This is a genomic window from Haloarcula sp. Atlit-47R, from assembly GCF_003665985.1.
Lineage (GTDB): Archaea > Halobacteriota > Halobacteria > Halobacteriales > Haloarculaceae > Haloarcula > Haloarcula taiwanensis.
Genome location: NZ_QPLQ01000001.1, coordinates 555,273 through 668,112, shown reverse-complemented (window position 1 = coordinate 668,112; position 112,840 = coordinate 555,273). Strand labels below are relative to the sequence as shown.

Here is a 112,840-nt window from a genome sequence, read left to right as displayed (position 1 = left end):
GAATCTGCTCGTAGTCGTTTCGCATCTTCGCGCCCTTGAGCCGCTGGGTGACGTTGTCCTCGAAGGAGGCGTTACACACTTCTAGATGGACCGGCTCGTCGTCGCTCAGGAGGTGGGCGGCGAGGCACTTCTCGGGCGCGGCGTGGCCGTTGGCGTTCGCGCGGATGAACTCGGGGTGCTCGTCGGCCCACGCGGCGCGAACGGTCTTGCCGACCCCGTCGACGCCGTGACTGCGCTGAAACTCTTCGGCGCGCTCCGGGGCATCCTTGAACAGGATATCCTTGGTGACGTAGACATCCAGTCGCTCGACCGGGTCCAGCCCGAGCGCTACGTCGCCGTACACCCACACCTCTCGGACCGGGACCGGCATCGTCTCGTCCTCGACTGTGGCGACGATTTCTTCGACCCGCTCGACTGCCTCCGGACGGTCCAGACTCATTGCCTGCCCTACTGCTTGCGCAGCCTAAACGCTGACTCTCCGGAGGCGAACACCGATATCACTTTGCTGTCTCCGAGACGATATGTCAGACCTTCAGACGCAGTTTGGGACCTGGCTGTACGGACCGACGACTCCTCTCCCCTGTCCAGCCACCTCTGTCGCGAGGCAGCGCAAGACAGTGATATCCTCGACATCGCAGCGGCCGTTCATGAGAGTCGCCAGGCCCCGCACCTCCTGCTGGCCGCGGTGCAGTACCTGCTCGACCGGCACCCCGACCATCGGCTGGCCGAGTACCACCCGAGCATTACCCAGACGGCGCACGACCCCGATGACAGGTGCTTTCCAGCCTTCTGCGAGTTCTGTCTCGACCATGCCGACGATATCCGGCCGCTCCTGCGGACCCGGCGCACGCAGACGGACGCGGTACGGCGCAGCGCGGTCCTCTACCCGGCTATCACACAGGTGGCCCGCGCCACCGACGGACCGCTCGCGCTGGTGGAACTCGGGCCGAGTGCCGGCCTGAACATGCTGTTTGACCGCTACCGCTACGATTACGACGGTCTCGTAGTGGGTAACAGCGACTCGCCGATTACCATCGAGAGCAGCGTCCGACGCGGCGACCCGCCGCTCTCGGAGACGCCGCCCGCTATCCGCTCTCGGGTCGGTCTCGACCGCAATCCGCTCGACGTGACCGACGAGGCCGACAGGGACTGGCTCCGCGCGCTCGTCTGGCCCGAACACGAGGCGCGCCGGGCCGTCCTCGACGGGGCGCTCACCGTCGCCCACGAGGAGCCACCGCGACTCGTTGAGGGCGATATGCTCGATGACCTGCCGGCGGTATTCGACGAGATCCCGTCCGATGTCCCGGTCTGCGTCGTCACCACGCTCGTGCTGTATCAGGTCCCGGCGGAACTGAGCGAGGCGCTGACGACGGTGCTCGAAGCGCAAATAGCCGAGCGCCCGCTGCACTGGCTCACCGGGCGGCGGGACCTGTCGGGCGGCGAGTCAGTGGCACTGGACTGGAAACGCCAGACCGACGACGGCATCGAGACCACACACCTCGTCGACTACGAGCCACACGGCGCGTGGCTGTCGTGGCGGCCCTGAGCACAGCACGGCTTCCACGTCGACAACGCGACGAGTGGTTGTCAGGCGTTCACCCGGGCTTATGTCTGCACAACGGGAACGTCGGATATGCAGATTCGCGTGTACGACGAAGGGGCTGCCCGAGACTGCCTGTTCGTCCTCGGGTGGGGGAACCGCTGCCGACACCAGAACGTCCAGTGGCTCGTCGACCAGCTTGCCACGGCGTACCGCGTCCACGCCGTCGAACTGCCGATACATATCACCGACTACCGGCGGGAGTGGGTCGGCCCGGTCCAGGAGTACGCTTCCGACCTCGGCAGATTCGACCTGCTCGGGCACAGTGCGGGCGGGCTGACAGCGGCCCACCTCGACGCCGACGGTATCGGCAACCGAGTGTACCTGAGCCCATGGTGGGACAGTGACTTCCCGGTTCCGGGGCCGGTGCTCGACGCTCTCGCCTCGCTCCCGATAACGAAACCGTTCATCCCGGTCGATACGCTGGACGCCGACGCTATCGGTGACCTGGCGACGGCCCAGCAGCTCGCGGACGCTCCGTCGTCGGTTTCGCCGGCGTTCCTCCGGACGGTGTTTCGGGCACAGCGGTCCCTTCCGCCGGCCCGGGACGCCGCCGCGGCGTTTTGCTCGCTCACGGACACAGTCGTCGACCCGCGTGCCGTCGGCGAGCGCCTGCCGGCCGACCGTATACGGCTGTACGACGGCGGCCACGAACTGTTCTCCTCGAGCGGCCGCGAGCAGACCGTCAAGACGGTTCTCGACGCGTTACAGCACGGCCCCGGCGCGCTGTGAACGGCGTCTCCAACGACATCGCTGTCTACTGCCGTGCCGGAACCGAGACGAAACCCTCTCACCATTGCGGCCACGACTACTCGTCACGATGGAGTGCGACAAATGCGGCGAGAACGCGGTGTTACACGCGGCCTATTCCGGGCTGCACCTCTGTGAGTCTCATCTCTGCCGAGCGGTCACGAAACGGGTTCGTCGTCGCATCCGCGAGGACGGCCTCGTGTCCGACGACGCCACTGTCGAAGACCCCGAGACGTGGGTTATCGGCCTCTCGGGCGGCAAAGACAGCGTCGTTCTCACGCAGATTCTGCACGACACGTTCGCCGAAGACCCCCGAATCGAACTGGTTGCGCTTTCTATCCACGAGGGCATCGAGGGCTACCGCGACGCGAGTCTGGAGGCCTGCGAGGAACTGACCGACGACCTCGGCATCGAACACATCACCGTCTCCTACGCCGAGGAGTTCGGCGTCCAGATGGACGACGTTGTCGAAGACGACCCCGAAGGGATGGCTGCCTGTGCCTACTGTGGCGTGTTCCGCCGTGACCTCCTCTCGAAGTACGCCGAGGAACTCGACGCGGACAAACTGCTGACCGGCCACAACCTCGACGACGAAGCCGAGACGGCGCTGATGAACTTCCTCGAAGGCGACGTTGAACAGATCGCCAAGCATTTTGAGGCGTCGCTGGGACCGTTTGACTTGTCTGCCGACGCGCCCACGGAACAAACACGCGAGGCACAAGACCATCATATCCCACGGGCCAAGCCGCTTCGTGACATCCCGGAGAAGGAAGTCGCGCTGTACGCCCGCTTCCAAGACCTCCCGGCACACATCACCGAGTGCCCCCACGCCGAGGAGGCCTACCGCGGCGAGATACAGGACCTCATGCTCGGACTGGAAGAGAACCATCCCGGGACTCGCCACTCGATTATGGCCGGCTACGAGAAGCTCGCGGCGCTGGCCGCCGACACCTACGGCGGCGAGAACGGCGACACCGACTACGGCGAGTGCGAGAACTGCGGCGCGCCGACGGCGCGGGACCTCTGTCGGAAGTGTAATCTGCTGGACGCGCTGGAAGCAGTCTGACCGACGTCTCGTTTGTCAGACACCGCTGAGTAAAAGCGTCGCTCGCGGCCGTAGAGAACGGAAAGAAGAACCGCGGTGTTACTTGTTCGTCCGGATGACGTCGAGTCCGTTGTTCTTCTCGCGCTGGTCCTGTCCGCCGTCGGTCTCGCTGTAGCCGGCGTTCCGACCGCCGCTGTTCTGACTCCCGCTGTTCGGGGCGGGGCTGTCGAAGCTCTCGACGTTGTCGGACGCATCGAATGAGGTGTCGTCGCCGACTTCCTGAATCGCCTCGCGGGACTTGTTGGCCTGTTTCTGGGTCGTCGGGCCGAGCACCTGGGCGGACTGGACGCCGGTCATGATGGCCATGACCCGCACCTTGCCCTTGTACTCTTCCTGAATCCGTGCGCCCCAGATGACGTTGGCGTCGGCCTCAAGCCGCTCGGTGATGTTCTGTGCGATGCCCTCGGCCTCCTTCAGCGTGAGGTCCGGGCCGCCGGTGATGTGGACCAGCCCGCCGCTCGCGCCACGGTAGTCCACGTCGAGCAGCGGGTGGTTCATCGCGTCCTTGACGACCTCTTCGGTCTTGTTCTTGTCCTGGGTCTCGCCGACCAGCATCACCGCGACGCCGCCCTGGTTCATGATGGAGGTCATGTCGGCGTAGTCGAGGTTGATGAGGCTCGGCTGGGTGATGGTCTCTGAGATGCCCTTGACGGTCTCGGCGATGATCTGGTCCATCACGGAGAACGCCTTGCCGATCGGCAGGTTCGGGACGTAGTCGAGCAGGCGGTTGTTGTCCAGCACGATGATGGAGTCCGCCTCGTTGCGGAGCTTCTCCAGGCCTTCCTCGGCCTTGACCGTCCGCGCTCGCTCGACGTTGAACGGCGTCGACACCATGCCGACGACGATTGCGCCCTGTTCTTTAGCGATCTTCGAGACGACTGGGGCCGCACCGGTCCCGGTGCCGCCGCCCATGCCGGCGGTGACGAACACGAGGTCTGCGTCGCCTAGCACTTCCTTGATAGTGCCCTGTGCCATCTCCGTGGCGCGCTCGCCCATCGACGGGTCGCCGCCGGCCCCGAGGCCATTGGTGAGGGACTTGCCGACCAGAATCTTCGTGTCGGCTTCGATCATCTTGAGGTGCTGTTTGTCCGTGTTGATGGCCACGGTGTCAGCGCCCTCGACGCCGATGTTGTACAGGCGGTTGACGGTGTTGTTGCCGGCGCCACCACAGCCGACGATGACGATGCGCGGGTCGCCGAACCCGTCGACGTCCTCGTCGGACATCCGCTTCTGTTCCTGCTCGTCGCGTTCGAGGGCCTCGTTAACGATATCCTGCATCGTTACACCTTGGCCCAGGACCGCTTCTTTTCGGAGGCCTGTTCGGAGCCTTCTTCGGCGAGCATCTCCCGAACCGCCGAGCGAATCGCTTCGCTCCGATTGGGGTACTCGCCCGTCTCGACCATCTGTTCGACCTCTTCAATCTGCTGCTTCGGAATCCGTAGTGTCACACGCTCCATGTTTGGTAGTTCCCCTTGGGTAAGACGGCCCGGACGAGGGCTGTTTACGCCCCGCACGAGTGTTTACACAGCGAAACCGCAGTACGAGGGCGGCATCCCCTCGCGTTCGCCGCCGTGTAAGACGACCGTCTTACGCAGGATAAACCACTGACCCTGATGTATTAAAACTTACGGGCAGTGTCATACATTTTCTCGTTTACGGTGTCTGGACTCTTCTATCCAGTGTAAACGCTGAATTAGGTCTGATCGAGCACATCCGCTGCGGGCGTTCGTCTCCCACAGCCCGGGCAGAATCCCCAGTCCGACCGGAGTTCATCGCCGCAATCACAGAACACCCGCCGAGACGCCTTCTCGCCACAGTTCGGGCAGTAAACGTGGTCAGGTCCAAGATTATCACCGCATTGCGCACATGTCTTACGTTCCTCCGTGTCGGTCCTGTCCCGCGTTTCCGGCTCTGTCTTACGCCCGCTCGTGTCGGACGACTGATTTTCACTGTGAGACCGCCCGTCCTCGGCACTTGCACCCCGATCGGCGGTCTGCCGTCGTTCGGTTTCAGCGTTCGCTGCCCCTGCGCTTACGCCGTCTAACGAGATGTTTACGTTGATATCCTGCGGTTGCGAGGGGCGGCGTCGCGCCCCCAGTCGGTCGGCGATGATACTGTCGACGCGTTCTTCGATGAGCTCGTCGATTGTCTCGGCGTCGGTCACAGACTCTGACGACGACGATGGTTCCGACGCTGACGGCGACGCGTCTCCGAGATACTCCCGAAGCGCCTCGCGCATGACCTCGCTCTTCGAGGCGTCGAACGCCTCGAGTTGGTCGATGAGGTCGTCGTCAGCGCGGAACGTTATTTTGCTCATCGAGTTCGGACGTGTGTTGTACATGATGGTATTTTAATCTTCCCGCGCTGTCTGACGCCCGTCAGCTACCGGCATGACGCGATACCCTTCCCTCCGCTCAGATTCCGTCCGTAGACTCTGTTGCCCCGTCTCCCAGACCTCTGCAAGTGGGTCAGACGTGTCTGACACCAATCAGTGTGTCACTCCGCGTCGTGTGACCGTTCGGCGAACCCTCCGCGAATAACAACCCTTAAGTCCGGACGGCGGGGTATTTTCGGGTGTCGACCGCCCTTAGCTCAGACTGGTAGAGCAGTCGACTGTAGATCGACTTGTCCCCCGTTCAAATCGGGGAGGGCGGACTTGGTTTTCAGTCGGTGTCGAGTGGACCTGAACAGCAGTTGAGTTGTCCTTTGCCTTCGGACAGCGGAGCTACGTGAGACAATCTCGTTCCAGCAGTTCCGCAAAACGAACCCTCCGAGGCCGGTTCTGGAGAGCGTCAGAACCGCTCGCTCATCGCCGCTAGTCCAGCGTCTACGTCCACTGCCGAACCCTGCTCACCGAGCGCGTTACCCAACGCAGCAAGCAGATAGCTGACGTTCTGCCGGCGGGCCGAATGGCCCATACAGCCGATGCGCCAGATGTCGCCCTCCAGCGCGCCCAGGCCGCTGGCGATCTCGAGGTCGTACTCGTCCAGCAGGTGCTGGATGACCGCGCCGTCGTCGACGCCGTCGGGCACGCGGACGGTGTTGAGGCTCGGGAGCCAGAAGTCGTCGGGGGCGTTCATCTCCAGTCCCATACCTTCGACGCCGGCTTTCAGCGCGCCAGCGACGTGCAGGTGGCGGTCCCAGCGTTTTTCGATGCCCTCCTCGGCGACGAGCCGAAGCGCCTCACGGAGCGCGTACACGTTCGTGATTGGAGCCGTGTGGTGGTAGGCGCGCTCCTCGCCCCAGTACCCCTCCAGCAGGGAGAGGTCGAGATACCACGACCGGGGGTCCTCCTCCCGGGCGAGGACCTTGTCCATCGCGTCGTCGTTGAGCGTGAGCGGGCTCGCGCCCGGTGGACAGGAGAGGCACTTCTGCGGGCCTGCGTAGGCCACGTCGATGTCCCAGTCGTCGACGCGGAGTTCGACGCCGCCCAGCGAGGTCACGCTATCGGCGATGACAAGCGCGTCGTTCGCGTGGGCGATATCAGTGAGTTCGGGCACGGACGGCTGGAGAACGCCAGTGCTGGTCTCGGCGTGGACGAACCCGAACACGTCCGGGCTGTGCTCGTCGAAGGCGGCCTCAACCGCCGCCGGGTCGAGCGGCCGGCCCCACGGCGCGTCGACGGTGACGACCTCGCCGCCCGCACGCTCGGCCATGCTTGCCATCCGGCCGCCGAAGTAGCCGTTCGTCGGAACAAGCATCGTATCGCCCGGCTCGACGACGTTGCCGATGGCTGCCTCCATCGCCGCGGAGCCGGTCCCGGAGACCGGAATCGTCCACTTATTGTCCGTCCGGAACGTGTATCGGAGGAGGTCCTGGACCTCGTCCATAACCTCAATGAACGAGGGGTCGAGGTGGCCGACCAGCGGCGTGCTCATCGCCTTGAGCACGCGCGGATGGACGTCGCTCGGGCCGGGCCCCATCAGTGTTCGATCCGGCGGTGTCAACTCACCGACAGCAGGTACCTCATCCATACCGTCCGTTACCTGGAGACTGGGCATTAAAATCCGTGGTCGCAACTCTCTGGTCAGGACAAGGTCGGTCTCACGCCTCCACCGGAAGGCTAATTCGACCGCCGTAGAAATATAGGATAATTATTACATCTGTGCCACCAGTCACTGGCTGCCACTACCCTACTCCATAATCGCAATCGCCAGACGCGACTGGTATGAAACGTGTGAACGATCTACTCCGTTTTTAATCTCGTATTGCTAAGGTGGCGTGTGGTCGTCGATGGGATTGTTCGATAACGTTGCGTCCCCTGGGGAGGAACCGAGCCGCCGGTACACCTGTCTGGTGTGCCGGGCGTCGTTCGACGTTCAGTACCACTCGTGTCCGGACTGCGGTGCGTACGACATCCGCCGGACGAAGTGGCTCACGTAGCCCCCGGCGTCCACGTTGGCACGTCCACCGGACTGCCTGCTATCGGGCTACACTGCCCTTTTTTGTTCAGGTTGTTGCCGCGTATCACAGCCACCAAGTGACTGTCGACGGTATAGTCGTACGTGAACCGACGACAGTTAGGGACGGCAGGGTACGACGTGACAGCCGTCGGACTCGGAACCTGGAACATCGGTGGAGATTGGGGCGATGTCTCGGCAGAGGAAGGCCGGGAAACGATCCGGACCGCGCTCGATGCCGGCGTCGATTTCATCGACACCGCCGACGTGTACGGTGACGGCTTCAGCGAGCAGCGCATCGCAGAAGTGCTGGACGAACGCGGGGTCCGCGACGAGGTGACCGTCGCGACGAAGGCCGGCCGCCGGCTCGACCCACATACAGCCGACCGCTACAACTACGACAACCTCTCCGAGCACGTCGACCGCTCGCGTGAGTACCTCGGGACCGAAACGCTGGAACTGTTACAACTCCACTGTCCGCCGACCGACGCCTACTATCAGCCCGAGACGTTCGACGCCCTCTCGCGGCTGCAAGACGAAGGGAAGGTCGCTCACTGCGGCGTCAGCGTCGAACGTGTTGAGGAAGCGCTGAAAGCCATCGAGTACCCGGAAATCGAAACGGTCCAGATCATCTTCAATATGTTCCGCCAGCGGCCTGCGGAGCGGTTCTTCGAGGAAGCCAAGCGCCGCGATATCGGCGTCATCGTCCGCGTTCCGCTGGCTTCCGGACTCCTGACCGGGAAACTCTCCCGGGACACGGAGTTCCCCGAGAACGACCACCGGAACTTCAACATCGAGGGCGAGGCCTTCGACCGCGGCGAGACGTTCGCCGGCCTCCCGGTCGACGCGGGCTTTGACGCCGTCGAGGAACTCCGCGAACACGTCCCCGAACGGATGACAATGGCCCAGATGGCGTTGCGCTGGATTCTGGACCACGACGCGGTGTCGACTGTCATCCCCGGCTCTACCTCGCCGGCCCACGTCCGCGCGAACGCGGCGGTGAGCGAGATGGACCCGCTCTCGAATCAGGTCCACGGCGCGGTGCGTGACATCTACGAGGAGTACGTCTTCGACGATGTCCACCATCGCTGGTAGTCGCCGTTCCGCCGATCTGTATGATTACATATGTGCTTTCGGGGCGGTAGAACACGATTGGTGCAGCAAAACTTGGCCCAAGATTCCACCGAAGAGGTCACTGCAGTGTCTGAGTTATTATAGTAAAACTGACGAATCCGGTGGCGATATACATATGAATACAGACAGTTATCGGCGGTATTAATATCAAAATCCAGTAATGAGTCTGACGAACTATCGAGTGTGCCGCGCCTCGCAGTAGCAACTGACCCCGGCTATCGGCAGACGTATTAGGAACCGATGCCGGGTGGCCAAACCCGGCGTGAAACCGTCCCGTACAGGGGAGCATGGAACGGTGGGCGTCGGGAGAGTACGAGCACCAAGTGTGCTCGCATTTACCTCTCCGTGCTATCCAATGTTTGTTATACAGCTCTTTACATGGTGACAGTCGACAGACTGGGCGACAGGCGGACGCTACCGAACGTCGCTCACGCCAACTGGAACGACATCGCCGTTGAACGCTGTAGCTGACGCTCCGGCAGGAGTTACAGGCGTTGGCTTCGGCCATTACTGACCGGTTGCAGCGAACTAGCCGCTTGCTACCGTCGGACTTCGGTTGGTAACCACACCGCCCCGGTGTGGGAGAAGTCGGCTCACGACGGATGCGGCGCGGTAGTTCTTATTCTTCGGTCGTGAGTTTCGGACCCGGCTTCCAGGTGTTGCCTTCGAGGACAACGAGGTCGTAGCGTTCGAGCACCTGGAGTGTATCGACGACCGCCTGTGCATCGAAGGAGACGGTCATATCCTTGGGCAGTTGCTGTGCAATTGCACTGCGTGTCCCACCGTCCATCCGGACCACTGTGTCAAGCAACTGTTCGAGGTCGTCGAGCAGCGAGACGAGCGACGTCGACCCATCGTCCTCTGTCGCCAGTTTCGACATGACTTCGTCGTAATTTCCTGATATCTCCATCGATACGGACACAGTTTCGTCTTCGAGGTCTTCTTCGTCTCCCATAGGACCAGATATGTGCACACTTATAGAAATACGTTTCTGTATTCCGAACAACGTGTGTATCTTTCGTCTGTTTCTCTGCAAATCTACTTTCGCCATATGTTTTTACATTAGGAGGAGTAGGGGGAGAAACACGCCCGATGGTAACTTAAAACCCAATACAAAACGAGTTTGTGGATTCTGTTACTGTAACCGCCTTATCTGAGTAGAAAAGGTAAGTATTTGAATATATGTGGCCGGATGCACTTCCACTTATGACATTCTACAACGGTCTGCCCCGTGTCAGCGGGCGTCGCTCACCGCCTGAATGTTTCAGTATACAGAACGATACCGCTAGCGTCGCTGTGATCCCAACAGACACGCGAAATCGAACGCGGCACTACAGGGATCAGTTTGACCGGACAGCGACTGAGCGGCCCAGTCTGGCTGTTCAATCGGGCTAACTGCCGCCCGTACTGCTGGCGACCGGATAACAAAAGTACGGGTATTATCCTTTTCCGCCTGCCTCTCACGAAACCGGTCGAAGTGTCCGTGAGCGTCCGCCTGTGGCGTACTACGGGAATTATTCCAGTATACGGAACGCCACGCCGCAGAACGGTCTGCACACAGATGACAGCCATCGGGAGAGCGACGGTCGCGACAGCGGTCGTGTGGCGATACTGCTGTAGCACTGACTATTACAGAGACGTTTGGCGGTCAAACCCAAGTCCACAAGAAACACTTGCCCAGATGGTGCACGGCCAAATATATATTCGGGTAGCTGTCACACACTGGGTGTGGCGTTTAGCCTGACAGCCGAACAGACGACAGTCCGAGAAGCAGTGCGTGAATTCGACGGAAACGAGACCAAACCGGAAATTCCGAGCAGTACGGCGGCGCGGGCTACCGCCGAAGCGTGAGGAACTCGGCCGAGAACACAGCTTCGTCGGCCTGATTCAGCGTAGTGACTTCAGTCCGGACGACGCCTGTCGCAACCGGGTGGTCTCGGCGCTCTGTGTCGACAACCTCGGCTTCGGCGTGAATCGTATCGCCCAGAAACACTGGTTTGATGAACCGAAGCCGGTCGATGCCGTAGAACGCGACCATGTGCCGCTTTTCGGCCTCGTCGCGGGCCTGCCATACCAACCCAGTGACGACTGAAAACACCAGCGCACCGTGTGCGATGCGCTCGCCGTAGCCCGAGTCGGCCATCCGTTCGGCGTTCGTATGGAGGTGATTGAAATCCCCGCTGACACCCGCAAAGTTGACCACGTCGGCCTCGGTGATGGTCCGGCCCGACGTGGTGAAGCTATCGCCAACGTCGACTGTGTCGAACTCGCCGGCCATCTTACTGGTCCTCGCAAGCGACTGTGAAACGACGCTCCGGTTTCTGGTCGAGTTGCCACTGCCCCGCTGGGACCCGCTGGTCCCTAGACCCCGGTTTGTTACTATTGCTGGACATACACATCCCTCCGTGTCTCGCGTCGGTGTTAATGCTACCGGGGCTCGTCCGTTACTCTCGACGCTGCCACAGGGAGACGCGGCACCACTCGTCTGATCTGACTGTTCAACGATATTCAACTGAATCCGGCAGAGAGAACTCAGGACGTAGCTTTATTGCAGATGGCCGAGATGTCCGATGCGATGTCAAAGCCACACACGGAGCGGTTTCGCTTGGAGGGACAGCGGGCGATTATCACGGGTGCATCGAGCGGTATCGGCCGGGCAATCGCGGAGGAGTTCGCGGCTGACGGGGCCGACGTGGTTGTCTGCTCGCGCGAGCAGGACAACGTCGGCCCGGTGGCCGACGAAATCAACGACAGCGACCGGCCCGGTGACGCAGTCGCTATCGAGTGCGACGTGACAGACCGCGAGGCTGTCGAGGCGCTGGTGGAAGCGACCGTCGACGAGTTCGGTGGGCTGGATGTGCTCGTGAACAACGCCGGCGCGAGCTTCATGTCCGGGTTCGACGACATCAGCGAGAACGGCTGGAAAACCATCGTCGACATCAACCTCCACGGGACCTACCACTGCACGCAGGCGGCCGGCGAAGCGCTGGCCGCGGACGGCGGCGGGGCGGTCATCAACCTCTCCAGCGTTGCCGGGGAACAAGGCGCACCGTATATGAGTCACTACGGGGCCGCAAAGGCCGGCGTCAGCAATCTCACATCCACGCTGTCGGCGGAGTGGGCCGACCGTGACATCCGCATCAACTGCATCGCCCCGGGCTTCGTCGCCACGCCGGGCGTCGAGTCACAGATGGGTGTCAGCGCCGACAATATCGACCGCGAGGCCGTCGAGCGCCGCATCGGCCTCTCGGAGGAGATCGCCGACATCGCGCTGTTCCTCGCCAGCCCGGCATCGTCGTACATCGTCGGCCAGACGATCACCGCCGCTGGCGTCCCACGGCTCGAAGAGACGCCCGACATCTGAGTAGCGGGGAGTCCCAGTAACGGCGGTCGTAATCCGGCTTCACTCCGAGACGCCAAGCCAATCCGGCAGCTCGCGGAGGTCGTCGAGCGTGATATCCACAGCGGGTCCGTCTTCGGCCCCGTAAGCGACTGTCCACAGCCCGGCCCGTGTTCCGCCGTGCATATCGTGCTCGTAGCGGTCACCGATCATCACGGCCCGCGCCGGTTCGACCGCAGCCTTTCTGAGCGCCGTTTCGAACATCGCCGGGTCCGGTTTGGTCCGACCGACGGCCTCTGAGGCGGTGTACGAATCCATCGCGTCCCAGACCCCGAAGGTCCGCAACAGTTGCTCGCCCTCGTCGTCGTCCACGTCACTGACGACGCCTTGATGGAGCGGCGCGTCCGCCAAGGCCTCGATGGCTGCGATGGCGTCGGGGTTGGGTTCGACCTGTTCGTCGCGGATTCTATGGAACAGTGATTCCCACTCAGTTTCCTCGGGACTGACTGTCAGAATCTCGTCGATTGCCCGCCGGTACCCCTCGCGGGCCGGTCGGAACGCTGTGCCCTCGCGCTCGCCGAAGTACGTTCCGAGGACATCCCGCCATCGGTCGAGAGCCGCGTCGGAATCCGCAGCCGCCGGGTACTCCGAACACAGGCGGTCGACAAACTCGCGGTGGGCCGCCCGGACGGACGCCATCCGAAGGATGACGCCCCCGATATCCCAGAAGACGGCCTCAATGTCTGACCTCTCGTTCACGGTAGCGGCTTGGACTGGTCCGGGTATGAAACTACCGCCGACGCCCAGAGTCCCGTGGCTGTGTCGCGGCGGGTGCGCCGGGGCACCGCGCTGTGGAATAAACGACCGACCACGCGTTCGCTGTGCTCCAACACTTATCATGACGACGTGCGAGAACGAGACTGTGCCATGATATCGTTCACCGATTCCGAGGCCGCGACTGCGCTTGCCGAGCGCGCCAGAGCGTTGATGGACGAGGTTGTCATCCCGCGGGAGCGCGAACTCGCGGGCGGGACAGCGATCTCCGACGCAACAGTTCGCGACCTCCGCGCTGCTGCACGGGAGTACGACGTGTACGCCCCGCAAATCCCCGAGGAACACGGCGGCATGGGCTATGACTTCCGGGACGTGTTGCCGACGTTCGAGGAAGCGGGCCGAAGCCTCCTTGGCCCGATTGCGATGCGCGTCGACGCGCCCGACGAGGGCAATATGCACCTGCTGGAGATGCAGGGGACGGCGCTCCAGAAATCGGAGTATCTCGACCCGCTCGTCGAGGGCGAGATACAGTCGGGCTTTGCGATGACCGAACCGATGCAGGGCGCGGGCTCCGACCCGAAGATGATTCGAACCACCGCAGAGAAAGACGGCGACGAGTGGGTCATCGACGGCCACAAGTGGTGGACGACCGGCGGCGTCGATGCCGACATCCTGCTCGTCTTCGCTCGAACGGACGAGGACGTCCATCCGTATCAGGGGTGTTCAGTGTTCATCGTCCCGACGGACGCCGACGGCGTGGACATCGTTCGAAACGTCCCGCACATGGGCAGCCAGGGCGACCCGAAGGGCCACGCCGAGATCGAGTTCAACGGCGTTCGCGTCCCCGAGGAGCACCTGCTCGGCGAGGAAGGCAACGGCTTCCAGCACGTCCAGCAGCGGCTCGGTCCGGCGCGGCTCACCCACTGTATGCGCTTTTCTGGAATGGCCGAACGGGCGCTGTCCATCGCCAAGGCCTACACCACCGAACGGCAGGCCTTCGGTGACTCCGTGGCCGACAAGCAACACGTCCGGTTTGAAATCGCCGAACAGGAGACACAGATTCAGGCCGCACGGGCGCTGGTCCGGGCCGCCGCGGACGCCATCGCCGCCGGCAATGAAGCCCGCGTCGAGGTGTCGATGAGCAAAGTGTTCGCTGCCCGGGCGACGCAGGACGCTATCGACACCGCCGTCCAGTTCTGTGGCGGCAACGGCATCGGCCGGGACCTTCCGCTGGCGGACTTCTACGAACTGGTCAGGACGTTCCGCATCGTCGACGGGGCCGACGAGGTTCACCTCCGGACCATCGCCCGGGAGGCCTTCGAGGACGTGGACAGCGAGGAACTGAAACCGGTGCGGCGCTACCGCGAGTAAGCCAGCGCCGTCACCGGCAACGGTCGCTACTCGCACTCCGAGCCGGTCGTCGCAATCCAGATGTCACAGGCGTGAGCGAGTTCCAGCCCCGCGCCGCCACATGTGCAGGGTCCTCGGCGTCCCTCTCTTTAGAGCGGTTCGTCGCCCTCGATAATCCGAATCGCGCGCTCGGCCAGCGCCGGGACGCGGTTTTCCATCAGCGGGTAGAACGGGTCGTCGGCGTTGCCTTCCAGATAGCGCCGGTAGAACATCTCGCCGAGGGCGGCGAGCTTGTACACGGCGAGCGTCCGATAGAACCGCTCGTGTTCGAACGTCAGGCCGGTCTGGGCTTCCCAGCGGTCGACCAAGTCTTGACGGGTCAGGTAGCCCGGTGCTTCGATGAACTCCATCGCGAGGTCGGGGATCTCCGGCTCCGGGTCCTTGGCGTCGCGCCAGTACGAGAGCAGCCAGCCGAGGTCGGCCCGTGGATCGCCCAGCGTCGCCATCTCCCAGTCGAAGACGGCGGCGAGTTCGGGGCTGTCGCTGGGGCCGAACATCACGTTATCGAGCTTGTAATCGCCGTGGACCAGTGTCTCCGGGTGGTCGTCGGGGCACTCGTCCTGTAACCACGAGCCGACCCGCTCTAGCTCGGGGACGGTTCGGGACTCGGTCGTCCGTTCGAACGCCCACGCCAGTTGTTTCCCCCAGCGCGTGACCTGGCGCTTCGCATACCCGCCTGCGCGGCCGAGGTTGGACAGGCCGACAGCTGACGGATCGACCTCGTGGATGGCTGCGAGGGTGTCCACCAGTTCGGTGCCGACGGCCTCTCGGGCGTCGTCGTTCGCGAAGCGCTCCGGTTCTTCGTCTCGGATGACGGTCCCCTCGACGCGGGTCATGACGTAGAACTCGCTCCCGATGACCGTCTGGTCGTCACAGGCCGTCACCGTCGGTGGGACCGGGACGGCTGTGTCCTGCAGCGCGTCGATGACGCGATACTCCCGCAACACGTCGTGAGCCGTCTCAGCGGTCTGGCCCGGCGGGGGCCGCCTGACGACCAGTTCTCGGTCGCCCCAGGTGACAAACAGCGTCTCGTTGGAGTGACCCTGCTCGTGGCGCGCAACGTCGAACGTCTCGGCCGGGCCTATCTCCTTTGCGAGAAACTCTTTGAGCGCACGTTCGTCGACCAATCGCTGGTAGTAGTCGCTGCTGTGTTCAGTCATGATTGCTGATTGCGGTCCGCGTCATGAAAAGCTGCGGGTCGTGTCACCGTCCGACGAACTCCGGTCGGCGGTCGGTCAGAAACGCTTCGACACCCTCCTCGTGGTCGGCGGTCTCGAAGACGATGCCCTGAGCCGTCGCCTCGTCGCGCTGTGCGCGGTCGAAGGACTTCTCCAGCCCGTCCTGAAGCAGCCGCTTGGAATGCCGGAGAGCGATAGTCGGTCCATTAGCAATGCGGCTGACGGTCGCCTCGACTTCGGATTCGAACGCCTCGTCGTCGTAGACGCGGTTGAACAGGCCCAGCTCCGTGGCCCGCTCGGCATCCAGAATCTCCCCGGTGAACACCAGTTCCTTTGCGACGTTGGTCCCGACAATGCGGGGGAGCAGATACGACGTGCCGGCGTCGACGCTGAGTCCGACCTGCCGGAACACGAAGCCGATACTGGCCGACTCGCTCGCCAACTGGATGTCACAGGCGATAGCGAGGTTCGCGCCGGCCCCAACGGCCGACCCGTCGACCTTCGCGACGGTCGGAACCGGCAGTGCGACGACTCTGGCGATGGTGTCCCGGGTTCGGCGGGCCAGTTCGCTGACGGCGTCATCGGCCGGGTCATCGTTCGAGAGTCGCTCACTCATCCCCTTGATGTCACCGCCGGCCGAGAACGACTCGCCGGTCCCCTCGATGACGACACACCGGACATCGGACGCCGTCTCGATGGTATCGAGGTGGTGCTCCAGCGCGTCGTATACGGGCTGTGTGAGTGCGTTCCGCGTCTCCGGTTCGTTCAGCGTCAGCGTGGCGATTCCGTCGTCGATGGAGAGCAGTACGGACTCGCTCATCGGATATACCTCTGTCGTAGCTGCATGGGGCCACTTCACAGGGTTCCGGTATAAATTTACCGCTAGTTTACAGTTTTATCGAATACTGGCTACGCACTGAATTCGGCGCACCAACAGCCACCACACTCAGCAGGACTAGTTTTAAGATATCGGTGTGTGTTGGCATGGAGTATGCCAGGCGGTGCACCACTTAACCTCCGGTCGTTCCTGTGGCGTGGCGAAAACGTGTTCCCCGACAGCGAGATCGTTTCGCGGACGCATCAGGGGATTCACCGATACACGATAGCGGAGTACGCCGAACGGGTACGGAAGCTAGCTTCTGCCCTCGAACAGGCGGGTATCGAACGCGGGGACAGAGTCGGGACGTTCGCCTGGAACAACCACTGGCATCAAGAGGCCTACTACGGCGTCGCCTGCATGGGCGCACAGGTCCACATGATTAACCTCCTCCTGCCCGACGAGCACATCCAGCACATCGTGGCCGACGCCGAGGACGAGATTCTCATCGTCGACCCCGTCATGCTGGAGAAGCTCGAAGCGGCGTACGACGAGGCGGCGTTTGCCTCCGTCGAGCAGTACATCGTGATGGGCGACACCGTCCCCGAAACGTCGCTGGAGCCGGTCGTCGACTACGAATCGTTCATCGCCGACGGCGACCCCGACTACTCCTTCCCGCAACTGCCCGAGGACCAGCCGGCGGGGATGTGCTACACGTCCGGGACAACAGGAAAGCCGAAAGGTGTCGAGTACACCCAGAAAATGTACTGGACACAGGTCATGTCGCTGATGACTAGCCAGGCCGGAATCAAGACCGACGACGTGGAGCTGACGTACGTCCCGATGTTCCACGTCAGCGGCTGGTGTCGCCCGTTCACGACTATCGCTGCAGGAGCCAAGACGGTCCTCCCCGGGCCGAACCCGTCGGCCGAGGACCTGGCGAAGCTTATCCAGGAGGAGGACGTGACCGTCTCCGCGGCGGTCCCGACCGTCTTCATGGACCTGTTGGAGTACGCCCGCGAGGCCGACGTGGACTTCTCCTCGGTTCGGTACTTCACCAGTGGCGGGTCCGCGACGCCGCGGTCACTGATGGAAGACTACAAAGCGGAGTTCGGAGTGGATCTCATCTCCGGGTACGGCATGACCGAAACGTCACCGGTCACGCACGCCTACGAGCCCAAGCCCGGAATGACGGACCTACCGGAAGAGGAACTGTTCGACCTGCGGAGCCACTCCGCGGGGCTTCCGCTTGCCGGGCTGGAGTTCAAAGTCGTCAACACCGACGGCGAGGAAGTGCCCTGGGACGGCGAGTCGCTGGGCGAACTCTGGATGCGTGGCCCGTGGGTCACACAGGAGTACTACAACGCCCCCGACGCGACCGAACAGGCCGTCACCGACGACGGTTGGCTCAAAACCGGTGACATCGTCCGGGTGAGTCCGGAGGGATACGTCGACGTGGTCGACCGGATGGACGACCTCGTCAAGAGCGGCGGCGAGTGGATAGCAAGCGTCGAGGTCGAAAACGCGATTATGGGTCACGACGAGGTCGTCGAAGCCGCTGTCGTCCCGGTCCCCCACGAGCGGTGGGACGAACGTCCCGCCGCGTTCGTCGTCACACGCGATGCTGTGTCCGACGAAGCCGCGCTCCGGCAAGAAATCAAAGACCTCGTCGCCGAGTCGTACCCGTCGTGGTGGGTCCCCGACGCCATCCGTCTGGTCGACGAGATTCCCAAGGGCGCGACCGGGAAGTTCTCCAAACAGACGCTCCGTGACGAGTACGTTGACGAGTCGGTCATCGAAACTGTCGCCGAGAACGCCCCGGCGACGTGATGACGATATAGCCCGTCTGACCGGCGATTCAGAGGTGCTGTGCGGACTCCGCATCCCAGTTCTGTCTGCCTGCGACAGCGGCCAGCACATGGACGACGCGCTGTCCGACAGTTCAGCCTCTGCGTGGCGATAGGCCTCCGCAATCGATTTGACCAGCGACCAGCCGCTTCGCTCGGACGTTACAGCAGCTGGTAGTCGCGCTCTTCGTGCTGGACCGAGATCCACTTGGTCTCGGTCAGTTCGTCCATGATCCACTCGCCGTTGTACCGGCCGATTCCGGAGTTCTTCATCCCGCCGAACGGGGCGTTGGGTTCGTCCTGAATCGGGTGGTCGTTGACATGGACCATCCCGGCGTCGATCTGGTCGGCGATGGACCGACCGTGTTCGACATCACCGCTGTAGACGCCCGCGGCGAGGCCGTACTCGGTGTCGTTGGCGAGTTCGACAGCTTCCTCGTCGGACTCGAACGGGATGACCGGAGCGACGGGGCCGAAGTGCTCGTTACAGGCCGCAGACATATCGTTGGTACACCCCGAGAGGACGGTCGGTTCGAGGAACAGGTCCTCGGCCTCGCCGCCCGTTTCCAGCGTCGCGCCGGCGTCGACGGTCTGCTCGATGAACGAGGTGAGCTGGTCGACCTGACTCTCGTTGATGATCGGGCCGAACTCCACGTCCTCGTCGAGCGGGTTCCCGATGGTCAGCGACTCCGCGTGCTCGACGAGCTTCTCGACGTACTCGTCGTAGACGGCCTCGTGGACGAGGTGGCGGTTGATCGAGATACACACCTGTCCCTGATGACCGAACGCACCGACAGAGCCGGCCTTGGCGGCTGCCTCGATGTCGGCGTCCTCGGTGACGACGAACGGTCCGTTGCCACCGAGTTCAAGCGCCGGGAGGGCGAGCGCGTCTCCGGCCTGACTTGCCACGGACCTGCCGACTGCTGTCGACCCGGTGAACGACATCACACGGGCGGTCGGATGGCCGGCCATCCGGTCGCCGATATCGGAGCCGTGGCCCGTCACGACGTTGACGACGCCGTCCGGGAGGCCAGCCTCCTCGGCGATGTCGGCCAGCAGGAGGCCGCCAGTTATCGGCGTATCCGTCGCTGGCTTGATAACGACGGTGTTCCCCAGCGCGAGCGCGGGGCCGAGCGCCCGCGTCGTGAGATGTAGCGGGAAGTTCCACGGGGAGATAATCCCGACGACGCCAGCGGGCTCGCGGACGATGTGATGGTCCTTGTCCTCGTGATACATCGAATCGCGGACCTCCTCTTCCGGCGGGACCATCTCCAGTGCGCTCTGGAAGTCCGCCATGGCGAAGTTGGCCTCGGCAGTTGCTTTGGCCTGAACACTGCCTGACTCCGTCGCAAGTAGTTCGACGATTTCGTCGAGCCGGTCCTGCATCACTCCGATCATCGACTGGACGTACTCGTTGCGCTCCTCGCGCGACAGCGCCGCCCAGTCGGACTGGGCCGCGTCGGCGGCCCGGTAGGCGTCGTTGACATCCCCCTCTGTCCCGGCGGGTACTGCCGCGAGTTTCTCGCCTGTCGCGGGGTTAGTCACCGGAATCGTCTCAGATGCGTCGGCGTCGCGCCACTCACCGTCAATGTATAGTTGGTTCCACGCCGTCTGGCTATCTGGTTGTGACATTCTATAGTGTCGACAGCGCCACGGACTTTTATCCCTTTGGCAGCGGGCAAACGCTTAATTGAACCCCGGCCACAGATCCTATATGATCGATTACCTCGGTCTCGAAGACGACCTCGGCGAGGAAGAGCGGATGGTCCGTGATACGGCCCGAGAGTTCGTCGAGAACGAAGTCAAGCCGGACGTCGGGCAACACTGGATCGACGGGACGTTCCCGACGGATCTCATCACCGAGATGGGCGACCTCGGGTTCTACGCCCCGAACCTCGATGGGTACGGCCTGCCGGGACTCAGTGAGACGGCGTATGGCCTCCTCCTGCAGGAACTGGAGGCCGGCGACAGCGGCCTGCGCTCGATGGCCAGCGTGCAGGGGGCCCTCGTCATGTACCCGATTCACGCCTACGGCAGCGATGCACAGAAGGAGGAATGGCTGCCGGCACTCGGCAGCGGCGAGCGGGTGGGCTGTTTCGGTCTGACCGAGCCCGAACACGGGTCGAACCCGTCGGCGATGGAGACGACGGCCGAGCGCGACGCCGACGGCTACGTCCTGAACGGCTCGAAGACGTGGATCACGAACGCGCCCATTAGCGACCTCGCAGTGGTCTGGGCGAAGGTCACCTCCGCCGACGGCGACCCAGTGCGGGGCTTCCTCGTCGAGACGGACCGCGACGGCGTGACGACGAACAAGATCGACGAGAAGCTCTCGCTGCGGGCTTCGATTACGGGTGAGATCAGCCTCCAGAACGCCCGCGTTCCCGAGGAGAACGTCCTGCCGGGCGTCGAGGGGATGAAGGGACCGCTGTCCTGTCTCACACAGGCCCGCTACGGTATCGCCTGGGGAACGGTGGGGGCCGCCATGGACTGTTTCGAGACCGCCCACGAGTACGCCACCGACCGCGAGCAGTTCGGGAAGCCGATCGCCGGCTATCAGCTCCAGCAGGAGAAGCTCGCGGAGATGGCGACCCAGATATCGCTGGGCCAGTTGCTCGCCCACCGGCTCGCCGACCTGAAGGAACGCGGCGACCTCCGCCCGGAACAGGTGTCGATGGCCAAGCGCAACAACGCACGGATGGCCCGCGAGCAGTCACGGGTGGCCCGCGAGATGCTCGGCGGCAACGGCATCACGGCTGATTACTCCCCGATGCGGCACCTGACGAACCTCGAAACCGTCTATACCTACGAGGGAACGCACGACATCCACTCGCTCATCATCGGCCACGACCTGACCGGCATCCCGGCCTTCGAGTAGGGTCCGTCCGACACATTCCGGAATGCGGGACGACGCCCACACGAATCTGCACTTCTCAATCATACGTGAGGTCGATCTTCAGCTCGCTGGCTTTCTGTTCCAGTAGGTCGGGGTACGTTGATTCGATATCTGCCCGGCGTACCCGGCCGCTCGGACCGAAGACGCTTAACGCGCCGATGAGATCGTCCTCGTGGTTGTACACCGGCACGCCCGCCGCGCGCAGGCCGTCCATGTGTTCTGACATGTTGGTCGCATAGCCCTGCTCGCGGACCTGTTCGAGTTCCTCGACCAGTGCATCCCGGTCGGTAATCGTGTTCGCCGTCAGTCTGTTGAGGCCTGCGGTTTCGACGAACTCTTCGATGCGTTCGTCGGACCACTCCGCGAGAATGGCTTTCCCCGAGGCGAGCGCGTGTAGTGGCCGGCGTTTGCCGATCATCGTGTCGCTCTGGAGCGGGTTCCGGCCGCCGGCCCGATGGAGATACACGCCCTCGAAACCCTCCTCGACCAGAAACAGCGCCCGTTCGTCAGTCTCTATCGCCAGCTCGATGACTTTCTGCTTGGCGACGAGATAGCCCGGTCGCCGTATCCGCGGCGGTTCGCTGAGTTGCAGAAACCGCAGCGAGAGCCGGTATTCCCCGCCCTCTTCGACGAGATAGTTCATGTCGTGCAGCGTCTTGAGGTGTCGATACACCGTGCTCTTGGCCAGGTCCGTCTCTGCCCGGATGTCTGCGATTGTCGCGCCTCCCGCGTCCCGAATCAGCGCCAGAATCTCGAATGACGTCCGGGTCGTCGACACCTCTGACGTGCCGTTCTTGTTGCCGAGCATACGGGCTCGTGACCGCTTAGTGACATCAACGTTTCGCATACTCGACCACCGGGGTCCGACAGCTCGAATGCAACGAGTAGCTGTCCGCCGTTCGATTCCGCTGTCGAACCGAACCTAACTTGTAGTATGCGCCCGGAATCAACACAGACCATGCCACAGCTTGGCGCAAGCGATATCGAACAGCTCCGGGCCCAGTTCGAGCGACAGCTCGATGTCGGACTCCACCACGGCGCACAGCTGGCGGTGTACGTTGACGGCGACCTAGTCGTCGATTTCGCTGGCGGCTCCACGGGTCCCGACGGCGACGAAACGACGCCCGAGACACGCCACATGCTGTTCTCCTGTACGAAGCCGTTCGCCGGTGTCGGCCTGCACCAGCTCGTCGAACAGGGCAAGCTCGACTACGACGACCGGGTCGTCGAGCACTGGCCGGAGTTTGCCGACGACGGCACACAAAAGGCATCGATCACAGTCCGGCAGGTGCTCAGCCACACCGCCGGTATCCCCTTCGGCGAGTTCGACGAACAGTACGAAAGCTGGGGCGACTGGGATGCTGTCGTCGCGGCGATGGAGGACATCGAACCTGTGTTCGAGCCCGGAACGACGCCAGCGTATCACGCCATCAACTACGGCTGGCTGGTCGGCGAACTCATCCGTCGCTGTAGCGGCCAGCCGGTCGAAGACTACGTCGCCGAAAACGTGTTTGAGCCGCTGGGGATGGACGATACCGGAATCGGTCTGCGGGATGACGAGCCCGACGACGTGGCGACCCTGGCCGGCTACGAGGCGTTCGAGCGGTGTCACGATGTCGACGAGGGGCTCGAAGACCCTGCCGCGGAGTACGCGGCGGCGTTCAATCAGGCGGCGATGCGCCGGGCGGTGATTCCCGCAGCCAACGGCATCGGCACCGCCCGGGACATGGCCCGGTTCTACGCCTGTCTCGCAAACGGTGGGTCGCTGGACGGGACGCAACTGCTGACCGAAGCGACCGTCGACGAGGCGACCACGACCCACGCCGAAACCGAGTCCGACGGCACGCTGTCGCGTCCGGCTCGCTACGGACTCGGCGTCTGGACCGGCGGGCTGGCCGCCGATATGTTCGGGGCCGCCAGCAAAGAGCGCATGTTCGGCCACGCCGGCCTCGGCAGTTCGTTCGGCTGGGGCGACCCCGAACTGAACGTCGGGTTCGCGCTCGTCACGAACGGTATCCGCGAGGAGTCCTTCGAACACGCCGCCCGCGTCGGCCAGCTTTCCGACGCTGTCCGACTGTTGTTACAGGACTAACGGCGGCATCCGCGGTTCGTCGCAGGCTTCTTCTGACCTTCTGGAACGAGGATCGTGTTCCGAGCCACGGTAGCGCCGTGTGACCGCGGTTTTTGTATGATTCGCCCCGAACCCTCTGGTATGAACTTCCCAGACCGAGGCGACGTGGACCATCTCATTGCCCCACAGCCGCTGCCGGACTTCGCTCGTATCCAGTACGAGCCTGAGACGGCCGCCGTCGACGACCCGTCGGCTGCGACGCGCGCCGAACTCGGCCGTCTCGACTTTGATGGGCTGGCACTGGGTGCGACTGTCGCCGTCGCCGTCGGCAGCCGCGGCATCCACCGTATCGACGACATCGCCGAGGCTGTCGTCGCGGCTGTTCGTGACCGGAGCTTCGAGCCGGTCGTCGTCCCGGCGATGGGGAGCCACGGCGGGGCGACGCCGGAGGGCCAGCGCGAAGTGCTGGAGAGTCTGGGGATCACCGAATCGCGCCTCGACGCCGACATCGACGCCCGGATGGACACCGAGCAGGTCGACACCGTCACCGTCGGTGACACCGAGTTTCCAGTCCACGTTTCGACGGCGGCACAGGAAGCGGATGCCGTGGTCGTCGTGAACCGAGTGAAACCCCACACTAATTACAGCGGTCGCATCGAGAGTGGTCTGACGAAGATGACCGTCGTCGGGCTGGGCAAGCAACACGGTGCGAAGGCGTTCCACTCGACAGCTATCACGGAAGGGTACGTGGAGGCGCTGGAAGCCGCGCTCCCGGTTGTCGAGTCGGCGCTGCCGCTTGTCGGCGGCATCGCGCTGGTCGAGAACTTCCACGAGGAGACGGCCCACGTCGAGGCGATTCCCGCGGGCTCGTTCGCCGACCGCGAGCCCGCCCTGCTGGAACGGGCGTACGACGAGATGGCGACGCTTCCGGTCGACGACATCGACCTGCTCGTCGTCGACGAACTCGGCAAGGATGTCTCCGGCGCGGGAATGGACACGAACGTCATCGGCCGCTACCGCGTTCTCAACGCACCGGACCCCGACGAGCCGTCGATCAAGCTGCTCTACGCCCGTGGACTCACCAAGGCGACGAAGGGCAACGGCAACGGCATCGGGCTGGCCGACATCACCCGCCGGGCCGCTGTCGACCAGCTGGACCTGCAGAAAACGTACGCGAACGCACTCACCAGCGGGTCGACGGCGAAGGCAAAGCTCCCGCTCGTCGCGCCGGACGACGAGTTCGCTATCCGGACGGCGCTGTCTGCGCTCGGCGGCTACGACCCCGACACGGTCCGCATCGTCTGGATCCAGTCCACACAGGAGCTCTCGGTGCTCCACGTTTCCGAGCCGCTCGTCGAGGACTTGCCGCCCGCCGCCGAAGTCACCGAGCGTGAGTCGCTCGCGTTCACCGACGGCACTGCGTCGTTTACCCGGGACTAACTCTTCGGTAGCGACAGTCCCGCCGTGCGTCTGAAACAATTTCTAACAACTGTACGTTCGTTTCTCTGGCCCCGCGTATCAGGATAATGAACGTATCGGAATACGAGCCAATCCGAGCTGACGCAGGAACCGGAAGCGAGCAGAAGCACGAGCACTGATTTCCACCCAGAGAGAACCGATTCCTTTGCGTGGCTGTCTACATATATGCCACTAATATAGTTTTATACAGCAAACTATGGGTGATTTGGCGACATATATAACTAAAAAGACCGAAAGTAATATCAGAAATAAAAATCTGAATACAAACAACGGCATAAAAAGGAGTTTCGCAACAGACGCAACTTGATTATCGACAGACACAGGAGTGTATAGAAAGCCACGGACACTGCCAAGCAGGCCTTTTTAGAGGGCGCGAACAGTCGCTGACCCTGTCACACTGGCTGTCCGGCTGTCGTCGTGTTCGGGAGTCGCTCGGCGACAACTTCGATAGGATGGGGTGGAATCTCGTCGACGTCGTCGCGGTCACCCAGTTGCGACCGACAGGACCCGCCCGGGGCAACGACGCGGTCACCGTCGCTTTCCTCGACCTTGTCGAACAGCAGTCGCCCGATAGTCTTCGAGAGGTCGTAGTGCTCGTCGTGGTAGCCGAAGCTCCCGGCCATGCCACAGCACGTCGAGTCCAGCGGGTCGACCTCGTAGCCGACCCGGCGCATGACGCCGACGGCGTGGTGGTCCTTGTTGGTCCCCTTCTGGTTGCAGTGGCCGTGGTAGCTGACCGCGCCGGCGGCCCCGAGCGACCGGTCCTCGACCGGCAGCGCGTCGTCGAGTCGGAACGTATCGAGGTACTCCAGCACGCCGTAGGCGCTCTCGGCCACCCGCGAGACTTCGGGGCCGTCGAGCAAGTCGCGGTACTCGTCCTGGAACATCACCGCGTCAGAGGGTTCAACAAACACGACGTCCCAGCCATCGGCGACGCGCTCCGCGAGCCGGTTCGCGTTCGTCTCGGCGCGCTCCCGCGTCAGGTCCAGCATCCCGGAGGAGTACGCCGCCCGTCCCGACGGCGCGGTGTCGTCCGGGATGGTGACGTGGACGCCCGCGGCTTCGAGGGTTTCGACGGCGGCCTTGCCGGCGGCCGGGTACGAGTAGTTCGTGTACGTGTCGGGGAACAGCAAGACCTTCCGGTCGGCCTCGGCCCGCGAGACGGTTGAGCCGCCGCGGTCATCGAACCAGTCTTGCAGCGTCTCCCGGCGGAAGGTCGGGAGTTCGCGCTCCGGTGCGATGCCGAACAGTTTCTGCATGACGACTCGCGCCCCCGGGATGTCTGTCGCCCAGTTCGAAACCGGGGCCAGCGCCGACCCGATCTTCGAGGCGGTGTCGATGTTGGCGAACAGGCGCTCCCGGAGGCTTGTTCCCTCCTCTTGGTGGTGCTGGTGTTTCAGTTCGGTCTTGAGTTTCGCCATGTCGACGCCGGTCGGACAGTCGCTCTTGCAGCCCTTGCAGCCGACACAGAGGTCGAGCACTTCCTCCTGGAACCGGTCGGAGTGAATCTCGTCTTCGTCAAGGTCGCCGCTGATGGCCGACCGGAGGAGGTTCGCACGGCCCCGCGTCGTCTGAACCTCCTCCTCCGAGGCGCGGTAGGTGGGACACATCACGTCCCCGTCGGTCTGTCGACAGGTGCCACAGCCGTTACACAGTTCGACCAGATGTGAGAAACCGCCCTCGTCCTTGAAGTCGAGCGTCGTCTGTGGCTCCAGAGACTGGTAGTCCGGGCCGTACCGGAGGTTCTCGCGCATGTCCGCGCCGACGCCCCGGTCGGTGTCGGGGCCGATGTCTTCGGGCCCGTCGCGGTAGACGACGTTACCCGGGTGCATCCACCACTGTGGATCGAACGCCGTCTTGACTTCCTTGAACGCATCCCAGAGCGTCTCGCCGTACATTTTCGGCGTGAACTCTGTCCGGGCCATCCCGTCGCCGTGCTCGCCGGAGAACGACCCCTTGTGTTCCAGCACGAGGTCGGTTACGTCGTCGGTGATAGAGTGCATATCCTCGATGCCGGATTCCTCCTTCAGGTTGAGAATCGGGCGGATATGGAGCGTTCCGGAACCGGCGTGGGCGAAGTACGCGGCGGAGGTGTCGTGGTCGGCCAGCACGTCCTCGAACTTCTCGACGTACTCGGCCAGTTCGGCTGGCGGGACCGTCGCGTCCTCGATGAACGGGTACGGCTTGGGGTCGCCGTCCATGGACATCAGGAGCGGAATCGCCGCCTTCCGGAGCTTCCAGAGGTCGGCCTGGTCTTCGTCGGTGTAGGCCTCGACCACGTCGAAGGCCGCGCCGGTATCGAGGAACCGCTCGTTGGTCCGCGCGATGGCCGCCTCGAAGTCGTCGTGCAGTTCCGAGTCGTATTCGAGCATCAGTGCGGCCGCCGCCCGGTCGGGAATTGGCTCGACGTACTCGGCGTAGCCGTCGGACCCCGCTGCGAGCCTGAACATCTCGTCGTCCATCAGCTCGACCGCGCTGACATCGTAGTCGAGCGCGACCGGGACGGCCCGCATCGCGTCCCCGAGCGTGTCGAAGCAGTACAGCGCCAGCGCCGTCTCCTCGGGGACCGTCACCAGCGAGAGTTCGGCCTCGACGATGACGCCCAGCGTCCCCTCGCTCCCGACGAACAGCTTTGCGAGGTTCAGGACCCGCTCCCCGTCGTCGTTCTCGTAGATGACGCGGTCGAGGTTGTAGCCCGACACCCGCCGTTTCAGATCTGGGTAGCGTTCTTCAATCTCCTCGGTGTTCTCTTCGACGATTTTCCGGACCGTCCGGTAGATGTCGGCCTCACGGTCGTCTTTGCTCACGATGTCGTCCCACTCCGGCGAGTCGATGACCACCTCGCGGGCGTGGATGAGCGACCCGTCCGAGAGAACGGCCTTCACCGCGTCGGTGTAGGCGTCGGTGATGCCGTATCTGACGGAGTGCGCGCCGGTGGAGTTGTTCCCGATACCGCCGCCGACCGATGCCCGGTTCGACGACGCCGGGTCAGGGGCGAACTTCAGGCCGTACTCGGCCAGCGTGTCGTCCAGATCGTCCTGCACCACACCGGGCTGGATGCGCGCCGTCTGCTCGCCAGGCCGAATCTCGATGATCTCGTCCATGTGCCGGGACATGTCCAGCACGACACAGCCCGGGCCGACGGTTTGCCCGGCAAGCGACGACCCGGTTCCGCGAGGGAGTATCGGCACGCCGTGGGCCGTCGCCACGTCGACGGCCGCTCGCACGTCGTCGATACCCGTCGGATACACGACTCCGGCCGGTTCGGCGCGGTAGATGCTCCCGTCCGTTGCGTACAGAATCCGGGCGTATTCGTCGAACTCAACCCCACCTGAGACCCGCGAACGGAGCGCTTCCGCAAGGTCTCGATACGCGTCGACATCCGGTCTATCCAGGTCCAGTTCCTGTGCTGACCAGGTGTCCTCGACGTTTTCAATCGCCATACGAGCATTCAGGGGTAATAATCATTAAAGTCTGTGGCATGCGGTCACAATTCACTCTGGGGAGCCCGCCAGCTATTTGCCCCGGGGCGTCGGATGCGGTGTATGGTCAGTGCAAGCGTGCTCCATATGTGCCTGAACGTCGCCGACGCGGCGGAATCGATTGCCTTCTACGAACAGTTCGGCTTCGAGGAGTCTTGGCAGTTCACGACGCCGGACGGCGAGACGACGAACTACTACGTGGCCGACGACAGCGGCGTCGAACTACAGCTCTCGGAGACGGACGGCGAGACGAGCTTCGAGATGGGAGACGGCTGGGACCACCTCGCGCTCGGCGTCGACGACGTCGACGCGACGGTCGAGCGCATTGACCACCACGGAGTCGTCAAGGAGCCGGGGCCACAGCCGGAAGCCGGCGCGTACACGGCCTTCGTGGCCGACCCCGACGGCCATCACGTCGAACTCATCGAACCGCTAGAAGACTGAACCGCGCCCGCGGCGTTTCGAATGGCGAAACGGAACGGCCCCGTCAGTTCCCGACGGCGGTCGCCCGCTCGACCACGTCGGCTCCGTACATCTCCTCTAGTTCTTCGTGTTGGTCCGGCCGGTGCTCGTAGACATCTTGAAACAGCGTGATGGGCGTCTGGGCGGCCTGATAGGTCGCTTCGTCCCACATCCGGTCCTTGCTGACCTCGACTTCGACGCCGTCGATGACCAGTGTCGCGGCCTGTGTCATCGCGATGGCCCCCTTGCCGGCTTCCTTTGCGGCCTCGAACTCCTCCATAGAGTCGACGATGTCGTTCATGCTGGGGATGTATGCGGTCCGGTCGAGCAGTTCCTCGGTGAGTTCATCCTCGTCCAGTTCCAGCCGCTCACCGCCTGCCCGAAGGACGTAGCCGCCGTCGCCGTCCGGCTCCAGCGAGAGGTCGTCGCCGTCGTACACCTGCCTGCCGTCCTCATGTTCGAGTTCGACCTCCTGACCGCCGGCTTCGAGCAGCCAGCTGCCGGTCTTGGGCGGGAGCGGGGCCGTGTTCGCCTCCACGACTTGACCCGGCGTCAGCGACCAGATGCCGGTCATCCCCTTCGCGCGGTTGTCCTTCATTCGCTCGCGGTAGCCTTCGACGTCGCGGATGTCGTCATAGGGACCGTCGACGGCGATGAGGCCCGCGGCACTGGCACCCCGGGAGGTGTTGTGGCGCAGTTCCGGCCACGGCGGCAGTTCGCCGGTGGGCGTCATCGCGCGCATGTCCTTCGTGTAGTCGACCTCGCCGTCGACCAGCAGGAACATGCGTTCGAGGTTGTTCGAGGGCTTGCCCATCTCGTCCCGTAGGTCGCCCATCGCCAACTCGGCCTCGCCGCTCTCGACGATGACCGACATGGAGAGGCTCCCCTCTTCGAGCCCGTGCTCGTTCTCGATGATGGTGAAGAACTCGTCGGCCTTCTTCCAGTCGTCGATATCGCCGACCTCCGGAATGACGAAGCCGTCGATGTGCTCGACGGCACCGTTTTCGGGGTCTGTTATCTCCAGCATCTGCTGGAAGCCCTGATAGCGGGTCGTCGGCGACTCGCGGTGCCAGACGACACGCGGGTGTATCTCGCCGGGGAAGTCGGCTCCCTGTTCGGAGACCACGTCGATGATGTTCTGGACGCCCTCCTCGCGCATGTTCGGGGCCGTCGCGTCCTCGTTGTCCGGGACCCAGACGTCCGGGGCCTGCAGGCCACGGAGCTGGCCCGCGCTTCGGAGCATCTTGGCTGAATCGCTCTCGCCGTCCACCGCTGTCGGCGAGGTAAAGAACGTTCTGACGAACTCGCGCTCGTAGTGTCGGGTCACACTCATAACTCGTCTCAAAGAACCAAACGGACCGTGTTAAATCTACCGTCCGTTGTCGACCGAGACATCAACGAGCGCAGTTATTCCACCGTCTTCCGCCGTATTCGGATTTACGAAATATGTCTCTCTGGTAACTATTGGTGCGCTGTCTGCCCGGACGACACAACAGTCGGCGGCACACACTGATCTGTCGGTATCTCGTGGCCGTTCGGTCTCCACGTCGCGGAGTCCTGGCAACTTCGGCCGCTGGAATCGCGCCATCGCGCCCGACTTTTCGTTTCGTCTTTTCGAATCACTCTGCCGGTCGAAACACGCGGTGAGCCTCTCTCGCCAGATATGTCGCCCCGGAAGCTAGCGCAGAGCGGTTGTCACAGCCGATACGGCAATTTTATTCGAGCGGCCCAAGAACTGGTGACTAATGACACGGGCAAAAACGGACTCGGTCCGGGCGACGCAGACCTCGCTTGCGGTACTTTCGGCTATCAAAGACCTCGGTGGGAGTGCCACGCTAGCCGAACTCGCCGACTCGCTGGAGTCGGCCAAGAGCACGATATACAAGCACCTGCTGACGCTGGAAGACGAGGGCCTGGTGGTCGAACGGGACGGCGAGTACCGCATCGGGCTCCGGTGGCTGGAGTTCGGCGGCATCGCACAGCGCTACGACGGCATCTACGAGGTGGCAAAGCCCGAGGTCAGGCGGATGGCCGTCGAGACCGGCGAACTGGCGAACCTGATGATAGAAGAGCAGGGCTACGGCATCTACATCCACACGACCAGCGGCGACCAGGCGGTCGCGCTCGATACGCGCCTCGGGAAGCGCATCCACCTGCATAAGACCGCTATCGGCAAAGCGCTTCTGTCGAGTTTCGACGACGACCGCGTCGCGGAAATCATCGACACCCGCGGGCTGCCCGCAGAGACGGACAACACCATCACCGACCGCGAGACGCTGTTCGCCGAACTCGAAACCATCCGCGAAACCGGCGTCGCCGACGACACCGAGGAACGGGTCGACGGCACCGGCTGTGTCGGGGTCCCAATCGACACCGGCGACCGCCGGGAAGCCGCCATCAGCATCACCGCCCCAATCAACCGACTGCAGTCCCCGGGCCGCAAAGCCCAGCTCGTCGACACGGTGAAACAGGCCGCCAACGTCATCGAGGTCAACCTGGCCCACGGGTAACGGCCGTTCGTTCTGCCGCCGGCTGTCTCGATGGCGACCGGGGCAATCTAATAACAGTACAGTTGTTATTCACTGGTCAGGTCCGGACAGCCGCGGTGGCGCTCGAAGCCGGGACAGTCAGGCGACCGCCCGTCGTTCGTCGAATAAGTATCTCTTTTGCGGCAATTTCTATGCGTACTTGGCCTATACCATTCTATAACTCGGGGATATGGTTGTATTCATTCTTAAATAGAATTTATTAGGTTCAAAACACCCTATTTACTTCTATATACATAGTAAAGCGCAGGATATGGAGTCATTCGTCCAGAGAACCTCTATCGGAATGGGGAATATGCCCGTCGAACGGCCGGGGTGCGCGCCGACTGTTACCGCTTGAGCAGACTCACCGCGAGAACGACGAAGTACGTCGCCAGTCCCCAGCACGCCGCGGCGACGACGACCGGACCCAGCAGCACCGCGAGGCCGGCGGCACACACCAGGAGCGCGACCGCCGACGCCGTCCGCACGCCGCGGCGCTCCCACAGCGACGCGGCGGGTGTGTCCAGAAGAAACAGCGCCTCGACGCCCAGTGCACCGGCCACGCCGACCACGACGGCGACCCCGGACTGGAGTGTCTCGACCGCGGCGGTCCAGCGCAGATACGCGAGGAGCACGAGCCCACAGAGCAGGGCGAACGCGGCGTCGCGTCGGTACTCGGGCACAGGGGCGGTACAGGCCCCACTCGGAAAGCGCTGCTGCCGGGGAACTTCTCGGCGACCCCAACTACAAAGACACTGACAATCGCAGTGCACCTATGCACCATCCTGGACCGCCGCGGTTCGTGTCGACGGGCGACGAGGTCGAACTCGCGCCCCGGGACCCGGACCCGACGGCGGACTACAGTTGGCACGTCGCGCGTGCGCCGGTACAGTCCACTGCCACCCTCGGCGACGACCCGGTCGAACACTTCGTCCCCGACACGCCGGGCAGGTACACCGTCCGCCTCACCGCGCCGGACGGCAAGCACGACCTCACCGTCCGCGCGTTCCCGGGGACCCTCGAATCGAGCGGGGCACACACCTCTGGACGTTCCGGTAGCGCAGGCGGTCGAAGCGGTGGCGTCTCCGGCGGGCAAAGCGGCTCCGGCGGCGACGACGAGTACACGCTGGCAGATGACAGTAGCGACGGCGGCGGTGGCGGCGGCCGCCCGCGCCTGACCCTGCGGCCGGCCATCGAGGGTGACGAGGCCGTCGTCCGCGCGGACCGAAGCCCCCACCCGGAGGGGAGCGAGGCGGCCGCCGACCTCGCCGTCGAGTATCTGTTCGACGACCGCGACGACATCGACGCCGACGCGGTGACCCGGGACGGGACAGCCCTCCGGATCCCGCTGGACGCGCTCCCGGAGCGTGCCCGCATCCACGCCGTCGCGGTCGGGGACCACGGCTACAGCGTGCCCGACGCCGTCGAATTTACGCGCACCGCTGACGGCGTCGAGACGGTGGCCAGCGGGGCCGGCGTCGCCGCCACCCGCCCGTACGACGCGCCCGAGTGGGCCGAGGACGCGGTCATCTACGAGATTTACGTCCGCACGTTCGCCGGGGACAGCGACGACTCGCCGTTCGATGCCATCGTCGACCGACTGGACTACCTCGACTCCCTGGGCGTCGACGTGCTCTGGCTCACGCCGGTCCTGCAGAACGACCACGCGCCCCACGGCTACAACATCACGGACTTCTTCGCTATCGCGTCGGACCTAGGCACCCGGGCGGACTACGAGCGGTTCATTGAGGCGGCCCACGACCGCGGGTTCAAGATACTGTTCGACCTCGTCTGTAACCACTCGGCGCGGACTCACCCCTACTTCGAGGCCGCCCGCGACGACCCAGACAGCGAGTACCGCGACTGGTACGAGTGGCGCACCGACACCGAACCGGAGACGTACTTCGAATGGGAACACATCGCGAACTTCAACTTCGATCACCTGCCGGTCCGCCGGCACCTGCTCGATGCGGTCGCCCAGTGGGCCGACCTGGTCGACGGGTTCCGCTGTGACATGGCCTGGGCCGTCCCGAACAGCTTCTGGCGCGAGATCCACGACTACTGCAAGGACCGCGACAGCGAGTTCCTGCTACTGGACGAGACAATCCCGTACATCCCCGACTTCCAGGCCGGGCTGTTCGATATGCACTTCGACTCGACGACATACGCCGCGCTCCGGCAAGTCGGGGGCGGCGGCGACGCCGAGGCCGTCCTCGGTGCCATCGAGGGGCGGGCGGAGATCGGCTTCCCGGAGCACGCGTCGTTCATGCTGTACGCTGAGAACCACGACGAGACGCGCTACGTCGTCGACTACGGGCGCGACGCCGCCGAGGCCGCCGCGGGCGCGCTGTTCACGCTTCCGGGCGCGCCGCTACTCTACGCCGGTCAGGAGTTCGGCCAGCGCGGCCGTCGCGACGACCTCGCGTGGGACCACGCCGACGAGGCGCTCCAGTCGTTCGTCAGCGACCTTGCGGCAGCCAGACACGACCAGCCAGCACTGTCGGCCGACGCGGACCTGCTCCGCATCCCGTACGAGGTCCGAGACGGGCCGTCTGACCGCGTCGTCGCGTACGCACGGGCGACTGCCGAGGACGCAGCCGTTGTGGTACTCAACTTCAGCAGCGAGCCGACGACGGTTGAGCTGCCGGCCGTGACCGCCAACACCGACCTTGTGTCCGGGGAGCACCGCGGCGGTGCTGGTGACGGGAACGCGACCGTTACAGTCGATAGCGTGGGTGTGTTCCCGGCCGCCGGGAGCGACCTGCGCCAGTAATTCGCGCGGTCGGGTCCGTTCAACGATAGCGGCTCCGCCCTCCCGGGATATGCGGTCGTGGCCTCGAAGTATCACTAATTTGTCCGAACCACAGGAGTTTATAGAGATTGGTCTGCTTTGATGTGTATGCGGCTTTCGACAGCGCTCAACGAATACAAGCGGACTCGTCACGAGCGCTTTCCAGAGGAGCGCAGGACTGTTTCAGGCTCTTTCTCGGGGCACGGTGATCGACTCGTACACGTCGGCGAAGACGGAACACTGCAGGACTACTCCGATTCGCTCTCCGGGCTCTCCGGCATCGATCGCTCCCGACTCGGGGTTATGCTTGGAGACGAAACACGGTGGTTCAGCGACCTAGAGACCATCAGACAGCACTACTACCGCGAGACGCGGCTCGTCGAGACCGAGTACGACGCGGGGTCGTTCACCGTCCACCAGTACGACCTGACGCTTGGACGGGCACACGTCACACACGTCGCGATGCGCGGGGCGGTTCCACAGAACGCCAAGCTCGTGGCGTTCGTCACACTGGCCCCCGAAAACAGCGACAGCGGCGTCGGCTCGCTGATTCACGAAGACGCCGGGCCCGACAACTCGCGGGTACTGGAAGTGTACCACCGGCGGGAGCACGATTACCTTGCTTCGTCGACCGGGCTAGACGCCGTCGCCGGACAGCGACCGGAACGGCTCGCAGAGATACTTTCGGATAGCCCGGTCGAGTTCCCGCGGTCGGAGCCGGTCGAACGGCGCGACCAGACCCGGCTCACCGGCGATTTCCTCGTGACCGCGCCGCTTGACCGGTCCGGGCGCAGCAAGGACACGACGCTCGTCAGTCAACTCTCGAACCACGACGAGGTCGACCGGGAAACGGCGCTTCTGGACCTCGCCGACTGCGTGACAGCGCACACGACCTCCGACGACCTCCGGCAGGCCGGGCGGGAGCGAACACGCATCGACGTGTCCGAATCAATGACACGCTCAGACTCGATACGCATGGACCTGCGGGTGCTCGACCTGCTGTCCTCGCCGACCGGCGGTCGCATCGCCGCCCCGGAGTTCGACCCCTTCTACTCGAACTCCGGCGGCTACGGCTACGTCTGGTTCCGCGACGACGCCTCCGTCTCCCGGCATCTGCTCGAAGCCGGGTCCCGACTCGAAATAGACACTGTCGAGATGTTGCTTGAGAGCGCTGAGTTCCTCTGTAACAGCCAGCTCCCTGACGGCCGGTGGCCCCACCGCGTCTGGGCCGACACGGGGGATATCGCCCCGGGCTGGGCCAACGCTCGGGTCGAACACAACGCCGAATCGCCGGAGTATCAGGCCGACCAGACCGCGACCGTCACCGCCTTCCTCGCGACGTTGCTGCGAACGCATCGCAGCAAGATGGACGCCGAGTTGACAGCGACAGTTCGAGGGACTATCGAGGCGGCCGTTGACACGCTCATCGAAGACATCGCGGCCAACGGCCTCCCCGAGCCGTGTCAGAACGTCTGGGAGGACTCCATCGGCCAGTTCACACATACTACTGCGACGTTCATCGAGGCCTTCGCCGCGGTGGGCCGCGCTCCGATGCCCGAGTCGGTTTGCGAGCGGAGCTTGGCGGCAGCCGACAGGCTGCTGGATGGGCTCGATACGCTCTGGGACAGTGATCTGGGCGTGTACGTGATCGGGCTGACAAACGGGACCCCGGACCACCGTATCGACGCTGCGGGACTCCACCTCGCGGACGCGCTGCAGGAGTACGACAACGTCGAGTCGACGACGCTCTCCGACCAGCACCTCACCCGTCTGGCGGACCACGTGAGCACGACGCTCGACACGCTCTTCCGGAACCCCACCGAGAGCCGGGTCGCGGGACTGGCCCGCTACGAGGGTGACCGCTGGCGGACCGGCCATCAGGACAGCGAGAAGATCTGGACGGTTACGACGGCGATGGGGGCACTCGCTGCCGCTCGCGTGGGCGATATGCTGAACGACCGCGACGAGCGCGGCGACGCGTACCTCGACCGCGCGAGCGACCTGTACGAGCTACTCGAAGAGGACGGGCCGCTCACGACCGACGCCGGCTACCTCGCCGAGCAGGCCTTCGACGACGGCGACCTCGACAGCGCGACGCCGCTTGGCTGGTCGCATGCGTTGCGGCTTCACGCGACTGCACGCCTGGGTGAACTGAACGCACTCCCGACGACCTCAGCCGGAACTGAGGGGCCGAGCGAGCGACCGACCTGGACGACCGGGGAGAAGTACGGCGTCGGCACCGTCGCCGACCACGACGAGCAGGACCCCTCGCGCGTCTGGTTCACGCTCACCGAGGGCGCGCTGACGGAGGCCCGCTACCCGCAGGTCGACCTCATGAATCTGCGGACGCTCGATTTCCTGGTTCGGTGTACGGACGAGACGGACTACGCCGTCCGGACCCACCGGGAGAACCGCCGGACCGACGACAGCGTCAGGCGGCGCGTCAAGCCCGTCGACGACGAGGCGCTCCTCTATCGCCACGTCTTCACCGAGACCGGTGACGGCCGGGGCCACGAGTGGACGCTGACCGTCGACTACGCGACTGACCCCGAGCACGACGCCATCGTCGCCGACGTGTCCTTCAGCGCCGAGGACGGCAAATCATACGACGTGTTCTCGGTCGCGGACATCGCGCTCACCAGCACGGTCACCGAGGACCGCGCTATCAGATACGGCCAGCCCGGGAGCTACCACCTCGTCGGCCGGAACCCCCGCGCATACACCGACCAGACGGACAACGACCTGCTCGTCGACGAGAACGGCGACGCCTACTCTATCGCCGTGGCGATGGCTGCGGCCGGACGCTTCGACTGGGCCACCGTCGGTGCGGCCGGCAGCGACCGTCTCGACGGGCTGTACTCGGACGGCGACCTCCCGGACCCGGTCGAGTCGATCGACGGGACGAACCTCGTCCTCATCGGTCGGCTGGATTCGGGAACGAGAGTCAGCGACACGGTCGCGCTCGGCTTCGCGCGACAGGCTGACACCGCTGCCGCGCTGGGCGAAGCCGACGGCGCGCTCGACCGCGGCTACGAGACGGTCCGTGCCGAGTATGCCGACAGCTGGGCCGATTTCCTCTCGGATAAGCAACTCCCGGACTCGGTTGCTGACGACGAAGCGCTGGCGAACCAGTACAGAACCGCGCTGATGACGCTGCTGGCCGTCGAGGACAAGACCTACCACGGGGCCTCTATCGCCTCGCCGTCCGTGCCGTGGGGCGAGGCCGTCCACGCCGAGGAGCCCAAGGGCTACGGCTACAACTTCGTCTGGTCGCGGGACCTCTATCAGGTGTTCAGCGTCTTCGACGCCATCGGGTCGCTGGACATCGCCACCGACCAACTGGAGTACATCTACGAGTACCAGCAGGACGAGGCTGGCTTCATCCCGCAGAACACCTACGTCAACGGGACGACCCGCTGGGGCGGCGAGCAGATGGACAACATCTCGTTCCCGCAGGTGATGGCCTATCGGCTCGCCGAGAGCGGCGTCGACTTCGAGGACGTTGAGTACAGCTACGAGAACGTCCGGCGGTCGGCTGAGTACGTCGTCCGCCACGGCCCCGAGACCGCACAGGAGCGCTGGGAGGAGGAGGCCGGCTTCTCGCCGTCCTCGATTGCGGCCGAAATCGCGGGGCTTGCGTGTGCGGCGAAGCTCGCGCTCGACACCGGCCACGAGGCCGACGCGCTCGTCTGGCTGGCGCTGGCCGACCAGTGGGCGAACAACGTCGAGGCCTGGACCGCGACCGAGACCGGGACCGAGCGCCACACCAACACGCCCTACTACACGCGAATAACGCTCGATGGCAACCCCGAGATGGGGCACCTCCGCACGCTCGCCAACGACGGTCCGACGCTGGACGAACGCAACATCATCGACGGTGGCTTCCTCGAACTCGTCCGGCTGGGTATCAAGCCCGACGACGACGAGACCATCCGGAACTCGCTCGTCGAGGTCGACGACACCATCAGCGTCGACACGGAGCACGCACCCGGGTTCTACCGGTACAACGGCGACGGCTACGGCGAGCGTGGTCGGGACGACCAGGGCGCACCGTGGACGGTCGAACACAAGGGGAAGGGCCGCCTCTGGCCGCTGCTCACCGGCGAGCGCGCCGAGTACGAACTCCACCGCGACGACCCGGACATCCCGCCCGAGAACTGTCTTCGGATGATGCAGGACGTGGCGAACTCGGGCCGGATGATCGCCGAGCAGATATGGGACCGTGGCCACGCGACCGAGTACGACTGGGAGTTCGCCGAAGGGACCGGCTCGGCGACGCCGTTGGCGTGGTCGATGGCCCAGTACGTGCGGTTAGCCCACGGCATCAGCGCCGGTAAACCGGTCGAGACGCCCGCGTTCGTTGACGACCGCTACCGGGAGCGACGGGCCCACACTCCTGATCGCAGCCCCGCGCTCCGCGTCGATACGCAGTTCCGCGGGAACGAACTGGTCGTCTCCGGCGAGACCACTGGTGTCTGTGTCGTCGTCAAAACGCCCGCCGACATCACGTACATCTCCGTCGATGACCGCGAATTCGAGGTTGCAGTCGATGTCGACCCCGGTGAGAATCAAGTGATTGTTGCCGCCGCAGACGACGAAGACCTGGTCACTGCCGGGACAACTGTCTGGCAGCTTAACCTGTAGAATCCCTCATAAGTGAGAACCACTTTATAATTCGCCTCTGACTGTGGGATATGGACGCGATTGTTCTAGCTGGCGGCTACGCCACACGGCTGTGGCCGATCACGCGGCGTCGACCGAAGATGCTACTCCCGGTTGGTGAGACGACCGTCATCGACGGTGTCTTGCAGTCGCTCGAAGCTGACGACCGTATCGGGACGACGTATCTGAGTACGAATGAGGCCTTCGCCGACGAGTTCGAAGCCCACATCGACGAGAGGGGCTACGAAAAGGTCCAACTCTCCGTCGAGAGCACGGAAGACGAAGACGAGAAGTTCGGCGTCGTCGGCGCGCTCGCGCAACTGATCGAGCGCGAGGGCATCGACGACGACCTGTTCATCATCGGCGGCGACAACCTCATCGGCTTCGACCCCTCGGAGTTCCTCGACTTCTTCGAGGACCGCGACGGGCCGGCACTCGCTGCTTACGACGTGGGTTCGCGGGAGAAAGCCAAGTCATACGGGCTCGTCGAACTCGACGGCGAACGCGTCGTCGACTTCCAGGAGAAGCCTGACAACCCCAAGAGCACGCTTGTATCGATTGCCTGCTACGCCTTCCCGGCCGACTCGCTCCGCTTCGAGGAGTACCTCTCTGGCGACAACAACCCCGACGAACCGGGCTGGTACATCGACTGGCTGCAACAGCAGGAACCGGTGTCCGCGTTCACGTTTGACGATGTCTGGTTCGACATCGGGACACCTGAGTCGTATTTCGAGACCGTCGAGTGGAAACTCGACGGCGGGTCGCTCATCCACCCCGACGCGACCGTCGAGAACTCTGAGATTGGGACCACTGTCCACGTGATGGCCGGGGCGGAAGTGACTGACAGCAGCCTCGACCGGACCATCGTCTTCCCCGACGCCGAGGTCAACGACTGCGACCTCGACGAGACGATTCTCGGTGAGGATGTCACCGTTGAGGGGTACAACATGTCGGGGTCGCTCATCATCAACCGCTGATGGCTCGCGACGACGGGTCCACTGTTCGAATGCAGGACTCACGACGGGCCACCGCCAGTCACTGTACCGCTGGCGAAGGACTAAGTGACAGAGCATCATTTACTCGCGGTAGGCGAGCTATCTGATAACATGGCACAAACAGAAACGGAGCCAGTCTCGTTTGAGATGACAATCGACGATGGCCGGACCAGAATCGACGTCTCGGGCGACCGCGACACGGCCGTCGTGGTCCGCTCGAAATCGGGCGAAAAAATATACCTGCCGCCGGAGGATTTCGACCGCCCCCCGGAGGACAGGCAGACACCGTACGACAGTCCCTACCAGTCGGCTGACGGGACCGCCGATAGTCCGTACCGGACGCAAACGGACACAACGTCCGTGACAGGGTTGGAGCCGACCGCCGACGGCTACCTGATCGTCCACCCGGAACCGGTCACGGACGTTCGCTTTCTCCGGTGAGCGCGGCCGGTCAGGCCTCGTTTAGAACCTCGTGGTAGAACTCGACGTGTTCGTCAGCGACTTCGCCCCAGGTTCGGACGTCGTACTCGATGGGCGTCGACAGCGATAGGGCGTGTTCGATCCCCTCGGCGATGGAGTCCGAATCGGGTTCGACCTCGATGACACAGTCCTCGTTGAGGAGTTCTGCGGCTCCGCTCTCGCAGGCGACGACGCGCGTCCCGACCGACAGCGCTTCGACGATGGTGATTCCGAACGGCTCTGCAAGTGACGGTGAGACGAACAGGTCCGCGCTGTTGTAGTAGTCCCCGAGCTCTGACTGTGGGAGATACCCCGGGAAGTAGACACGGTCTTCGATTCCCAGTAGCTCCGCGAACCGTTCGAGCTGTTCGGTGAGGTGCCCTGAGCCGCCGAGTACGAGGCTCACGTCGTCCCGGCCGAGCTTCGAGAGCGCGTACAGCAGGTACGACAGCCCCTTCTGGTCGGTGTGTCGCCCGACGAAAAACAGCATCTTCCCGTCGATACCGAGTTCCGCCTTGATGTCCCGGCCCGTCGGCTCTACCGACGAGAACCCGTTGTAGATGACTGTCGAGTCGGCGTCGTACTGCTCACGGATCCGGCGTTGCGTGAACTTACTCACCGCGAGTAGGTGGTCCGTTCGGTTCGCGACCCGCTGTTCCGTCTCGACTTCCCGCTGTGGCGGCGTCACGTTACGGTCCGCTGACAGCGAGTGGAACGTCGAGATCCACTCGACATCGTGGGCCGATTTGGCCCGCGACCCGGGATTGTAACCGAACCAGTCGTTCGTGTGGATGATGTCCGCGTCGGCCGCTTCGTCGGCGAACTCTCCAGCTAGCCGGCCAATACGGGTGATGATGTCGCCGCTGCCTGTCGGCACGCCGTGGATGCCGTCGCGGTCCGGCGGCGCGTACTCCGCGGGCAACACCAGCTCGAACTCGATGTCGTCTCTCGGTTCGAGCTGTTCGAACAGCTCCCCGATAGCGGTATCAAGCCCGCCGGTGATGTTGGGTGGGAACCCCCAGCCAAGCATCAGAACGTTCGGTGGCATCTCTGTAACTGACTCTCTCGTCATAGCATCAAATGGATACAATATATATGTTTGCGTGCGCCCCGTTTCCGCGTCTGTAAGCAGACACGCTGGCAGTCAACAACCCCGCCCATTGAAATGCCTGTCAGGGCAACAGGTGCGTATGCAATTCGAACGGCAGAGTGGCGTGTTTCTCCATCTGACGTCGCTCCCGGGGCCACACGGTATCGGTGACCTCGGTTCCGGCGCGCGCGCGTTCGTCGACTTCCTCGACCGGGCGGACCAGTCGCTGTGGCAGTTCTGCCCCCTCGGTCCCACGGCGAGCATCCACGGGAACTCCCCGTACCAGTCGTCGTCCGCCTTCGCCGGCAACCCGCTGCTCATCGACCTCCGTGACCTCGTCGACCGCGGCTATCTCACCGCGGACGAGGTCGAACCGCCGGGTGACTTCTCGCAACAGCAGGTCAACTACGACCGCGTGACCGAGTTTACGGAGCGCCGGCTCCGGACCGCCTACGAGAACTTCGACGAGAGCGCGGCCGAAGCCGACCGGAACGCTTTCGCCGAGTTCTGTGACCGCGAGGCCGGCTGGGTCGACGACTATGCGCTGTTTACGGCGCTGAAAACCGAGTTCGACGATGCCGGCTGGATGGACTGGCCGGACGACATCAGAACGCGCGAGCCAGCGGCCATGGAGCGATATCAGGAGGAACTGGCCGACGACATCCGCTACCACAAGTTCGTTCAGTGGTGCTTCGACAGCCAGTGGGAGGCGCTGGCCGAGTACGCGGCCGAGCGGGACATCGGTCTGGTTGGCGACCTCCCCATCTACGTGGGCCTCGACTCGGCGGATGTCTGGGCATATCCCGAGGTGTTCCGACTCGACGACGACCACTACCCCGCGGAGGTGGCCGGCGTCCCGCCGAACCCGGGCGACGACGGCCAGCGGTGGGGGAACCCGGTGTACGACTGGGAGACACTCCGTGCGAACGACTACGGCTGGTGGGTTGACCGGTTCGAGCGGCTGTTCGACCTTGTCGACATCGCCCGCATCGACCACTTCAAAGGCTTCGACGAGTTCTGGTCGATTCCGGCCGAGGCGGACGACCCGGCCGCCGGCCAGTGGCGCGACGGCCCCGGGGCGCACTTCTTCGAGACGGTCAGAGACCGACTCGGCGAACTCCCGTTTTTCGTCGAGGACCTGGGCTTTCTCGACGAGAGCATCGTCGCGCTCCGGGACCAGTTCGGCTTCCCCGGGATGCGCGTGCCGCAGTACGCCGACTGGTGCGAGGAGGGGCATATGTACCAGCCGATGCACTACCCGGAGTCGGCCGTCGGCTACACGTCGACCCACGACACCGACACTATCGTCGGCTACTACCGCGGGCTTTCCGACCGCCAGCGCGACTGCCTCCACTACAACCTCGGCACTGATGGAGACGAAATCAACTGGGATCTCATCGAGGCGGTGTGGAACTCGAACGCGGTTGTCGCGATGACGACCATGCAGGACCTGCTCGGTCTCGGTAGTGACGCCCGATTCAACGTCCCCGGCACGGCAACCGGGAACTGGCAGTGGCGGGTGACCGATGCGGCGCTCGACGCTGATGTTGCTGAGCGACTTCGCAGGGTCACCGACAGGACGATCCGTTGAACAGCTTCAGAACTGCAGGATACCGTCTTCAGTGACGACCGTATCGAGCAGGCGGGTCGGCGTCGCGTCGTAGCCCGGATTGCCGATATCGAACCCCTCCGGCGGTTCGAGCATCACGTCCGACCCCTGCCGGAACGTGTTCCGGAAGCTGAAGCCGCTCCCGATGAACTTCGACGATGTCCCGACGACGGTCACGGGAACGTCAAGCTCGTTGGCCGTCGCGGCCAGCGGCAACGTCCCGATACGGTTGTACACCACGTCGTCGATGAGGCAGTTCATGCCGACGAAGACGCGGTCGGCCTCCGAGAGGTAGTGGCCCGTCGCACCGTCGACGATAAGCGTCACGTCGGCCCCGTCCCGGTCGGCCAGCTGACGGGCGGTTCGACGGCCCAGGAAATGCGGCCGGGACTCGCCCGCGTACAGGTGGAACTCCTTGCCGTCGTCCAGCGCTGTCATGAGCGTCGCCATCACTGTCGAGGAGTTCTCGTGTGTCACCAGCACGTCGCCGTCGTCGATGAGCGTCGCCGCCCGTTCTGCCGCACGGTCCTTGCTGGTCTCGATTTCCGTGACGACATCGTCGATTGTGTCACGCAGTCGTTCCTTGGCCGCCGGGACCGAGTCGAGGTCGGCGTCTTTCAGATCCGTCACGATGCGTTGCTGTGTCGTGTACAGCGGTGCATGCGAGCGGTTCGCCCGCTGGAGTGCGCTGCTGTTGCGCTCGACGACACGGAGAAAGTCCTCGACCGTGTGGCACTCGCGGTCTGTCAGTTCCCGGAGCGCGTTGGCAGCTTTCACGGCGGCAATCGAGGAGCTCTGTGTCTCCATCTCCTTGATCTGCCGCACGGTCTCGTTTATCATGAGTGCACGTGCGGCTGCCACCCTTATAACGGTACAGTCGGCTGACACCCCTCGCTTCCGGTTTGAATCAGGGCATGATGGACGGTTACGTCGACCCGACCACGTCTTCGTCAGTCGGGCCCTGACCGTCGAACTCGGCCACGAGCGCGTCCAGTTGTTTCGGGTCGTCGACGCCCGGGAGCGTCTGGTCCGCAGTCCGACAGGCAGCGTCAACGCCGAGGTTGTCACAGACGCGGTCGGCGGTCGCCTCGGCCATCTGCCGATAGGTGGTCAGCTTGCCGCCGACGATACTCGCCATGTTGTCGACGCCGTCGTCGGCATGGTCGAGCAGGAAGAAGCCCCGCGAGATACCGCGGCCGCGCTCCGCCTCGTCTGGCGCGTACAGCGGTCGGACGCCCCACCAGGTCCGGACCTCGGGTGCGTCTGCAACTGGCGGCAGCATCGCCGCACACTCTTCGATGCTCTCCTCGATCTCCCACTGCTCCGTCTCGTACTCGTCCGGGTCGCGGACGGGCACGCTCGTCGTTCCGAGGACGGCCTCGTTCTCGTGTGGCACGACGATGTCGCCGTCGTCGGGGTCCCGACAGCGGTTGAGTACCGGCCCGAGGGCGTCGTACTCGACTGAGACCATCACCCCTCGCGTCGGTTGCATCTCGACGTTGAGGCCGGCCATCGCGGCAAACTCGCCAGCCCAGGCCCCGGTCGCATTGACGACGTAGTCGGCCTCGATACTGTCGTCGGCTGTCCCGCCGACCTGCACGCCGACCACGTGCCCGTTCTCGACGAGGACGTCTTCGACGGGTGCGTGTGGGTGTATCGTTGCACCGTGGTCGCGCGCGTCTGCGGCGTTTGCGGCGACGAGCCGCGACGGATAAATGACGGCGTCCGGGACTTCGAACGCGCGCTCAACGTCGGGCGCGAGGTCGGGCACTCGCTCGCGGGCCGCATCGGCGTCCAGCGTCTCGACGGGGATACCGACCTCCGCACAGGCCGCCCGCTTGGCCTCGAAGTAGTCGGGGTCGTCCGCGGCGAGCTGGACGAACAACCCGCCGGTGTCACGGATGCAGGCTCCGGCGATCTCCTTGAGTATCCGGTTTTCGGCGATGCACTCCTCGGCACCGACCCGGTCGGCCTCGGCGTAGCGGGCTCCGCTGTGTAACAGTCCGTGCGAGCGCCCGGAGGTACCGCTTGTCAGCCCGTTGCGCTCGACGAGCGTCACGTCGACGCCACGGAGTGCGAGGTCACGAGCGACGCCAGCGCCGGTCGCGCCACCACCGACGACAAGGACATCCGTCTCAATTGCCATGTGTGTGGTTAGGGAGGGCGACGTAAGGTTCCTCCGACACCGGGCGTTTCGGCGACTGTACGTCCCGTTTCAGCACGCGGAAATCGCACAGACGACGGCAACGAACGCGATGTGGTAGTGCGGTCAGTTAGCACCTGACAGCTGGCTTTGGCGGCCAGTACTGCGTGTGTCAACTACACCGGAGGCGGCGTTTCGATCCGACCGTCGCGACATCGTTCGACAAGTGCGGTGGCCGTCTCAGATATCCTGGCCGGTCGGCCTGATCAGGAGTTCGTTCACGTCCACGCGGGCGGGCTGGCTCGTCGCGTACACAATGCCGCGAGCGATATCGTCGGGGTGGAGCATCGGGAGGTCCATCTCCGCGAACCGCTCCAGCACCTGCTCGTCCGGGACGTGCGTCGCGAGTTCCGTATCGACGGCACCCGGTTCGATAACCGTCGTCCGGATGCCCTGTGTCGTCACTTCCTGCCGGACTGCCTCAGTGAACGCGTTCACCCCGAACTTCGTCGCGTTGTAGCCGCTCGAATCGGCCGACGCACGGCGTCCCGCGACGGAGGAGACGTTGACGATGTGGCCGCTTTCCTGCTCTTGCATGACCGGGAGCACCGCGTGGGTGAGGTTCATCAGCCCGAGCAGGTTCACCTCGACCATCTGCCTGAGGTTCGCCCGGTCTGCCCGTTCCAGCGGTTCGAGCAGCATCACGCCGGCGTTGTTGACGAGGATGTCGATGCGACCGTACTCGTCGGTCGTCGCCTCGACCAGCGAGTCGATGTCGTCTTCCTCGGTAACGTCCGTCGGTACAACAAGCGCCTCCCCACCGGATGACTCGATCCGGTCCGCGAGCGCTTCCAGTTCGTCAGCGCGTCGAGCGGCGAGTGCGACACTCGCGCCCGCATCAGCGAGCGCCTCGGCAGTTGCCTCACCGATTCCCGATGAAGCCCCGGTGACAATCGCAACGTCGCCTGCAAGTCGCTGTGTGTTCTGGTCGTCTGTCTCAGATTTATCTGTCATCGTCGTCCCGTAGGTGCGACGGCCACGAGCGTGCTTCGCTTACTGATAAGCCCGTTTATGTGGCGACAGGGGCGGTGCGGTCGAACAGGGGAACGGCTACTGCGTGAGCGCGTTCCGGAACTGGTCGGGGCCGACCGTCGAACTGATGAGCTGTTTTTCGGCTCGGCGCAAGAGATCAGACGCCGCGGCGGCTGACACATCGAGTTTGTCGGCGAGTTCCGCCGTCGAGCACCGACGTGGCGAATCGTAATACCCCGCAGAGAGGGCGACGGATATCGCTCGATACTGCCTGTCAGTGAGTCCAAACTGGTCGCGCTCGCCGGGGTTCTCGGGGTCTGAAGCGATGTTCAGCAGTTCGAGCGGGATGTCGTTGACCGCACACCGGTCCTGTAGCGCACTGAACGCGTCGTAGTCGGAGAACACCTTCTGTTCACGTATCCCCTCGCCGGTGACCGTCGCGTCCATCGCAACGCCCTCGAACTCCGCCGGGTCGTGAGATGCAACAAGACTCGACGCGTTGTCGACGACAATCTTGTAGAACCAGCCGTTGGCCGTCTGTCCAATCTCCGCCGCATCAGTGATCTGTGGCTGGGCGTCCAGTTCTCGTTCAAACGCGTCGCGGGAGTCAGCGTCGACGCTAACCGTCAGCAGCAGCTTTCCGTCTTCGAGGCCGACGGCGTTCGAAATCGAAAGTTCGCCGCTCGGAACCGAGTCCGCCACGCCGACCAGCGGAAGGGTTTCGTCGGCGAGGAGGATTTCAGCAACGATAGCCATAGCGTCCCATCGGATTCGACGTATATAGTCGCCAGCATCGCGAGTACAGGCACGCGCTGCCAGCACTGCTCCGGGTTCACAGGCCCTCAGTCAGAACTGGATGCCGCCTCACCTCCCAGCAACTGTCGTAGCTGTTCGATCAGGCCGCTGCCCCTGGAGTATCCGCGGTATACCCGCACGGAATCGAAGCCGGCGTAGCCGTGGTGCCCGGATTCGTCCCGCTCCCAGTACAACCACGCTGTCTCCTCTCCGCCGTCGAGCCCCATCTCATCGACCGGGAACGTGAGAACGAGCGACGACTGGTCGTCCGTAGCCTCGTCTTCTGGTTCCGTGATCTCGCCATCATCGATGGGTCGAGCACCCCCGCCGTCTTCCAGTGCGAGACGCGAGCCGAACCGATAGCGCACAGCCCGCTCAGTGGGATCGAACGTCTCACTGTCTCCATCGCTGTTGATAAACTCCGACTGCTTGACCGCGACGGTGACGGTTTCGTGGTCCGATAGGTCGATGAAGCTCTCCGCGTTCTCGGGCTGAATCTCGATTGCGATCTCGACCGGAAAATGGGCCGCCGCGACGCCGCTCAGGCTCGGAACCGCTGCTGCGGTCGCCCCCGCACCAAGTGTGCCTTTGAGTATCCGTCGTCGTGTGGCGGTTGTCGACTCTGTGCTCTCACCGTTCGGTGCCGGCTGCGTTTGTTTCATACAAATGACCTGATCCGTGGGCACGGTTATGATAATTCTGGTGCATATCACGAAAATACACATTCAAATCGACAGCACGCCTGCAAGACTGCGTCTATCACCCAACACCAACGATTATTCGACAGTATCAGACGGCCCTACCCTGTCGAGATTATGTAATGTTGAGAAACCACTCTCCTCGGATCTCCGCTACCCCTCATATACTCTTTTCTAGCCTTTATATTTTAATTAAATTCCGAAAAAGCAAGTCTACAAGTTTAAGTACAATAGCTGGGCTAAAACTGCGTATGACCGCACAGGCTGCCGCGGAGACCGCGCCGGAGGTCCCCGCACCGACGCCACCGGATGACGCCGACGCCTGGTACGCGCCGGACGTTCGTGAGCAAGACGAGGTGTATCCGGGCGTCGTCGTGACCGTTCGACGAGGTGCAAATAGGTTCCGGTACGATGTCCGTGATCCCGTGCTCTCAGCGTCAGAAGCTAACGCACTGTCGACTGTCGAGGCGCACTTCGCAGGTGCGAATATCGAGCGGCCACGGACGCGTGAGGGGGCGGTGGAGCGAATGAACGGGGGGTTCGATGCGAAACACCGCCGGGTCATCGACCGATTGATCGACGCGTCGCCGGCGAGCCGCCGCCGAATCGAGTACCACGCGCTCTCGTCGCTGGCGTGTTTCGACGAGCTGACTCCGTACGCGCTGGATTCCCGTATCGACGTCGCTGACGTGACTGACGACGGTGTCGTCGTCCATACCGATGATTACGCCCCGGCCGAGACCGACCTCGGAGCGGACCCGGCGTATCTCAATCGGTTCGCGAGCGAGCGTGTCGAGCGCCACACTGTCCGGTTTCAGGGGTTCGAGATTCCGGTCGTCGTCTATCGCGAGCACCTCCTCGGCGCGGACCCGTTCACGACGAAGTACGCGGTTAGAGAGCCGGACCTGCTCCCCGGCGACGAACAACTCATCGAGGTGTGCAAGGAGCGCGTCTGGGAGACCGGCGTCGACGGCGTCGTTCAGGACCGTGTCGAGTTCGTGCGGGAGCGTGCCCGCTCGCTCTTGGCCCGGCAGCTAACCGTCCGCAACACGACCGAGTGGGTCGACGCCGCCCGCTACCGGCTGCGGTCGGCGCTGGCCGAACTCGACCTCGCCGTGCCGCCGGTCGACCACCGGTTCGCCGACGACCGCCTCGACGACCTGCTGTACTACGTGCTTCGGGACCTCGTCGGCTACGGCAAGCTCACCGTTCCCATCCGGGACCATACGCTGGAGGATATCGAGGCCAACCGGGTCGACGAGCGCGTGAAGGTCCTCCCACGCGCCGATCTCGGCCACGACGGCCGGGTACCGACCAATCTCGCCTTCGACTCCGAGGCGGCCTTCGTCAACGTCGTCACGCAGTTGGCCGCTGATGACGGTGTTGAACTCAACGCCTCGAATCCGAGCGCGAAAGTCAATATCGACCCTGATGGGGACGGTCTCCACGACACCGACGACACCATCCGCTGTGCCGTTGCTCTACCGACTATCAGCGAAGTCGGGCCCCACATCTCTATTCGAAAACAGTCGAGCGATGCGATGACACCGGTCGATCTGGTCCAGCGTAATTCGCTGCCGACGGAACTGGTCGCGCTGCTGTGGCTCCTGTACGAGTCTCACGGGGTCGTCCTCTTCTCGGGACCCACAGGAGCCGGCAAAACGACCCTTATGAACGCGCATATGCCGTTTATCCCGTATCGGGACCGTCCCATCAGTATCGACGAAGGGTCGCGTGAGGTTCGGATTCCTCACGAGACAGGTGTCTCGCTCACCACTCGGGACCACGAGCGGGACCACCGCCGCGTGACGATGGCCGATCTGATGACACAGTGCAATTATCTGAACCCAGATGTCGAGGTCATCGCCGAAATCAACACGGCCGCGTCCTTCGAGACCTTCGCCGAGACGCTCAACACGGGTTAAAGACAATAACTGCTAATAAACTATAGAGTGAGGGTAAGCGACTATTCTACTCCTCTAGGTTGGATGAACTGAGTGACTCTAAGACTCCAGACCCCACATCAAACTCATCCTCATCAAAATCTAATGCTTCAAAATACTGCTCGGTTGTGATTTCGTCGTTATCATAGAGTAACCCCAACTCTGAGTGTGATAAGCTTTCAAGCTCGGAAGTGTCTATGTCGCCAGTTGCTGTCTCTATCTCAACCTCAATATCCACGTTCGTATCTACTAATTCACCACGCCGGGTGTGTGAGGCATGGATTGCTTGCTTAACTAATGACTCAAAGAATTGCGGGTCATTGGCAAATGGATTCTCTTCTCCGGCGCGCTTTTGTTGCGATATAGTTCCAAGATACAGAAAAGTCAAGACGGCTGGGATTTGATTCGTCGGTGGAGTCTCGTCTAACGGCGTGGGTGTGCGGTTTTCATCGCCGCTGTAGTCTTCTTGTGCCGCTTCGGGGCCACTTCGGTCTGCTACTGTATTGGGGTCGTAGAATATCTGTCCTACATCCCGCAGTTCTAACTGTGATGCGAGCAGGTCAAAGTCTTCCAACGCTTCTTTAACACGGTTACGGATATTAGCCCGATAGTCTCTCTCTTTCTGTGATTTGGGTTCTGTGTCGATTCCTTCCGGTCCGTCAATCAAGTAGTCTCGCTGTTTTTCGGTGAGCATGTGCCTATAGGTACTACGCGAACCCACTAATAACCCATGGCCCCTGTATCTAACAGAGGCAATATAGGGAAGCCGTGAACGGCTCCGTGCCATTCCACGTGCTTCTGACGTTAGCAATCACGGTTCGGCAGAACCGACCCGCTGGAACTGTCCGGCGGGGACGTATCACCGGGCCGTGGGAACAAAATGAGCCACCTTGCGACGGAGTGAGTGGGTGGTAGGTGGGAACCCGAGGTAAACAGCCGAAGGTGTCCACAGTCTGATAAGGATGTATTGGTTACTGAGTGACTATTGCTGATTTCATCATGAGCATGAGAGAAACCACAACTATCGAAGTAGAGCGAACAACGTGGAAGGAACTGAACGCAAAGAAGCAACAGCCGGGTGAGTCCTTCAATGATGTACTAAACCGGCTTCTTGACGAGTGACGTATAGAATAGCGCCCGTCTGTGGCACACAGTTCCTACACAGGTCCACTGAATCCGGGCGCTCTAACTGGCAGGGAGAGACCCCTGCATTTCTGATTTAGACTTCTAACTAATGAGTCAATCGCAAACTGTCGAGAGAGGCATTGAAACGAATAACCGACCGGAAGCCACGGTCAACACTACGGCAGACGGTGAAATTCTGGGTGCTTGTCTGTTCCTCGGGAAAGAGGAGCTGGAAGCCCTTGGTGTCGACGACGCCGACCGCATTCACTACACTGTTGAAAACGGGACGGTCAAGCTGGAGGTTGCTGATTCATGAAGGATAGGAATGAAAGCATGGTAGACGGCGAGGGACCGTCTGATTACCAATATGAACTAGGTAATGAAGAATTTTCCGGTCCGTTCTGTGACACCTGCTGGAATGAAGCCGTGACTGAGGTTAACGGTGTGAATCTCTGCCGAACCCACAAAGAAGTGTACGTTGGGGTGACTAGCTAATGTCCGACCGCGAAACACTGGCCCGGCGACTGACCGAAGCCGGTCTTATCGAAGCGCGGCTTATCCCTGTGAAAGACGGAACAAAGGCGTCACAGGTGCGTCACAACGACGCCAGTAACCGTGAGAGTAGTTTCGCTAGTCTCTCCGGTAACTACGGTGTGTATGCCGGTGCGAACCCGTCAGGCGACCGCTGGCTGATTGACGTGGATATAGACGACTATTCAGAAAGTGCGGACAGTGACGCGCTGGAAGCCGTGAACAATCTTCCTGATACCCTGACGGTCAAATCACCACATACAGACGGCGATACTGGCGGCCATAGGTACTACTATGTTGACGGTAAAGACGTTCACAAGAGCATTGAAGCCGTCGCTGGAGCGATGAACCCCGGACCAAGTTGGGGAGAGATTCGCGTTCACAATCAGTATGTGGTGGGTCCGGCGAGCCAGCTTGATGGGTGCGATAAAGAGTGGTGCGACAACTGCTCAAAGCCTGACGGTGGCTACTACGAAATTGCCACCGATGCGCCAATAGCAGAGATTTCGCTGGCTGACCTCTTTGAGGTTATCAGGGCCGATGAGAGCGGCAAGGATACGTCACGCGCTACTGAAAGTGTGGATACGTCCGGTGGCACCCCCAACACAGACGGCGATGTAAGCCATGCTGAGGCTGTCGCAGAACACTACCAGAACATCAAGGATTATCTCTTGTACGGTAGTGGCGATAGGAGCGAATCCGACTTTCACGTCTGTTGTCGGATGATAGAACACGGTGTCAGTGAATCTGAAGCCTATCGGTTGCTGGCAAACAACAGCAACAGTAAGGTTGATTCCAACGATGCGTCAGACAACTACTGGCAATTGACGTGGAAACGGGCCAAACGGCAGGTCGGTGACGACGCTGGCAGTAAGTCACTCCCCACAACTGACGGCGGAACGATGACAACCGAAGCGGGCACAACAGACACCACTCAGACGAACACTGATACCCCGACATGGGACACAGTGTATCGACAGTACGACGGTGCTTCTGAAGCCGATGAACGAAAGCCTGCTCGGTATGAGGCGACAAAGTTGCTATCTGAAACACATCACTGGGCGAACCTCGAAGAGAACGACGTACTATACGCCTACGGCTCAGACACCGGGATTTACAATCCGACTGGAGAAGAGAAAGTTCGGGAGTTGCTGGTTAACAACCTAAGAGAGCAATACGCTAAGAACGAGAAAAACGAGATTCTAGACCAACTCCGTGGCAGGCATACAGTGAGCCAAGAGGATATGGGCGGACCAGCGAACCATATTCCCGTCCGGAACGGTGTTCTGGAGGTTCAGACCCATGGCATAGAGTTGAAAGACCATGCTCCAGAGTATCGGTTTCTCGGGTCGGTAGCAACAGAGTACGACCCGAACGCCGACTGTCCACAGTTCCGTGAGTTTCTAAGCGACGTGGTGCAATCCGAAGCCCAACGCAAGAAACTCCAAGAGTATGCAGGATATACTTTGATGCACTGGGGGCTTCCGTATCACAAAGCCCTGTTCCTTGTCGGTCCGACCGCTTCCGGTAAGTCGACGTTCCTTGATACGGTCCGAGCGGTTCTGGGTTCCGATACTGTGGTTTCACTCACACCACAGGAACTTACTGGCGAGCGATTTGCTGGCGCGGAACTGTTCCAGTCGTGGGCGAACTTCCGAAACGACATTCCAAGTTCGCTTATCGAGGACACAGGCGCTTTTAAAGAGATTACAGCCGGTGATAGCATCAAGGCAGAAGAGAAATTCAAAGACCCGTTCCGGTTTGAGCCGAACGCGAAACACCTCTTCTCGGCTAATCAACTCCCGGACGCCGAGACGGAAGATGAGGCGTTTTACCGTCGGGTTCTGTTGGTTCCGTTCCCGTCAACCGTTCCGAAGGCAGAACGCGACCCACACCTTGACGAGAAACTTCAATCAGAATTGTCCGGTGTCTTGAACTGGATGCTAGAAGGTCTCCAGCGGTTGATGCAACAGGGACAGTTCACCGCAGATCGGACACCGGGCGAGACACAACGGACGTGGGAGAAGTGGGGCAACACAGTCGACAGATTCCGTGAGATCTGTCTTGAGAAGAGTGAGGACGGGGAGCTTCCGAAAAAACAGGCATACCACGCATACCATGCGTTCTGTGAAGCCGAGAGCCTACCGGCAGAGACACAACACAAGATGACTCGTCGTCTCAAGAGTGAAGGTATTGCCGATGGGAGAGCGACAGTGAACGGAAAACAACAGCGCGTCTTTGTCGGTGTGCAACTCACTGGGAAGGGCGAAAGCTACCTTCCCGACACTTCCGATGAACCACAAGAGAGTGGGCTTAGACACTTCGACTAGAAAGTGTCTTTGGGTGTAGAACGCTTCTACTCCCGACAAACCACAGTATTGGGTGGTGCGTTAGACACTTTTGTTCCATTAATCGCGTACGTGCGTGTACGTGTGCAATAGTTCAAACCAAAGTGTCTAATTAGGACAGAGAATTGGTGTGTGAGTGGCTGAGATGGTTAAAAACCGTAAAGACACTTCGGTTTAGCCGGTAGGTCTGTGATGACCCATAATTGGCGAGCATCTACCTATGGACGAGAGAATATCAGATCTTCTGAGTGAGTCGTTTCTTGTGTCGCTAGTCGTCGTGTTGTTGGTTCTGTCGGGCCATGCAAGCGGTTCCTTGGCGGTTGTGGTGATAGGACTGGTGCATACGGTTCCAGCAGTGGTCGACGGCTACAGAACGGACAGAGCGGATTAGATAGCGAAGTAGCGGGCGATGACCCGAAAGGCGAGCAACTGGATTAAAGCGTAACGACGGTTGGCGGAATCCGACCATAGAGAACACTTCATAGCTATGAGTGACTACAGTAACATCGATAGTACAGAGAGTAAAGTGCGAGCGGCGGCGGCGGAACTTAACGAGCTGGCAGAAAAAGAGCGTATGGCCGAAAAAATCGTAGCCAACAGCGCGGAGTATGAGGACACCGACGCGGTGATTGAAGATTTCCCCACTAAGAAATCACTGGGGACGAAACTTGATATTCTCACCAAAGGCGCGGCCATGCCAGCTACGGGAGCAACAGCCAACGTCACCACTGACGGTCAAGACCCTGACGTTGGAAGCGGTATTCTCACCGATTTGTCGGTTAATGACGACGACAAGGATACCGAAGATTCCGATGCTGAGTTTGACGTTGGTTCGGGGGTGCTGGACTAATGCCAGCAGTTGACCGACCTAACGAACAAGATAGCGAAGAGGACCGGCTACCAGAAGGCACAACGACAGTTATCTGGGCGGCGGTCAGCGGGGGCTTCCGTCTGGGTAATCCGGATAAGTACCCTGAAGAGTGCTTCCCGGACGACTTGGATCTCTCACCTGTGCCAGCGCGGTTTGATGGAACAACCTCGCCAACTGTGACGTATGAACCCGGGGAAGAGCTTCCGCTACCAGTGGCGAAGGATATATGGCCGGACTGGAGCGAGCGTATGATAGCGATTAATAACGATGGGAAGCGGGTTGATTCGACTGGCGATAAGAACCTAAGCCCTGAAGCACTCGAACGCTGGCGGGTGCGAAACGAGTAACAGTTCATAGGGTAGCTCCCCTATCCATCAAGTTCTCCAACTGAACGAAAATGGGTGTGTTGTTATGTTTCTGTATCCCGGCGGCGGATTTTGACCGGGACTACAACGGGTGACGTACTCGTGACTAAGCAACTACCAATTACACTTCCAAACGTGATGCATCGCACTCAAACGCTTGTAAACGCCGATTCTATGGTCAAGCCCCGGGGGGTAAACCATGTCTGAGGCTGATAGCGCGAGCGCAGGCGCGCGAGAGTTACCCAACCGTGACGAAATTCTGGATTTGCTTGAAGATGGGATTCGGGAGGCTCACAGGAAAGTCAAAGAAGGGCGTGTGTACGACACAGAGAATGAAAAGGTCCGAATCAAGTGGATTAGAGCCTTAGCGTATTCAGCCAACGTGCATCGGCAAATGCAAAACGACAGGGATCTCGAAGAGTTATCGGAACGGCTCGAAGCCATTGAAGCACAACAGGAGCAACCATGACGCGCAAATCGAAGCGCGAGATTGAGAAAACGCTTGAAGCTCTTGAAACGGACCACAAAGAGTGGCCCGAAGATGCGGACCCATTCGAGTTGTACAGGTTAGCAGGTGGATCTTGGGACCCAATCCCCGAGGATGTCCTTGGCGATGCATGGCGCAATGCTCTTGAGCCGGTTGATGAGTAGTAACGACTTGTATAATAAGTCGTAACAGATACCGCGCTTTCGTGTTCTATCCTGCGGTCCATGGCTCTTGAGACGGTAGCTTAGTTACGGTTTTTGAAGTTTCCGCAGTAGACTGTCGGCGCGGCAACTTGGGGGATATGATTACAGATAGAAAACGGGGCGTGTGCTACTCGCTCAGTTCGTATACCGGAATCGGTTGATGAGATATGCGGGAACCACTATGATAGCGAGAGCAAATACCATACCGAGCAAATATGGCCATGCCCGTGGCGAATAATCAGTAGCTTTACGAACATATCTAATGTCGAGATAGAGCGTTATAATCCCTAAGAAGTAGAATATAAGCAACGCTCCGTCCGAGACATCAGCCATAGCATACGTCAAGAGCACAGCCACAGCCGCCACGTAATGCCATTTGTTAAATCCAGCAAATCCAGTAACCAGTGGTTCGGTTTTCGGTTTAGTGGAGGTTTCTGCTACTGAATCCTCTGTAGTTGGGACATAACCAGACGGAGTTGGTTCAGATTGCGTATTCTGCTCCGTTGAAGTGGATAAGTCCGTGTATTGATCAACAAGCGAACCCGCATCATACTGCCGGACCATATCAACAAGGCCATCCCCGTCAACAAGTTTCACATTTAGTTCATCCGCCCGGCTCTTGGCGCTACTGGTGAATGAGCTTGTGGTGACAATAACGACAGAGTCAGTATTGGGGACTTGTCGTTTTAGACTTGCATACTGCTGAATATCAGGACCGCCAACAGTCGTGTTTTCTCCATACCGCTTTGCCTGAATGACTTTCTTTTGATGATATGGTTTGTCTTTTTCAGCAATGACATCTATTCCGGCATCGGCAGAAGCTTGCGAAACTTCTGTGCGCCAACCAACTTTCTCCCACAAGTCGCCAATAAAATACTCAAACTCGTATTCGTCCATCGACTGCAACCGTTCTTTCAGTTCGGCATCATCGAGAGAATCTGTTTTTCTCTGCTGTTGGATAGTAGATGCTGAATTACCATCCGACGGTGGTCCACCCCCGTCCACTGAGAGAGATGAACCGCAACTCTGGCAGTATGACTGTGAATCTGCTGCTTCAGTACCACAGTCCGAGCAATATACCATGTGCCAAATGTTGAATATAGTGATAAAAAAGTAACCTTGATTATCTTATTTTTCTAGCCGAAGCTAGACACCAAACTTGTAGATCTGCTCGCGGTAGATAGGTTCAATATCCTCATAGTAGGTGTGTATATACTCGTCAATCGCGCCCCTGTCCTTGAGGTTAGCAGAGCCAGCTGTATCCCCGCGCATATACTTGATTAACTCTCGGTTCAGGTCTTGCTCAACACGCCAGTAGGTCGTAAAGCGGTGTCGCCCGAAGTGGCTAGTGATAGCCCTGTGGTCCTTGGTTTCAGCATACTCCGGCTGGAAAGCGTCTTTCCATATTTCGTTTACTCCTTGTTTGGTCATTTGCTCCCGCGTAGTTTGTGACAAGAACAGCCACGGTTCACCATTGTCGGGCCGAATCAGCAGATACCGGAGAAGCGCCCGACGTAGTTCATCATCCAAGGGGAGCATACGGGGCCGGCGAGACTTGTTTCCGTCTCTTTCATGTGGGATATAGACGGCGTTTTCCCGGTCCCGCTCTTTCAGTTCCTTGGCTTCGGCCATGCTGTCGTAGTGGTCCCGAACGTCCCGGTTCGATAGGTGGACTTCGGATAGTTTGATATTGCACACTTCGGTTGCTCGAAGCCCTAGCTTGAGTTGCATAAGCACAATTGCCCGGTCCCGAATGTTGGTAATCTCTTCAACCTTCTCCCGTAGTTCATCAACAGACAGACGGGGCGGTTCCTTGGGTCCATCATCGGTCAAATCAGCCGTGGCCTTTGCCAAGTCAATCGGGTTGTAATCCTGTGGGTGGGGAAAAGCGGCGTCGTCTTGCCAGTATTGATATGCTTGATTGAGATACATCAGCCGGTTCTTGATAGTTCCAACTGAGTTGCCACGTTCGTCTCTGTGGTACTCGATGAACCCCGTAACGTGGCTTTCGTTCGGACAAGCGGGGTGACGCCCCTGTTGGTCCATATAATCACGCCATTGCTGGAAGGAACGGCGATACTCCCCAACAGCGGCGTCAGACAGGTCTTTGCTATCTAATCGGTTCTGCTCATACAGCTCAAACGGATCGATTTCGGTTTCTTTGAACGTCTCTTCAAACTGTGCTAGCGGATCTAATTCACGGCCAAATGCATCGGCCAGTTCTTGTCGGGCGTCGTCACTCATGCTTTCTCCATTTTTCGGGACCATATCTTTCGGGTGCTACTCTCCGGTTCGACAGCGGCCATATGGAAGGGGTTGTACGTGTGTGGGTGTTCGGTATGCCACTTGAGCCAGTCATAGAAGCCTTCAATGACGTTCCAGTGTTGGTACGCCCTATCCACCGAGAAGCTATCTAACATCCACACGGACCATGTTTCTACGTCATTGGGACGGGCTAAGGCATGGTGCCGCCCATGTTCCTTGGTGTGGTCTTTCCAGCGACGGGAGAACCGTGCCCACTCTTCAGACATACGCTCGCCAAGGTCGACAGTCGCCCGGTAGCTGGCCCACGTATCCCGTCCCTCATAGGCGCTTGCGTATTGGTGAAGGCGGCGACTGTTGGGAACGTCGGCTAGTTGCTTGAACACGCCAAGCCGGTCATGTGGCGTCTTTACTTTCGTCATTAGCCGTCACTCTCCGGGTAGTATCCATCATCATCAACATACAGGGCGTCACCTTCCAGTTCGTCTAAATGCCGGTTCAACCGTTCAGGAACGGTATCAATGACGTGGCGGGTAATATCCTCGAAGGTGGCACCGGGATTCTCTTCAACAAATTCGCGGATAACCGCTTGCTCGCCGTGGTGCAACTGCGTTTCCAACTCTTGAATCCGCTCACGGGCGCGTTCTAACTCGGTCTTTAGGTCATTACGCTGTCTACGGAGTTGTTCGGCGCTTTCGTCGGGTTCGACCTGTGCATCAAACTTCTTGCGACCGGCTTCAATCATGGCCTGCATCCACTCAGATACAGACATATCCATCTCTTTGGCGTCGTCTTTCCACCCTTGATACTGTTCAGGGGTTGGATAGGTCATTGCGGACTTTTTGTCTGTGTCAGCCATTGGGACACTCTATCTATACCAAGCGGTTCCGTCTACTAATAGATTTGTACCTTACACGGGTCACGGCGTTATCGGGACGACCCACGCCGACGACATCGAGTCGCTGGTCAACCGCGTTATCGAGAAGGGCGTGCCGACCTACCTGCTCAAAGAGATTGGCCTCATCGTGTTCCCTCGGCACGTTGATGGGGAGCGCTACGTCGGCGACGTAATCGAGTTCGTTGACGACCCGTCTGTCGTCGAAGGTGAGAACGACCGGAGTGGGACGATACACAAGGACGGGACGACAATCCACTGGAACAGCGTCTGCTGGCGGCGGCCCGACGGGACCTTTGAATTCGCCTACGACCACCCGCAGTTCGGCGATGACCGGCGGCGGGTCGACACCGGTATCTTCGACCGGCTCTCGGACCTCCGTGACGAACCGGTCTCAGCCGTCGAGGACGCATTTCACCGTCGCCATCGGTACGTCCAGTACCTCGTTCAGGAGGGCCTAACTGATTTCGACGACCTGTTCAGCGTGCTAGCCGACCTAGAGACGAACGAGGCAGCGACCGTCGAGCGGCTGCGGCGACAGACTGGTACCCCCGACAATCCGCACCTGGAGGTCGGTACGGGTGACGACTGATGAAGGCGAGACACTCGGCTTGCTCGACCGGGGCCTGTACGCCCTGTTCGCCCACCACGCCGAGGACGACCGCCACGCAAGCACGCGCGACCGCTACCGGGCCGCCTATCCAAGCGCCGGCTTTGGCGTCTACGTCGCCAGAGTGTACGGCCTCTCGTGGATAGCGCTCTGTGTCGGTGTTCTCGGAACTGCCACGATAGCGATGCTCGTGCCCCCGGGGACCTTCGACTCGTTCGTCGCGGTGCTCCAGCAGAGCCTTCCGGTCATCAATCGGCTGGCGCTACCAGAAGTCCCTCGGCTTCTCGTGGCCACTATCCTCGGAACGGTCGCTGGCCTCACGCTCAAACGGGGCGTGTTCGTCGCCGGCAACCGGTATCTCTCGTGGGTCGCAAGCGCGCGGCGCGCGGACATCGCAGCCACGCTGCCCGGTGCCGTCCGCTACCTCAGAGTTCTCGCGTCCGGAACCCACGACCGGCGAGAGATGCTCCGCGCCGTTGCCGAACAGGACGCCTACGGCGAGACAGCGGTCGCCTTCCGACGTGCGCTTAACCAAGGCATCCTCACCGGGAGTCTCGACACTGGTATTGAGCGGGTCGCCAGCGAGACACCTTCACGAGACCTGCTGGCCCCGTTTCTGCTCAAATTCCGCGAACATGCGAATCAGAGCGCCGAGGCGCTAGAGGGATACCTGGAGATGGAGGGGCGCTTGCTCTCGCACGAGCAGAGCCGACAACACGAGCGGGCGACTGGCTATCTCGAACTGCTCGCGGAGTTGTTTGTCGTGTTGCTAGTGCTGCCCGCGCTTGTTGTACTCATCGTCACTGTCATGGGAATCCTCGCGCCCGGCCTCTCCGAGCCTGTTGCGACGCCGCTGGGCGAAACGACCGTTCGCGCGATCGTCGTCTACGGGAGCGCGGCGTTCGTGATGGCCGCCGGGTTGCTGGCGGCGTTCGTTGTTGCGACGCTCCGCCCGCAGAACACGGCCGCTCCGAGCTATGGCCTGCCGGATGGCCCTGTCGCAATCCTCATGACGATTCCCTCGAACCCAGCAAGTGCACTCCTCGCCTGCGTGCCGTTGGGCGTGGTCGTCGCCGCGGGTCTCTGGTCACTGGGCTACCGTCCGGTCAACGTCGCGCTCCTTTCGTATACCACCGTCGGCGTCCCCGTCGGTTTGGTAACGGTCCGTCGGGCCAGAGCGGACGACGCGAAGGACCGGGAGATACAGGACTTTGTTCACGCCGTCGCCGGCCACGTCGCGCTGGGCCGCCCGTTCCCAGAGGCGGTCCGACGTGTCGCCGACGACGTGGAACTCGGCGCGCTCACCAGCGATGTCCAGTCGCTCGCGTTCACACTGTCGCTGGGTGATAGCCCCGGCGACGCCGCGGCCGACCGCCGGGCCGCGGCGCTGGACCACTTCGTCGATCGCGTCGGTACGCCGATGGCCGAACAGACCATCGGGCTTGTGGTCGGCGCGCTGGATACGGGGAGCGATGCGGAGGACGTGTTCGAGACGCTCCAGACAGAGATAGGTCAACTCTACCATCTGCGGAAATCCATCCGATCAGCCCTGCTCGTCTACGTTGCGGTCGGTTGGACGACGGCGCTGCTCGTCATCGGCATTACCGTCGCTGTCAACGTCTACGTCCTCGATAGCTTCGCACAACTGTCGTCGGTCTCTGGCGGTGCGAACATCGCCTTCGACCCGAGCGCGATCAAACCCGTCCGGGAGCAACACCGGTTCTACGTCGTCACGCAGGCGACGATGCTGGCCTGTGGTTGGTTCGCCGGCACGGCGAGCCGCGGCGCCTACGAAGCGCTGTTGCACTCCTCGGGGCTGGTTCTCGTCGCATACGTTGTCTTCGCGGGGGCTGGTCTGATTTGAAGCGCGATACCGACGCCCAGTCACACGTTGTCGGCGTGGTGTTGCTGCTGGGGCTGACCGTCGTCGCGCTCGGTGGGCTGACGGCCGTCGTCGGGACTGTCGTCGACGGCCACACCGCAACCGCCAACGAGGCCCGCGTCGCTAACATGTTCGAGACGTCGTTCCGACCAGTGGAGCAGACGGGCCACCAGACGGCCCGTGTTCGGTTTACTGAAGGGCGGCTGACTACAGTCGAACGAGAGCTCCGAGTCCGCAACGACTCCGGCGTCCAGCGAACGGTCCCCGTCGACGCAGTGATCTACGATTCCGGCGACGACCGTGTCCGTTTTCTCGCCGGGAGTGTTGTTCGCGGGACCGCGGGGAACGCGTGGCTCGAAACGGACCCGCCGGTGACGGCGACGCGGGACGACACAGCGGTCATCGTCGGCGCACCGATTGTCAACGCCAGCGGTGGCACGGTGTCTGGCACCGGCGGTGTGTCCGCTGGTATCCGCCAGAACGTCAGCCACGAACGCGAACAACTCCCGCCTGACAACTACAGCGTGGCTATCGAGACGGCGACTCCACGGCCGTTCACCGACTACTTCCAGCGTGTCGGTGCAACCACGCGAGTCAGGGACATCGACGGCGATGGCGTCCAGAGCGTCGTAGCGACGTTCCCAGGCCGCCGGACGCTGTATCTTGTCCGTCACGATATGCGGACGGAGGTGAGCCATGGATAATCGCGCGCTCAGCACGGTCGTCGAGAAACTGCTGAGCATGGGGATTGTGCTGCTGTACATCGGAGTAGTGACGACCACGCTGTACGGCGGCACTGTCCCGGCGTATCAATCCGCCGTCGGGGCGGAACTCGGCGATCGAACGCTCGCCGAAGCGACGGCCCGCGTCGAGCAGGCCATTCCGCCGGAGGCCCGGGCCGTCTCGGCGACTGTTCGGGTATCGCTCCCGGAGACTATCGATGGGGCAGGATACAGTATTCGGACTGATGGGGATGCTCTCGTCCTCGACCATCCTAACCCCGAAATCGGCGGCCGAGCACAGCCGGTGTTGCCCGACAGAGTCGATACCCTCGAAGGTGAATGGCAGGCGGGCAGTCCGACTGTGGTCGTTGTCTCTGGAACCACGGGGAGCGTGACGGTGACACTGGAGGCGGAGCGATGACCGTGTCGAACCATCGTTCTGACGCCACCATGCGTGCCCAGACGTCGCTCCCAGCGCTTGGTATCGCGCTCGTGCTCCTGACTGTTGTCACTGGTCTGGGTGTCGCGATGGCCGATACCGCGATTACCGGTGCGGATAGGACCCCCGACGAGCGACGGGTCGCTGCCGCAATTGCTGACCGACTCGTCGCGGTGGACGGGCCGCTGGCCGCCCGGAGCAACGTCCTCAATCAATCTCGGGTAGACGACTTCGACCAGGCGGCGCTGGAGCGGAGCGCACCGCCGGCCAGTGAGTATGCGGTCAGCGTCGAGTTGGCTGACGAGGAAATCGCACGCAGTGGCACAGTTTACAGCGGGACACAAATCACCCGTCTCGTCGTGGTCGAGTCTCGGGAACCACGGACACTCTCACCCGACTTGGCGACGACCGACGCGGTGACGCTCCCTCGCCGGAGCGCACAGGCCACCGTAACTATCGACCCGCCGGCGGGCACGACTGTCTGGACGGTCCGCGCTAACGACCGGGTCGTCCTGCACAACCGGAGCGGGCTGGACGGCAGCTACGCGGTCCCGCTGGTGCCCTACGAGACGACGGCGCTGCGCTTCCAGCGGGCCGGCCAGCTCGAACCAGGCAACGTGACCATAGAGTACGACGCCCCGCGGTCGACGAAAGAGACGCTGGTGGTGACCGTCGATGTCTAGAGCGCAACTGCCGCTGTCGCTCGTGGAAGTTGCCCTCGGCACAGTGTTGATTCTCAGCGTCGCGCTCGGGTTCGCCCTGGGGACGCCAGCGCCGGACCGACAGGGGCCGCAACTTGATGCCTACGCTTCGGACACGGCGGCCATTCTTGCTACTGACCCGCCGCGACACGGCGGTGCGACGCGACTGCAGGAGGTCGTGTCTAGTCCGACTGCGTTCGACCGCGAACGGAGCGCGCTTTCGAACCGGGTCACACGCATCCTGCCCGACAACGTCCTCTTCCGGGTCGAAACACCGCACGGTGCGGTCGGAACACCGACGCCTCAGGGCGTCAGCACCGGGACTGCAACTGTGCCGACGGGACACGGGAGTGTCCGGATCACCGTGTGGTACGCGTGACCCGGCGCGGACAGCTCGTGCTCGTTGCGGCCACGGTCATCGCCGTAGCGCTCGTCCCAATTGTGCTCGCCTCGCTCCAACTGAGCTATCACGATGACGTTCGGGCGACGGCCGACTACGATGACGACCCGTCTGCTGACGCGCTTCGAGTCCTTGAGCGAGCCGTGGCAACTGAGAGCACGTCCATCCCGAGCCAATACGCCTGGACCGCGAACGAGTCGGCGGTGACAGCCGTTCGAACCGGACTGGGTCCTCGGCTTGACCGGCTCCAGACATCCCGCATTGAGGACGGTGTCCATTACAATATAACCTACAACGGTACTGCCGCACAGCAGTGGAAAGCCGAAAACTGTCCGTCGGGACCGGCCCGCCAGTTCGGGGACTGTACCGCCGACCGCGGCGTCGTCGGGCAGGACCGCGTGGGTCGCACACATGTTCTCGCCGTCAGCTTCGATGTGACGACAACAACCGAGCGTGGCGAAACCACCGTCACCGTGGTCCTGGAAACCAGTGGGAAGTCCTCCCGGTGAGTGCAAATCACACACCGTCGCTCGGCGCGAGCCGGCAGTCGGCCAGTGGCGTGTGAGTTACTCCGCTGCGCCCGGCGTTTCAGTTCGAACCTGCGACCGGATCTGTTCGAACGTCGATTGCGGGAAGAGTCCAGTAACACTGTCGACTGAGAGGGTAGCGATGAGGCCGGTCGGCGGGCCAGTGACCAGCAGCGCACCCGCCTGTGAAACGGAATCGTCGATAGTGAGGCCAAGCTCAGATGTGGCACGCTCCTCGAAGGAACTGATTGCGCCTTCTGCAAGGTTCTCCTGTGCGGTGCGGTACTCTGCCTGTGCCTCGCTCTGTGTGAGGTTCCCCGCCTGAAGCTCCGACTGGATCTCCTGCTGTCGGTCCCGCAACTGCGTCTGGTCAGGTTCGACTCCGACCGTTACCGTTGCAGGCTCCCCGCCCGCGCTCTGGTTTTGCGGCTCTGTCCCCGTGTTCATTCCGTCGCTGGTGCCTCCCTGGAGGGCGTTACAGCCAGCGAGGGAGACTGTCGCGCTCGTTCCGGCGAGTTGCATGAAGCGGCGGCGCGTGGACTCGAATTCCATTGTCGGCTAGCGCGGGTCTCGAGGGGTAACCCTTCTGATACGACTGCGGACACCACTCGGCCACCGGGGACTCCTGGTTCGGCCGGAGCTTCGAGAGTCGAAAGACAGTGGTAGCTGCGGGCCAACGATGACCCAACGACGGGATGCCAAGACTGGACTCAGGGGACACGCCGGAGCGGGACGCGATTCCGACGCTCGCCGACGACGAATCAGGGACAGTCGTCTGGCATCGTGAACACCTTCGGATCCGTGACCAGGCTGCAGTCGCGAGGGCTGGGACGTCCGAGTACGTGCTCCCGCTGTTCGTGTTCGACCCGGCGTTCTACGGTTCGGACGGCCTCGCCTGTGACAGCCGGGTTCGGTTCCTGCACGACTGCCTGGCCGACCTCTCGGACCAGTACCACACCGCGACTGGTCGCGGACTCACCTACGCCCACGGGGACCCGGTGGACGTGCTGGGGCGGTTCCGCGGGGCCGGCTGGGACATCGTGACGATGGCCGTTCCGACCGGACGCTACGGTCGGGAACGGGACCGCCGCGTGCAGGAACAGTGTGATGTAACATGCATTGACGGCGACGGCTTGGTCCGTGACCGAGCGGAGACTCGCGATGGATGGCAGGACGACGTATCGGCGTGGTTCTCCGCCGACCAGTACAACTGGGACCCGAGCACGGTCACCTCACGGAGCTTCGACAGCGGTATCGACATCGACGCGGTCGAAGAACACTACGCAGTCACACCGTCGAAATCCGACGTGCCTCGCGGTGGGACCGGCCCGGCGCGTGAGCGGCTGTCGGCGTTCGTCGAGCGGATCGACGACTATCCGGGGAACATCTCTGCGCCGACAGACGCACGAAACGGGACCAGCGGACTCTCGCCGTATCTCGCGTTTGGCTGTCTCTCCGTGCGGCAGGTCTTCCAGTACGTCGACGAACACGCGCCCGACGGCCGCGGGAAAGAGATGTTCATTTCGCGGCTGTTCTGGAACAAACACTACGAGCAGAAGCTCGAAGACTGGCCCGGCTGGCTCGATGCGGCGGTGAATCCGGTGTTGGTGGGGTTCAACGCGGAGCGGTACGATCCCGAGCTGGTTGCCGCCTGGAAGCACGGCCAGACCGGGTTCCCGATGGTCGACGCGTCGATGCGGTGTCTCAAACAGACGGGCTGGCTCAACTTCCGGATGCGGGCAATGTGTGTATCGGTGTATTACCATCTGCTCCAGCAGCCCTGGCGGCTCGGCGCGGACTGGTTCTACCACCATCTCGTCGACGCCTCGGCGGCCATCAACTACACCCAGTGGCAGTCCCAGTGCGGACTGGTTGGCAAGCCGGCCCTCCGGCTGTATAACCCGCGCAAGCAGGTCCGCGACCAGGACCCGGACGGCGAGTTCATCCGTCGGTGGGTGCCCGAACTCGACGCGCTCCCCGACGAGTATCTCGACCGGCCCGAGCAAACGCCGGTCCACGTGCAGGCGTCCTGTGGCGTCGATATCGGCGAGGACTACCCACACCCGGTCGTCGACTACGACGCGGCCCGACAGGCGTTCCAAAGGCGATACGAGGCAGTACGTGCCGATGCGGCCGATGCCCTGAGCGACTCGACTATCGCACGCCGCGCATCGTTCTCCGGGGGCCGCGAGGCCGCTGCACGTATCGCCGCCGAACACGGAACGGATGCATCGAACGGCACCGGAAACGACGGGACCCAGACAAGCCTCGACTCGTTCGGTGACGAATAGGTTACAGACCTGTCCAGTGTTGCCAAAGGCCAAAGAGGCTAAGATGGTCGCCCACTCAGACATGGCCAATGGCGGAAGGTCCGGCTGACACCGTCTTCGAGGATTGCAGGTACCTTACTGGGTCACCACAGCGGTTCGCGGTGCTGTCCCAGCTCCGGGAGCGTCCGGCACGGCCCACTGACCTGTGTGACTCGGTGGATGCGACGCGGACTACGATTCAGCGGATACTCGCGGGCTTCTCCGAGCGCCAATGGGTCGTCAAACGGGACGGTGAGTATCGACTTACTGTGACAGGACAGCGGGTGTTCGACCGGTACAGGGCGCTCGTCGACGAGGTTGAGCGGGCGCGGGCGGCCGGGCCGCTGGCCGCACACCTCGGCTCCATCGCCGGTGAACTCCCGGCGGATCTGCTGGACCCAGCCTGTCTCACGACGACCTCAGAGCAGAACCCCCTCGCCGCTATCAACCGGTTCACAGACTGGATGCACGAAGTCGAGGGTGACGTTCGGGCCATCTCACCGATCGTAACGTCAGTGTTCAACGACGCCGCAGTGGAACTCCTCGAAACAGGGACACATATCGAGTTCATCATCGACCACAGCGTGCTCGAACGGTCCGTGTCCGATTTCTCAGACGCACTGGAGCGCGGCCTCGAACACGAGAACATCAACACGTATGTCCACGACACCGCGCTTGATATCGGCCTCGCGCTGGACCGGTCGCGAGTCTGTCTGGCGGCCTACGACGACCGGAACAACGTCCGGGCGATAGCGGAGTCCGACGCGACAGCGGTGTATTGCTGGGCCGAGACGGTGTTCGACCAGTATAAAGAGCGATCACAGCCGCTCGCAGCAGTCCTGCCTGTACAGGAAAACAATCCGTGACGGGCTGTATGAGGGCCGAAGGGAGCACTGGTCGGCGTTCCAGCACTCACTGGAGGGCGGGATAGCATATCCCCCGATATAGAGTTTGGTCGGTAGGTGTCTATACTTATTCGCTGTAACTGTTTTGGGACCCAATACATGTTACAGGGTATGTAACACCCGAGAAAGCTCATGCCGTTCTGATCCGGCGCCCGGGACCGTTTTGCGACAACGACCGCCTGCGTTTCTATATTTTCACGCAGAATGAAATAATAGCCGACAGTATAAGTGTGTGGCAATCGTTGACAGAAATATGTCTCCGCCTGGACGGGAAATCCAGTACACTGAATCGGACGTTATCGAGGTGTTCAAACACCGAAACGATTACGCGGAGCCACTCACGGCGTCAGAGGTAGCGGACAGACTCGGCTGTTCGCGCCGGACAGCACTGAACAAACTCCACGACCTCGAATCAGAGACGGATATCACGAGCAAGAAAGTCGGGGGACGGTCGCGAGTGTGGTGGATCCCGGTTCGGGCAGACTGATATCGACTGGTGTCGGTTGTGGCCGGACAGTATCGGCCTCGGAGTCGACACGCACCGGTGCACCGGCTACGAAAGGGAAGGACCGTCATACCGGTTCGGTTTCGGAGTGACGCCGGGGCCGCGTCGCGACGTACGTACTGCAGACCTGTCATGATACAGACCGATAGCGCCGGTGCTGTAGCGAGCCTATTTACGCGAGACTGTCAGAAATCCCATTGTTGGGCGCGCTCGCGGGCCTCTGAACGTGCCTGCTGCTTGATCGCCTCGATTTTCTCGGTATCGTCAAGGAACGCTTCGACGGCACTCTGCTCGGCGACTTCGTCCTCGACTGCTGTCGCATCGTCGTCCGTTACCGACAGTCGCTCGTCGGGGGCCGCCCGTCGGGTACTGTCGGCCAGCGCCGGGTCGCCGCCCAACCGTTCGGCGGGCATCCCGGGTGGGACTCGGAGGTCGGCCGCCTCGTGGGCCGATTCGAGGTCGGCGGCGTCGAGTGCGTATAACGAGACGTGGTACGGCCCGGGGATAGCGAGGTCAGCAAGCGCCGGCGGGCCACCGCGGTCTGTCCCGGTGTGGTAGACCAGCACGGGGACACCGTCGGTAAACGTGATGACACCCCGCCCCTTGCCGTCAAGCAAGAGTGTCTCCTGAGATTCAAAGACGGCGTAGCCGGTCAGTTCGCGGTTGAGCACGTCAGCGAGCGTGTCTCGCGGGTCCGTGACGACGCGGGACTTGTCGAGTCGGCCGCAGGGGAGTTTCATAGCGACTCAGGGATGACGGCGCTCTGGAACCGGTCGGCGGCGTCGGTGGCTGTCCCGTTCTGTACTGTGAGCGCCTCGGCGGCCGCTCGATAGGCCGTTGCGGCCTCGCACTCGGGAGCGTGTGCAAGGAGCGGCCGTCCAGCGCGACGTGCTTCGCGGGCTCGCTCGCTTTCGGGAACCGATGCGAGCGTCGGCCCGTCGAAGTACCGCTCAGTCTTCTCCGAGACCTGCTCGATAGACTCGGACTCACGAACCTTGTTGAACAGGAGCCCCGCTACGTCCGTGTCGTAGGTCGTCGCGTACTCCTGGACCTTTAGCCCGTCCGAAATAGCGGGAATCGTCGGCTGGAGGACGACCACGATACGGTCGGCCAGCACGACTGGAAGGACGGCGGTTCGACTGTCGAGTGCCGGCGGCGAGTCCAGCAGGATGATGTCTGTGTCTGCTGCGAGTGTCGCAACCACGTCTCGAAGCCGGGCCGGGTCGGCGTCCCTGAAGCCGTCGAGGCTCGTGCCGCAGGGAACGACCGTCAGCCCGAACCGGTTGTAGGTGGCTGCCTCGACCGGCGCGTCAGCAGCTAGTACGTCGTGCAGCGTCGTCTCGGCGTCGGAGAGCCCGGCGTGAAAGAGGAGATTCGCCATTCCTGTGTCGGCGTCGACCACCGTCACGTCGTAGCGGTCGGACAGCGCCATCCCGAGGGCGACGGTGCTCGTCGTCTTGCCAGTCCCGCCCTTCCCACTGGCGACCGCGAACACTTCGACCATTAAGGGAATATTGCGAGCTAGCTGTATATAAATTTCCGGAAGTTAACGAAGTATCAAACACTCATCGGTCGGGTAGTCCGAGCGGTCCCAGGTCAACGTGGTCGCGGATGAGCCCAGCCGCTCGTTCGTACGGGTCGCTGTCGGCTCGTTCGGGTGCCTCTGGCAGGGCGATACCAGCGCTTTCGAAGGTGTTTCGCACAAAGGCATCTCTGGCAGTGTCGTTGACGAAGAGGTCGTGGAGGTATGTTCCCAGAACACTGTCGGTCGCCGCCCCGTCACTGTCGAAGGGACGGGCGGCCCCGCCTGTCAGTTTTGAGTCGCCCATATGAATCTCGTAACCCTCGACGGTCCCGCTCGCTCCGGAGAGCGGGCCGACACCATTGAGTGTCCGCTCGACGTGTTCGACCGTCTTCGCCTCGCTGAATGCTGTCATCACCGGGAGCAACCCAAGCCCCTCGATGTGGTCCGCGTCGCCAGTCCCCTCAACCGCGGCGTTCGTGATCGCCTCACCGAGCATCTGGTAGCCGCCACAGAGGCCGACGACAGGGCCGTCGAACGCCCGTAGTCGGTCCCCGAATCCAGCGTCGGTAAGCGCTCGCAGATCATCGACCGTGTTCTTACTCCCCGGCAGGACCACCGCGTCGGCGTCGTCGAGGGTGGCACCGGGTGGCACGTACGCGACTCTGACGCCGGGTTCGCGGGCGAGCGGCTGGAGGTCGGTGAAATTCGAGATACGCGGGAGCCGCGGGACCGCGACGGTAACGCTCTCGTCGTCGGCAACGCCGTCACCGTCACCGACGACGGCTCGCTCGCCGACCGGCGGCAGCGCGACGCTGTCTTCCTCGGGGAGGCCCGGGTCGTCGTAGGGAACCACGCCGAGGACGGGGACGCCGGTCCGGTCCTCGAACTCTTCGATGCCCGGGTCGAGCAGCGAGCGGTCGCCGCGGAACTTCGTGATGACCGCGCCGGCCACCCGTTCGCGCACGTCCTCGGGGACGAGTTCGAGCGTCCCGACGAGCGAGGCGAAGACGCCGCCACGCTCAATGTCGGCGACGAGCAGGATATCGGCGTCGGCGAAGCGCGCCGTCTCGACGTTCGCCAGGTCGCGGTCGTGCAGATTGATTTCGGCAATCGACCCCGCCCCTTCGGCGACAATCACGTCGTGGGACCGGGCGAGTCGGTCGTGGGCTGTGCGAGCCGTGTCAACCGCGTCCTCCCAGTGCTCGTCGTAGTATCCACGGGCCTCGAAATGCCCGACCGCCTCGCCGTCCAGAATGAGCTGGGATTCGCCGTCCCCTCGCGGTTTCAGGAGTACCGGATTGTGGTCAGTCGACGGCGCGACGCCGGCCGCGCGGGCCTGAACGTACTGGGAGACGCCGACTTCGCCGCCCGGTGTCGCCCGGGCGTTGTTGCTCATGTTCTGGGCCTTGAACGGCGCGACCGAAACAGCACGGTCGGCCAGATAGCGACAGAGTCCGGCCGCGACGGTCGACTTGCCGACGTGGCTGGCCGTCCCGGCGACCAGCAGCGTGTGAGCCATCGGGCAGTGCTGAGGCCGCCGCGAACATCAGTGATTCGGCAGGGGTTCTTTGTCCCGACCTGCCGAGTTCTATCTATGACTGACGAACGCCTTCAGGCGCTGCATAGACACCTCGCGGAAACCGGGGAGCGGCCGGTCGAACGCACGGCCAGCCGCTGGCTCGGAGAGGCGGAGGCCGTCGCCGCCGACATCGCTGCGGGTGAACTCTCCGAAGACGTGCTAGCTGAGCGGCTGATAACCGTCGACCACATTCTGTCACACGTCGAGAGCACTGCCGATGCCGTTGCCGACGACCACGTCGACGCGGCTCGCGAGATCGTCGATACCATGCTGGACGAACTGTAACTCCGTCCGAGGAGAACGTACTCAGAACTCCGTGCCCTTCCGCGCGCCCTGACCGGCGTCGATTGGGTGTTTCTCCTTGCTGACTTCGGTAACGAGGTCCGCGTGGTCAGACAGGAACTCCGGCCGCTCGTGGCCGCCTGTGAGGACAAGTTCGAGGTCGTCCGGCTTGGCTTCGATGAGCCCAATCACGTCTTCGGGGTCGACGAGGGCGCGGTTCGCGGCGTATAGTATTTCGTCGAGGACGAGCATGTTGACGCCCTCTTCTGGCGGCCCGTCGGCGTCCAGCGGCTCCGAGAGGTCGGTGTCGGCGCTGGCCTGAACGAGGTCCCGTGCCCGGTCGAGTGCGCCTTTCGCCCGGGCCTCGTGCTCGTCGTCCTCGCTGCCGTCGAGGAAGCCGTGCCAGCCGTAGTGCCCCGCGTTCTCGTATGAGAAGCCCGGCAGCGCGGCAATGGCGTTGTACTCGCCGCGCACGTCCTCGACGGTGCTGGTCCCGCCTTTCATGAACTGCAGGAGGTGGACGCGGTAGCCGTGACCGACGGCGCGGGTCGCCATCCCCAGCGCCGCTGTCGTCTTGCCCTTGCCGTCGCCCCACCAGACCTGCACCAGCCCGAACTCCTCGGGCGCGCTCGGCTCGATTGGTTCGGCGGTCGGGCCGGCCGTGTTGTCGGTCATGCCTGCCTGTTCGACGGGATTCTGTTTAGCCGTTTGGAATGAAGGACCGTCGTGTGATACACTCCGCTTTCACGGCTCGAAGACCTCGGTGCCCCGGTCGGTAACGACGCCGTACTCCGCGCCGTCGACGGTCGGCAGGGCGTCGCCCCCGTAGCGGGCGGCCAGACTCGCCCTGATAGCGTCGCGGACACAGACGCGGGCCGCGGCCCCGATTTCGGTCGCACTCCCGGCGAACGACGCACGCTCAGCGCCCGGGACACAGCCGACGATGGCCGCGTCCGAGGTGGTTCCGGGCGCATCCGCCGCGTCCAGCAGCGTCGCGGCCTTCGCCTCGACAGCGCTGGCAAGCAGCGTCGCCAGCGCGCCATCGTCCAGTTCGCGCTCAACCCCGACGACGAGATTCACCGTCCCGGGCCGCCAGTCGGGGCGGTCCGCCGGATCGGACGCGCGCCCGTCGAAGCCGTCCGCTGGCCCCGCTGCCGACATCGGCAACGCGGCGGGGTTCGAGAGGCCCGCTGTCGCCAGCACCGACACCGGCCCGCTCCGGGCACAGCGGGCGTGCTCCATGTGGACGCCGGTGAGCAGTGTCGGGCCGATGGCGAAGCCGGCCCCCGACAGCCGCTCGGCGCGGTAGGCGGCGAGGTCGGTTCGCTCGAACCCCTCGGGGACGGTGACGTTGTAGACGGCGTCTGCGGTCCGGTAGCCGCCGTCCCACGCTGTCGAAAGCCAGCGGGCACCCTTGCGGCGAATCTGACAGACGCCATCCCGAACGGTCGTTTCAAACATCCAGCGCATCCAGCAGCCGGTCGTTTTCTTCGGGCGCTCTGACAGCGACCCGAATGTGCGAGTCCAGCCCGCGAAACGTCCGGGCGTCCCGGAGTGCGATGCCAGCCTCACGGGCCGAGGCAAGGATACCATCGACGGACGTGTCGGCGTCACTGACCGACAGCAGCAGGAACGGCGCATCAGAACGGAACACGTCGAACCGCGTCACGAGCCGCTCCCGCATCCGCGCTCGCTCCTCAGCGACGCGGGCTTTCGTCTCCGTGACGAACCCCGTTTGTCCGTAGCAGTGTGCCCCGACCGCGGCTGCCGCAGCGCTCATCGACCAGGCGCGCCGGGCCGTCGCGAGGCGGTCGCGCTCCTGTCCGGTCCCGACGGCGTAGCCCATCCGAATCCCGGGCAGGCCGAACAGTTTCGTCAGCGACCGCGCGACGATGACGCCCTCGCGACCGGCCAGCGACGGCTCGCCGGTGAATCCGAGGAACGCCTCGTCGACGAGCAGCGTCGTCCCGGCCGCTCGACAGCGGTCGGCGAAGTCCCGGAGCGCCCCGGGTTCGGCGGTCTCGCCGGTCGGATTGTTCGGATTGCAGACGACGACGAGCGCGTGGCCCGCCGGGTCGGCGGCAAGCAGTTGGTCGTGCGGGATGAACTCCGGAGTTCCGCCCTGGAGCCGCACTTCCCGGGCGTACTCGCCGAAGCTCGGATACGGGAGCAGGACGCTATCGTCCGTCTGAATCGTCGTCTGGATCGATAGGCGAATAGCCTCAAGGCCGCCGGCCGTCGGTATCACCTGCGACGGTTCGCAGCCGACGAACGCCGCCGCGGCCTCGCGAAACTCCGGGTAGCCGTCAGCTGGGTACGAGCGGGCCGTCTCGAACGCCGCCAGGTACGCCTTCTCTGCGCCCGGTGGGACCTGGGGGTTCGTGTTCGCGCTGAAATCCAGCACGTCCGGGTCGTCGCTGCTGCCGTGTGGCACGCGCCCGTCCGGACCGATGGCATCCTCGGGTCCGTCCCCGCCACTCGTCCGCACGCCCTCAACCGAGTCAGGGTCCATTGACAGAGGTTACGGCAGGCGGTGTGGAGAAAGTTTCGCGGTGCCACCCCGGTCAGTCCGGGCCGTCGACGCCGCGGAACTCGAACCGCGCGCCCCCGCTCGCGCTTTCGGCCACGGCGACCGCCCAGTCGTGGGCCTCGGCGATCTCCCGGACGATAGCGAGGCCGAACCCGGTCCCGCTCTCGGAGGTCGAGTAGCCGCTCCGGAACACCTTCTCCCGCTCGTCGTCGGGGATTCCCTCCCCGTCGTCTTCGACATAGAACCCCGTCCCGTCGTCGAGCGCCCCGACCGTTACAGTGATTCCACCCGCGGCGGTTTGGGAGGTGTCGGAGACCATCGATCCGTTCGAGTCCGGCGTCACGTCGCCGTCCCCCGGCTCCGGCGGCGGGGCCGTCGACCCGCGCTCGACGCTGGTGTCGGACTCTGTCCGACTGCTCGCAGAGCCATGCTCCACACTGTTCCGGACGAGGTTCTCGAACAGTTGCTGGAGGCGGGTCGGGTCCGCCATGACCGTCCCCTCGATGTCGGTTTCGAGCGTCGCCGCCCCGGTCCGGACGCTCCGCCAGGCCTGCTCGACCGCGTTCTCGACGGCGACCGGTTGGATGTCGGTAACGGCCTCGCCCTGCCGGGCCAGCGCCAGGAGGTCGTCGATAAGCTCCTGCATGCGGTCCAGCGACCGCTCGATGGCCGCAAGGTGCTCTGCCGACGGGTCCGCCTCCGCGAGCTGTAGCCGCCCCCGCGCCACGTCGAGTGGGTTCCGGAGGTCGTGGGAGACGATGCTGGCGAACTCGTCGAGGCGCTCCTTCTGGCGCTCGACGTGGGCCTTGTACTCGGCGCGTTCGGTGATGTCGGTGGCGACGCCACAGATGCCGGCGACGTTCCCCTCGGCGTCGTATATCGGGTTCTTGAGCGTGAGGAAGGTCCGTGTCCCGTGGGGCGTCGGGACCTCCTCCTCCCGCTCGATGGACTCACCGGTCTCGATTACCTGCCGGTCGTCGGCGCGTATCTGCTGGGCGATTTCGTCCGGAAACAGCTCCGCGTCGGTCTTCCCGACCACGTCCATCGGCCCGTCGACGAGCACCTCGCGGAACCGGTCGTTTATCCGCTGGTACCGACCGTCGCTGTCTTTCAGGAACACGAGCGCGGTCGTGGTCTCCAGAATCGTCTGGAGCTGTCGGTTCGTCCTCGCCAGAGCATCCTCGCGCTCCTTGCGGGCGGAGATGTCCCGGCCGATGGCGGCCGTCCGTCGCTCCCCTTCGGGCGTTTCGACCCGATCGAAGACGAACTCGTAGGGGACCGGCTCCCCGTCGTCGGCCACCAGCGGCAGCTCTATCGTGGTGTCGCCCGCCCGGCACGCTTCCCTGACGGTCTCGCGGTCCTCGGGCCTGAAGAACGCGACGCCGTCCATCGAGGCCAGGTCGTCGCCGTCGTGGCCGGTCACCCGTTCGAGCGACTCGTTCCAGCGCCGGACCCGGCCGTGCTCGTCCAGCAGGAAGAACACGTCGTCGACGGCGTCGAAGATGTCGTCGGTGAACTCCTTGTACTGACTGAGCGTTCGCTCCCGCTCTCTGAGCGCCTGCGTCGTCTGCTTCTGCTCGGTGATGTCCAGCGTCGCCCCACGGATGATGTCCGCTCGGTCGTCGGGCTGTTCCGAAATGACGCGGAGCCAGCGCTCCTCGCCCTCCCCGGTCACGATGCGGTACTCCTGTGTAAGGCCCTCGCCCTCCTCGATGAGCCGTTCCGTCTCGGCGGCGACGCGGTCGTGGTCGTCCGGGTGGACGAAACTGAGCACCTCGTCCGGCGTCACGGCGTCCCGGGGCGGTATCCCGAATATCTCGAAGAGCTGGTCGGTCCACGTCGCCTCGTAGGGCGGCTCCGCGATGTCGAGTTCCCACCCGCCCACGTCCGCGATCTGCTGGGCGTGCCGGAGCAGGTCCGCCTTCCGTTCGAGCTCCGCTTCCTGTCGTTTCAGGTCGGTGATGTCGACTATTGCGCCGCGGCACTTGTCGAACTCGCCGTCCTCCTCGACGGGGACGCCGATGGAGCGAACCCACCGCGTCTCGCCATCCGGCGTGACGATTCTGGCTTCGAGGTCGAACGGCTCGCCCTCCGTCAACAGCGTCGACAGGGCATCCTCGACGCGCTCGCGGTCCGCCGGGTGGAGCAACTCCCCCGTCTGCTCGACGGGGACGTGTTCGTCGGGGTCGAGGCCGTGGAGGCGGTAGAACCCCTCGGTCGGGTTCCCCTCGTAGGGCGGACCGTCGGAGACGTCGATTTCCCAGCCGCCGACGGACGCGAGTTGTTCGGTCTGTGCGAGCAGGTCGCGCGTCCGTTCGAGGGTTTCGGCGCGCTCTCGTTTCTCCGTCACGTCGTGGCCGGACGCGATGAGTGAGACGATGTCGCCGTCGTCGTCTCTGACCGGTCGGATGTAGCCGTGGTAGCTGAACTGCGCCGACCCGGCGGTGGTGTGGTCGATGTCGACCTCGACGTATTCGCCGTCGGCGGCGCGCTCGACCCACTCCTCGACTTCGGCCGCGTGGCCCTCGGGCCACCACGACAGCTCCCAGAAGGGCTGTCCGACGACCTCTTCAAGCGGTGCGCCGACCGCTTCTAAGGCTGTCTGGTTGGCCTTGCGGACCGTCCCGTCGGGGTTGAGGACGCCGACCAGCGTCTGCGGGTCCTCGAAGACCGCCTCGAACCGCCGTTCGCTCCGCTCGCGCTCCCGGCGGGCGCGTCGGCGCTCGACGGCGTTCCGGACGCGGTTCGCCAGAATCGTGTACTGGTCCGTGCCCCCGTCTTTCTGCAGGTAGTCCGTGACACCCGCCGTGATGGCCTCGCTGGCGACGGCCTCGTTCCCTTTCCCGGTGAAGAGAATGAACGGGAGGTCGGGATAGCGGTCCCGGACGGCGTCAAAAAGCTCTAGGCCGTTCTGTCCGGGCATCTCGTAATCGCTGACGACGCAGTCGATGCCCCCGTCAAGACGGTCCAGACCGTCGTCGGGGCTCGTTGCCGTCACGACCGTCAGGTCGTCGGCGATCCGTTCGAGATACTCGGCCGTCATCTCTGCGAACCCCTGTGCGTCGTCGACGTGGAGTACACGGATGTTGTCGGCCATCACCACACACAATGTTCCCCGCCGTCATATTTGCTTGCCAACACGACGCCGCGGGTGGCTCATCTCGCCGCCATTCACAGCCACTGTTCCGCGACGCGGGCATCGGCGATCGTGTTGACGTTGACCGCGACGCGCCGGTCCCGCGTGAGCCAGGCGTCGTCGGGGCCGTCGCCGACGACGTTGACGCCCGTCGGCGCGACTTCCCGGCCACCGTCTTCGAATGACGTGTCGTCGCTCACGCCGAGTCCGCGTTTCAGTGAGGCCGGGACCAGGACCGTCAGCGAGCCCCCCTCGTGTGAGTCGAGCACGCGGTCAACGACCTCGCCGTTGAGCAGCGGCAGGTCGGCGGCGACGGTCAGGACCGGCCGCGAGAGCCGGTCGTCGGCCAGCGCCGCGTCGAGGTCCGCGACGTACCCTTCGCCCGGCGTCTCGATGCAGGGCACGTCCAGATGGGACCGCGTGTTCGGCGCGTTCGGCGACGGCGCGGCGACGATACGGTCGACGGCGCTGTCCCGGAGCGCGCCGACGACCCGGTCGACCATCGGGACGCCGCCGACGCGGAAGAGCGGCTTCTCGGCGTCGGTGGCCAGCCGCGTCCCGCGCCCGCCACACATCACGAGAGCGTCCACGCGAACACCTCCCAGCCGCCGAGCGGCGTTCCGAACAGCGACCACACGGCGACGCCAGCGTGGAGCGCCACGGCGCGCGTGAGTTCGTTAGTCGCGCCGAAGGCGTCGCCGCCGACGCCGCCCAGCCGGCGGTCGGCCCACCCCGAGAGGGCGAGGGCGACCAGCGGGCCGGCGAGGACCGTGACCGCGGTCGCCGGAGCGGCGACGACGGCGGCCGGCACCGCGACGGCGAGTGAGCCGACGAGGTGGCGTGAGCCGTTCCCGTCGATGACCGTCGACCCGAACCCCTCGTGGCTCGGGCGGCCGACGCAGGCCAGCGTCGCCATCGAGAGCTTCGCCCCCACTTCGGCGGCGAGGACCAGCGCGACGGCGACCAGCGGCGGGAGCCCGGCGACTGCCAGCGCGGCCAGCGCCAGCGCGACGAGGACCGTCCCCAGCGCGAGGACGGCCCCGACGCCGACGGTCGTGTCCCGCATCACGTCGCGGCGCTCGGCGGGGTCGCCGTGGACGACGGCGGCGTCCCCCAGGTCCGCGAGCCCGTCGGCGTGGTTGACGCCGGTGACGAGGACGACGCTCCCGAGGTACGCCGCGGCGACGACCGGGGCCGGAAGCAGACCCGCAGCGAGGAAGGGAACGGCGACGAGGCCGCCGACGACGTAGCCGGCCAGCGGGAACGCTGCCGGCGTCCCAACGAAGGCCTCCCAGGCCCGCTCGCTGTGCCCGACCGGGAGCCGCGAGAGGAACCCCAGCGCCCCCCGGACCGCGGTCAGAACCACGCGTACACCCCCAGCCCGGAAAGCAGGTACGCCGCCGCCCCGGCGACGCCGACCCGGGTCACGCTCCGCTGGGCCGTCGCCGCGTCGGGGAGCGTCCCCGCGGGGTTCAGCACGTACACGCCCGGCTTTTCGAGTCGAACGTCGAGCGCCGCGGCGGCCGTCCCCATCGGCCACCCGGAGTTCGGCGAGGGGACGCCGTCCAGCCAGGCCCGGGCGCGGGCCACCGACCGGGGCGACCCGCAGGCGACGGCGAGCAAGAGAGCGCTCAGCCGCGCCGGCAGCCACATCACGGCGTCGTCGAGGCGCGCCGCGGGCGTACCGACGCGTTTCGAGCGGTAACCCAGCATCGAGTCCATCGTGTTGACGGCCTTGACCCACGCCGCCGCGCCGGCGGCGACCGGGAGCGCCGGCAGGCTGAGGCCCGCGGCGACGAACCCGCCCAGGACGAACGCGGCAAGCGACGCGACGAGCCCGTCGGCGAGGTTCTCGGACGCGCTCTCGACGGCGGCGCTGCGGACCTCGCCCGCGGAGAGGCCGGAAGCGTCCCGGCCAGCGAGCGCGAGCAGGCCGTCCCTGGCGGTCGGGAGGTCTGCCTCGCTGTCGGCGACGATCACCCGCGCGGTCGAAAGCAGATTGCAGAGGCTCGTGGTCAGAAACAGCGCGAGGCCGGCGAGCGCGACGGCTGCCAGCGGCCCGATGCTCGCGGCGAGCGCGACGGCAGCGCCGACGACCGCGGCGGCTCCGAGCGGCAACAGCGCCGCGGCCAGCCCCCCGACCGCGAGCGGGTGGTTCCACTCGCGGTCGACGGTCCCGACGACCCGTCCGAACCACGCGACGGGGTGGACCCGGGTCGGCGGCTCGCCGATTGCGAGTTCCAGCCCGCCGGCGACGGCCACGGCCAGCGCGCTCAGCACAGCTCTCCCTCCCGGAGTTGCTCGGCTATCGCCGGCAGCGGATGTTCGTCCAGCAGCACCGACTCCGCGCCCGCACGGTCCGCGCCGCCGTCCGTCCGGGCGTCGTCGCCGACGTGGACGAGGGCCGCGAGCGTCACGCCGAGCGCGTCGGCCGTCGCCTCGAAGATTCGCTGATGCGGTTTCCGCCACCCACAGCCGACGCTGGTGACGACAGCATCGAACGAGTGCCCGCTCCGCGGTTCGATGTCTGCCCGCGCGAGCGTTCGCTCGACCAGCCCCGGGACGCTGCAGTTCGAGCAGACGGCGACCGGCCCGCGCTGGGCGGCGGCGGCCATCGCCTCGATGGCCCCGTCGCGGACCGTCACCGGGCTGTCGAACGCGTCGAGGACGGCCGCCGTCGCCGTCTCCTCGGTGACCTCGATTCCGCGGCTGGCAAGCGCCAGCCGAACGTGCTCGTCAAGCGGCGCTTCCCGGCCGCGGTCGTACTCGCGGTGGGCCGAGCGGTAGGCCGCCTCCCAGTCGTCCGGCACCCGAACCGACCAGGCGGAGAGCGCCGCGGAGACGGCGTCCCACGGCTCCGACGGCCGGTCTGCCGTAACGAGTGTCCCGAACAGGTCGAACGAGAGTGCCACACTTGTGTGGTTAGTGCAAGCTCACTTGAACGGTGGGGTCGGATGGAAACGGTCACAGGACGTAGTGTTGCTGTCGGGGGGTTCTGGCCGGCCGTGACCTACGCGATACGCGAACCCAGCTAGCGCGGAAGCCGCGACGGTCTGGCTTGCGCCATTCCAAACCGTTTATACCGAAACAGGGGTAATCCGGCGGTATGGCAAGAGAGCAGACCGAAGTTCGAGAGCTCGACGAAGGAAGCTACGTAATGATCGAGGACACGCCGTGTAAGATCAACTCCTACAGCACGGCCAAGCCGGGCAAGCACGGCAGCGCAAAGGCCCGAATCGACGCCAAGGGCGTCTTCGACGGCAAGAAGCGCTCGCTGTCTCAGCCCGTCGACGCGAAGGTCTGGGTCCCAATTGTCAACCGGAAGCAGGGCCAGGTCGTCTCGACCGACGGCAACGACGCGCAGGTAATGGACCTCGACACCTACGACACGTTCACGATGCGCGTCCCCGAAGACATCGACCTCCAGCCTGACGACGAAATCGAGTACCTCCAGTACGAAGAGCAGCGCAAGATCACACGCTCGTAACGATGCTACCCGGTGCGGGGGCCGACCGCGAGGCGGCCGACTACGCGCTCGTGGGTGCGCCGCTCGACGCCTCGACCTCGTTTCGCCCCGGGGCGCGCTTCGGCCCGCGCCGCGTCCGCCAGTTCTGCCAGGGGTTCGACGATTACGACCACCACACCGACCAGCACTTCACTGACTGTTCCGTCTACGACCACGGCGACATCGGTCCCACGGCCGACATCGCCGAGTACCTCACCTTCCTCCAGGGAACCCTCTCGGATTTCGACAGCGAGGGGGACGTCCCGCTCGTCATCGGCGGCGAACACACCGTCTCAGTCGCCGGTGTGCGTGCGCTCGATCCGGACGTGTTCGTCTGTCTGGATGCGCATCTGGACCTGCGCGAGTCCTACGCCGGTGACGAGCACTCCCACGCGACGGTGACCCGCCACGCGCTCTCGGTGGCCGACGAGGCAATTGTGCTGGGCGCACGCACTGGCTCGGAAGCCGAATGGGAGCGCGCGAACGAAGACGATGTGACCGTGGTGCCGCCGGAAGACGTGGCCAACTGGTCGCCTGCATTCGACGACGAGCGGGTGTATCTCTCCGTCGACATCGACGCCGCCGACCCCGGGTTCGCACCCGGAACCGGGACGCCGGAGCCGTTCGGCCTCGAACCACGCGAGATGCACGGCGTGGTCCGGGCCGTCGCACCGCAGGCCGTCGGCTTCGACGTGGTTGAGGTCAACGACCGCGACGACGGCCAGACAGCGACGCTGGCCGCGAAACTCCTTCGGGCGTTCGTGTTTGCTCACGCGGACCAGCGCTAACCCGGAGTGTACCCGGCTCCATGCCCGCTGTCCATTCAGCAGATAACTCGGTCGATATCTAGCGGAGACGCCCGCCGGACAACTGCGTCGACTGGGTCGGCGACGGCCGAGAGATTGTCCGAGTCGCCATCGAGGACCAGTAGCGCGGCCCGGCGGCCGGGTTCGATGACACCGCAGTCGAGGCCGACTGCTTCGGCTCCGGCGGTCGTCGCCATCTGGAGCACCGTCTGCGAGGGGAGGTCGAACGTCTTCGCGGTGTACTCCATCTCACGGAACATGGATGGGGCATTCAGCATCACATTATCCGTCCCGAGCGCAACGTCTGTGTACTCAAGCAGCGTCTCAATCGGGGGTCGGCCGACTCCGAGGACGCGGTTCGCACGGGGACAGACCGCGATGGGGACGCTCTGGTCGGCCACACGTTCGAGGTGCTCCGTCTCGGCATGGACCATGTGGACCAGCAGGTCCGGCTCTAGGTCTAGCGCCGGGTGGATATCGGTCGCGTCCGGTTCGCCGGCGTGGATCGCGAACGGGACTGACCGCTCCGAAGCAGCAGCCCGGTGAGCGGTGAAATCGTCGTCGTTCGCGCCACTGGCACCGAATCCGTCGGCCAAATCCAGCACCGCGGAGTCGTCGCTCCCGAAGATGAACGGCTCGATATCGAGTCCCTCGGCGGCCTTGCGGAGCGCACGTGCCCCGTCGACGCCGAACTCCCGGAAGTCGAGAAACGCCGCGCTGCCGGTTCGCTGCATGAACCGAAGGGTGCGGTGCATCGCGGCAATCAGCGTCTCGTCGTCGGCCGCTGCGATCTGCTGGTGTTTCAGGCTGTCGGGCGGTACTACTGCCTCCTCCAGTCCAAGACCGACAGCTGCCTCTTTCGCAACGGAGTCGCCAACGTGGGTGTGGGCGTTTACGAATGCTGGCAGGACAATGCGGTCGTGGTCGCTTTCGCGGGCCGGCGTCTCCTCGACGGCTGTTATGTAGCCTTCTTCGACGACAACGCTGCCGTGGACCGGTTCGAACGACCGCCCGGTAAGGATGGTGCCTTCGATTCGCTCCATGCGATAGCGAAGTGGCGGAGCTATATGTGTCTCATGGAGGCGCAATCTTGCCATGTAGCACTGGCCGCGGTAGACTGATGCGGACGGCGCCGGACAGTTCGAGTATGAGTGGTGGTACCACAGTTCCCGAGGGCCGTGCGCTGTCGCCAGACGACTGGCCTCATCCGGCCGAGCGACGCTACGCGGACGCCCAGGCCCGCCTCGCCGACCACTACGACCTCGGCGTCGAGTCCAGAATAACCGAGACGGAGGCGGCGGGTCGCGTTCACTATCTCGTCGACGGGGACCCGGACGGCGATTCCGTGCTGCTCCTTCACGGCGTCGGAACGCCGGCGGCGACGTGGCTGCCGCTGTTCCCTTCGCTCACTGACGAGTACCGCGTGTACGCTCCCGACCGACCCGGGCTCGGCCTTTCGGCCGCTCCGAGCTACCGGAACCGGAACCTCCGGTCGTTTCTTGTGGCGTACCTGCTGGAACTGCTCGATGCGCTCGCTATCGACCGACCACACGTAGTCGGCAACTCCCACGGCGGCCTCCAGGCGTTCCTGCTGGCTATCGACCACGACCGCGTGGACCGCCTGCAGTTGGTCGGCGCACCGGGCGGCGTCTCGCGGGCCTTTCCGCTCCTGTTTCGACTGCTGACGGTTCGCGGTCTCAACAGAGTCCTGCTGTGGCTGCTTACCCGCGGCGACCCGGTGGAAAACGCGAGGCAGTCGATGAAGCGAGTCAACGTTGTCGACACCGTAGCGATACCCGGCGTGTTCTACGAACTGCTTGCCGCCGGCCAAGACCTACCCGGGCGGCAGGAAAGCCAGCGGTCGCTGGCGACTGCACAGGGGTCGTACGGCCGCGCACACCCCCTCTTTGACATCCGGAACGAAATCAGGCGAATAGACCGTCCGACGCAGTTCGTCTGGGGAACGGAGGATGCTTTCTGGTCACCAACTGTCGGCCGTCCCGTCGCCGAAAAGATGGCAAACGCCGCGTTCCACGAACTTCCGGGACACGGCCATACGCCGTGGCTGGAGCCCGGTTCCGAAGTCGCAGAACTGGTTCGCGCGTTCTTCGATGGACAAGAGTATGCAAAGTAGCACAATGTATACAACGACCCAGCCCCAGTCCTGTTTCGATTGTCATGCCCGTCTCTAGTAGCCCGGGTGTCGATACACCAAGGAGTCTTTTAGTAAACAGGCCATCTCTTTTGCGAGCATGGACCAGCTATCGTCGTGTTACTTCTGTGGCGGTGCCCTCGACGTTTCGCTCTCCGAATATCCGATTATCCCGAAATCGCTGGACCCGGGCACTGAGGAGCAGGGCACTGTCGTTCTCTGTTCGACTTGCCGGGAGAAGCTCGCAACTATCGTCGAACCGGCCGTCGAGGCAGCGAAGGCAGATGCCCGCGAGACAGCGGAACCGGCTGGCGATGCTGGGACCGACGAGCAGCCGGGACTGCTGGACGAGTCTGGAACACCGACGACCGACGAACCGAAGCCCACTGACGGCGTGGTCGAGCCGACCGATGACGGCTCGCTGCTGGGTGCCGACAGCGCGAGTCCGGCACAGGAACAGTCGGCGCAGTCGGCTGAGACGGCGGACACGGCGACGAAGTCGGATGCGACGGACACGGTCGCGCCGAACACCACGGACACGCAAACGGCGGAGTCGGCTGAGACCGATGACGCACCGGCTACCACTGAAACCAGAGACACTGATCGCGATGCGGACAGCGACGACAGCCCCTCGCTGACGAAACTGGAGTACAACAAAGTGATGCGCTTGCTCCAGAACCGTGAGATGCCGGTCGACAGAGGGGAAATCCGAGAAGTCGCGGTCAACGCCTACGACATCGACGGTGAGCAGTTCGACGCCATCATCGATGCCGCGGTTGACCGGGACCTCATCGGGCAGGACAAGGGCCGGTTGGTCGAATCGGACGGATAGCCAGACACCGGTAGAGAAAAGCATACCACCGGCCATCTCGAAGCCGGCGGTATGAACGCAGGCAACATCGCGACGCGTCTCGACGACCGACTCGACACCGAGGCTTACGCCGACATCGACGCCAGTCCGAACGGCCTACAGGTCGGGCCGGCGAGCCAGCCGGTCGAGCACGTCGCCTTCGCAGTCGATGCGGCCGTCGAGACCATCGACCGCGCCGCCGACGCGGGTGCTGACCTGCTCGTGACCCACCACGGCATCGTCTGGGGCGGGATGGAGCGCGTGACGGACACCAACTACCGCCGGGTCGCACCGCTGGTCGACAACGACCTCGCGCTGTACGTCGCGCATCTCCCGCTGGACGGCCATCAGTCGCTCGGCAACGCCGCCGGCGTCGCGGACCTGCTGGACCTCGACAACCGCGCGCCGTTCGGGTCGATGGGCGGCGAGCACATCGGCCAGCGTGGCTCCCTGCAAGAACCACAGACGATCTCCGAACTCGCCGAAACCCTCGAAGGAAATGTCGATACCGGCGGGCAATCAGTGCAGGTACTGGACTTCGGGCCGTCGACTGTCGAGGATGTCGCCATCGTCACCGGCAGCGGCGTCGACTGGCTGCAGGAGGCAGTCGAGACGGACGCTGACGTGCTCATCACTGGCGAGGGGAAACAGAAGGCCTTCCACGAGGCGCGCGAGCAGGGAATCCACGTCATTCTCGCCGGCCATTACGCGACGGAGACGTTCGGCGTCCAGTCGCTCCAGACTGTCGCCGAGGACTGGGGGCTTGAGACAACCTATATCGACTGCCCGACTGGCCTCTGAGGCGATGGCCGAGACTGTTTCGTACGAAGGTATCAAATCCGATTCGGACCTTATCGCCTGGTCACGGGGGTACTGTCAGCGAGTCCGCAGTGAGTATGGTGTTTCCGTTCGGTTCGACCTCGTTGACTGGGAGGTGTCACACCGGGCCAAGCGCCGAGCCGCTGCGGTCAAGCGGCCAAAGCTAGACGACGCCGTCGTTGGCGAGCGATACGACTGGAGCAGTATCGACGGGAGCGACGGCCGCCCGCTCCGGTGTACGGTGTCGCTGACCCGGGACGCGTTCTCGACCTTTGACAGGGACACCTGGGAGATGACGCTGCGCCACGAACTCATCCACGTCGAGCAGTACCAGCGCGACGGGACGACTGACCACGGCCGAGCCTTTCGAGAGCGCGCTGACCGGCTTGCTGCTGATGTCCACTGTCCAGTCTTCACCGACCCGAAGTACGTCCTCTCCTGCGGGGCGTGTGGCGGCCTCGTCGCCCGCCGCTATCAAGACTGCAAGCTTGTCGAGCAACGCCAGCAGTACCGCTCTGACTGCTGTGGTGCCTCGCTGAAATTGGGCTGATTACAGCAGGAACCTGATGGCCCAGAGAACGCCCATTCCGGTCACCATTGTCGCGAACACGTCCTCGGTCTGCCAGGCGACACCGGCCGCGAGCGCGCCGGCGACGAACTTGTCCGCGGCGAAACTGCTGGCATCGAGGGTCACGAACGACGGGAGGACAAGTGCCGCGAGAACGGCAGCGGGGACGAACCGTAACACTCGCTCGACGGCTGGCGGAATCTCGTCGAGCCGACCGAACAGCGCGATAAAGGAGAGCCGACAGGCGTACGTCAGTACGCCGATGACGGCGATTACGCCAGCGATCTCAACCGGGCCGTAGTTAGTCGCCATCGGTTCCTCCCGTGACGGATTCTGTGAGTACGCCAGCAGTGATACCAACGCCGGACGCGACGAGCAGTCCGAGATTGAGTGGGAGCCCAGCGCCTACGACGGCGACGACGCCACCGACGACAGCGGCGATGCCGGTCGCCGCGTCTTCGATTGCCGGAACCAGTATCGCAAGGAAGACAAGCGGGATGGCGAATTCGAGGCCCCAGGCGTCGGGGACGCCAGTGCCGAGCAGCGCCCCCGCAATGGTCGTGACTTGCCATACGGCCCAGAGCGTCACGGCGACGCCGAGGTAGTACCACTTCCGGTCCGTCTCCCTGTCGGACCGGTAGCTGGCAACCGACAGCGCGTACGCCTGGTCGGTCAGCACGTAGGCGAGCACCGCTTTCCACCGGCTGGTGAAATCGCGAAAGTACGGCGCGATGGATGCCGAGTACATCAGCAATCGGAGGTTGATAACGACGGCCGTCGCGACAACAACCGTCAGCGGCGCGTTCTGTCCCAGCAGTTCAAGCGCCGCGAGCTGTGATGCGCCGGCAAAGACGACCACCGACAGCCCGACTGCGGCTGGCAGTCCGAGTCCGGCGTTGACCGTCGCGATGCCGGCAACGAGACCAAACGGAATAATACCCAGTAGAAGCGGCGCAACATCCCGAACACCGCGCCTGAACGCAGCAGTATCCATAGCGTGCTATCCAACACAGGGGTGTCTAAGCCCTCCGTTTCAGCTGCGGCATGTGATGACAAATCAACACATAATCCGCACTAACCGTGACGAACCACGACGTTGAAACCCACCCGCACTCGACTGCACAGCAATGAGCGACCACACCGACGAGCGAGAGACGTTCCATCACGACCCCATCGGGCACGCAGAGGCCCGGGCCGGAATGACCGTCGGCGAACTGGCTGACAGCTACGGCGAAGCCGGCATCGGCGCGAGCGACATCCACGAGGCCGTCGACATCTACAGCGAGATGCTCAACGATGATGTGACGACCTTTTTCGGACTGGCCGGCGCGATGGTCCCCACCGGAATGCGGGCCATCGTCAGCGAACTCATCCGCGACGGGCACATCGACGTGCTGGTCACGACGGGCGCAAACTGCACCCACGACACCATCGAGGCCATCGGCGGCAAGCACCATCACGGCGAGGTCACGCCTGAGGGCCGAACTGAGCGCGAACACGACGAGACGCTCCGGGACGAAGGTGTCGACCGCATCTACAACGTCTACCTCCCACAGGAGCATTTCGCCCTGTTCGAGAATCACCTCCGGGACGAGGTGTTCTCGACGCTGGAAGACGAAGGTGCGGTTTCGATCCAGCACATGACCGAGGAGCTCGGCCGGGCAAACGCCGCGGTCAACGAGCGCGAGGACGTGCCCGAGGACGCTGGCGTGCTGGCGGCGGCCTACGAGAACGACGTGCCGGTGTACTGTCCGGCGTTTCAGGACTCAGTGCTGGGCCTGCAAGCGTGGATGTACTCCCAGACCAGCGAGTTCACGGTCGACGCACTCGCGGACATGACACAGATTACGGATATCGCGTACGAGGCTGACAGTGCCGGCGCGATGGTCGTCGGCGGCGGTGTCCCGAAGAACTACGTCCTCCAGACGATGCTCGTCTCGCCCGACGCTTACGACTACGCCGTCCAGCTGACGATGGACCCCTCGAACACCGGCGGTCTCTCCGGTGCCACGCTCGATGAGGCCCGCTCGTGGGGGAAACTTGAAAAGGACGCCCGGAATGTCTCGGTGTATGCTGACGCGACGATTACACTTCCACTGGTCGTGGCCGCGGCCCGTGAGCGCCACAGTACGGACGCGTGATCGCTATGACGGAGGCGGCTACAGCCCTGATTGCCGCTGGATACGTCTACTGAGAGACATATATATCTCATATAAACGGTCTTTCACGACCGGTCGCCAGCCGTACGTACCATGTCACAGTACATCGGTCGGCGGACGTTTGTCGGCGGGACAGCAGCGACACTGGCAAGCGCGGGGCTCGTGGGGAGCGCAACGTCTCAGGAATCGGATGGTACTGAAACAGCCACCAGTGACGCGGACGACAGCGAGCACGAAGCGATGACTGACGAGCCGACTCTCATCGCCCACCGCGGGTTTGCCGGTGTTTACCCGGAGAACACGAAACTGGCGGTCGAGGCGGCCTCGTTCGGCGGGCCGGGAACGCAGACGGCCCACCGGCGCGCCGACATGATTGAGGTTGATGTCGTGCCGACGGCCGACGGCACGCTGGTCACCTTCCACGACAACGGGCTTGCCGAACGCGACGGCGGCGAACGCGGTCTGACAGACACTGAGGGACTCGTCTTCGAGACCGACACCGATACCGTGACCAGCGCGACCGTTCTCGGCACTGGGGAGACGGTTCCGACGCTCGAAACCCTCATGGACTCGATTCCGCCGAGTGTTGCCGTCAATCTGGAGTTCAAGAACCCCGGCAGCAGTGACCTCCGCTTTGCCGAGTCGTTGCCGGACCAGACGCTGTCGACACAGAAAGAGCTGTGGCGACCCTACACCGAGCGCGCGCTTGACCTCGCCAGCGAGTACGACAACGATATCCTCGTCTCGTCGTTTTACGAGGCCGCAGTTGCGACTGTCCGCGACTACGATGACTCGGTCCCCGTCGCCTTCCTGTTCTGGGATAGCATCGAGGAGGGGCTTGAGGTCACCCGCCGCTACGACTGCGACGCGATGAACGTCCCCCGGAACATGGTTCAGGGCACGCCTTCCTTCAACGACGACAGCTACATCGAATCCGACTTAGGCGACATCGACCTCGTCGACATCGCTGCCGACGAAGACCGGGACCTGAACGTCTGGACAGTTAGTACGTGGTATCAGGCCCGGGAGCTGGTGCGGGCCGGCGTGGACGGGCTCATCTCTGACTACCCCAGCGTGCTCTCGGTTCAGGACTGACGAACGCCGATGCCGAATGTTGAAGAGGCGACCGGCCGACATCGCTAGTATGGAAGCACCGACCGGGGACGCAGGAATCTACGCCCGCGAGTCGTCGTATCTCGACCGGTACGTCCAGCTCGGAGAAGCCGGTGACCGGATCATCTCGCTGTCGTTTCCGTCGCAGCCGGAGGCCGACGCTGGCAAGGACCACGCCCTGCTCGACCGTATCGACGAGTATCTTCAGGGGACCGAAGACGACTTCGCAGATGTCACCGTCGGCCTCACGGTCCCGACGGACCAGCGCACAGTGCTCGAAGCCGTTCGAGAGATTCCTTACGGCGAGGACGCCTCCGTCGCACAGGTCGCTCGCATGACACCGGATCTGGACGCTGACGACGAGGCCGACCTCACACAGGTACGGGAGGCACTGGCCGCGAACCCCGTGCCACTGCTGATTCCGGACCATCGGGTTCGCGACGGGCCGAGTGCCGCGCCGCCGCCCGTCGAGCAGAAGCTCCGCGCTATCGAGGGGCTCTAGACCCAGAGCCGGTCGACGCCAAGCCCCTCGTGGACAATCAGTTCGAGGGCATTGACGAGATAGTGGGCGAGGACGACTGCGAGGAAGCTGTTTGTCGCGATAAACAGGCCGGCGAGTCCCAGCCCCAGCGTGCCGGTGACGACGATTCCCACACGACCCTGTGCGCCGTGGCCCAGCGCGAAGGCGACGGAGGCGACGATAGCCATCGCCCACGCCGGTGCGTTGAGGCCGGCTACGGGGACGCCGATAGCCGCCGCCCGGAACAGCAGTTCCTCGACGATAGCGATGACCGGCAGGACACCGCCCAGCAGTACAATCCAGCCGCCGGCCGAGTCCGGGGCGAGCAGTTCTCGCAGCGACTCGTCGAAGGCGACCCCGAAGCCGTCGGCGAGCGCGGCGGCGAGTTCGTTGCCCATCCAGAACCCGACTCCCGCGCCGATACCGACAGCTAGCGCCGGCAGTCCAGTCGAGAGCGCGTCCGCAGTAATACCGAACGCACTGGCCGGGATTTCGAAGTAGAACGCCCCGGCGACTAGCAGGACACCGAACAGCCCCTGCGTGAATGCGACGTTGGCGAGCAACGCCCCGGTCGAGAGGTCACTCGGCGCGAGCGTGTCGCGCATCTGCCGCCGCTGGGCCGCGGCCCGCTGGGTTTCGAAGCGTGGGATGGTCGGATCTCCGTCGGGCATCGAAACGCTGTCGACTGTGGACGAGACGCCGCCGTCGGGCCGTACGGCTCCCTGTGAGAGTCGTGCGAGACCGAGCAGCGCGGTTAAAAGAAACCCCGTCAGGCCGACGAACGCGGCCCACTCGGGCATTTATTGGGGACTTGGACTGCCGCTCTGCCGGCCGACCTCGTGATCGAGGGCCTTGCCCGTGATGGACTTGAGGCGGTCGACCAGCGAGTCCTTCTCCGCTTCGCCGGCCAGCGCGACCTCCAGCACCTCGGAGATGTGCGAGACGGGGATGATTTCGATCATGTCCTCGTACTCGTCTTCGATCATCACGTCCTGCGTGTTCGCCTCGGGGATGATGACCGTATCGAGGCCGGACTTCGCGGCCGCCTCGATCTTGTGCGTGACACCGCCGACCGGGAGCACGTCGCCCCGGACCGACAGCGAGCCGGTCATGGCGAGGTTCTGCTTGATCGGAACGTCCTCTATCGCGGAGATAACCGCGGTTGCGACGGTGATAGAGGCGGAGTCGCCGTCGACGCCGCCTTCACCGGCCTGCACGAACTGGATGTGAACGTCTTTTTCGGAGATGTCCTCGTCGGAGAACTTCTTGATAATCGCGGAGACGTTCTGGACGGCCTCTTCGGCCATCTCCTTGAGCTGTCCGGTGGCGATGACCTGGCCGGGGCCCTGTGACGGGCTGACCTCGGCCATCACGGGGAGGACGATACCGCTGTCCTCGCCCATGACGGCGAGTCCGTTGACGCGCCCGACAACGTCGCCCTGGTTGACGGTGAGTTCGTAGTCCTTGCGGCGCTCGATGTAGTTGTCCGCGAGCTGTTGCTCGATGGACCGGGAGCGTCGTTTGGCCTGCAGGACATCGGCACGCTCGGTGCGTTCGCGGTCCTCGGCACGGGCGATGTCGCCGGCGACGCGGACCAGTCCGCCCAGATCACGGAACTTCAGACTGAGGTGGCCTTTACGGCCGGCACGACGCCGAGCCTCCAGAATGACCTCCTGAACGGCCTCCTCGGTGAAGTGCGGGAGCCGCCCGTCGTTTTCGACCTCCTGGGCGACGAAGCGTGCGTACTTCCGTCGCATTTCGGGGTCGTCCTCGATGGTGTCGTCCATGTACACTTCGTACCCGTATCCCTTGATACGGGAGCGAAGCGCGGGGTGCATGTTCTCCATCGCGTCGAGGTTCCCCGCGGCGATCATGATGAAGTCACAGGGAACGGGTTCGGTCTGGACCATCGCGCCAGAGGAGCGCTCGGACTGGCCCGTGATGGAGAACTCGCCCTCCTGAATGGCCGTCATCAGCTTCTGCTGGCTGCGGATGTCGAGCGTGTTGATCTCGTCGACGAACAGCACGCCTTTGTTGGCCTGGTGGATCGCGCCGGGTTCGACGCGGTCGTGGCTCGGCGTCTCCATCCCACCGGACTGGAACGGGTCGTGACGCACGTCGCCAAGCAGTGCGCCAGCGTGGGCACCGGTCGCGTCCTCGAAGGGCGCGGTCTTCTGGTTGGCGTTGTTGACCAGCAGGTTCGGAATCATCGCGTCGCTGCCACGCGAGCCGTAGCGGAACGCGAGATAGATGACACCGGCCGCGAGAATCCCCAGCAGGACTTGCTGGACGAGGATCAGGGCGTAGCCGATGACGATAGCGATGATGATCCACATGAGGAAGGTCCGCATCTGATTGCGCTTGCGGGCCTCCTCCTTGTGGGCCTCGACGATCTGTTCCCCTTTGCCGCCGGGGACGGTGCGAACTTTCGGCTCGTTGCCGTCGTCGGGATTGTGGTAGACAAGAACGTCCTGCAGTTCCTCCCGCGGAAGCAGTTGGGACATCGCCTTTGCCAGCATCGACTTCCCCGTCCCGGGGGAGCCGATCATCATCACGTGGCGGCGCTGTTTGGCCGCCTTCTTGATCACGTCACGGGCGTGGTCCTGCCCGATGACCTGGTCGACGAGTCGGTCCGGGACTTCGATGTCGGCGGTCGACTCGATGTCGAGACCGCCGAGGAGGTTCTCCTCGTCTCCCTCCAGATCGGACTCGCCGTCAACTTGGACATCGCTTCCGAGTGTCGTTTCGGACGTTTCTCCCTCGCCGCCCCATCGGTCCTCGGACGGGTCGGATGGCTCGTCGGCTGAGGGGTCAGAGGCAGGTTCGTCGGGGTCCTGTTTGGCCCCGTTAGTCGACGCCTCTTCCTCCCCAGCGTCGGATGCCTCCCGATCAGGGTCGGGAGTCGCGTCGGTGTCGGTGTTGTCGCTCATACAAACGTTGCTAACATACTCACGGAAGGCCTGTCGACTGATATACTTTCTCCCCGTGTCGGTTGTTGCAACACCCCTGAAAACGCAGTACAGCGCCCGAATTGGGCGGGGCTGTATTCCGGCAGTACCGCGTCGTCGGGTTTATCAAACCACCACACCCACTGAGGAATATGCGTGGGTTCTACATCGGTCGCTTCCAGCCCTACCACAACGGCCATCACTCGATGGTTGAGCGGATCTCGGAGGAGGTCGACGAACTCGTTTTGGGTATCGGAAGCGCCGACGATTCACATACCACACACGACCCCTTTACGGCCGGTGAGCGGATCATGATGATCACAAAGGCCGTCGCGGAGTACGACCTGACGACCTACGTTGTCCCACTTGAGGATATCAACCGCAACGCCGTCTGGGTGAGCCACGTCGAGAGCATGTGTCCGGACTTCGACGTGGCCTACTCGAACAACCCGCTTGTCGTCCGCCTGTTCGAGGAGGCCGGCATCGAGGTCCGCCAGTCACCGATGTTCGACCGCGACCGGCTGGAGGGCAGCGAAATCCGCCAGCGCATGATAGACGACGAGTCATGGCGCGACCGCGTCCCGCCGTCGGTCGTCGAGGTCATCGAGGAGATTCACGGTATCAAGCGCCTCCAGCACGTCTCCGACACCGACTCGCTCGAACGGTACGCCGCCGCCGACGAGTCGGTCGAGAAGTCCATCGAGGACCTCGACGACTGATGATTACGCTGAGTTCCGACTTCGGCTCGCCGTACCCCGCAGCGATGAGAGGAGTCATTTGCCGGGCCACCGACGCCCGTATCGAGGACATTGCCCACGATTTTCCACGGCAGGATGTCAGGGCGACGGCCTTCTGGCTCACGCAGACGCTCCCGTACTTCCCGCCGGCAGTCCACTGTGTCGTCGTTGACCCGGGTGTCGGGACCGACCGGGACGCCCTCGTCGTTCGCGCAGGCGAGCACGCGCTTGTCGGTCCGGATAACGGCGTTCTCCTGCCGGTCGCCCGTGAACTGGCCGACGACAAGACCGACGGGACGGACGACTTGGAGGTGTTCACCTGGGACTACGACGACCCGGCGAGTACGACATTCCACGGGCGGGACGTGTTCGCGCCTGCCGCGGCGTCCGTCCACGACACCGGCGTCGACAACCTCGAAGCGCGGCCAGAAACTGCCCCGACTGACGACTACGTCGACCTCCGGTTTCCGGAGGCCGCTGTCGAGAGCGACGGGGCAACCGGCGAGGTGCTCGTCGTCGATGACTTCGGGAACGCCGTGACGAACATTCCCGGCGAGCTCCTCGCACAGCGGTTCGGCGGGACGGCCGCAGTCGACGGCGGTGAGGCTCCTGTCCGCCGAGCCTACGCCGCCGTCGACCGTGGGCAGCGACTCGTCACCGTCGGCAGCCACGGGAACGTCGAACTTGCCGTCAACCGCGGTCGCGGCGACGAAGCGTTCGGTGTCAGTACCGGGGATAGTGTGGACCTCTCGCTGTAAGAGCGCATTACTGCTCGTGGTTTAGGGGCGCCAAAATATCGGTGGTGTTAAGTCTTTTAGGTCACCCTAATCATCTGTATGCCACAGAGACGTGACTTGCTGAAGACAGTGGGGATCGCTGCGACGGGACTGCTTGCCGGGTGTCCCAGCCAGGGGTCGTCAGAATCGAACACGGCGGCGAACACCGAAACGACAGCACAGGAAGCGACCGCAGGCACAGACAGTAGCGGCGAAAGCGGCGTTTCGGTCGGGCCGATGACCGCTGTCGCGACTGAGTGGAATGTCTATCGGGCGCGGCTGTACGATGCTGTCGCGCTGGGCCGGGCCGGTGCGCCCGGTGCCGGGGCGACCATCGCACAGAACATCTTCGCCCGCTTCGAGGGCGCGTCCGGTGAGTACGGTGCCCACGAACAGCTTGAATCTACGTCCAAGGCAGCATACGAGGGGTTCGAAGAGGCACTCGGCGCGGTCCAGTCGTCGCTGTCTGAGAGCGACGTGTCCGGAGCCGCGTCGGCCGCCAACGAGGCGTCAGGCCACCTCCAGACGGCCCAGCAGGCCGCTGCCGGACAGCGGGCTACCAGAGTGCTGGACCTGCTCTTGCTGGGCAGCCGGGCGAGCAATGCCGCCATGGCCGGGACCCTGGGCGCTTTCGAGGGGGCCGCCACTATCGCGGAGGAGACGATGACCGCGTTCGAGGACGCACTGGTCTACAGTCAGATTGAGGAGGCGGACGCGGAGTCGTACGAAGCCTTCGAGAGCGCACTGGCTGGCATCAGTTCCGCTGCGGGTAGTGAAGACGCGAGCGGTGTCACCGAACAGGCCCGTGCCGCGCTCGATGCGACCGTTTCGGGCGCGTATGCGCTGGCTCAGGAGGAGTCAGTCGCCGGCGCGGGCCACCTCGCAACGATGCAGGCCCGCGGCTGGGACGCGGCCGCGCTCGCCGCAGGCGGTGGTGCCGGGGCTGACTACGCCCACGCGACGACGCTGAACACGTACCGGGCTCGTGTCCACGACGCTGGGTGGCTGGCCCGTGCCGGGGAGCTGGACACCGCGGCGACGATGGTCGAGGACGTGTTCGCTCACTTCGAAAGTGCGGCCGCCCACGACGCCCTCGAAGAGGCGGACGGCGAGGCCTACGAAGCGTTCGAGTCCGGTCTGTCGGACCTCTCGTCGGCCATCGAGAATGAGAACACCGAGGGCGTCGCGTCGGCTGTCGAGACCGTCGACACCAACCTCGTCGCCGGCATCGAGGCGCTGGCCGGGGGCAACGCGCCGGTCCTCCAGTCGGGCTTCTTCAGAGCCCGCTTCGCCGACGCACGCGAACTGTACCGCCAGGGCAAGGCGAGCCGGGCGGCGACGCTCGTTTCGGACCTCTTCGGCCGGTTCGAGAAGAACCAGCTGGACTTCCACGAGACGCTGGAGGAGACCAGCGAGGACCTCTATCACCGCTTCGAGGAAGAGCACCTGGCGGGGCTCCAGTCGGCCTACGAGAACGGCGAGGACGACGCGGTCGGCACCCATCACGACGGTGTCCTCGCGGCGCTGCTGGAGTTCGAGTCGGCTCACAGCGCCGCCGTTGCCAGCGGGTCCGGCGCGACATACATGGCCGGCCTGACATTCGACGCGGCGGCGACAAGCACGCTCGGGAACGCCGACCGCGCGGCGTCGACTGCTCAGGAGGCGCTTGCGTTCTTCGAATCTGGGGCCGCCGGCTACCACGAGGCGCTGGAAGAAGCGAATGAGGACCTGTATCACCGCTTTGAGGACGAAGCGCTCGGGGGCGTCATCTCCGCTGCGAACGATGGTGGCGACGTGTACGCGGCTGCGAAGACGTTCTACGGCGCGGCCATCGAATCGGTGACGGCCGTCGTCGGGTCGAGCAGCGGCGAGACCGGTGCCGCGGCCGCGAGCATCGTCAGCGACGTGTTCGCGACCTTCGAGAACGCCGCGGTACACGACAAACTCGAGAACGCGGACGCGGCGGCGTACGAAGGCTACGAGGCCGCGCTGAACGACTATGTCGCCGGCCTGGAGAGCGGGTCGACCGACGGCGCGACCGCGTTCGCAGACGCCGCCCGAACTGCGGCCTTCGCCGTCGTCGGCGCTGTCGACAGCGCCCCGAGCGGTTCCAGCGGCCACGGCGGCGAGGCGTCCGAGGAAACCGAATCGTCACTGTCCGGCGGCCCGAACGTCGTTGAAGGCGTTCCAGAGGATGCCGACCACGTCGTTGACATGCAGGCCGTGGCGTTCAATCCAGAGGAACTCACCGTCAGCGTCGGCGACAAGGTCGCCTGGAAACACGCCGGTGGCGAGGCACACAACGTCGTCGCATACGAAGAGGAACTCCCGGAGGATGCGACCTACTGGGCCTCCGGCGGGTTCGAAACCGAGTCGGCCGCACGCGAGGGCTGGGAGAACGGTAAGGGGGCTGTTCAGTCCGGCCAGAGCTACGTTCACACGTTCGAAACGGCCGGCGAGCACGGCTACTTCTGTGTACCACACGAGGCCGCGGGGATGGTTGGCACCGTCGTCGTCGAGGAATAACTGACACCTTTTTTTGGTCCGCCTAGAAACCGATGGCTTTTTGTGTTTTAGGGTAGCCTAAATAATTGTATGCCGGACGAACAGGCCACATCGAGGCGGGATATCTGTCGCCGTAGCGAGTCGGGTACTGCCGTCCCTGTCGTCCGCGCAAACGCCGCCCGACGGGAGGTGAGAGCCCAGGCCGTGCCCGCAGACTGACCTGTCAGTCTCGACCATCTTTCGCGGCGACGACCACCGTGGGCATAGCCCGTCGCCGCGCGCCACGAGCTTTTCGTGTCTGTCCCGTGGGCGTCTCGCCCCAAGGACGCCCCATTTCAGGTCCTTTACTGTGGACCACGCTGGAACACCGATTCTTCCTAGCGACCGGTGTCCGACGAATCTGAACTGGTCCCGGAATTTCGGGACAGGCGTTTTGGGTTCGCCAGCCCTGACATCGACTATGAGCGACGAGGAACCAGCGGAGAACATCAGCGGTGGGGCCGCTGGCGGCGGTCGGTCGGCCACGTTCGACCCGGAGACGGCGGGCACGCGGGCCGAAGCCGTCGTGGACCGCCTCGGCGACCTGTACTGGCAGAAGACCTACGGCGGCCAGGACGCCTTCGAATGTCTCGTCCGAACGATACTCAGCCAGAACACCTCCGACAAGGCAAGTCAGCCCGCTCACGACGAGCTGATGGCGCGGTACAGGGACGAGTCGGACGACGGGGACCTCGCCCGCACGCTGGCCGACGCCGACCAGCCCGAACTCGCCGAAACCATCTCCTCGGCCGGACTCTACAACCAGAAAGCATACGAATAGTAAAGAAACCTTATTGACGGTATAGCGGGACGTTCACTCATGCCGGAATCAACACAAGTGAACGTCAAACTCCCTCTCAAAATGAAGAGGGACTGGGAAGACTACATCGAGGAATCAGATGAAGCAACCAGTCTCTCCCACCTCATTCGACTCTCTGTTCAACGCGAGATAAGCGACGAGAACCGTGGGCCGACCATCGACGGCCTCGACCTCGACGACGCCACCATCGACGTAGACATCGACGGTGTTCACGACCGACTCGACGAGATGCAGGACGTACTCGACGAAGTGCGAAGCACCGTCTCATCGATGGAGTCCGGCCAAATCGCGGACCCCGAACAAATCGAAGCAATCACCGAACGCATGTACGACACCATGCCCCGCAGAAGCCTCGACCCTCTCGGCGGCGGCGTCGAGATGCAACCTCACGAGGTCGCTCAAGAGCTTTTGGAGTCGGCACGGCAGACAATGGAAGGGCAAGGCTGGGGCATCGACGACATGGCCGAGCGCCAGAACTTCGACTACGGTCTCCTCTCTGTCTACAAAGCGCACTACAGCGTCGGGAACTACGAGATAGAACAAGCAATAGAGCGCGTCCAGCAGTATAGTGAACGCATCCACGTCGTCCGCGACTTCGAACACACCATCATCTTCGAGGCAGAATGAAGAACGTCACTCGCGACAAGTTCGACCACGAGATCGTTTTCGACTTCTGCGACCACTACAACGGAAGACGTGCCAGCGGCACAATCACCGGATACAGATGGTCGGCTCGCAACTTCGTCGACTGGCTGGAAGACGAAGGCATCGAACTCACGAATGTCACATGGAAGGAAATAGACGACTTCATCGCCTCAATAACGGACATCTACCCGGATTCAACCGTTAAAACCCGATACAACCACCTGCGCACGTTCATCAAGTGGTTGAACACCTACCACGGGTACTACGACGACCTCGCGGTGCTTCCCATCGATAACGACAAGTTCGCCATCACGGAGCATATTACACGGGGGAGCACGGCCAAAAAGGAAGCAACAGGCAACAGCGAGGGGGTCGTATTCCTGCGCCCGTCAGAGTACAAAACCATGCTCCAGCACGTCCCTGCGCCCAAATTCCGTAACGAGTTGATTCTGAAGATGCTTTGGGGTCTCGGACTCCGGAATAAAGAGCTTACACACCTCAAAATCGCGCCTGAAACCCCTCACCTCGACAAGTACGGCAGTATTGACTTCAAGCAACAAGAAATCTCCGTGCCTGCCGTGAAGACCGACAACCCTCGTGACCTATGGTTCCAAGATAGCATCGGCATCCCGCTCCGACGATGGATCGAGTCAGAACGGCAGGCAGTCTTTCATGCGGACGATTCCGAGTACTTGTTCCCCACTCGTTCAAGCACTCGAATCAGCAAAAAGCGCGTCACTAAAATAGTGTCTCAAGCCGCCGAGAACGCCGGTATACAGTCCGTTATGTTCACCGATGCGAAAGGAGTCGAACGAAAGCGCATATCGCCGCACGCCTTTCGTCACGGATTTGCTGTGCAGCACGTTCGGAATGGCACTAACATCAAAGTTCTGAAAGATTTGCTTGGGCACGAGGACATCTCAACGACTCAAATCTACCTGCAGTTCGATAAAGCGACACGAAAGGAAGCCATGCACCGGAACGCCCCCGAAGTATAGATCGGCTCAGTCCATCCCAAAATCGAACTTCCACACCCGGTTGACCGTACACGTCCCGTCACCTTTCTCACGGTCGAAATCTCGGACGAAAGTACTATGCAGCCGTGATACTCACTTTTTGACCAGTTACTAATGGCACGCAAGGATACGGACCTACCCTTTGGCGACGCTTTCTCCCCCGGCTCTCTCGTGCTTGACGATGAAGTTCAGCTACCACTCGTACTTGAACTCGTTAAGAAGCACGAACGGAACGTAGACGCCTTCACACAAGAGATCGCTGACATCTTCTATCCGGACTCACCCAACCCGCTGACTCAAGCTAAGAACGTCCCTCTCGCGCTCGGCGCGGGAGACAAGGACGGATACGAACTCGTCACCGACGATTTCGAGTTCACCGACATCGGTCAGGAACTCTACGACCTCAGAAACGACGAAGACGAACTGTACGACCGCTTGGCCAAGCACATCCTCAAAAACCTTCACGGTCGGAAGATCGTTGACATCATCCGTGACCTCATCGCTGCTGGGGAGAAGACCACTACAAAGAACATCGCCCGACAATTGGACCGTGAGTACGACCTCTACTTGAAAGAGTCCAGCACGCATTGGAATCAGATGCGGGGCTGGTTAGCAGAAGCAGACCTCATCAACACTCGGACGTGGAAAATCAAGCTGAACGACGACAAGATAGACGAACTCCTCGGTGTTGACCGTGACACTCGGATCGATATTGACGGCCTCTCAGATGCACAATGGGCTTTCCTGACTACTCTTGTCAGACTAAACCCGGACGAACCCATACGGAACAACAAAGTCCGCGAATTGGCCGAAGACACCCACGGAATCTACCTTGACAGCAAGTCCAACACAGCGAAAGTACTGGACCCGCTGAAGGAACTCGGTCTCATCGACTACCAGCACACTGCCGACAATCCATCTAAACCGAGCGAAGTGTGGCTAACGGAGAAGGCTCGTGTTGAGGCGTTGGAACCCGTTCTTGAGGATACAGCAGACAGGACAGGTGTGCCTCGGGAAGTGCTTCGGATGTCCATCAGCGAAATACAGGACCAGATGGATTCCGACATGACCTTCCTCGCTGGCCGGGCGCTGGAAGCGTTGGCCATCAAGATCGGTCTCATGCTCGGGTTGGAGTTTGAGGCATGGCAAGAGCGTGGTGTCGAGTCCACGGGCGGCGCAGAGGTGGACGTAATCATGGACTCGAAAGGTGTGACGCTTGACCGGTGGCAGATTCAATGCAAAAACTACGGTAGCTCAAATCTGCGGACGAAGCACGTGGCCAAGGAAGTGGGTCTCTCCCGGATGTTGAATACCAACACCGTCCTAATGGTAACGACCTCGGACGTGGTGCTAGACGCCCGTCAGTTCGCTAACAAGGTGATGCAGAAAGAGAATCTCACTATCTTGTTCTTGACCGGTGACGAGATTGATCAAATCGAGACAGACCCACACAAGGTGAGTCGAGAACTGAAGCGACAAGCGCAGAAGGCCCGCGAAATCAAGCGTATAGAGGACAGCGACTAATCGGTGAGTTCGATTACGTCGTCGAAGCTTTGCTGATTGTCGTCCCGCTGAAGCTCTTCCATGGGGAGGAACCGGAGCTTGCTGCTTCTCAGGTACTTTTCTTGATACTCGAACGCCAGCCAGTCCCTGCCCATCTGCTCGGCGAGCCACCCGCTCATATTTGAGCCTGCAAAGATGTCGAGAACGAGATCGTCCTTCTCAGTCAAGAACTGGATGAAGAACTGCGGAAGGTCACGGGGGAATCGGGCGGGGTGCGGGTCAACACCGACCTCTTTGCAGGCGTTAAGATAGTGGGTGTTTGACGCGGTATTAGCTATCTTGAGAACGTTGTCCGGTATCTTGTCTTCGGGGAGTGTGAGTCGGGCAAGTTCATCAAGTTTGTCGACCTCGGCAGCCGACTGAATAAGTTCATCAGAGACACCAGCGTCATGCAATATATCAGAAAAGTCAGGTGCTATGTCCGGTGAGTCGACCATATCCCAGAAGTTCGGTCGGATAGCACCGTCTTCTTTCGGTTTGTCAAATTTGTCGCTAATATTGTGTTCAGACGGCCGCATCTTGTCCTTGTACCCATCCTCCATGAGCTTCTTCTGAGCGTCGCTGTATTCTTTCAGGACACGCTTGTTGTCCGCGTCAGGGCGTTCCGTCTTCGACAACCACCAGACGTGGTTGACGGCGTCTTTCAGGCGGATACGTTCAATTGTGACCCATTGGGCGGGTGTCGGGAGTTTGGCCGGGTTGTACCAGTACATCTCCTGCGCCAAGTGAAACGGACCGTCTTCGCCAACGAGGTCCATCAGAAGCTCGAAATGGTATGTAGAGCGTGTGGGAACGCCTTTAGTCCAACCTCCACCGATGTCGATGACCATGCTCCCGTCGTCGGCGAGAACGTCATACGCCTTTTCAGCGAACTCCATGAACCACTCGTTGTACTCCTCAGGCGACTCGTTCCCGTATGCCTTCTCGCGCCTGAGTGCAAACGGGGGCGAAGTGACGATGAGATCGACTTCCCCCTCGGGCAGTTCTTCAAGTAGCTCTCGACTATCCCCCTGATACGCAGCGCCCTTTCTGGTCGTGTAATAGGGCTGAGATTTCAGCAGATGTGTAACGTCGCTTTGTTCATCCATAGTTGATTCGGTAGGTTCCGTAGACCCGCTTATACCTGACATGCTTGCCCCCGGCATGTGAGAGTATCGTTTTGCCAGTTGAAATGCGAATGAGTGTACAGCATCCAAACTACGCCACGTAGGATGGCATAATAAAAGCTTTCACGGCCGCTCGCACCAGTCGAGAGGGACAGTACTTTCACCCCTCGTCTCCGAGTGTGAGTGTATGCCACGTCGGCGGGACCCTGACTCCGGTCAGTATTCCGAGGTTTATTCTGAACAGGTCGTAGTCGACGTACTCGAAGGGGATCGCCTCGGGACCTCCGAAGTGGCCAATGAACTCGGCTGTCACCGAACGACGGCACACGACCTACTCACACAAATGGAAGACAATGGGCTCGTCAAATCGAAACAAGTCGGTAGCACGCTGATGTGGAAGCTGGATACCCGTCAAGAACAGCCACCCGAATAGAACCCGTAGTAGGGCCAGTAGAAGCTAAAAAAGGGAAACCGCCGCGTTCACGCCGCCGCCTCAACCGGCGATTCATACTCGTTCTCGACGAACGCATCAAACACGGCCAAAGCATCCTTGTCCAACCCAGTCATATACCGGTTCTCAAGCAAAAACTCAACACGCTCGTGAGTGAGTTCCTTCGCCTTCTCGGCCACTCCGTCAGGCGTCCCTAACACCCGCCCAGACTCTTCGACGAACGACTGCATCCACTCAACCGGCTCGTGCAGAACGTCGCCGTTACGGTCTTCTCGGCCTTTCAGCGTGGCAACAGCGGTCGCCTTCCACACGTACGAGTTCTTCAGGTACTGCACTTCCTGCTCGGCCTCAGCGACCTTCGCCGCGTACTCTTCATCACTCCGGTCTTTAACGTCTTTAGCCCGGTCCTGAAGCACGTTGAACCGCTTTTTCACCTCGCGGATTTCATACGGGGCGAACTTATTCGGCATGGTCGGGTGCCACGACTCCAAATCATCGCGGAACTCGTTTAGTGACCCGAGCACGTCGTCCTCGTGCATGACCTGCTTAGTAGTGGCGTACATCGCTTCACCATTCTCGCCTTCCACGGTGTACATCCGGTAAAACTCGTACTCCCAGATTTGCTTGTGAATCTCCTCGTTCTCGACGAGGTGCTCGGGAGAGCCGAAAAATGTGCGGACGAAGTGCGTGACACGAGGTTTAGATACGTGCGCGTAGTCGTGGCGAAGCATAGCGGCCAACAGTTGGCGCTTTTGCGGGATGGAGTCCGGGATGGACTTACTCGGGTTCACGTGGTCCGGGTTGATTTCCGGTTCCTTGTGAGCCGCGCAAATGTCCCGTACTTCATCGGTGCTCAAGTACCCGTCGTACGTCTCGGGATCGTACTCGACCCCGTTAACGCTCGCGTCCGCGTGGTACTCGCCGAGCGCGTGGCGAAGTGCCTTTATCGGATCGTCAACCCCGTTAGGGTACTCGGCGAGGTTGTCAACTTCTGCGGTGAGTTCCAGTAGTTGACGACCTACTTCTGACTTGTTTGTATTCGTCTTGTCAACAAGACGCTCTACCTCCTCTTTGTGGGCCTCGTCGTACGAGACACTCCACGGAGTGGGTTTACTCATGTTAGGAGGTTAACACCCTCTACTTAAATGGGTTTGCTAAGAATGTGCTATTTTTATGAAACCGGATAACAAACGTAGCAGGCTTGAGAACCCCATAAACGCCTGTATAGTGTCTTCCATAGGGGGTAACCGTTTCTGAGTCTTCTCAAATTCTCACTCAAAACCCTCCCATGTCCGTGAGAGTCGCAAGGAATGTTGGCTGAACACGCCTCATAGACGAGTCTATGAAGATTATGAACGAATATCATAACTCACGTTCCTTGTGTAGACGCTTTCACAAAGCCGTGTAGACGCTTTCCGGGGAGAGCCGTGTCGGTAACCGTCTCTGACTCTTCTCACGCAGAAACGAAGGGTAGGGGGGTCACGTCAGAAGGGACACGTTGGAACAAACACGTCTTTTGTCTCAAAGATTCAACACAAAGGTTTGGTTGAAAAGATACAATACAGGAAAACACTTATAAGCCTACTCCTCTTAGATCACCGTAAGCCATACCTTTGTAGCAAGGAAGGAACGACTTGTCGTTCCGACGCCGCTACCCCTCCCCACCCCCACCCTTCTAATCTTAGCTTGAGAAGAGTCAGAGACGGCTTCTATTCCGGGAGAGCGTCAAAGCGTGTTATCGTTCGGGAGAGAGCGTGTACCGGCGGAAAGCGTGTTATGATATTCGTTCATAATCTTCATAGACTCGTCTATGAGGCGTGGAAGACGAGGAAAAGAAGGAGTTGGTGAGTGGGTTATGCTGGCGTGTCTGGTGCGGGGTACACGTCGATCCAATGTTCGCGTCCGCAGGTGGAGCATTGGGAGACTGTTTGTGTGATGGTGACGAGACGACCATCGCAGCCGTCGGTATGGCACTTGTGTCGTTCTTGTTCGACTCTGTGGGGCATGTTTAATTAGACGAGTCCAGCACTTAAAGTCGGCTCGCGGGGTTGCGGTTGGCGTGTGTTTCCGGTGGGTTGAGAGAGGGTTGGGTCGAGTGGTTTTTATTAATTCGGGTGATATGTTTTAATATGGCAGTTAAACGTTCGCGTGGGACCGACGAGCAGCCGGACGAGTGCCTGCATGTGACTGAGGATGGGTTTTGTGTGTTGGAGTGGATTCCGGCCCCGGACGGCCAGTTTCGGGTTCGTGGGCGACGGGTTGGTGAGTGACCCTACTACGGTCTGGTTGCACAGAGAAAGGCAGTTGAGTTTATCCGGGTTGAGCGTGTAACTTCGAGTGTCACCTGTCCGGTGGCACACACATTTTCTTGCTCGCCCTTGTGCCGGGAGGAACGTGCTCCCGGCCACCCCGAGTTCATGCAGGACTGGTCAGTATTGAGTATGAGTGTTTTGTCAGCCCCCAACCCCCGTGTGATACCGGGGGCGATGGCTGACAAAGATACGGCCATGTGGCCGCGTTCGTGTGTTGGGCGGGTGCAGTTTAATGATTGTGAAACCAACCCGTAGTAGGGTCAGAAGTAGGCGATGAACCAGCCGAGACCGAGACCGAGACCGAAGGCGAGAAAGAGCGTGAGCAGTGTCATTCGTCGTTTTTGTGGAGGTTTTCGAGTGCTTGTTCGGCTTCGGCGTCCATGTCGGACTCGTCGAAGTCTCCTTCGTAGTCTGCGGGGTCGCCGCCGAAGTGTCGTGCGTAGAATTCGCCTCGGGTCTCGTCCCGGTCTTCGTGAGCTTGTTTGAGTCGGCGGATAGCAGAGAGGGTTTCAGCGTCCGGGTCTTCGACTTCGACCTCGGTTTCCCAGTCAGAGGGCTCGCCGCCGAAATACTCGGCCAGCCACTCCGCGAAGGTTTCGGGTTCGTCAATCATTGTTCTCTGCTTGGAAGCGGTCGGTGACTTCTGCGGCGAGATGGTCGGCCTGAGTGCCTGAGCAGTTCACTACGATGAAAAAGTCGACGGGTTCGTCGACTCCATTGGAGAGCTTGGCGAATCGCTCGTACTGCTTTTGCTTTGCTTCCGGTAGGCTGTTGAGCATTTGTTCGGCTTCCTCACGTGTTTCAGGCGGGTTTTCGTGGGCTGTGCGCTGTTCTCGTAGCTTTCGCATCATCGGGTGCATGGTCGTGTGTTGTGACTGGTAGCCAAAATGGGTGTGTCCGGGATGGCTGCTCAGTCGTCGAGATTGTACGCTCGGATTTTGACGAGATCGGCCCCATCAAGGTCGTCACCGCCGAGACGCCATTCGATGTTTCCGGTGGACGGTTCCCTGCTTTCACCGAACTCGATCCCGGCTTTCTGCAGGTGCTTTCGGGCTTTCTGCAGGTGGAACTCGGCTCGTTCGTCGGTGTCGTGCATGATGAGTTTTGCGTCAAGGTCTACTGTTCGCTGGAACAGGTCGTACTGTTGGATGATGTGAGCGATTACTTCGCGGTGGTTGCTCGCTGAAGCGTATACGAGTTCTTCGTCTACGGTGTCGTTAGTGTAGACTCGTGTCCGTGTTTCGTGTGGGAATACGTCGGGTTGTGAGACGACTGTGTAGTGGTTTCGTGGTGTCGTGCTGGTTCCGACGGGGAACGCTTCTGGGAAGCCGAGGATGCTTTTGGGTGGGTTGGTGTCGAGTTCCTCGATGATGATGCTGTACTTGTCGAGGGCTTGTTCGGTCTCGTTGATGATGTCCATAGCTATGCGTCGGTGTGCCCCGGGAAAATGCGTGTGTGAGGTGGCTGCTCTATTCGTCGGGCCACACAGGGCCTCCGTTACCGATGAGTGCGCCGGACTGTGCGGCTCGCACACGCTCCGTGTTCGATATGATGCTTCGTACTTTTCCGTGGGTGATACCGACTCGTTCGGCGATTGAGCGCCCGCTGACGCCGTTCTCATGGTGGCGTAGGACTTCTTCAAGGTCCTCAAACTCGTCTTCATCAGGTACGAGGTACTGGTTCGACGAGTCGAGTCGGAAACCGTACGGTATGCCTCCCTGCCACCCGCCGCTGTCGAGTCGTTCGGTGACTGCGGCTTGTGCTCGTTCTCGTTCTCTCATTTTGGCTATATGCCCCATTCCGGCCTTCATAACGTCAAATATGGCGTTTTGGACTTGGTGGAGTCGGGCGGGTCCGCCTTCTTCGGTGACGTGCATCTCGACTCCAGAGGCTCGCAGGAGCAACAAGAGTTGGAGGCGGAGATCGAAGTCTCGTGCGAGTCGTGCTCGGTCGCGCACTATGATGGCGTCGAGTTCGTTGTTCTCGATCTTCTCCAACAGCGTTTGGTATTTTGCCCGGTCGCTGGTGAACCCGCTGGTTCGTTTGCCTTCGTTCAAGGTAGTGATGAGTGAGAGGTCTTCACGTTCTCGTGCGTACGTGCTGATGGAGTTCTTTTGCTCGGTCAACGTTCCTTCGCGGCCATCTTGGGAGAGTCGGACGTAGCCCCATGCTCGCTTAGGCTGTTCTTCACTCATCCTCTTCTTCAGGTAGTACATCGAACTCGACGGTGATTCGTCCTGCTTCGATGTCGTATGTCCATTGGGTCTCAATGTCGCGGTGCATGGGGAGTTGTGTCATGTTGAGTATCTCTCTGGGAATGGTGGTCGCGTAACTGTTCTGTCCTCGTTTCCAAACCTTCCGGTTGAATGTTAGTTTTCGGTCTGTCATTGGTTGTTTTCCGGGGGGTTTCCCTTATGTGTTATTTGGTGTGTTACATATTTAAAGGCAGGTGTGTTGTGTGGTGGGGTGGGGCGACCGGGGTACGTGACACACTCCAACCGTGAATCTCAGAACTCCACCCGCCTGTTCCTATGGTGGAATCAGCTCATCGGAAACGAGGAGTCCCCTGTTCGACCGTGTTTGGTAAGAGACCCTACTACGGATTGGTTGCAACTGGTCAAATACTAACACAAATGGGCCAATTGTTATTGGCCATCATTGATAAAATGACATATGAACATAGAAGACATCGAGTATTCCCATATTCTTGGCGTCTCAACGATTGAGACGCTCGGAGGTGAAAACAAGCGCATGGAAGTGGTTGAGGTTGATGGCGAAAATTTCGTTCTTGTTGAAGATGTCGGGGAAGACTATCCCGGTGCTAATCCGGTTAAAAAGAACCTGTTGAACATCCCAAAGAAACTTGCAGAGGTAGATGTGAACGCCCCTAAAGCGGTCAAGGTCGGTTCTGTGGTCGTGATGGAGTATGTAGACGGTGAGCAATTGCTGTTTACCGATAGAGACTACGACGAAGAAGAGTTTAAACGGGTTGCTGGTGCGATGCTTGGAACCGGGAATGCTGACGCATCTCGGCTGAATATACTGGTTGATTCTGATAATGAGTTATGGGCTGTCGACCATGACCGCGCTGGAGTGACTAAGTGGGATGTCGTTGTCCGTGATTTCAAGGAGATTACTCGGATGGGTCAGACCCCCGGCTTAGACGAGTCTATTGGCAATGACATTCTTGACTACGGTAGACAGTATTGGGATGAGTTCCGCTAAAAAGTGGCCGACTACTGGTCCGGGTAGACGCCGCCAGAGTCGTAATCGGTTTCGTCCGGGTGAGTCGCTTCACCAGTCACGGAATCGTCACCACGACCGGCCTCGTCGCCATACAGCCCGACATCATCGGCTTGGTCGCAATGCTTCTGGTGGTTCTTTAACTGGCCTTCGTACGCGGTTTCAAAGCCGCATTCACAGTCAAACTCGTCACCGTGGACTTGTTCAACATGACGATCCCGCCAGTCTTCGCCTTCAAACTCTTCATCACAATGCGGGCACGTGATTTCATCCGGGCCGAACAGTTCTTCTGCTGATGGGCCTTCCTCACGGTGGCGTTTCTTCTCTTCCAGTTCGTCGAGAAGTTCGTCTTCGGTTTCCCACGTCACACCTCGAATATCCTCCATTGGTAGGCGCTTGTAATCGCCTGCCACAGACGACATTTCAAGGTGTCCGGGTTCGTGGTCGAACCAGACTTCCACGAGTTCCAACGCCGGGAAGAAGTACGCCGTGCTGATGTATCGCGGTTCCGTGTCTTCGTGCAGTTTGAGCGCACTACGAACGTCACGGTACGGCACGCTATCATGCCGTTCAGGCACTTCTACACACGCTTCTGGTGGGCGTTCGTGAAGGAAGTACGTTGTTTTTGTGTCGCCTTCGGTTCGGGGGTCTAACGCTCGGTATTCGGTTTGGTGTACGCCGTCGACAGGAAGGATAGCCGATACGTCGGGGTCGGCTTCTGCGTATTCGAGTACGTGCTCGGGGGCGTCTGACTCGTTCACGTACATGGCTTCTCGATCCCAGACGCTCGGGAATCTGTGTTCGGTTCCGTCGTGCTGTTCGACGAGTACCTCGGTCGCTGTAATGGTGATTTCTTTACTCATTTGCCTCCGTGTTTGCTTGTTTTGTTTGTTCGGCGATGTCTGACGCCGCGAGAATCTCGGTTTTATGGCCGTCGTCGAACGCTGAAGCGATTCGGAACGAAGTGAGCAGCCGGGCTACGAGCACGTCTTCGAGTTTGGGGTCGTCGGCGGCGATCCGTACGTCCTCTACGAGTTCGTCGAGTCGGTTCTTGAATCGGCTACGAGCCTTCTCTTGGGCGTTCTGGAAGTTCTCCGGCGGGTTTTCCAACTCGTCGGGAGTCTGTGCTTGCAGGAGTTCTCGCTCTCTGTCTGTGAGGAGAGCGCGGTTGCGTCCCATACACGTGGCTACGTGCGCGTGCGTATTAAGTGCTGTCCGTATGTGGGCAGTCCTTCCCGTGTTTGTGCAGTCCTTCCGAAATGCGGGAACCCTTTATTACAATAGGCGTACAACGTAGTAGTATGGCAGACAAAAACGAAGACGCCATGAACGCTAATTCAGGCCGTAGAACGTCTGAAACGGCTGTAAATGACGAAGAACAGACAGCAGAAAACAACCACCAGAACAACACAACAATGCAGAACAACAACACAGCAGCAGCAGAAGCAGAACAGAACATCACAACAAAATCCCCGTTTACGGAGCGTCACGTCCGCAACACCATCACGGTACATAGTGACTGGCAGGTTGAGCAGGTCCTCGACCTTCTCGACGACCTGCAAGAAGAGGCCGCTCACACCATCAACGGATGGCGGTTTGACGACAGGGACGTGCTGGTGACTGACAACGTAATCGTTACGTCTGGCATGGCCCGTTTTGACGGGTTTGTGTGCATAGACGAGTACGACAGCGAGATCGTCACGAACTCTGTCGAAGTCCACGACGAGATGGCCGCGAAGCAGTACGGGTTTGAGCCCAAGGCTGACTGGTACATGGTTACGGCACGACCGGTTGACGGCGGCGGTCGTTTTGAGGATTACATCGCTGACAGCGTCTCCGAGTTCCACGTCGTTGAAAAATAGAATAGTCGAAACAAGCCTCACAAGGCTTGTCGCGTGGAAATAGTCGCCCACGCCTGAAGAGACAGACTAAGCAAAACATGAACGCAAACAACGCAACCATGGACGAAGAACAGCCAACAGAAGAAACAGTCGCCGAAGACCTCGGTGACGCCGTAGAAACCGAGAACAAGTGCGACGACGTAGTGGGTCAACTTGTCGCCGAGAAGGCTACACCAGAAATCACAGTAGACACACCGTACGACCATATCTGGGCGGAAATCTACGTGCTCGAAGACTTCGGCGTTGTGACGCAATTCATCGACGATTCCAGTCACGGCGATTGGATTGAGACGCACTCGGGTCACGTTGAAGACGTGTTTGACGACATCGCGTTCTTGCTCGCAGACGACGAAGCCTACACGCTTCGCGGTGCTGGTGGAACGTTCGACGAACTCTGCAAGGAGATCGACCGTCAGAGCGAGTAAGAATAGTCGAAACAAGCCTTAGCGGGCTTGTTGTCCGGGAAATGAACCGTTCCGGGCCTGATGATGACAGGTTCAACACAAGCAGAAAAGGAGGTGAGCAAGACACCCATCAAAAAAGTAAAACAAAACTAAAAACAATGATTTCCCACGAAATCCGGCAGACAGTAGACGCGCAAGAACTTATCGTTCGCACAACAGACTACCTTGGAGACGGCAACACGTACGTTTTCGACGCGGTTCACGACCTTGAGAACACGTTCCTTTGGAACGACTCGGCCACTCACTCTGTCCGCTCATATCTCAACGAGCAGGACGGCATTGAGATGGTCAACCCCGACGCCGTAAGCGAGTTCCACTACGCCCCTGAGAACGTTCATCTTCCGTTGGTCGAACTTCCAACCGGCCACTTCCAGAGCGCCCCAGAGAACCGTGTAAGCAGGATTCACACGCACAGACAAATCGAGTCCTTCCTTGAGGGCCGCGCTGAAAAAGACCTCTTCGCGGACTTCGACTCGCTTGAAGCGTTCAACTACCTTCCAGAGAAGCGGAAACTGTGGGTTGAGGTTCGAGTTCCAATGAACGAAGACGGCCACCAGTTACAGACTCTCAAGCGGTACTGCGTCGATTGCGCTCTCGACGACGAGTAAACCCCCGCTGTTCCCCTATTTTAATAGTATTTTCAACCGGTGAGCTTCGGCCATGTTCAACGTGGCCAAGCCCTATTGTGCCCACGGTTCAACCCTTAAATGTAGTTTTCACGGTAGAGAAGCGATTCTGACCCTGAAAACCGGGTTTAAGGGGTCGGATTCGTGGCCGAGAATTAGCGCCGAGGCTGGTAGTGGTCTAACACGAGCGCCAACCCCACCACGAATAGCAATACAATAGTAAACAATCCAACGAGCATTTGGATGTTTGCCCAGCAGTTAATCGGTGTCATGCCCGGGCACACGAATAACGGAGTCATTGGTTCTTCCGGTGTGAGACCGCCATGTAAACTTCTGCGTCTGTGGCGTGTAACGCGGCGTCTAAGGCACGTAAGGCCGCAACGGGCTTGGGTGTCCACCGACCGCGCTCGTACACGTACACGGGCCAGCCAACACGGTACAGTTTGACTGCGAAGCGAATGATGAGGAATACTATTGCTAATACTATTACAGGGGTCAGTAGTTTGACGGCCATGGCCGCGTACGCGCTTGGTGGCAGGGGGGCGCTCATGGCTCTTCAACTTCTGGTTCTCGCCAGTCTACTGTTCCGATGTCCTCGGTGTGCTTTGGTGCGGGCCATGCATCGTAAATCGCGGTTTCTACGTCAGAGATCGACTCTGCGCCCTGAAGTTTCTCAATCGAATAGAGAACGATGTAGTTGGGGCTGGTGACTTTGATTTTCTCGTGCTCACCGTCACCTTCACCAATCCTGTACGCTACTGTGAGGCGTTCTGTGGCGCGTGAGACGCCAGTAACGGCGACGATGTATGCGGTTCGTTCCTCGGCGTCAAGGTGTTCTATGTCTTCTTCTGGTAGCATGTGTGTGTTGCTACCTATTTCAATAGTAAAACGGCAGTCACGTTCGCGGTGAGCAGCCACCTATTTCGTATTCATTTGGGTGGATTCCGGGGGTAGAGACGATTCTGAACCTGAGAACACGGAATTAATAGTATTGGCTGCTCCGATAGTGAAATTCGGCGTTTAAGCCGTTCTGTAGGTAAGATTCAGGCAAGAATGAGTAATCAGATTGCGAACCCGTTTGTCGGGGATTGGGACGTGACTCTCTCCGACGATGATGAAATTGTCATTGAGAGTGAGAAGGGAAATAAACACTTCGTGAGCATTGTCCGGGGGGAACACCCGGGAAAGCCGGACTTCGACACGGACCTTGTGGCGTCTCAATCACCGAAAACATCGAACCGAGCAAGTGGAAGTGCCACCATTGGAAAAGGAGACCTGCTCTGGTCACGACGGTATACACATAGTGGCGCTAACTACAAAGATGATTACGTCGTTTACCGGGGAGACGGAGAGTTCGAGGACATTTCAGAAGAGGAAGCGTATGAGAAGGCGGCTGAAATGGAGTCGATTTACGACCCTACACGAGAGGTTTCTGAGGGTGTAGCAGAAACACAGAAATACATTTCTAAGGCGTTCAGAGCCGTCAAAGAAGGGGATACTATCCGGGTTGCTGCCGAAGATAAAGAATACGAAGCTGAGTTTGAGGTTGAACAAGTTGAAGACCTTGGGAGCGAGTGGAATGGTCACGATCTCAGTCGGGCGATCTCAGTCGAACAAGATTTTTACTTGGTGCAGAAAACCGGGAAGGGTCATACCGACCTCAAACTGATTCGTCGAGTGGACGATGATTCGACTGATGAGAGCGGTGAGTTCTCGGCGTTGCAGTCTATTGCACGTGACCCGTGGAAAACTCACGGGTACGTGACTGAGTTACGGATTACGGACGCTGTTCCTGCATCTGGCCACTTGCTCGTGTATGAGGGTGACGGTTATGACGCGGTTCGTGAGAAAGCTGAAAATCACTTGTTCCTCGGCGATTCAGAGAAGTATACGCTGATTGATTCGCCGTATGAATCGAAGGACCCGATTAAAGATGCTGACAACGAGGAGTACGGTCAGAAGTGGACCGGGGATAACTGGCGTATTTCAACTGAGTATGCTCACGAGTTCATTGAGGAGTTGTCTTCCGACGACCGGATCGGTTCGGTGAGTGTTGAGCGAGGTGTGCTTGAGGTTGGGGGTGATGTGAGTCTTCCCGAGGTCGTCAGAGAAGTTTCTTCCGGTGGGAGTGAGTGGCGTGAGGAGTTCACAGAGCGGTTTGTAGAGGCAGTTGAAGAGTATTCGATTCCTGAGGACTATGAACACTATGAACGCGATGATAACGTGATCCGTCACGTGTGGGAGTCTCTTGATGAGAGTCTTGACGTTGGCCAGACGTTGAAACGTAAGTTCGCTGATGCAGTTCATGACGTTGAAGATGATGATCTGTTGTACGGTAAAGAGCCTGAGGAAGCGTTTGAGGAGTATATGCTTGGAAACTTCAATCGTGACGAGATTGAGGTGGTTTTGCGCGGGTTTGAACTGCTGGTCTACGGGGACCCTGAACCCGACACTACGGCCCCTGACCGCCTTACTCTCGATGGTTGGAGTTACCGGGTAACTGAGGACGGCGCTCACTCGTGGAAGCGTGACGAGCCGACACCGGGATACCCCGAATCGGTCGGAAC

General features: G+C 62.1%; 109 protein-coding genes, 1 tRNA gene, 1 other RNA gene and 1 pseudogene (2 of these 112 only partly in view). 60 read left to right on the top strand and 52 right to left on the bottom strand.

What is annotated here, in order from left to right; all coding sequences use genetic code 11:
- A protein-coding gene (locus DVK00_RS03435) for a hypothetical protein (RefSeq protein ID WP_101350874.1) crosses the window boundary here: on the bottom strand, positions 1-439 show its 5' portion. 212 nt of this gene lie to the left of the window's left edge; only the first 439 of its 651 coding nucleotides appear in the window; its start codon is at positions 437-439; the stop codon falls past the left edge of the window.
- 63 nt (positions 440-502) lie between these two features.
- On the opposite strand from DVK00_RS03435, the gene DVK00_RS03430 reads away from it, so the two are divergent.
- From DVK00_RS03430 to DVK00_RS03420, 3 genes are all read left to right on the top strand, one after another.
- Positions 503-1,546 (top strand): DUF2332 domain-containing protein, encoded by a 1,044-nt coding sequence (locus DVK00_RS03430; RefSeq protein WP_233560751.1) that lies wholly within the window; start codon positions 503-505, stop codon positions 1,544-1,546.
- Positions 1,547-1,633: 87 nt separating this feature from the next.
- Positions 1,634-2,332, top strand: a complete 699-nt coding sequence (locus tag DVK00_RS03425) for an alpha/beta hydrolase (RefSeq protein ID WP_121577275.1) — start codon at positions 1,634-1,636, stop codon at positions 2,330-2,332.
- Between the two features lie 88 nt (positions 2,333-2,420).
- Positions 2,421-3,416 (top strand): TIGR00269 family protein, encoded by a 996-nt coding sequence (locus DVK00_RS03420; RefSeq protein WP_121511476.1) that lies wholly within the window; start codon positions 2,421-2,423, stop codon positions 3,414-3,416.
- Positions 3,417-3,494: 78 nt separating this feature from the next.
- Here DVK00_RS03420 and ftsZ read toward each other — a convergent pair whose 3' ends face one another.
- From ftsZ to DVK00_RS03405, 3 genes are all read right to left on the bottom strand, one after another.
- The gene (ftsZ, locus tag DVK00_RS03415) at positions 3,495-4,733 is read right to left on the bottom strand and encodes a cell division protein FtsZ (protein WP_101350872.1); all 1,239 of its coding nucleotides are present in this window, start codon (positions 4,731-4,733) and stop codon (positions 3,495-3,497) included.
- A gap of 2 nt (positions 4,734-4,735) precedes the next feature.
- On the bottom strand, positions 4,736-4,912 hold the full coding sequence (locus DVK00_RS03410) for a ribbon-helix-helix domain-containing protein (RefSeq protein WP_004515010.1): 177 nt from the start codon (positions 4,910-4,912) through the stop codon (positions 4,736-4,738).
- 236 nt (positions 4,913-5,148) lie between these two features.
- A complete protein-coding gene (locus DVK00_RS03405; RefSeq protein ID WP_121536148.1) occupies positions 5,149-5,772 on the bottom strand; it encodes a zinc ribbon domain-containing protein in 624 nt (207 codons plus the stop codon).
- A 264-nt stretch (positions 5,773-6,036) separates the two neighbouring features.
- On the opposite strand from DVK00_RS03405, the gene DVK00_RS03400 reads away from it, so the two are divergent.
- Positions 6,037-6,110: transfer RNA gene (locus DVK00_RS03400), tRNA-Tyr, on the top strand.
- A 137-nt stretch (positions 6,111-6,247) separates the two neighbouring features.
- On the opposite strand, the gene DVK00_RS03395 is transcribed toward DVK00_RS03400, so the two are convergent.
- Positions 6,248-7,429 (bottom strand): alanine--glyoxylate aminotransferase family protein, encoded by a 1,182-nt coding sequence (locus DVK00_RS03395; protein ID WP_121535377.1) that lies wholly within the window; start codon positions 7,427-7,429, stop codon positions 6,248-6,250.
- Between the two features lie 259 nt (positions 7,430-7,688).
- On the opposite strand from DVK00_RS03395, the gene DVK00_RS21570 reads away from it, so the two are divergent.
- Positions 7,689-7,838: a hydrogenase maturation nickel metallochaperone HypA gene (locus DVK00_RS21570; protein ID WP_147435159.1), complete on the top strand. Its 150-nt coding sequence runs from the start codon at positions 7,689-7,691 to the stop codon at positions 7,836-7,838.
- A 122-nt stretch (positions 7,839-7,960) separates the two neighbouring features.
- Complete coding sequence (locus DVK00_RS03390) at positions 7,961-8,950, top strand: aldo/keto reductase (RefSeq protein WP_101350870.1); 990 nt, start codon at positions 7,961-7,963, stop codon at positions 8,948-8,950.
- A 658-nt stretch (positions 8,951-9,608) separates the two neighbouring features.
- Here DVK00_RS03390 and DVK00_RS03385 read toward each other — a convergent pair.
- Together DVK00_RS03385 and DVK00_RS03380 are read right to left on the bottom strand one after the other, a co-directional pair.
- Complete coding sequence (locus DVK00_RS03385; RefSeq protein ID WP_101350869.1) at positions 9,609-9,944, bottom strand: hypothetical protein; 336 nt, start codon at positions 9,942-9,944, stop codon at positions 9,609-9,611.
- Between the two features lie 879 nt (positions 9,945-10,823).
- The gene (locus DVK00_RS03380) at positions 10,824-11,267 is read right to left on the bottom strand and encodes a MaoC/PaaZ C-terminal domain-containing protein (RefSeq protein ID WP_101350868.1); all 444 of its coding nucleotides are present in this window, start codon (positions 11,265-11,267) and stop codon (positions 10,824-10,826) included.
- A gap of 276 nt (positions 11,268-11,543) precedes the next feature.
- Between DVK00_RS03380 and DVK00_RS03375 the strand changes: the two genes are divergently transcribed.
- Positions 11,544-12,353 carry an SDR family NAD(P)-dependent oxidoreductase gene (locus DVK00_RS03375; RefSeq protein WP_101350867.1) on the top strand — a complete coding sequence of 270 codons (810 nt, stop codon included), beginning with the start codon at positions 11,544-11,546 and terminating at the stop codon, positions 12,351-12,353.
- Between the two features lie 39 nt (positions 12,354-12,392).
- Here DVK00_RS03375 and DVK00_RS03370 read toward each other — a convergent pair whose 3' ends face one another.
- Positions 12,393-13,088 carry an HAD family hydrolase gene (locus tag DVK00_RS03370; RefSeq protein WP_121511479.1) on the bottom strand — a complete coding sequence of 232 codons (696 nt, stop codon included), beginning with the start codon at positions 13,086-13,088 and terminating at the stop codon, positions 12,393-12,395.
- A gap of 168 nt (positions 13,089-13,256) precedes the next feature.
- On the opposite strand from DVK00_RS03370, the gene DVK00_RS03365 reads away from it, so the two are divergent.
- On the top strand, positions 13,257-14,474 hold the full coding sequence (locus DVK00_RS03365) for an acyl-CoA dehydrogenase family protein (RefSeq protein WP_101350865.1): 1,218 nt from the start codon (positions 13,257-13,259) through the stop codon (positions 14,472-14,474).
- Positions 14,475-14,602: 128 nt separating this feature from the next.
- Here the strand turns inward: DVK00_RS03365 and DVK00_RS03360 are convergent, their stop codons facing one another.
- A complete protein-coding gene (locus tag DVK00_RS03360; protein ID WP_101350864.1) occupies positions 14,603-15,673 on the bottom strand; it encodes a phosphotransferase family protein in 1,071 nt (356 codons plus the stop codon).
- Between the two features lie 43 nt (positions 15,674-15,716).
- Positions 15,717-16,511 (bottom strand): enoyl-CoA hydratase/isomerase family protein, encoded by a 795-nt coding sequence (locus tag DVK00_RS03355; RefSeq protein WP_121535373.1) that lies wholly within the window; start codon positions 16,509-16,511, stop codon positions 15,717-15,719.
- 171 nt (positions 16,512-16,682) lie between these two features.
- On the opposite strand from DVK00_RS03355, the gene DVK00_RS03350 reads away from it, so the two are divergent.
- On the top strand, positions 16,683-18,338 hold the full coding sequence (locus DVK00_RS03350; protein WP_101350862.1) for a long-chain-fatty-acid--CoA ligase: 1,656 nt from the start codon (positions 16,683-16,685) through the stop codon (positions 18,336-18,338).
- A 179-nt stretch (positions 18,339-18,517) separates the two neighbouring features.
- Here the strand turns inward: DVK00_RS03350 and DVK00_RS03345 are convergent, their stop codons facing one another.
- Positions 18,518-19,987: an aldehyde dehydrogenase family protein gene (locus tag DVK00_RS03345; protein ID WP_101350861.1), complete on the bottom strand. Its 1,470-nt coding sequence runs from the start codon at positions 19,985-19,987 to the stop codon at positions 18,518-18,520.
- 82 nt (positions 19,988-20,069) lie between these two features.
- Between DVK00_RS03345 and DVK00_RS03340 the strand changes: the two genes are divergently transcribed.
- Positions 20,070-21,233: an acyl-CoA dehydrogenase family protein gene (locus tag DVK00_RS03340; RefSeq protein WP_053967361.1), complete on the top strand. Its 1,164-nt coding sequence runs from the start codon at positions 20,070-20,072 to the stop codon at positions 21,231-21,233.
- A 55-nt stretch (positions 21,234-21,288) separates the two neighbouring features.
- On the opposite strand, the gene DVK00_RS03335 is transcribed toward DVK00_RS03340, so the two are convergent.
- The gene (locus DVK00_RS03335; protein ID WP_121511485.1) at positions 21,289-22,059 is read right to left on the bottom strand and encodes an IclR family transcriptional regulator; all 771 of its coding nucleotides are present in this window, start codon (positions 22,057-22,059) and stop codon (positions 21,289-21,291) included.
- 150 nt (positions 22,060-22,209) lie between these two features.
- Here DVK00_RS03335 and DVK00_RS03330 point away from each other — a divergent pair, with 150 nt between their 5' ends.
- Both DVK00_RS03330 and DVK00_RS03325 read left to right on the top strand, forming a co-directional pair.
- A complete protein-coding gene (locus DVK00_RS03330) occupies positions 22,210-23,343 on the top strand; it encodes a serine hydrolase (RefSeq protein WP_121536146.1) in 1,134 nt (377 codons plus the stop codon).
- Between the two features lie 120 nt (positions 23,344-23,463).
- Positions 23,464-24,762: a DUF362 domain-containing protein gene (locus tag DVK00_RS03325; protein ID WP_121577274.1), complete on the top strand. Its 1,299-nt coding sequence runs from the start codon at positions 23,464-23,466 to the stop codon at positions 24,760-24,762.
- Positions 24,763-25,193: 431 nt separating this feature from the next.
- Here DVK00_RS03325 and DVK00_RS03320 read toward each other — a convergent pair whose 3' ends face one another.
- Positions 25,194-28,244, bottom strand: a complete 3,051-nt coding sequence (locus tag DVK00_RS03320; protein ID WP_121577273.1) for an FAD-binding and (Fe-S)-binding domain-containing protein — start codon at positions 28,242-28,244, stop codon at positions 25,194-25,196.
- A 102-nt stretch (positions 28,245-28,346) separates the two neighbouring features.
- Here DVK00_RS03320 and DVK00_RS03315 point away from each other — a divergent pair, with 102 nt between their 5' ends.
- Positions 28,347-28,727, top strand: a complete 381-nt coding sequence (locus DVK00_RS03315; protein WP_101350857.1) for a VOC family protein — start codon at positions 28,347-28,349, stop codon at positions 28,725-28,727.
- 43 nt (positions 28,728-28,770) lie between these two features.
- Here the strand turns inward: DVK00_RS03315 and aceB are convergent, their stop codons facing one another.
- The gene (gene aceB / locus DVK00_RS03310; protein WP_101350856.1) at positions 28,771-30,078 is read right to left on the bottom strand and encodes a malate synthase AceB; all 1,308 of its coding nucleotides are present in this window, start codon (positions 30,076-30,078) and stop codon (positions 28,771-28,773) included.
- A 412-nt stretch (positions 30,079-30,490) separates the two neighbouring features.
- Between aceB and DVK00_RS03305 the strand changes: the two genes are divergently transcribed.
- Entirely contained in the window at positions 30,491-31,255 is a 765-nt protein-coding gene (locus tag DVK00_RS03305; protein WP_101350855.1) for an IclR family transcriptional regulator, read from the top strand.
- Positions 31,256-31,620: 365 nt separating this feature from the next.
- Here the strand turns inward: DVK00_RS03305 and DVK00_RS03300 are convergent, their stop codons facing one another.
- A complete protein-coding gene (locus tag DVK00_RS03300; protein ID WP_101350854.1) occupies positions 31,621-31,956 on the bottom strand; it encodes a hypothetical protein in 336 nt (111 codons plus the stop codon).
- Positions 31,957-32,048: 92 nt separating this feature from the next.
- Here DVK00_RS03300 and malA point away from each other — a divergent pair, with 92 nt between their 5' ends.
- From malA to DVK00_RS03280, 4 genes are all read left to right on the top strand, one after another.
- A complete protein-coding gene (malA, locus tag DVK00_RS03295; RefSeq protein ID WP_121577272.1) occupies positions 32,049-34,046 on the top strand; it encodes an alpha-amylase MalA in 1,998 nt (665 codons plus the stop codon).
- A 126-nt stretch (positions 34,047-34,172) separates the two neighbouring features.
- The gene (locus tag DVK00_RS03290) at positions 34,173-38,708 is read left to right on the top strand and encodes a glycoside hydrolase family 15 protein (protein ID WP_121577271.1); all 4,536 of its coding nucleotides are present in this window, start codon (positions 34,173-34,175) and stop codon (positions 38,706-38,708) included.
- 50 nt (positions 38,709-38,758) lie between these two features.
- Positions 38,759-39,703 carry a sugar phosphate nucleotidyltransferase gene (locus DVK00_RS03285; RefSeq protein ID WP_101350851.1) on the top strand — a complete coding sequence of 315 codons (945 nt, stop codon included), beginning with the start codon at positions 38,759-38,761 and terminating at the stop codon, positions 39,701-39,703.
- 129 nt (positions 39,704-39,832) lie between these two features.
- Positions 39,833-40,162, top strand: a complete 330-nt coding sequence (locus DVK00_RS03280) for a hypothetical protein (protein WP_101350850.1) — start codon at positions 39,833-39,835, stop codon at positions 40,160-40,162.
- A 10-nt stretch (positions 40,163-40,172) separates the two neighbouring features.
- On the opposite strand, the gene DVK00_RS03275 is transcribed toward DVK00_RS03280, so the two are convergent.
- Positions 40,173-41,228, bottom strand: a complete 1,056-nt coding sequence (locus DVK00_RS03275) for a glycosyltransferase family 4 protein (protein ID WP_101350849.1) — start codon at positions 41,226-41,228, stop codon at positions 40,173-40,175.
- A 142-nt stretch (positions 41,229-41,370) separates the two neighbouring features.
- On the opposite strand from DVK00_RS03275, the gene malQ reads away from it, so the two are divergent.
- Positions 41,371-42,861 carry a 4-alpha-glucanotransferase gene (malQ, locus tag DVK00_RS03270; RefSeq protein WP_121535361.1) on the top strand — a complete coding sequence of 497 codons (1,491 nt, stop codon included), beginning with the start codon at positions 41,371-41,373 and terminating at the stop codon, positions 42,859-42,861.
- Positions 42,862-42,867: 6 nt separating this feature from the next.
- Here the strand turns inward: malQ and DVK00_RS03265 are convergent, their stop codons facing one another.
- The 5 genes from DVK00_RS03265 to DVK00_RS03245 form a co-directional block, all read right to left on the bottom strand.
- The gene (locus DVK00_RS03265; RefSeq protein ID WP_101350847.1) at positions 42,868-43,719 is read right to left on the bottom strand and encodes a translation initiation factor eIF-2B; all 852 of its coding nucleotides are present in this window, start codon (positions 43,717-43,719) and stop codon (positions 42,868-42,870) included.
- A gap of 85 nt (positions 43,720-43,804) precedes the next feature.
- Positions 43,805-45,025, bottom strand: a complete 1,221-nt coding sequence (locus tag DVK00_RS03260) for an FAD-dependent oxidoreductase (RefSeq protein WP_121577270.1) — start codon at positions 45,023-45,025, stop codon at positions 43,805-43,807.
- A 237-nt stretch (positions 45,026-45,262) separates the two neighbouring features.
- Complete coding sequence (locus DVK00_RS03255) at positions 45,263-46,036, bottom strand: SDR family oxidoreductase (protein ID WP_121535357.1); 774 nt, start codon at positions 46,034-46,036, stop codon at positions 45,263-45,265.
- 96 nt (positions 46,037-46,132) lie between these two features.
- On the bottom strand, positions 46,133-46,810 hold the full coding sequence (locus DVK00_RS03250; protein ID WP_121535355.1) for a helix-turn-helix domain-containing protein: 678 nt from the start codon (positions 46,808-46,810) through the stop codon (positions 46,133-46,135).
- Between the two features lie 86 nt (positions 46,811-46,896).
- A complete protein-coding gene (locus DVK00_RS03245; protein WP_232794480.1) occupies positions 46,897-47,511 on the bottom strand; it encodes a hypothetical protein in 615 nt (204 codons plus the stop codon).
- A 287-nt stretch (positions 47,512-47,798) separates the two neighbouring features.
- Between DVK00_RS03245 and DVK00_RS03240 the strand changes: the two genes are divergently transcribed.
- A complete protein-coding gene (locus DVK00_RS03240; protein WP_121577269.1) occupies positions 47,799-49,472 on the top strand; it encodes an ATPase, T2SS/T4P/T4SS family in 1,674 nt (557 codons plus the stop codon).
- Positions 49,473-49,518: 46 nt separating this feature from the next.
- Here DVK00_RS03240 and DVK00_RS03235 read toward each other — a convergent pair whose 3' ends face one another.
- Positions 49,519-50,184, bottom strand: coding sequence for a hypothetical protein (locus DVK00_RS03235; RefSeq protein WP_121577268.1), 666 nt, complete (start codon positions 50,182-50,184; stop codon positions 49,519-49,521).
- A gap of 540 nt (positions 50,185-50,724) precedes the next feature.
- On the opposite strand from DVK00_RS03235, the gene DVK00_RS03230 reads away from it, so the two are divergent.
- The 6 genes from DVK00_RS03230 (at position 50,725) to DVK00_RS21140 (ending at position 55,381) form a co-directional block, all read left to right on the top strand.
- Positions 50,725-50,931: a hypothetical protein gene (locus tag DVK00_RS03230; RefSeq protein ID WP_121577267.1), complete on the top strand. Its 207-nt coding sequence runs from the start codon at positions 50,725-50,727 to the stop codon at positions 50,929-50,931.
- A 178-nt stretch (positions 50,932-51,109) separates the two neighbouring features.
- Positions 51,110-53,476 (top strand): phage/plasmid primase, P4 family, encoded by a 2,367-nt coding sequence (locus DVK00_RS03225; protein ID WP_121577266.1) that lies wholly within the window; start codon positions 51,110-51,112, stop codon positions 53,474-53,476.
- 505 nt (positions 53,477-53,981) lie between these two features.
- Entirely contained in the window at positions 53,982-54,344 is a 363-nt protein-coding gene (locus DVK00_RS03220; protein WP_121577265.1) for a hypothetical protein, read from the top strand.
- Complete coding sequence (locus DVK00_RS03215; RefSeq protein ID WP_121577264.1) at positions 54,344-54,712, top strand: hypothetical protein; 369 nt, start codon at positions 54,344-54,346, stop codon at positions 54,710-54,712. The genes DVK00_RS03220 and DVK00_RS03215 overlap by 1 nt, the downstream gene beginning before the upstream one ends.
- A 217-nt stretch (positions 54,713-54,929) precedes the next feature.
- Complete coding sequence (locus tag DVK00_RS03210) at positions 54,930-55,199, top strand: hypothetical protein (RefSeq protein ID WP_121577263.1); 270 nt, start codon at positions 54,930-54,932, stop codon at positions 55,197-55,199.
- Positions 55,196-55,381 carry a hypothetical protein gene (locus tag DVK00_RS21140; protein ID WP_147435868.1) on the top strand — a complete coding sequence of 62 codons (186 nt, stop codon included), beginning with the start codon at positions 55,196-55,198 and terminating at the stop codon, positions 55,379-55,381. Before DVK00_RS03210 ends, DVK00_RS21140 begins: the two co-directional genes overlap by 4 nt.
- Positions 55,382-55,555: 174 nt before the next feature.
- Here the strand turns inward: DVK00_RS21140 and DVK00_RS03205 are convergent, their stop codons facing one another.
- From DVK00_RS03205 to DVK00_RS03190, 3 genes are all read right to left on the bottom strand, one after another.
- Positions 55,556-56,425: a restriction endonuclease gene (locus DVK00_RS03205; protein ID WP_158598810.1), complete on the bottom strand. Its 870-nt coding sequence runs from the start codon at positions 56,423-56,425 to the stop codon at positions 55,556-55,558.
- A gap of 141 nt (positions 56,426-56,566) precedes the next feature.
- Entirely contained in the window at positions 56,567-57,664 is a 1,098-nt protein-coding gene (locus tag DVK00_RS03200) for a tyrosine-type recombinase/integrase (protein WP_121577261.1), read from the bottom strand.
- 439 nt (positions 57,665-58,103) lie between these two features.
- Entirely contained in the window at positions 58,104-58,541 is a 438-nt protein-coding gene (locus DVK00_RS03190; RefSeq protein ID WP_121577259.1) for a hypothetical protein, read from the bottom strand.
- Between DVK00_RS03190 and DVK00_RS03185 the strand changes: the two genes are divergently transcribed.
- Genes DVK00_RS03185 through DVK00_RS03155 form a run of 7 tightly spaced genes read left to right on the top strand, consistent with a single transcriptional unit; the run spans position 58,531 to position 63,840 of the window.
- The gene (locus DVK00_RS03185; RefSeq protein ID WP_233560750.1) at positions 58,531-59,169 is read left to right on the top strand and encodes a CpaF/VirB11 family protein; all 639 of its coding nucleotides are present in this window, start codon (positions 58,531-58,533) and stop codon (positions 59,167-59,169) included. The genes DVK00_RS03190 and DVK00_RS03185 overlap by 11 nt on opposite strands.
- Entirely contained in the window at positions 59,159-61,051 is a 1,893-nt protein-coding gene (locus tag DVK00_RS03180; protein ID WP_121577258.1) for a type II secretion system F family protein, read from the top strand. The genes DVK00_RS03185 and DVK00_RS03180 overlap by 11 nt, the downstream gene beginning before the upstream one ends.
- Positions 61,048-61,773 (top strand): type IV pilin, encoded by a 726-nt coding sequence (locus DVK00_RS03175; RefSeq protein ID WP_101350841.1) that lies wholly within the window; start codon positions 61,048-61,050, stop codon positions 61,771-61,773. Before DVK00_RS03180 ends, DVK00_RS03175 begins: the two co-directional genes overlap by 4 nt.
- The gene (locus DVK00_RS03170; protein ID WP_121577257.1) at positions 61,766-62,212 is read left to right on the top strand and encodes a hypothetical protein; all 447 of its coding nucleotides are present in this window, start codon (positions 61,766-61,768) and stop codon (positions 62,210-62,212) included. The genes DVK00_RS03175 and DVK00_RS03170 overlap by 8 nt, the downstream gene beginning before the upstream one ends.
- Positions 62,209-62,913, top strand: coding sequence for a hypothetical protein (locus DVK00_RS03165; RefSeq protein WP_101350839.1), 705 nt, complete (start codon positions 62,209-62,211; stop codon positions 62,911-62,913). The genes DVK00_RS03170 and DVK00_RS03165 overlap by 4 nt, the downstream gene beginning before the upstream one ends.
- A complete protein-coding gene (locus DVK00_RS03160) occupies positions 62,906-63,310 on the top strand; it encodes a hypothetical protein (RefSeq protein ID WP_101350838.1) in 405 nt (134 codons plus the stop codon). Before DVK00_RS03165 ends, DVK00_RS03160 begins: the two co-directional genes overlap by 8 nt.
- Positions 63,307-63,840 (top strand): hypothetical protein, encoded by a 534-nt coding sequence (locus tag DVK00_RS03155; protein ID WP_101350837.1) that lies wholly within the window; start codon positions 63,307-63,309, stop codon positions 63,838-63,840. Before DVK00_RS03160 ends, DVK00_RS03155 begins: the two co-directional genes overlap by 4 nt.
- 57 nt (positions 63,841-63,897) lie before the next feature.
- Here DVK00_RS03155 and DVK00_RS03150 read toward each other — a convergent pair whose 3' ends face one another.
- A complete protein-coding gene (locus tag DVK00_RS03150; RefSeq protein WP_101350836.1) occupies positions 63,898-64,410 on the bottom strand; it encodes a hypothetical protein in 513 nt (170 codons plus the stop codon).
- A gap of 143 nt (positions 64,411-64,553) precedes the next feature.
- On the opposite strand from DVK00_RS03150, the gene DVK00_RS03145 reads away from it, so the two are divergent.
- From DVK00_RS03145 to DVK00_RS03135, 3 genes are all read left to right on the top strand, one after another.
- On the top strand, positions 64,554-66,149 hold the full coding sequence (locus tag DVK00_RS03145) for an FAD-binding domain-containing protein (RefSeq protein WP_121577256.1): 1,596 nt from the start codon (positions 64,554-64,556) through the stop codon (positions 66,147-66,149).
- A 68-nt stretch (positions 66,150-66,217) separates the two neighbouring features.
- A complete protein-coding gene (locus DVK00_RS03140) occupies positions 66,218-67,033 on the top strand; it encodes a winged helix-turn-helix domain-containing protein (protein WP_101350834.1) in 816 nt (271 codons plus the stop codon).
- Positions 67,034-67,325: 292 nt separating this feature from the next.
- The gene (locus DVK00_RS03135; RefSeq protein WP_004515058.1) at positions 67,326-67,559 is read left to right on the top strand and encodes an HTH domain-containing protein; all 234 of its coding nucleotides are present in this window, start codon (positions 67,326-67,328) and stop codon (positions 67,557-67,559) included.
- A 203-nt stretch (positions 67,560-67,762) separates the two neighbouring features.
- On the opposite strand, the gene DVK00_RS03130 is transcribed toward DVK00_RS03135, so the two are convergent.
- The 3 genes from DVK00_RS03130 to DVK00_RS03120 all read right to left on the bottom strand — a co-directional run bounded on the left by DVK00_RS03130 (position 67,763) and on the right by DVK00_RS03120 (position 70,621).
- Complete coding sequence (locus DVK00_RS03130; protein WP_101350833.1) at positions 67,763-68,317, bottom strand: hypothetical protein; 555 nt, start codon at positions 68,315-68,317, stop codon at positions 67,763-67,765.
- Positions 68,314-69,081, bottom strand: coding sequence for a P-loop NTPase (locus DVK00_RS03125; protein ID WP_121511525.1), 768 nt, complete (start codon positions 69,079-69,081; stop codon positions 68,314-68,316). The genes DVK00_RS03130 and DVK00_RS03125 overlap by 4 nt, the downstream gene beginning before the upstream one ends.
- A gap of 61 nt (positions 69,082-69,142) precedes the next feature.
- A complete protein-coding gene (locus tag DVK00_RS03120; protein ID WP_121577255.1) occupies positions 69,143-70,621 on the bottom strand; it encodes a cobyric acid synthase in 1,479 nt (492 codons plus the stop codon).
- Between the two features lie 75 nt (positions 70,622-70,696).
- Here DVK00_RS03120 and DVK00_RS03115 point away from each other — a divergent pair, with 75 nt between their 5' ends.
- A complete protein-coding gene (locus DVK00_RS03115) occupies positions 70,697-70,966 on the top strand; it encodes a hypothetical protein (protein ID WP_101350830.1) in 270 nt (89 codons plus the stop codon).
- A gap of 21 nt (positions 70,967-70,987) precedes the next feature.
- Here the strand turns inward: DVK00_RS03115 and DVK00_RS03110 are convergent, their stop codons facing one another.
- The 8 genes from DVK00_RS03110 to DVK00_RS03075 all read right to left on the bottom strand — a co-directional run bounded on the left by DVK00_RS03110 (position 70,988) and on the right by DVK00_RS03075 (position 79,541).
- Entirely contained in the window at positions 70,988-71,638 is a 651-nt protein-coding gene (locus tag DVK00_RS03110; protein WP_101350829.1) for a cob(I)yrinic acid a,c-diamide adenosyltransferase, read from the bottom strand.
- Between the two features lie 69 nt (positions 71,639-71,707).
- Positions 71,708-72,424, bottom strand: a complete 717-nt coding sequence (locus DVK00_RS03105) for an adenosylcobinamide amidohydrolase (RefSeq protein WP_121536142.1) — start codon at positions 72,422-72,424, stop codon at positions 71,708-71,710.
- Positions 72,417-73,475: a threonine-phosphate decarboxylase gene (locus DVK00_RS03100; protein ID WP_101350828.1), complete on the bottom strand. Its 1,059-nt coding sequence runs from the start codon at positions 73,473-73,475 to the stop codon at positions 72,417-72,419. The genes DVK00_RS03105 and DVK00_RS03100 overlap by 8 nt, the downstream gene beginning before the upstream one ends.
- A gap of 52 nt (positions 73,476-73,527) precedes the next feature.
- Positions 73,528-76,590: a PAS domain-containing protein gene (locus DVK00_RS03095; RefSeq protein ID WP_121577254.1), complete on the bottom strand. Its 3,063-nt coding sequence runs from the start codon at positions 76,588-76,590 to the stop codon at positions 73,528-73,530.
- A 74-nt stretch (positions 76,591-76,664) separates the two neighbouring features.
- Positions 76,665-77,204: an NTP transferase domain-containing protein gene (locus DVK00_RS03090; protein WP_121577253.1), complete on the bottom strand. Its 540-nt coding sequence runs from the start codon at positions 77,202-77,204 to the stop codon at positions 76,665-76,667.
- Positions 77,204-77,995: an adenosylcobinamide-GDP ribazoletransferase gene (gene cobS, locus DVK00_RS03085; RefSeq protein WP_121577252.1), complete on the bottom strand. Its 792-nt coding sequence runs from the start codon at positions 77,993-77,995 to the stop codon at positions 77,204-77,206. The genes DVK00_RS03090 and cobS overlap by 1 nt, the downstream gene beginning before the upstream one ends.
- Positions 77,986-78,909 (bottom strand): CobD/CbiB family cobalamin biosynthesis protein, encoded by a 924-nt coding sequence (locus tag DVK00_RS03080; RefSeq protein ID WP_121577251.1) that lies wholly within the window; start codon positions 78,907-78,909, stop codon positions 77,986-77,988. The genes cobS and DVK00_RS03080 overlap by 10 nt, the downstream gene beginning before the upstream one ends.
- Positions 78,903-79,541 (bottom strand): HAD family hydrolase, encoded by a 639-nt coding sequence (locus DVK00_RS03075; protein WP_121577250.1) that lies wholly within the window; start codon positions 79,539-79,541, stop codon positions 78,903-78,905. The genes DVK00_RS03080 and DVK00_RS03075 overlap by 7 nt, the downstream gene beginning before the upstream one ends.
- Before the next feature lie 194 nt (positions 79,542-79,735).
- Between DVK00_RS03075 and DVK00_RS03070 the strand changes: the two genes are divergently transcribed.
- Together DVK00_RS03070 and speB are read left to right on the top strand one after the other, a co-directional pair.
- Positions 79,736-80,116, top strand: coding sequence for a translation initiation factor IF-5A (locus DVK00_RS03070; RefSeq protein WP_004515075.1), 381 nt, complete (start codon positions 79,736-79,738; stop codon positions 80,114-80,116).
- A gap of 2 nt (positions 80,117-80,118) precedes the next feature.
- A complete protein-coding gene (speB, locus tag DVK00_RS03065) occupies positions 80,119-80,922 on the top strand; it encodes an agmatinase (protein ID WP_121511532.1) in 804 nt (267 codons plus the stop codon).
- A gap of 35 nt (positions 80,923-80,957) precedes the next feature.
- On the opposite strand, the gene DVK00_RS03060 is transcribed toward speB, so the two are convergent.
- Positions 80,958-81,983 carry an amidohydrolase family protein gene (locus DVK00_RS03060; protein ID WP_121577249.1) on the bottom strand — a complete coding sequence of 342 codons (1,026 nt, stop codon included), beginning with the start codon at positions 81,981-81,983 and terminating at the stop codon, positions 80,958-80,960.
- Positions 81,984-82,087: 104 nt separating this feature from the next.
- Between DVK00_RS03060 and DVK00_RS03055 the strand changes: the two genes are divergently transcribed.
- From DVK00_RS03055 to DVK00_RS03040, 4 genes are all read left to right on the top strand, one after another.
- Positions 82,088-83,074, top strand: a complete 987-nt coding sequence (locus tag DVK00_RS03055) for an alpha/beta fold hydrolase (RefSeq protein ID WP_121577248.1) — start codon at positions 82,088-82,090, stop codon at positions 83,072-83,074.
- A 118-nt stretch (positions 83,075-83,192) separates the two neighbouring features.
- Entirely contained in the window at positions 83,193-83,924 is a 732-nt protein-coding gene (locus DVK00_RS03050) for a hypothetical protein (protein WP_121511535.1), read from the top strand.
- 51 nt (positions 83,925-83,975) lie between these two features.
- The gene (locus DVK00_RS03045) at positions 83,976-84,743 is read left to right on the top strand and encodes a Nif3-like dinuclear metal center hexameric protein (protein ID WP_101350818.1); all 768 of its coding nucleotides are present in this window, start codon (positions 83,976-83,978) and stop codon (positions 84,741-84,743) included.
- A 4-nt stretch (positions 84,744-84,747) separates the two neighbouring features.
- Positions 84,748-85,311 (top strand): SprT-like domain-containing protein, encoded by a 564-nt coding sequence (locus DVK00_RS03040; RefSeq protein WP_101350817.1) that lies wholly within the window; start codon positions 84,748-84,750, stop codon positions 85,309-85,311.
- On the opposite strand, the gene DVK00_RS03035 is transcribed toward DVK00_RS03040, so the two are convergent.
- Positions 85,312-85,641: an AzlD domain-containing protein gene (locus tag DVK00_RS03035; RefSeq protein ID WP_101350816.1), complete on the bottom strand. Its 330-nt coding sequence runs from the start codon at positions 85,639-85,641 to the stop codon at positions 85,312-85,314.
- Positions 85,631-86,323 (bottom strand): AzlC family ABC transporter permease, encoded by a 693-nt coding sequence (locus DVK00_RS03030; protein WP_101350815.1) that lies wholly within the window; start codon positions 86,321-86,323, stop codon positions 85,631-85,633. Before DVK00_RS03030 ends, DVK00_RS03035 begins: the two co-directional genes overlap by 11 nt.
- Before the next feature lie 133 nt (positions 86,324-86,456).
- Between DVK00_RS03030 and DVK00_RS03025 the strand changes: the two genes are divergently transcribed.
- The 3 genes from DVK00_RS03025 to DVK00_RS03015 all read left to right on the top strand — a co-directional run bounded on the left by DVK00_RS03025 (position 86,457) and on the right by DVK00_RS03015 (position 89,103).
- Positions 86,457-87,470 carry a deoxyhypusine synthase gene (locus DVK00_RS03025; RefSeq protein ID WP_121535331.1) on the top strand — a complete coding sequence of 338 codons (1,014 nt, stop codon included), beginning with the start codon at positions 86,457-86,459 and terminating at the stop codon, positions 87,468-87,470.
- 111 nt (positions 87,471-87,581) lie between these two features.
- Entirely contained in the window at positions 87,582-88,583 is a 1,002-nt protein-coding gene (locus DVK00_RS03020; protein WP_121577247.1) for a glycerophosphodiester phosphodiesterase, read from the top strand.
- Positions 88,584-88,599: 16 nt separating this feature from the next.
- The gene (locus DVK00_RS03015) at positions 88,600-89,103 is read left to right on the top strand and encodes an MGMT family protein (RefSeq protein ID WP_101350812.1); all 504 of its coding nucleotides are present in this window, start codon (positions 88,600-88,602) and stop codon (positions 89,101-89,103) included.
- Here DVK00_RS03015 and DVK00_RS03010 read toward each other — a convergent pair.
- Both DVK00_RS03010 and lonB read right to left on the bottom strand, forming a co-directional pair.
- Positions 89,100-89,921 carry a CPBP family intramembrane glutamic endopeptidase gene (locus DVK00_RS03010; protein WP_101350811.1) on the bottom strand — a complete coding sequence of 274 codons (822 nt, stop codon included), beginning with the start codon at positions 89,919-89,921 and terminating at the stop codon, positions 89,100-89,102. The genes DVK00_RS03015 and DVK00_RS03010 overlap by 4 nt on opposite strands.
- Entirely contained in the window at positions 89,922-92,051 is a 2,130-nt protein-coding gene (gene lonB / locus DVK00_RS03005; RefSeq protein WP_101350810.1) for an ATP-dependent protease LonB, read from the bottom strand. It abuts the gene before it with no gap.
- A 170-nt stretch (positions 92,052-92,221) separates the two neighbouring features.
- Between lonB and DVK00_RS03000 the strand changes: the two genes are divergently transcribed.
- From DVK00_RS03000 to DVK00_RS02970, 7 genes and pseudogenes are all read left to right on the top strand, one after another.
- Entirely contained in the window at positions 92,222-92,788 is a 567-nt protein-coding gene (locus DVK00_RS03000; protein WP_101350809.1) for a nicotinamide-nucleotide adenylyltransferase, read from the top strand.
- A complete protein-coding gene (locus DVK00_RS02995; protein ID WP_121577246.1) occupies positions 92,788-93,564 on the top strand; it encodes an S-adenosyl-l-methionine hydroxide adenosyltransferase family protein in 777 nt (258 codons plus the stop codon). The genes DVK00_RS03000 and DVK00_RS02995 overlap by 1 nt, the downstream gene beginning before the upstream one ends.
- 78 nt (positions 93,565-93,642) lie before the next feature.
- Positions 93,643-96,108, top strand: coding sequence for a DUF5059 domain-containing protein (locus DVK00_RS02990; protein ID WP_101350807.1), 2,466 nt, complete (start codon positions 93,643-93,645; stop codon positions 96,106-96,108).
- A gap of 439 nt (positions 96,109-96,547) precedes the next feature.
- Positions 96,548-96,898, top strand: a pseudogene (gene nth, locus DVK00_RS02985) (endonuclease III domain-containing protein); the annotation flags it as partial.
- A gap of 48 nt (positions 96,899-96,946) precedes the next feature.
- Complete coding sequence (locus DVK00_RS02980) at positions 96,947-97,573, top strand: hypothetical protein (RefSeq protein ID WP_121577245.1); 627 nt, start codon at positions 96,947-96,949, stop codon at positions 97,571-97,573.
- Positions 97,570-98,589 (top strand): tyrosine-type recombinase/integrase, encoded by a 1,020-nt coding sequence (locus DVK00_RS02975; protein ID WP_121577244.1) that lies wholly within the window; start codon positions 97,570-97,572, stop codon positions 98,587-98,589. Before DVK00_RS02980 ends, DVK00_RS02975 begins: the two co-directional genes overlap by 4 nt.
- A 132-nt stretch (positions 98,590-98,721) precedes the next feature.
- On the top strand, positions 98,722-100,131 hold the full coding sequence (locus DVK00_RS02970; RefSeq protein ID WP_121577243.1) for a restriction endonuclease: 1,410 nt from the start codon (positions 98,722-98,724) through the stop codon (positions 100,129-100,131).
- On the opposite strand, the gene DVK00_RS02965 is transcribed toward DVK00_RS02970, so the two are convergent.
- Positions 100,128-101,258 carry a site-specific DNA-methyltransferase gene (locus DVK00_RS02965; protein WP_121577242.1) on the bottom strand — a complete coding sequence of 377 codons (1,131 nt, stop codon included), beginning with the start codon at positions 101,256-101,258 and terminating at the stop codon, positions 100,128-100,130. The two genes, DVK00_RS02970 and DVK00_RS02965, sit on opposite strands and share 4 nt — an antisense overlap.
- 178 nt (positions 101,259-101,436) lie before the next feature.
- Positions 101,437-101,589: a hypothetical protein gene (locus tag DVK00_RS21955; protein WP_233560749.1), complete on the bottom strand. Its 153-nt coding sequence runs from the start codon at positions 101,587-101,589 to the stop codon at positions 101,437-101,439.
- Here DVK00_RS21955 and DVK00_RS22435 point away from each other — a divergent pair.
- On the top strand, positions 101,566-101,709 hold the full coding sequence (locus DVK00_RS22435; RefSeq protein WP_394345571.1) for a hypothetical protein: 144 nt from the start codon (positions 101,566-101,568) through the stop codon (positions 101,707-101,709). The genes DVK00_RS21955 and DVK00_RS22435 overlap by 24 nt on opposite strands.
- A 47-nt stretch (positions 101,710-101,756) precedes the next feature.
- On the opposite strand, the gene DVK00_RS02955 is transcribed toward DVK00_RS22435, so the two are convergent.
- The 5 genes from DVK00_RS02955 to DVK00_RS02935 form a co-directional block, all read right to left on the bottom strand.
- Complete coding sequence (locus tag DVK00_RS02955; protein ID WP_121577240.1) at positions 101,757-102,845, bottom strand: hypothetical protein; 1,089 nt, start codon at positions 102,843-102,845, stop codon at positions 101,757-101,759.
- 1,522 nt (positions 102,846-104,367) lie between these two features.
- On the bottom strand, positions 104,368-104,652 hold the full coding sequence (locus DVK00_RS02950; protein WP_121577239.1) for a hypothetical protein: 285 nt from the start codon (positions 104,650-104,652) through the stop codon (positions 104,368-104,370).
- Positions 104,645-104,890 (bottom strand): hypothetical protein, encoded by a 246-nt coding sequence (locus DVK00_RS02945; protein ID WP_147435867.1) that lies wholly within the window; start codon positions 104,888-104,890, stop codon positions 104,645-104,647. Before DVK00_RS02945 ends, DVK00_RS02950 begins: the two co-directional genes overlap by 8 nt.
- A 59-nt stretch (positions 104,891-104,949) precedes the next feature.
- Complete coding sequence (locus tag DVK00_RS02940) at positions 104,950-105,459, bottom strand: hypothetical protein (protein WP_121577237.1); 510 nt, start codon at positions 105,457-105,459, stop codon at positions 104,950-104,952.
- Between the two features lie 49 nt (positions 105,460-105,508).
- Positions 105,509-106,255, bottom strand: a complete 747-nt coding sequence (locus tag DVK00_RS02935; RefSeq protein ID WP_121577236.1) for a recombinase family protein — start codon at positions 106,253-106,255, stop codon at positions 105,509-105,511.
- 457 nt (positions 106,256-106,712) lie between these two features.
- Here DVK00_RS02935 and DVK00_RS02930 point away from each other — a divergent pair, with 457 nt between their 5' ends.
- The gene (locus tag DVK00_RS02930) at positions 106,713-107,264 is read left to right on the top strand and encodes a hypothetical protein (protein WP_121577235.1); all 552 of its coding nucleotides are present in this window, start codon (positions 106,713-106,715) and stop codon (positions 107,262-107,264) included.
- An 11-nt stretch (positions 107,265-107,275) separates the two neighbouring features.
- Here DVK00_RS02930 and DVK00_RS02925 read toward each other — a convergent pair whose 3' ends face one another.
- Positions 107,276-108,145, bottom strand: a complete 870-nt coding sequence (locus DVK00_RS02925; protein WP_121577234.1) for a hypothetical protein — start codon at positions 108,143-108,145, stop codon at positions 107,276-107,278.
- Positions 108,138-108,461, bottom strand: a complete 324-nt coding sequence (locus DVK00_RS02920) for a hypothetical protein (protein WP_121577233.1) — start codon at positions 108,459-108,461, stop codon at positions 108,138-108,140. Before DVK00_RS02920 ends, DVK00_RS02925 begins: the two co-directional genes overlap by 8 nt.
- 122 nt (positions 108,462-108,583) lie before the next feature.
- On the opposite strand from DVK00_RS02920, the gene DVK00_RS02915 reads away from it, so the two are divergent.
- The 4 genes from DVK00_RS02915 to DVK00_RS02900 all read left to right on the top strand — a co-directional run bounded on the left by DVK00_RS02915 (position 108,584) and on the right by DVK00_RS02900 (position 110,255).
- Entirely contained in the window at positions 108,584-109,144 is a 561-nt protein-coding gene (locus DVK00_RS02915) for a hypothetical protein (RefSeq protein WP_121577232.1), read from the top strand.
- A 3-nt stretch (positions 109,145-109,147) separates the two neighbouring features.
- An RNA gene (locus DVK00_RS02910) (hammerhead ribozyme type II) lies at positions 109,148-109,215 on the top strand.
- Between the two features lie 6 nt (positions 109,216-109,221).
- Positions 109,222-109,608, top strand: a complete 387-nt coding sequence (locus tag DVK00_RS02905) for a hypothetical protein (protein ID WP_121577231.1) — start codon at positions 109,222-109,224, stop codon at positions 109,606-109,608.
- A 137-nt stretch (positions 109,609-109,745) separates the two neighbouring features.
- Entirely contained in the window at positions 109,746-110,255 is a 510-nt protein-coding gene (locus DVK00_RS02900; RefSeq protein ID WP_121577230.1) for a hypothetical protein, read from the top strand.
- A 564-nt stretch (positions 110,256-110,819) separates the two neighbouring features.
- On the opposite strand, the gene DVK00_RS02890 is transcribed toward DVK00_RS02900, so the two are convergent.
- Positions 110,820-111,131, bottom strand: a complete 312-nt coding sequence (locus DVK00_RS02890) for a hypothetical protein (protein WP_121577228.1) — start codon at positions 111,129-111,131, stop codon at positions 110,820-110,822.
- Between the two features lie 195 nt (positions 111,132-111,326).
- On the opposite strand from DVK00_RS02890, the gene DVK00_RS02885 reads away from it, so the two are divergent.
- Positions 111,327-112,840, top strand: the 5' portion of a protein-coding gene (locus tag DVK00_RS02885) for a hypothetical protein (RefSeq protein WP_121577227.1). The gene runs 1,921 nt beyond the window's last position; only the first 1,514 of its 3,435 coding nucleotides appear in the window; the start codon lies at positions 111,327-111,329; its stop codon lies beyond the right edge, outside the window.

Excerpts from the sequence above, each read along its gene's own strand:
- DVK00_RS02940 (WP_121577237.1), bottom strand. The coding sequence starts at position 105,459 with ATGGACATCATCAACGAGACCGAACAAGCCCTCGACAAGTACAGCATC.
- DVK00_RS03425 (WP_121577275.1), top strand. The coding sequence starts at position 1,634 with ATGCAGATTCGCGTGTACGACGAAGGGGCTGCCCGAGACTGCCTGTTC.
- DVK00_RS03330 (WP_121536146.1), top strand. The coding sequence starts at position 22,210 with ATGCCACAGCTTGGCGCAAGCGATATCGAACAGCTCCGGGCCCAGTTC.
- DVK00_RS03375 (WP_101350867.1), top strand. The coding sequence starts at position 11,544 with ATGGCCGAGATGTCCGATGCGATGTCAAAGCCACACACGGAGCGGTTT.
- DVK00_RS03115 (WP_101350830.1), top strand. The coding sequence starts at position 70,697 with ATGACTGACGAACGCCTTCAGGCGCTGCATAGACACCTCGCGGAAACC.
- DVK00_RS02890 (WP_121577228.1), bottom strand. The coding sequence starts at position 111,131 with ATGCTACCAGAAGAAGACATAGAACACCTTGACGCCGAGGAACGAACC.
- DVK00_RS03220 (WP_121577265.1), top strand. The coding sequence starts at position 53,982 with ATGAGTGACTACAGTAACATCGATAGTACAGAGAGTAAAGTGCGAGCG.
- aceB (WP_101350856.1), bottom strand. The coding sequence starts at position 30,078 with ATGAGTGTGACCCGACACTACGAGCGCGAGTTCGTCAGAACGTTCTTT.
- DVK00_RS03355 (WP_121535373.1), bottom strand. The coding sequence starts at position 16,511 with ATGAGCGAGTCCGTACTGCTCTCCATCGACGACGGAATCGCCACGCTG.
- DVK00_RS02970 (WP_121577243.1), top strand. The coding sequence starts at position 98,722 with ATGGCACGCAAGGATACGGACCTACCCTTTGGCGACGCTTTCTCCCCC.
- speB (WP_121511532.1), top strand. The coding sequence starts at position 80,119 with ATGCTACCCGGTGCGGGGGCCGACCGCGAGGCGGCCGACTACGCGCTC.
- DVK00_RS03380 (WP_101350868.1), bottom strand. The coding sequence starts at position 11,267 with ATGGCCGGCGAGTTCGACACAGTCGACGTTGGCGATAGCTTCACCACG.
- DVK00_RS03230 (WP_121577267.1), top strand. The coding sequence starts at position 50,725 with ATGAGTCAATCGCAAACTGTCGAGAGAGGCATTGAAACGAATAACCGA.
- DVK00_RS03170 (WP_121577257.1), top strand. The coding sequence starts at position 61,766 with ATGGATAATCGCGCGCTCAGCACGGTCGTCGAGAAACTGCTGAGCATG.
- DVK00_RS03045 (WP_101350818.1), top strand. The coding sequence starts at position 83,976 with ATGAACGCAGGCAACATCGCGACGCGTCTCGACGACCGACTCGACACC.
- DVK00_RS03235 (WP_121577268.1), bottom strand. The coding sequence starts at position 50,184 with ATGCTCACCGAAAAACAGCGAGACTACTTGATTGACGGACCGGAAGGA.
- DVK00_RS03365 (WP_101350865.1), top strand. The coding sequence starts at position 13,257 with ATGATATCGTTCACCGATTCCGAGGCCGCGACTGCGCTTGCCGAGCGC.
- DVK00_RS03360 (WP_101350864.1), bottom strand. The coding sequence starts at position 15,673 with ATGACTGAACACAGCAGCGACTACTACCAGCGATTGGTCGACGAACGT.
- DVK00_RS02930 (WP_121577235.1), top strand. The coding sequence starts at position 106,713 with ATGAACATAGAAGACATCGAGTATTCCCATATTCTTGGCGTCTCAACG.
- DVK00_RS02935 (WP_121577236.1), bottom strand. The coding sequence starts at position 106,255 with ATGTACTACCTGAAGAAGAGGATGAGTGAAGAACAGCCTAAGCGAGCA.
- DVK00_RS03260 (WP_121577270.1), bottom strand. The coding sequence starts at position 45,025 with ATGGCAATTGAGACGGATGTCCTTGTCGTCGGTGGTGGCGCGACCGGC.
- DVK00_RS02995 (WP_121577246.1), top strand. The coding sequence starts at position 92,788 with ATGATTACGCTGAGTTCCGACTTCGGCTCGCCGTACCCCGCAGCGATG.
- DVK00_RS02955 (WP_121577240.1), bottom strand. The coding sequence starts at position 102,845 with ATGAGTAAACCCACTCCGTGGAGTGTCTCGTACGACGAGGCCCACAAA.
- DVK00_RS03255 (WP_121535357.1), bottom strand. The coding sequence starts at position 46,036 with ATGACAGATAAATCTGAGACAGACGACCAGAACACACAGCGACTTGCA.
- DVK00_RS03290 (WP_121577271.1), top strand. The coding sequence starts at position 34,173 with ATGCGGCTTTCGACAGCGCTCAACGAATACAAGCGGACTCGTCACGAG.
- DVK00_RS03100 (WP_101350828.1), bottom strand. The coding sequence starts at position 73,475 with ATGGACCCTGACTCGGTTGAGGGCGTGCGGACGAGTGGCGGGGACGGA.
- DVK00_RS03090 (WP_121577253.1), bottom strand. The coding sequence starts at position 77,204 with ATGTGTGGCGGGCGCGGGACGCGGCTGGCCACCGACGCCGAGAAGCCG.
- DVK00_RS03225 (WP_121577266.1), top strand. The coding sequence starts at position 51,110 with ATGTCCGACCGCGAAACACTGGCCCGGCGACTGACCGAAGCCGGTCTT.
- malA (WP_121577272.1), top strand. The coding sequence starts at position 32,049 with ATGCACCATCCTGGACCGCCGCGGTTCGTGTCGACGGGCGACGAGGTC.
- DVK00_RS03140 (WP_101350834.1), top strand. The coding sequence starts at position 66,218 with ATGGCGGAAGGTCCGGCTGACACCGTCTTCGAGGATTGCAGGTACCTT.
- DVK00_RS03320 (WP_121577273.1), bottom strand. The coding sequence starts at position 28,244 with ATGGCGATTGAAAACGTCGAGGACACCTGGTCAGCACAGGAACTGGAC.
- DVK00_RS03200 (WP_121577261.1), bottom strand. The coding sequence starts at position 57,664 with ATGAGTGACGACGCCCGACAAGAACTGGCCGATGCATTTGGCCGTGAA.
- DVK00_RS03150 (WP_101350836.1), bottom strand. The coding sequence starts at position 64,410 with ATGGAATTCGAGTCCACGCGCCGCCGCTTCATGCAACTCGCCGGAACG.
- DVK00_RS03160 (WP_101350838.1), top strand. The coding sequence starts at position 62,906 with ATGTCTAGAGCGCAACTGCCGCTGTCGCTCGTGGAAGTTGCCCTCGGC.
- DVK00_RS03060 (WP_121577249.1), bottom strand. The coding sequence starts at position 81,983 with ATGGAGCGAATCGAAGGCACCATCCTTACCGGGCGGTCGTTCGAACCG.
- DVK00_RS03015 (WP_101350812.1), top strand. The coding sequence starts at position 88,600 with ATGTTGAAGAGGCGACCGGCCGACATCGCTAGTATGGAAGCACCGACC.
- DVK00_RS02905 (WP_121577231.1), top strand. The coding sequence starts at position 109,222 with ATGAACGCAAACAACGCAACCATGGACGAAGAACAGCCAACAGAAGAA.
- DVK00_RS03050 (WP_121511535.1), top strand. The coding sequence starts at position 83,193 with ATGGACCAGCTATCGTCGTGTTACTTCTGTGGCGGTGCCCTCGACGTT.
- DVK00_RS21570 (WP_147435159.1), top strand. The coding sequence starts at position 7,689 with ATGGGATTGTTCGATAACGTTGCGTCCCCTGGGGAGGAACCGAGCCGC.
- lonB (WP_101350810.1), bottom strand. The coding sequence starts at position 92,051 with ATGAGCGACAACACCGACACCGACGCGACTCCCGACCCTGATCGGGAG.
- DVK00_RS03280 (WP_101350850.1), top strand. The coding sequence starts at position 39,833 with ATGGCACAAACAGAAACGGAGCCAGTCTCGTTTGAGATGACAATCGAC.
- DVK00_RS03305 (WP_101350855.1), top strand. The coding sequence starts at position 30,491 with ATGACACGGGCAAAAACGGACTCGGTCCGGGCGACGCAGACCTCGCTT.
- DVK00_RS02945 (WP_147435867.1), bottom strand. The coding sequence starts at position 104,890 with ATGATGCGAAAGCTACGAGAACAGCGCACAGCCCACGAAAACCCGCCT.
- DVK00_RS03250 (WP_121535355.1), bottom strand. The coding sequence starts at position 46,810 with ATGGCTATCGTTGCTGAAATCCTCCTCGCCGACGAAACCCTTCCGCTG.
- DVK00_RS02925 (WP_121577234.1), bottom strand. The coding sequence starts at position 108,145 with ATGAGTAAAGAAATCACCATTACAGCGACCGAGGTACTCGTCGAACAG.
- malQ (WP_121535361.1), top strand. The coding sequence starts at position 41,371 with ATGCAATTCGAACGGCAGAGTGGCGTGTTTCTCCATCTGACGTCGCTC.
- DVK00_RS03040 (WP_101350817.1), top strand. The coding sequence starts at position 84,748 with ATGGCCGAGACTGTTTCGTACGAAGGTATCAAATCCGATTCGGACCTT.
- DVK00_RS03020 (WP_121577247.1), top strand. The coding sequence starts at position 87,582 with ATGTCACAGTACATCGGTCGGCGGACGTTTGTCGGCGGGACAGCAGCG.
- DVK00_RS03345 (WP_101350861.1), bottom strand. The coding sequence starts at position 19,987 with ATGTCACAACCAGATAGCCAGACGGCGTGGAACCAACTATACATTGAC.
- DVK00_RS03010 (WP_101350811.1), bottom strand. The coding sequence starts at position 89,921 with ATGCCCGAGTGGGCCGCGTTCGTCGGCCTGACGGGGTTTCTTTTAACC.
- DVK00_RS03105 (WP_121536142.1), bottom strand. The coding sequence starts at position 72,424 with ATGTTTGAAACGACCGTTCGGGATGGCGTCTGTCAGATTCGCCGCAAG.
- DVK00_RS03395 (WP_121535377.1), bottom strand. The coding sequence starts at position 7,429 with ATGGATGAGGTACCTGCTGTCGGTGAGTTGACACCGCCGGATCGAACA.
- DVK00_RS03285 (WP_101350851.1), top strand. The coding sequence starts at position 38,759 with ATGGACGCGATTGTTCTAGCTGGCGGCTACGCCACACGGCTGTGGCCG.
- DVK00_RS03165 (WP_101350839.1), top strand. The coding sequence starts at position 62,209 with ATGACCGTGTCGAACCATCGTTCTGACGCCACCATGCGTGCCCAGACG.
- DVK00_RS03335 (WP_121511485.1), bottom strand. The coding sequence starts at position 22,059 with ATGCTCGGCAACAAGAACGGCACGTCAGAGGTGTCGACGACCCGGACG.
- DVK00_RS02950 (WP_121577239.1), bottom strand. The coding sequence starts at position 104,652 with ATGATTGACGAACCCGAAACCTTCGCGGAGTGGCTGGCCGAGTATTTC.
- DVK00_RS03315 (WP_101350857.1), top strand. The coding sequence starts at position 28,347 with ATGGTCAGTGCAAGCGTGCTCCATATGTGCCTGAACGTCGCCGACGCG.
- DVK00_RS02965 (WP_121577242.1), bottom strand. The coding sequence starts at position 101,258 with ATGGATGAACAAAGCGACGTTACACATCTGCTGAAATCTCAGCCCTAT.
- DVK00_RS03110 (WP_101350829.1), bottom strand. The coding sequence starts at position 71,638 with ATGACCGACAACACGGCCGGCCCGACCGCCGAACCAATCGAGCCGAGC.
- DVK00_RS03135 (WP_004515058.1), top strand. The coding sequence starts at position 67,326 with ATGTCTCCGCCTGGACGGGAAATCCAGTACACTGAATCGGACGTTATC.
- DVK00_RS03215 (WP_121577264.1), top strand. The coding sequence starts at position 54,344 with ATGCCAGCAGTTGACCGACCTAACGAACAAGATAGCGAAGAGGACCGG.
- DVK00_RS03035 (WP_101350816.1), bottom strand. The coding sequence starts at position 85,641 with ATGGCGACTAACTACGGCCCGGTTGAGATCGCTGGCGTAATCGCCGTC.
- DVK00_RS03145 (WP_121577256.1), top strand. The coding sequence starts at position 64,554 with ATGCCAAGACTGGACTCAGGGGACACGCCGGAGCGGGACGCGATTCCG.
- DVK00_RS03420 (WP_121511476.1), top strand. The coding sequence starts at position 2,421 with ATGGAGTGCGACAAATGCGGCGAGAACGCGGTGTTACACGCGGCCTAT.
- DVK00_RS03025 (WP_121535331.1), top strand. The coding sequence starts at position 86,457 with ATGAGCGACCACACCGACGAGCGAGAGACGTTCCATCACGACCCCATC.
- DVK00_RS03340 (WP_053967361.1), top strand. The coding sequence starts at position 20,070 with ATGATCGATTACCTCGGTCTCGAAGACGACCTCGGCGAGGAAGAGCGG.
- DVK00_RS03210 (WP_121577263.1), top strand. The coding sequence starts at position 54,930 with ATGTCTGAGGCTGATAGCGCGAGCGCAGGCGCGCGAGAGTTACCCAAC.
- DVK00_RS02975 (WP_121577244.1), top strand. The coding sequence starts at position 97,570 with ATGAAGAACGTCACTCGCGACAAGTTCGACCACGAGATCGTTTTCGAC.
- DVK00_RS21140 (WP_147435868.1), top strand. The coding sequence starts at position 55,196 with ATGACGCGCAAATCGAAGCGCGAGATTGAGAAAACGCTTGAAGCTCTT.
- DVK00_RS03125 (WP_121511525.1), bottom strand. The coding sequence starts at position 69,081 with ATGGTCGAAGTGTTCGCGGTCGCCAGTGGGAAGGGCGGGACTGGCAAG.
- DVK00_RS03070 (WP_004515075.1), top strand. The coding sequence starts at position 79,736 with ATGGCAAGAGAGCAGACCGAAGTTCGAGAGCTCGACGAAGGAAGCTAC.
- DVK00_RS03030 (WP_101350815.1), bottom strand. The coding sequence starts at position 86,323 with ATGGATACTGCTGCGTTCAGGCGCGGTGTTCGGGATGTTGCGCCGCTT.
- DVK00_RS03055 (WP_121577248.1), top strand. The coding sequence starts at position 82,088 with ATGAGTGGTGGTACCACAGTTCCCGAGGGCCGTGCGCTGTCGCCAGAC.
- DVK00_RS02900 (WP_121577230.1), top strand. The coding sequence starts at position 109,746 with ATGATTTCCCACGAAATCCGGCAGACAGTAGACGCGCAAGAACTTATC.
- DVK00_RS03240 (WP_121577269.1), top strand. The coding sequence starts at position 47,799 with ATGACCGCACAGGCTGCCGCGGAGACCGCGCCGGAGGTCCCCGCACCG.
- ftsZ (WP_101350872.1), bottom strand. The coding sequence starts at position 4,733 with ATGCAGGATATCGTTAACGAGGCCCTCGAACGCGACGAGCAGGAACAG.
- DVK00_RS03000 (WP_101350809.1), top strand. The coding sequence starts at position 92,222 with ATGCGTGGGTTCTACATCGGTCGCTTCCAGCCCTACCACAACGGCCAT.
- DVK00_RS02990 (WP_101350807.1), top strand. The coding sequence starts at position 93,643 with ATGCCACAGAGACGTGACTTGCTGAAGACAGTGGGGATCGCTGCGACG.
- DVK00_RS03095 (WP_121577254.1), bottom strand. The coding sequence starts at position 76,590 with ATGGCCGACAACATCCGTGTACTCCACGTCGACGACGCACAGGGGTTC.
- DVK00_RS03265 (WP_101350847.1), bottom strand. The coding sequence starts at position 43,719 with ATGATAAACGAGACCGTGCGGCAGATCAAGGAGATGGAGACACAGAGC.
- DVK00_RS03275 (WP_101350849.1), bottom strand. The coding sequence starts at position 41,228 with ATGCCACCGAACGTTCTGATGCTTGGCTGGGGGTTCCCACCCAACATC.
- DVK00_RS02915 (WP_121577232.1), top strand. The coding sequence starts at position 108,584 with ATGGCAGACAAAAACGAAGACGCCATGAACGCTAATTCAGGCCGTAGA.
- DVK00_RS03350 (WP_101350862.1), top strand. The coding sequence starts at position 16,683 with ATGCCAGGCGGTGCACCACTTAACCTCCGGTCGTTCCTGTGGCGTGGC.
- DVK00_RS03130 (WP_101350833.1), bottom strand. The coding sequence starts at position 68,317 with ATGAAACTCCCCTGCGGCCGACTCGACAAGTCCCGCGTCGTCACGGAC.
- DVK00_RS03190 (WP_121577259.1), bottom strand. The coding sequence starts at position 58,541 with ATGGCTGACACAGACAAAAAGTCCGCAATGACCTATCCAACCCCTGAA.
- DVK00_RS03385 (WP_101350869.1), bottom strand. The coding sequence starts at position 9,944 with ATGGGAGACGAAGAAGACCTCGAAGACGAAACTGTGTCCGTATCGATG.
- DVK00_RS02920 (WP_121577233.1), bottom strand. The coding sequence starts at position 108,461 with ATGGGACGCAACCGCGCTCTCCTCACAGACAGAGAGCGAGAACTCCTG.
- DVK00_RS02980 (WP_121577245.1), top strand. The coding sequence starts at position 96,947 with ATGCCGGAATCAACACAAGTGAACGTCAAACTCCCTCTCAAAATGAAG.
- DVK00_RS03325 (WP_121577274.1), top strand. The coding sequence starts at position 23,464 with ATGAACTTCCCAGACCGAGGCGACGTGGACCATCTCATTGCCCCACAG.
- DVK00_RS03410 (WP_004515010.1), bottom strand. The coding sequence starts at position 4,912 with ATGGAGCGTGTGACACTACGGATTCCGAAGCAGCAGATTGAAGAGGTC.
- DVK00_RS03120 (WP_121577255.1), bottom strand. The coding sequence starts at position 70,621 with ATGGCTCACACGCTGCTGGTCGCCGGGACGGCCAGCCACGTCGGCAAG.
- DVK00_RS03245 (WP_232794480.1), bottom strand. The coding sequence starts at position 47,511 with ATGAAACAAACGCAGCCGGCACCGAACGGTGAGAGCACAGAGTCGACA.
- DVK00_RS03405 (WP_121536148.1), bottom strand. The coding sequence starts at position 5,772 with ATGAGCAAAATAACGTTCCGCGCTGACGACGACCTCATCGACCAACTC.